118 protein-coding genes and 1 riboswitch (2 of these 119 running past the window's edge) are annotated in these 110,243 nt (G+C 58.6%); of the genes, 84 read left to right on the top strand and 34 right to left on the bottom strand.

Annotated features, from left to right (window positions below):
• The 10 genes from B9Z51_RS18535 to B9Z51_RS08825 form a co-directional block, all read right to left on the bottom strand.
• On the bottom strand, window positions 1-532 hold the 5' portion of the coding sequence (locus B9Z51_RS18535) for a hypothetical protein (protein WP_199227489.1). Its footprint begins 308 nt before the window's first position; only the first 532 of its 840 coding nucleotides appear in the window; it begins with the start codon at window positions 530-532; its stop codon lies beyond the left edge, outside the window.
• A 32-nt stretch (window positions 533-564) separates the two neighbouring features.
• Entirely contained in the window at window positions 565-798 is a 234-nt protein-coding gene (locus tag B9Z51_RS08865; protein WP_146187734.1) for a hypothetical protein, read from the bottom strand.
• On the bottom strand, window positions 795-1,025 hold the full coding sequence (locus tag B9Z51_RS08860) for a hypothetical protein (RefSeq protein WP_108373764.1): 231 nt from the start codon (window positions 1,023-1,025) through the stop codon (window positions 795-797). Before B9Z51_RS08860 ends, B9Z51_RS08865 begins: the two co-directional genes overlap by 4 nt.
• 247 nt (window positions 1,026-1,272) lie before the next feature.
• The gene (locus tag B9Z51_RS08850; RefSeq protein WP_108373760.1) at window positions 1,273-1,467 is read right to left on the bottom strand and encodes a hypothetical protein; all 195 of its coding nucleotides are present in this window, start codon (window positions 1,465-1,467) and stop codon (window positions 1,273-1,275) included.
• A gap of 121 nt (window positions 1,468-1,588) precedes the next feature.
• Entirely contained in the window at window positions 1,589-2,722 is a 1,134-nt protein-coding gene (locus B9Z51_RS08845) for a hypothetical protein (protein WP_108373758.1), read from the bottom strand.
• The gene (locus B9Z51_RS18400) at window positions 2,719-2,889 is read right to left on the bottom strand and encodes a hypothetical protein (protein WP_158272855.1); all 171 of its coding nucleotides are present in this window, start codon (window positions 2,887-2,889) and stop codon (window positions 2,719-2,721) included. The genes B9Z51_RS08845 and B9Z51_RS18400 overlap by 4 nt, the downstream gene beginning before the upstream one ends.
• Window positions 2,890-2,892: 3 nt before the next feature.
• Complete coding sequence (locus B9Z51_RS08840; RefSeq protein ID WP_108373756.1) at window positions 2,893-3,234, bottom strand: hypothetical protein; 342 nt, start codon at window positions 3,232-3,234, stop codon at window positions 2,893-2,895.
• A gap of 228 nt (window positions 3,235-3,462) precedes the next feature.
• Window positions 3,463-3,828, bottom strand: a complete 366-nt coding sequence (locus B9Z51_RS08835; RefSeq protein WP_108373754.1) for a hypothetical protein — start codon at window positions 3,826-3,828, stop codon at window positions 3,463-3,465.
• Window positions 3,829-3,924: 96 nt separating this feature from the next.
• Window positions 3,925-4,236, bottom strand: a complete 312-nt coding sequence (locus B9Z51_RS18235; protein WP_146187733.1) for a hypothetical protein — start codon at window positions 4,234-4,236, stop codon at window positions 3,925-3,927.
• A complete protein-coding gene (locus B9Z51_RS08825; protein WP_108373750.1) occupies window positions 4,187-4,639 on the bottom strand; it encodes a helix-turn-helix domain-containing protein in 453 nt (150 codons plus the stop codon). The genes B9Z51_RS18235 and B9Z51_RS08825 overlap by 50 nt, the downstream gene beginning before the upstream one ends.
• Before the next feature lie 75 nt (window positions 4,640-4,714).
• Between B9Z51_RS08825 and B9Z51_RS08820 the strand changes: the two genes are divergently transcribed.
• From B9Z51_RS08820 to B9Z51_RS08620, 41 genes are all read left to right on the top strand, one after another.
• Complete coding sequence (locus B9Z51_RS08820; RefSeq protein WP_108373748.1) at window positions 4,715-4,981, top strand: helix-turn-helix transcriptional regulator; 267 nt, start codon at window positions 4,715-4,717, stop codon at window positions 4,979-4,981.
• 168 nt (window positions 4,982-5,149) lie between these two features.
• A complete protein-coding gene (locus B9Z51_RS08815; RefSeq protein ID WP_108373746.1) occupies window positions 5,150-5,410 on the top strand; it encodes a hypothetical protein in 261 nt (86 codons plus the stop codon).
• Window positions 5,407-5,736, top strand: coding sequence for a hypothetical protein (locus tag B9Z51_RS08810; RefSeq protein ID WP_108373744.1), 330 nt, complete (start codon window positions 5,407-5,409; stop codon window positions 5,734-5,736). The genes B9Z51_RS08815 and B9Z51_RS08810 overlap by 4 nt, the downstream gene beginning before the upstream one ends.
• Window positions 5,733-6,650, top strand: a complete 918-nt coding sequence (locus B9Z51_RS08805; protein WP_108373742.1) for a YdaU family protein — start codon at window positions 5,733-5,735, stop codon at window positions 6,648-6,650. The genes B9Z51_RS08810 and B9Z51_RS08805 overlap by 4 nt, the downstream gene beginning before the upstream one ends.
• Window positions 6,616-7,248 carry a replication protein P gene (locus B9Z51_RS08800; protein WP_146187732.1) on the top strand — a complete coding sequence of 211 codons (633 nt, stop codon included), beginning with the start codon at window positions 6,616-6,618 and terminating at the stop codon, window positions 7,246-7,248. The genes B9Z51_RS08805 and B9Z51_RS08800 overlap by 35 nt, the downstream gene beginning before the upstream one ends.
• A gap of 30 nt (window positions 7,249-7,278) precedes the next feature.
• A complete protein-coding gene (locus B9Z51_RS08795; RefSeq protein ID WP_108373738.1) occupies window positions 7,279-7,560 on the top strand; it encodes a hypothetical protein in 282 nt (93 codons plus the stop codon).
• A 31-nt stretch (window positions 7,561-7,591) separates the two neighbouring features.
• The gene (locus tag B9Z51_RS08790; RefSeq protein ID WP_108373736.1) at window positions 7,592-7,813 is read left to right on the top strand and encodes a hypothetical protein; all 222 of its coding nucleotides are present in this window, start codon (window positions 7,592-7,594) and stop codon (window positions 7,811-7,813) included.
• On the top strand, window positions 7,810-8,262 hold the full coding sequence (locus tag B9Z51_RS08785) for a DUF1064 domain-containing protein (RefSeq protein WP_233254887.1): 453 nt from the start codon (window positions 7,810-7,812) through the stop codon (window positions 8,260-8,262). The genes B9Z51_RS08790 and B9Z51_RS08785 overlap by 4 nt, the downstream gene beginning before the upstream one ends.
• Window positions 8,259-8,810: a terminase small subunit gene (locus B9Z51_RS08780; protein ID WP_108373734.1), complete on the top strand. Its 552-nt coding sequence runs from the start codon at window positions 8,259-8,261 to the stop codon at window positions 8,808-8,810. The genes B9Z51_RS08785 and B9Z51_RS08780 overlap by 4 nt, the downstream gene beginning before the upstream one ends.
• Complete coding sequence (locus B9Z51_RS08775; protein ID WP_108373732.1) at window positions 8,800-10,404, top strand: terminase; 1,605 nt, start codon at window positions 8,800-8,802, stop codon at window positions 10,402-10,404. The genes B9Z51_RS08780 and B9Z51_RS08775 overlap by 11 nt, the downstream gene beginning before the upstream one ends.
• Window positions 10,405-10,449: 45 nt before the next feature.
• A complete protein-coding gene (locus tag B9Z51_RS08770; protein ID WP_199227488.1) occupies window positions 10,450-10,866 on the top strand; it encodes a hypothetical protein in 417 nt (138 codons plus the stop codon).
• 1 nt (window position 10,867) lies between these two features.
• Window positions 10,868-13,234, top strand: a complete 2,367-nt coding sequence (locus B9Z51_RS08765; protein WP_108373731.1) for a hypothetical protein — start codon at window positions 10,868-10,870, stop codon at window positions 13,232-13,234.
• Complete coding sequence (locus B9Z51_RS08760; RefSeq protein WP_108373730.1) at window positions 13,234-13,740, top strand: hypothetical protein; 507 nt, start codon at window positions 13,234-13,236, stop codon at window positions 13,738-13,740. Before B9Z51_RS08765 ends, B9Z51_RS08760 begins: the two co-directional genes overlap by 1 nt.
• Window positions 13,737-14,261: a glycoside hydrolase family 108 protein gene (locus B9Z51_RS08755; protein WP_108373729.1), complete on the top strand. Its 525-nt coding sequence runs from the start codon at window positions 13,737-13,739 to the stop codon at window positions 14,259-14,261. Before B9Z51_RS08760 ends, B9Z51_RS08755 begins: the two co-directional genes overlap by 4 nt.
• A 15-nt stretch (window positions 14,262-14,276) precedes the next feature.
• The gene (locus B9Z51_RS08750; RefSeq protein ID WP_146187730.1) at window positions 14,277-14,660 is read left to right on the top strand and encodes a hypothetical protein; all 384 of its coding nucleotides are present in this window, start codon (window positions 14,277-14,279) and stop codon (window positions 14,658-14,660) included.
• 16 nt (window positions 14,661-14,676) lie between these two features.
• Window positions 14,677-15,000, top strand: a complete 324-nt coding sequence (locus B9Z51_RS08745; protein ID WP_108373727.1) for a hypothetical protein — start codon at window positions 14,677-14,679, stop codon at window positions 14,998-15,000.
• Between the two features lie 3 nt (window positions 15,001-15,003).
• Window positions 15,004-16,581, top strand: a complete 1,578-nt coding sequence (locus B9Z51_RS08740; RefSeq protein WP_108373726.1) for a hypothetical protein — start codon at window positions 15,004-15,006, stop codon at window positions 16,579-16,581.
• Between the two features lie 3 nt (window positions 16,582-16,584).
• Window positions 16,585-18,390, top strand: a complete 1,806-nt coding sequence (locus tag B9Z51_RS08735; RefSeq protein ID WP_108373725.1) for an autotransporter-associated beta strand repeat-containing protein — start codon at window positions 16,585-16,587, stop codon at window positions 18,388-18,390.
• A 44-nt stretch (window positions 18,391-18,434) separates the two neighbouring features.
• Window positions 18,435-18,692 carry a hypothetical protein gene (locus B9Z51_RS08730; protein WP_108373724.1) on the top strand — a complete coding sequence of 86 codons (258 nt, stop codon included), beginning with the start codon at window positions 18,435-18,437 and terminating at the stop codon, window positions 18,690-18,692.
• 57 nt (window positions 18,693-18,749) lie between these two features.
• Window positions 18,750-18,950 (top strand): hypothetical protein, encoded by a 201-nt coding sequence (locus B9Z51_RS08725; protein WP_108373723.1) that lies wholly within the window; start codon window positions 18,750-18,752, stop codon window positions 18,948-18,950.
• Between the two features lie 25 nt (window positions 18,951-18,975).
• On the top strand, window positions 18,976-19,932 hold the full coding sequence (locus tag B9Z51_RS18530) for a hypothetical protein (protein WP_199227487.1): 957 nt from the start codon (window positions 18,976-18,978) through the stop codon (window positions 19,930-19,932).
• On the top strand, window positions 19,932-20,138 hold the full coding sequence (locus B9Z51_RS08715) for a carbon storage regulator (RefSeq protein ID WP_108373722.1): 207 nt from the start codon (window positions 19,932-19,934) through the stop codon (window positions 20,136-20,138). Before B9Z51_RS18530 ends, B9Z51_RS08715 begins: the two co-directional genes overlap by 1 nt.
• A gap of 64 nt (window positions 20,139-20,202) precedes the next feature.
• Complete coding sequence (locus B9Z51_RS08710; RefSeq protein WP_108373721.1) at window positions 20,203-21,321, top strand: N4-gp56 family major capsid protein; 1,119 nt, start codon at window positions 20,203-20,205, stop codon at window positions 21,319-21,321.
• Between the two features lie 35 nt (window positions 21,322-21,356).
• Window positions 21,357-21,821, top strand: a complete 465-nt coding sequence (locus tag B9Z51_RS08705) for a hypothetical protein (protein ID WP_108373720.1) — start codon at window positions 21,357-21,359, stop codon at window positions 21,819-21,821.
• Between the two features lie 83 nt (window positions 21,822-21,904).
• Complete coding sequence (locus tag B9Z51_RS08700; protein WP_146187729.1) at window positions 21,905-22,267, top strand: hypothetical protein; 363 nt, start codon at window positions 21,905-21,907, stop codon at window positions 22,265-22,267.
• A gap of 3 nt (window positions 22,268-22,270) precedes the next feature.
• A complete protein-coding gene (locus B9Z51_RS08695) occupies window positions 22,271-22,891 on the top strand; it encodes a hypothetical protein (protein ID WP_108373718.1) in 621 nt (206 codons plus the stop codon).
• A 1-nt stretch (window position 22,892) separates the two neighbouring features.
• Window positions 22,893-23,588 carry a DUF6682 family protein gene (locus tag B9Z51_RS08690; protein WP_108373717.1) on the top strand — a complete coding sequence of 232 codons (696 nt, stop codon included), beginning with the start codon at window positions 22,893-22,895 and terminating at the stop codon, window positions 23,586-23,588.
• 12 nt (window positions 23,589-23,600) lie between these two features.
• Window positions 23,601-24,011: a hypothetical protein gene (locus B9Z51_RS08685; RefSeq protein WP_108373716.1), complete on the top strand. Its 411-nt coding sequence runs from the start codon at window positions 23,601-23,603 to the stop codon at window positions 24,009-24,011.
• A gap of 19 nt (window positions 24,012-24,030) precedes the next feature.
• The gene (locus B9Z51_RS08680) at window positions 24,031-25,254 is read left to right on the top strand and encodes a hypothetical protein (protein WP_108373715.1); all 1,224 of its coding nucleotides are present in this window, start codon (window positions 24,031-24,033) and stop codon (window positions 25,252-25,254) included.
• A gap of 10 nt (window positions 25,255-25,264) precedes the next feature.
• A complete protein-coding gene (locus tag B9Z51_RS08675) occupies window positions 25,265-25,564 on the top strand; it encodes a hypothetical protein (RefSeq protein ID WP_108373714.1) in 300 nt (99 codons plus the stop codon).
• 1 nt (window position 25,565) lies between these two features.
• On the top strand, window positions 25,566-26,261 hold the full coding sequence (locus B9Z51_RS08670; RefSeq protein ID WP_108373713.1) for a hypothetical protein: 696 nt from the start codon (window positions 25,566-25,568) through the stop codon (window positions 26,259-26,261).
• On the top strand, window positions 26,258-27,229 hold the full coding sequence (locus B9Z51_RS08665; RefSeq protein ID WP_108373712.1) for a hypothetical protein: 972 nt from the start codon (window positions 26,258-26,260) through the stop codon (window positions 27,227-27,229). Before B9Z51_RS08670 ends, B9Z51_RS08665 begins: the two co-directional genes overlap by 4 nt.
• Before the next feature lie 9 nt (window positions 27,230-27,238).
• Window positions 27,239-27,775 carry a hypothetical protein gene (locus tag B9Z51_RS08660; RefSeq protein WP_108373711.1) on the top strand — a complete coding sequence of 179 codons (537 nt, stop codon included), beginning with the start codon at window positions 27,239-27,241 and terminating at the stop codon, window positions 27,773-27,775.
• Between the two features lie 3 nt (window positions 27,776-27,778).
• The gene (locus tag B9Z51_RS08655) at window positions 27,779-29,467 is read left to right on the top strand and encodes a hypothetical protein (protein WP_108373710.1); all 1,689 of its coding nucleotides are present in this window, start codon (window positions 27,779-27,781) and stop codon (window positions 29,465-29,467) included.
• Window positions 29,464-31,989: a DUF1983 domain-containing protein gene (locus B9Z51_RS08650; RefSeq protein ID WP_108373709.1), complete on the top strand. Its 2,526-nt coding sequence runs from the start codon at window positions 29,464-29,466 to the stop codon at window positions 31,987-31,989. Before B9Z51_RS08655 ends, B9Z51_RS08650 begins: the two co-directional genes overlap by 4 nt.
• Window positions 31,986-32,390, top strand: coding sequence for a tail fiber assembly protein (locus tag B9Z51_RS08645; protein ID WP_108373708.1), 405 nt, complete (start codon window positions 31,986-31,988; stop codon window positions 32,388-32,390). The genes B9Z51_RS08650 and B9Z51_RS08645 overlap by 4 nt, the downstream gene beginning before the upstream one ends.
• A gap of 45 nt (window positions 32,391-32,435) precedes the next feature.
• A complete protein-coding gene (locus tag B9Z51_RS08640) occupies window positions 32,436-32,903 on the top strand; it encodes a hypothetical protein (RefSeq protein ID WP_108373707.1) in 468 nt (155 codons plus the stop codon).
• Window positions 32,881-33,747, top strand: coding sequence for a hypothetical protein (locus B9Z51_RS08635; RefSeq protein ID WP_108373706.1), 867 nt, complete (start codon window positions 32,881-32,883; stop codon window positions 33,745-33,747). The genes B9Z51_RS08640 and B9Z51_RS08635 overlap by 23 nt, the downstream gene beginning before the upstream one ends.
• Window positions 33,747-35,093, top strand: coding sequence for a phosphoadenosine phosphosulfate reductase family protein (locus tag B9Z51_RS08630; RefSeq protein ID WP_108373705.1), 1,347 nt, complete (start codon window positions 33,747-33,749; stop codon window positions 35,091-35,093). The genes B9Z51_RS08635 and B9Z51_RS08630 overlap by 1 nt, the downstream gene beginning before the upstream one ends.
• 1 nt (window position 35,094) lies before the next feature.
• A complete protein-coding gene (locus B9Z51_RS08625) occupies window positions 35,095-36,702 on the top strand; it encodes a hypothetical protein (protein WP_108373704.1) in 1,608 nt (535 codons plus the stop codon).
• A gap of 68 nt (window positions 36,703-36,770) precedes the next feature.
• Window positions 36,771-45,299 (top strand): hypothetical protein, encoded by an 8,529-nt coding sequence (locus B9Z51_RS08620; protein WP_146187728.1) that lies wholly within the window; start codon window positions 36,771-36,773, stop codon window positions 45,297-45,299.
• A 24-nt stretch (window positions 45,300-45,323) separates the two neighbouring features.
• Here B9Z51_RS08620 and B9Z51_RS08615 read toward each other — a convergent pair whose 3' ends face one another.
• Both B9Z51_RS08615 and B9Z51_RS08610 read right to left on the bottom strand, forming a co-directional pair.
• A complete protein-coding gene (locus B9Z51_RS08615) occupies window positions 45,324-45,692 on the bottom strand; it encodes a hypothetical protein (RefSeq protein WP_108373702.1) in 369 nt (122 codons plus the stop codon).
• Window positions 45,689-45,895: a hypothetical protein gene (locus B9Z51_RS08610; RefSeq protein WP_108373701.1), complete on the bottom strand. Its 207-nt coding sequence runs from the start codon at window positions 45,893-45,895 to the stop codon at window positions 45,689-45,691. The genes B9Z51_RS08615 and B9Z51_RS08610 overlap by 4 nt, the downstream gene beginning before the upstream one ends.
• A gap of 101 nt (window positions 45,896-45,996) precedes the next feature.
• Between B9Z51_RS08610 and B9Z51_RS18230 the strand changes: the two genes are divergently transcribed.
• Both B9Z51_RS18230 and B9Z51_RS08605 read left to right on the top strand, forming a co-directional pair.
• Window positions 45,997-46,284, top strand: coding sequence for a hypothetical protein (locus tag B9Z51_RS18230; RefSeq protein WP_146187727.1), 288 nt, complete (start codon window positions 45,997-45,999; stop codon window positions 46,282-46,284).
• Window positions 46,281-46,655, top strand: coding sequence for a hypothetical protein (locus tag B9Z51_RS08605; protein ID WP_146187726.1), 375 nt, complete (start codon window positions 46,281-46,283; stop codon window positions 46,653-46,655). The genes B9Z51_RS18230 and B9Z51_RS08605 overlap by 4 nt, the downstream gene beginning before the upstream one ends.
• A 31-nt stretch (window positions 46,656-46,686) precedes the next feature.
• Here the strand turns inward: B9Z51_RS08605 and B9Z51_RS08600 are convergent, their stop codons facing one another.
• The gene (locus B9Z51_RS08600) at window positions 46,687-47,652 is read right to left on the bottom strand and encodes a Rha family transcriptional regulator (RefSeq protein WP_108373698.1); all 966 of its coding nucleotides are present in this window, start codon (window positions 47,650-47,652) and stop codon (window positions 46,687-46,689) included.
• A 308-nt stretch (window positions 47,653-47,960) separates the two neighbouring features.
• On the bottom strand, window positions 47,961-48,452 hold the full coding sequence (locus tag B9Z51_RS08595) for a Rha family transcriptional regulator (RefSeq protein WP_108374885.1): 492 nt from the start codon (window positions 48,450-48,452) through the stop codon (window positions 47,961-47,963).
• A 312-nt stretch (window positions 48,453-48,764) separates the two neighbouring features.
• Between B9Z51_RS08595 and B9Z51_RS08590 the strand changes: the two genes are divergently transcribed.
• From B9Z51_RS08590 to B9Z51_RS08570, 5 genes are all read left to right on the top strand, one after another.
• Window positions 48,765-49,043: a type II toxin-antitoxin system RelE/ParE family toxin gene (locus B9Z51_RS08590; protein ID WP_108373696.1), complete on the top strand. Its 279-nt coding sequence runs from the start codon at window positions 48,765-48,767 to the stop codon at window positions 49,041-49,043.
• Window positions 49,044-49,057: 14 nt separating this feature from the next.
• Window positions 49,058-49,348, top strand: a complete 291-nt coding sequence (locus B9Z51_RS08585) for a HigA family addiction module antitoxin (protein WP_108373694.1) — start codon at window positions 49,058-49,060, stop codon at window positions 49,346-49,348.
• 384 nt (window positions 49,349-49,732) lie between these two features.
• Window positions 49,733-50,983 (top strand): site-specific integrase, encoded by a 1,251-nt coding sequence (locus B9Z51_RS08580; protein ID WP_108373692.1) that lies wholly within the window; start codon window positions 49,733-49,735, stop codon window positions 50,981-50,983.
• Between the two features lie 295 nt (window positions 50,984-51,278).
• Window positions 51,279-51,854: a hypothetical protein gene (locus B9Z51_RS08575; protein ID WP_108373690.1), complete on the top strand. Its 576-nt coding sequence runs from the start codon at window positions 51,279-51,281 to the stop codon at window positions 51,852-51,854.
• Window positions 51,855-52,455: 601 nt separating this feature from the next.
• Window positions 52,456-52,854 carry a hypothetical protein gene (locus B9Z51_RS08570; RefSeq protein WP_146187724.1) on the top strand — a complete coding sequence of 133 codons (399 nt, stop codon included), beginning with the start codon at window positions 52,456-52,458 and terminating at the stop codon, window positions 52,852-52,854.
• A 342-nt stretch (window positions 52,855-53,196) separates the two neighbouring features.
• On the opposite strand, the gene B9Z51_RS08565 is transcribed toward B9Z51_RS08570, so the two are convergent.
• A complete protein-coding gene (locus tag B9Z51_RS08565; RefSeq protein WP_108373686.1) occupies window positions 53,197-53,448 on the bottom strand; it encodes a hypothetical protein in 252 nt (83 codons plus the stop codon).
• A gap of 262 nt (window positions 53,449-53,710) precedes the next feature.
• Between B9Z51_RS08565 and B9Z51_RS08555 the strand changes: the two genes are divergently transcribed.
• Complete coding sequence (locus B9Z51_RS08555) at window positions 53,711-54,751, top strand: MobA/MobL family protein (protein ID WP_108373682.1); 1,041 nt, start codon at window positions 53,711-53,713, stop codon at window positions 54,749-54,751.
• 287 nt (window positions 54,752-55,038) lie between these two features.
• Here B9Z51_RS08555 and B9Z51_RS08550 read toward each other — a convergent pair whose 3' ends face one another.
• Window positions 55,039-56,016 carry an NADPH:quinone oxidoreductase family protein gene (locus tag B9Z51_RS08550; RefSeq protein WP_108373680.1) on the bottom strand — a complete coding sequence of 326 codons (978 nt, stop codon included), beginning with the start codon at window positions 56,014-56,016 and terminating at the stop codon, window positions 55,039-55,041.
• Between the two features lie 156 nt (window positions 56,017-56,172).
• Between B9Z51_RS08550 and surE the strand changes: the two genes are divergently transcribed.
• From surE to rlmD, 5 genes are read left to right on the top strand one after another with little or no spacing between them, the layout of a single operon-like run.
• Window positions 56,173-56,943: a 5'/3'-nucleotidase SurE gene (gene surE / locus B9Z51_RS08545; RefSeq protein WP_108373678.1), complete on the top strand. Its 771-nt coding sequence runs from the start codon at window positions 56,173-56,175 to the stop codon at window positions 56,941-56,943.
• Window positions 56,940-57,731, top strand: coding sequence for a protein-L-isoaspartate(D-aspartate) O-methyltransferase (locus tag B9Z51_RS08540; protein WP_108373676.1), 792 nt, complete (start codon window positions 56,940-56,942; stop codon window positions 57,729-57,731). The genes surE and B9Z51_RS08540 overlap by 4 nt, the downstream gene beginning before the upstream one ends.
• Window positions 57,732-57,748: 17 nt before the next feature.
• The gene (locus tag B9Z51_RS08535; RefSeq protein ID WP_108374883.1) at window positions 57,749-58,591 is read left to right on the top strand and encodes a peptidoglycan DD-metalloendopeptidase family protein; all 843 of its coding nucleotides are present in this window, start codon (window positions 57,749-57,751) and stop codon (window positions 58,589-58,591) included.
• Between the two features lie 14 nt (window positions 58,592-58,605).
• Window positions 58,606-59,394, top strand: coding sequence for a 3'-5' exonuclease (locus B9Z51_RS08530; protein WP_108373674.1), 789 nt, complete (start codon window positions 58,606-58,608; stop codon window positions 59,392-59,394).
• A 41-nt stretch (window positions 59,395-59,435) separates the two neighbouring features.
• On the top strand, window positions 59,436-60,863 hold the full coding sequence (gene rlmD / locus B9Z51_RS08525; protein WP_108373672.1) for a 23S rRNA (uracil(1939)-C(5))-methyltransferase RlmD: 1,428 nt from the start codon (window positions 59,436-59,438) through the stop codon (window positions 60,861-60,863).
• A gap of 74 nt (window positions 60,864-60,937) precedes the next feature.
• Here the strand turns inward: rlmD and B9Z51_RS08520 are convergent, their stop codons facing one another.
• Entirely contained in the window at window positions 60,938-61,630 is a 693-nt protein-coding gene (locus tag B9Z51_RS08520) for a Bax inhibitor-1/YccA family protein (RefSeq protein WP_108373670.1), read from the bottom strand.
• Between the two features lie 182 nt (window positions 61,631-61,812).
• On the opposite strand from B9Z51_RS08520, the gene B9Z51_RS08515 reads away from it, so the two are divergent.
• Entirely contained in the window at window positions 61,813-62,220 is a 408-nt protein-coding gene (locus B9Z51_RS08515) for a heme-binding protein (RefSeq protein ID WP_108373668.1), read from the top strand.
• A 172-nt stretch (window positions 62,221-62,392) separates the two neighbouring features.
• Here the strand turns inward: B9Z51_RS08515 and B9Z51_RS08510 are convergent, their stop codons facing one another.
• A complete protein-coding gene (locus B9Z51_RS08510) occupies window positions 62,393-63,283 on the bottom strand; it encodes a tetratricopeptide repeat protein (protein WP_158272853.1) in 891 nt (296 codons plus the stop codon).
• Between the two features lie 412 nt (window positions 63,284-63,695).
• Complete coding sequence (locus B9Z51_RS08505; protein WP_108373664.1) at window positions 63,696-64,001, bottom strand: c-type cytochrome; 306 nt, start codon at window positions 63,999-64,001, stop codon at window positions 63,696-63,698.
• Window positions 64,002-64,240: 239 nt separating this feature from the next.
• Between B9Z51_RS08505 and ilvD the strand changes: the two genes are divergently transcribed.
• The 3 genes from ilvD to B9Z51_RS08490 all read left to right on the top strand — a co-directional run bounded on the left by ilvD (window position 64,241) and on the right by B9Z51_RS08490 (window position 68,459).
• Window positions 64,241-66,097, top strand: a complete 1,857-nt coding sequence (gene ilvD, locus B9Z51_RS08500) for a dihydroxy-acid dehydratase (protein ID WP_108373662.1) — start codon at window positions 64,241-64,243, stop codon at window positions 66,095-66,097.
• Window positions 66,098-66,155: 58 nt separating this feature from the next.
• The gene (lgt, locus tag B9Z51_RS08495; RefSeq protein ID WP_108373660.1) at window positions 66,156-66,953 is read left to right on the top strand and encodes a prolipoprotein diacylglyceryl transferase; all 798 of its coding nucleotides are present in this window, start codon (window positions 66,156-66,158) and stop codon (window positions 66,951-66,953) included.
• A gap of 126 nt (window positions 66,954-67,079) precedes the next feature.
• Window positions 67,080-68,459 (top strand): twin-arginine translocation pathway signal, encoded by a 1,380-nt coding sequence (locus tag B9Z51_RS08490; RefSeq protein WP_108373658.1) that lies wholly within the window; start codon window positions 67,080-67,082, stop codon window positions 68,457-68,459.
• 99 nt (window positions 68,460-68,558) lie between these two features.
• Here the strand turns inward: B9Z51_RS08490 and B9Z51_RS08485 are convergent, their stop codons facing one another.
• Window positions 68,559-69,026 (bottom strand): winged helix-turn-helix transcriptional regulator, encoded by a 468-nt coding sequence (locus tag B9Z51_RS08485; protein ID WP_108373656.1) that lies wholly within the window; start codon window positions 69,024-69,026, stop codon window positions 68,559-68,561.
• 95 nt (window positions 69,027-69,121) lie between these two features.
• On the opposite strand from B9Z51_RS08485, the gene B9Z51_RS08480 reads away from it, so the two are divergent.
• A complete protein-coding gene (locus B9Z51_RS08480) occupies window positions 69,122-70,465 on the top strand; it encodes a D-amino acid dehydrogenase (protein ID WP_369959052.1) in 1,344 nt (447 codons plus the stop codon).
• A 6-nt stretch (window positions 70,466-70,471) separates the two neighbouring features.
• On the opposite strand, the gene B9Z51_RS08475 is transcribed toward B9Z51_RS08480, so the two are convergent.
• From B9Z51_RS08475 to B9Z51_RS08450, 6 genes are all read right to left on the bottom strand, one after another.
• Window positions 70,472-71,920, bottom strand: a complete 1,449-nt coding sequence (locus B9Z51_RS08475; protein ID WP_108373652.1) for an amidase — start codon at window positions 71,918-71,920, stop codon at window positions 70,472-70,474.
• Window positions 71,921-71,934: 14 nt separating this feature from the next.
• The gene (locus B9Z51_RS08470) at window positions 71,935-73,398 is read right to left on the bottom strand and encodes an amidase (protein ID WP_108373650.1); all 1,464 of its coding nucleotides are present in this window, start codon (window positions 73,396-73,398) and stop codon (window positions 71,935-71,937) included.
• A gap of 104 nt (window positions 73,399-73,502) precedes the next feature.
• Window positions 73,503-74,480: a tripartite tricarboxylate transporter substrate binding protein gene (locus B9Z51_RS08465; RefSeq protein ID WP_158272852.1), complete on the bottom strand. Its 978-nt coding sequence runs from the start codon at window positions 74,478-74,480 to the stop codon at window positions 73,503-73,505.
• 147 nt (window positions 74,481-74,627) lie between these two features.
• On the bottom strand, window positions 74,628-75,698 hold the full coding sequence (locus tag B9Z51_RS08460; protein ID WP_108373646.1) for a M14 family metallopeptidase: 1,071 nt from the start codon (window positions 75,696-75,698) through the stop codon (window positions 74,628-74,630).
• Window positions 75,695-76,570, bottom strand: coding sequence for a DMT family transporter (locus B9Z51_RS08455; RefSeq protein ID WP_108373644.1), 876 nt, complete (start codon window positions 76,568-76,570; stop codon window positions 75,695-75,697). The genes B9Z51_RS08460 and B9Z51_RS08455 overlap by 4 nt, the downstream gene beginning before the upstream one ends.
• Complete coding sequence (locus tag B9Z51_RS08450) at window positions 76,567-77,526, bottom strand: helix-turn-helix domain-containing protein (RefSeq protein ID WP_108373642.1); 960 nt, start codon at window positions 77,524-77,526, stop codon at window positions 76,567-76,569. The genes B9Z51_RS08455 and B9Z51_RS08450 overlap by 4 nt, the downstream gene beginning before the upstream one ends.
• 155 nt (window positions 77,527-77,681) lie before the next feature.
• Here B9Z51_RS08450 and B9Z51_RS08445 point away from each other — a divergent pair, with 155 nt between their 5' ends.
• Genes B9Z51_RS08445 through B9Z51_RS08430 form a run of 4 tightly spaced genes read left to right on the top strand, consistent with a single transcriptional unit; the run spans window position 77,682 to window position 81,330 of the window.
• Window positions 77,682-78,419, top strand: coding sequence for a type 1 glutamine amidotransferase (locus B9Z51_RS08445; protein WP_108373640.1), 738 nt, complete (start codon window positions 77,682-77,684; stop codon window positions 78,417-78,419).
• Entirely contained in the window at window positions 78,416-79,681 is a 1,266-nt protein-coding gene (locus B9Z51_RS08440) for a cytochrome P450 (RefSeq protein ID WP_108373638.1), read from the top strand. Before B9Z51_RS08445 ends, B9Z51_RS08440 begins: the two co-directional genes overlap by 4 nt.
• A gap of 23 nt (window positions 79,682-79,704) precedes the next feature.
• Window positions 79,705-80,997, top strand: a complete 1,293-nt coding sequence (locus B9Z51_RS08435) for a glutamine synthetase family protein (RefSeq protein ID WP_108373636.1) — start codon at window positions 79,705-79,707, stop codon at window positions 80,995-80,997.
• 18 nt (window positions 80,998-81,015) lie between these two features.
• A complete protein-coding gene (locus B9Z51_RS08430; protein WP_108373634.1) occupies window positions 81,016-81,330 on the top strand; it encodes a 2Fe-2S iron-sulfur cluster-binding protein in 315 nt (104 codons plus the stop codon).
• A 21-nt stretch (window positions 81,331-81,351) separates the two neighbouring features.
• On the opposite strand, the gene B9Z51_RS08425 is transcribed toward B9Z51_RS08430, so the two are convergent.
• Both B9Z51_RS08425 and B9Z51_RS08420 read right to left on the bottom strand, forming a co-directional pair.
• Window positions 81,352-81,939, bottom strand: a complete 588-nt coding sequence (locus B9Z51_RS08425) for an HNH endonuclease (RefSeq protein WP_199227486.1) — start codon at window positions 81,937-81,939, stop codon at window positions 81,352-81,354.
• Between the two features lie 2 nt (window positions 81,940-81,941).
• Window positions 81,942-82,901, bottom strand: a complete 960-nt coding sequence (locus tag B9Z51_RS08420) for a DNA cytosine methyltransferase (protein WP_108373632.1) — start codon at window positions 82,899-82,901, stop codon at window positions 81,942-81,944.
• A 179-nt stretch (window positions 82,902-83,080) separates the two neighbouring features.
• Between B9Z51_RS08420 and B9Z51_RS08415 the strand changes: the two genes are divergently transcribed.
• The 8 genes from B9Z51_RS08415 (at window position 83,081) to B9Z51_RS08375 (ending at window position 92,893) form a co-directional block, all read left to right on the top strand.
• The gene (locus B9Z51_RS08415) at window positions 83,081-84,565 is read left to right on the top strand and encodes an aldehyde dehydrogenase (RefSeq protein WP_108373630.1); all 1,485 of its coding nucleotides are present in this window, start codon (window positions 83,081-83,083) and stop codon (window positions 84,563-84,565) included.
• Window positions 84,566-84,584: 19 nt separating this feature from the next.
• On the top strand, window positions 84,585-85,949 hold the full coding sequence (locus B9Z51_RS08410; protein ID WP_108373628.1) for an aminotransferase class III-fold pyridoxal phosphate-dependent enzyme: 1,365 nt from the start codon (window positions 84,585-84,587) through the stop codon (window positions 85,947-85,949).
• On the top strand, window positions 85,946-87,199 hold the full coding sequence (locus B9Z51_RS08405; RefSeq protein WP_108373626.1) for a Tm-1-like ATP-binding domain-containing protein: 1,254 nt from the start codon (window positions 85,946-85,948) through the stop codon (window positions 87,197-87,199). Before B9Z51_RS08410 ends, B9Z51_RS08405 begins: the two co-directional genes overlap by 4 nt.
• A complete protein-coding gene (locus tag B9Z51_RS08400; protein ID WP_108373624.1) occupies window positions 87,196-87,852 on the top strand; it encodes an HAD-IA family hydrolase in 657 nt (218 codons plus the stop codon). The genes B9Z51_RS08405 and B9Z51_RS08400 overlap by 4 nt, the downstream gene beginning before the upstream one ends.
• Window positions 87,853-88,055: 203 nt before the next feature.
• Window positions 88,056-88,757: a GntR family transcriptional regulator gene (locus B9Z51_RS08390; protein WP_108373622.1), complete on the top strand. Its 702-nt coding sequence runs from the start codon at window positions 88,056-88,058 to the stop codon at window positions 88,755-88,757.
• Window positions 88,754-90,223, top strand: coding sequence for a malonyl-CoA decarboxylase (locus tag B9Z51_RS08385; RefSeq protein ID WP_108373620.1), 1,470 nt, complete (start codon window positions 88,754-88,756; stop codon window positions 90,221-90,223). Before B9Z51_RS08390 ends, B9Z51_RS08385 begins: the two co-directional genes overlap by 4 nt.
• A gap of 47 nt (window positions 90,224-90,270) precedes the next feature.
• On the top strand, window positions 90,271-91,266 hold the full coding sequence (locus tag B9Z51_RS08380) for a tripartite tricarboxylate transporter substrate binding protein (RefSeq protein WP_108373618.1): 996 nt from the start codon (window positions 90,271-90,273) through the stop codon (window positions 91,264-91,266).
• 64 nt (window positions 91,267-91,330) lie between these two features.
• Window positions 91,331-92,893, top strand: a complete 1,563-nt coding sequence (locus B9Z51_RS08375) for a malonyl-CoA synthase (RefSeq protein ID WP_108373616.1) — start codon at window positions 91,331-91,333, stop codon at window positions 92,891-92,893.
• 98 nt (window positions 92,894-92,991) lie between these two features.
• Here the strand turns inward: B9Z51_RS08375 and B9Z51_RS08370 are convergent, their stop codons facing one another.
• On the bottom strand, window positions 92,992-94,302 hold the full coding sequence (locus tag B9Z51_RS08370) for an ABC transporter substrate-binding protein (protein ID WP_158272851.1): 1,311 nt from the start codon (window positions 94,300-94,302) through the stop codon (window positions 92,992-92,994).
• A 97-nt stretch (window positions 94,303-94,399) separates the two neighbouring features.
• Window positions 94,400-94,843 (bottom strand): universal stress protein, encoded by a 444-nt coding sequence (locus B9Z51_RS08365; RefSeq protein WP_108373612.1) that lies wholly within the window; start codon window positions 94,841-94,843, stop codon window positions 94,400-94,402.
• Between the two features lie 106 nt (window positions 94,844-94,949).
• Here B9Z51_RS08365 and B9Z51_RS08360 point away from each other — a divergent pair, with 106 nt between their 5' ends.
• From B9Z51_RS08360 to B9Z51_RS08320, 9 genes are all read left to right on the top strand, one after another.
• Window positions 94,950-97,304: a heavy metal translocating P-type ATPase gene (locus tag B9Z51_RS08360; RefSeq protein WP_369958817.1), complete on the top strand. Its 2,355-nt coding sequence runs from the start codon at window positions 94,950-94,952 to the stop codon at window positions 97,302-97,304.
• A gap of 10 nt (window positions 97,305-97,314) precedes the next feature.
• Complete coding sequence (gene ccoS / locus B9Z51_RS08355) at window positions 97,315-97,452, top strand: cbb3-type cytochrome oxidase assembly protein CcoS (protein ID WP_089960903.1); 138 nt, start codon at window positions 97,315-97,317, stop codon at window positions 97,450-97,452.
• Between the two features lie 71 nt (window positions 97,453-97,523).
• The gene (ccoN, locus tag B9Z51_RS08350) at window positions 97,524-98,960 is read left to right on the top strand and encodes a cytochrome-c oxidase, cbb3-type subunit I (protein WP_108373611.1); all 1,437 of its coding nucleotides are present in this window, start codon (window positions 97,524-97,526) and stop codon (window positions 98,958-98,960) included.
• Window positions 98,961-98,973: 13 nt separating this feature from the next.
• Complete coding sequence (gene ccoO / locus B9Z51_RS08345) at window positions 98,974-99,600, top strand: cytochrome-c oxidase, cbb3-type subunit II (RefSeq protein ID WP_108373609.1); 627 nt, start codon at window positions 98,974-98,976, stop codon at window positions 99,598-99,600.
• Between the two features lie 12 nt (window positions 99,601-99,612).
• Window positions 99,613-99,753 carry a cbb3-type cytochrome c oxidase subunit 3 gene (locus B9Z51_RS08340; protein ID WP_108373608.1) on the top strand — a complete coding sequence of 47 codons (141 nt, stop codon included), beginning with the start codon at window positions 99,613-99,615 and terminating at the stop codon, window positions 99,751-99,753.
• Window positions 99,754-99,789: 36 nt separating this feature from the next.
• Window positions 99,790-100,704 (top strand): cytochrome-c oxidase, cbb3-type subunit III, encoded by a 915-nt coding sequence (gene ccoP / locus B9Z51_RS08335; RefSeq protein WP_108373606.1) that lies wholly within the window; start codon window positions 99,790-99,792, stop codon window positions 100,702-100,704.
• Window positions 100,705-100,761: 57 nt separating this feature from the next.
• Window positions 100,762-102,228 carry a cytochrome c oxidase accessory protein CcoG gene (gene ccoG / locus B9Z51_RS08330; RefSeq protein WP_108373604.1) on the top strand — a complete coding sequence of 489 codons (1,467 nt, stop codon included), beginning with the start codon at window positions 100,762-100,764 and terminating at the stop codon, window positions 102,226-102,228.
• Window positions 102,229-102,247: 19 nt separating this feature from the next.
• Complete coding sequence (locus tag B9Z51_RS08325; protein ID WP_108373602.1) at window positions 102,248-102,508, top strand: nitrogen fixation protein FixH; 261 nt, start codon at window positions 102,248-102,250, stop codon at window positions 102,506-102,508.
• Window positions 102,509-102,536: 28 nt separating this feature from the next.
• Window positions 102,537-102,773: a hypothetical protein gene (locus tag B9Z51_RS08320; protein WP_108373600.1), complete on the top strand. Its 237-nt coding sequence runs from the start codon at window positions 102,537-102,539 to the stop codon at window positions 102,771-102,773.
• Between the two features lie 119 nt (window positions 102,774-102,892).
• Here the strand turns inward: B9Z51_RS08320 and fnr are convergent, their stop codons facing one another.
• Window positions 102,893-103,615, bottom strand: coding sequence for a fumarate/nitrate reduction transcriptional regulator Fnr (gene fnr, locus B9Z51_RS08315; RefSeq protein WP_108373599.1), 723 nt, complete (start codon window positions 103,613-103,615; stop codon window positions 102,893-102,895).
• Window positions 103,616-103,823: 208 nt separating this feature from the next.
• Between fnr and hemN the strand changes: the two genes are divergently transcribed.
• The 3 genes from hemN to B9Z51_RS08300 all read left to right on the top strand — a co-directional run bounded on the left by hemN (window position 103,824) and on the right by B9Z51_RS08300 (window position 106,767).
• Window positions 103,824-105,206, top strand: a complete 1,383-nt coding sequence (gene hemN, locus B9Z51_RS08310) for an oxygen-independent coproporphyrinogen III oxidase (protein WP_108373597.1) — start codon at window positions 103,824-103,826, stop codon at window positions 105,204-105,206.
• Window positions 105,207-105,276: 70 nt separating this feature from the next.
• The gene (locus B9Z51_RS08305; RefSeq protein WP_108373595.1) at window positions 105,277-105,954 is read left to right on the top strand and encodes a sulfite exporter TauE/SafE family protein; all 678 of its coding nucleotides are present in this window, start codon (window positions 105,277-105,279) and stop codon (window positions 105,952-105,954) included.
• 78 nt (window positions 105,955-106,032) lie between these two features.
• On the top strand, window positions 106,033-106,767 hold the full coding sequence (locus tag B9Z51_RS08300; protein ID WP_108373593.1) for an SIMPL domain-containing protein: 735 nt from the start codon (window positions 106,033-106,035) through the stop codon (window positions 106,765-106,767).
• A gap of 18 nt (window positions 106,768-106,785) precedes the next feature.
• Here B9Z51_RS08300 and B9Z51_RS08295 read toward each other — a convergent pair whose 3' ends face one another.
• The 3 genes from B9Z51_RS08295 to B9Z51_RS08285 all read right to left on the bottom strand — a co-directional run bounded on the left by B9Z51_RS08295 (window position 106,786) and on the right by B9Z51_RS08285 (window position 108,404).
• The gene (locus B9Z51_RS08295) at window positions 106,786-107,601 is read right to left on the bottom strand and encodes a sulfite exporter TauE/SafE family protein (protein WP_108373591.1); all 816 of its coding nucleotides are present in this window, start codon (window positions 107,599-107,601) and stop codon (window positions 106,786-106,788) included.
• A gap of 249 nt (window positions 107,602-107,850) precedes the next feature.
• Window positions 107,851-108,177, bottom strand: a complete 327-nt coding sequence (locus B9Z51_RS08290) for a cell division protein ZapA (RefSeq protein ID WP_108373589.1) — start codon at window positions 108,175-108,177, stop codon at window positions 107,851-107,853.
• Window positions 108,174-108,404, bottom strand: coding sequence for a DUF904 domain-containing protein (locus tag B9Z51_RS08285; RefSeq protein ID WP_108373587.1), 231 nt, complete (start codon window positions 108,402-108,404; stop codon window positions 108,174-108,176). The genes B9Z51_RS08290 and B9Z51_RS08285 overlap by 4 nt, the downstream gene beginning before the upstream one ends.
• A gap of 73 nt (window positions 108,405-108,477) precedes the next feature.
• A riboswitch (cobalamin riboswitch) is annotated at window positions 108,478-108,726 on the top strand.
• 68 nt (window positions 108,727-108,794) lie between these two features.
• Here B9Z51_RS08285 and B9Z51_RS08280 point away from each other — a divergent pair.
• Window positions 108,795-110,243: the 5' portion of a TonB-dependent receptor domain-containing protein gene (locus tag B9Z51_RS08280; RefSeq protein ID WP_108373585.1), read on the top strand. 423 nt of this gene lie beyond the right edge of the window; 1,449 of the gene's 1,872 nt are visible here — the first part of the coding sequence; the start codon lies at window positions 108,795-108,797; its stop codon lies off the right edge, out of view.

Raw genomic sequence — 110,243 nt, 5'->3', positions numbered from 1 at the left:
GGGTGTCGAACACCTCTTCGGCCACCGGCATGCCGCGCAGAATGTCTGGGAAAACGTCGCGCAGGGCAAAGGCACGGGCGCGCATTTGGCGCATGCGCTTGGGGTACTGCGTCCATGGGCCAGGCTTGCCCTTGAGGCCAGCGGTTTGGGCATCGTCCATGCTGAAAGTCGAGACATGTTGCGCTTCGCCCCGGCGCTTGACCTTGCAGGTTGCCGTGTGGCCATCGTCGGATTCCTGCACGAATTCGCACAGGGGATTGCTGCGCACCAAGGCGATGACGGCATCGCCCCACAAGGCAGCGCGCCCGTTGATGACCGCGATGTTGGACAAGGCCTGCAAGGGTTTGAGGCCAAGTTCTGCGCCCCACTGCATGGCGATCAGGCAGTTGCCGGGCTTGCCTTTGAAGTCTTTGGGCACCAGGTCCGAGTCGGCCAGGTAGTTTGAGAAGGTCAGTGCCTGCTCAAAGGTTTGAGGGCTCAGGTCGACCTGGCTTGCGGGTCGCACGGAGAGGGAAGAGGGTTCGTTGTTCACGTTTGGCTCCTGTTGAAAAAATTCGTATACGGTTATTTGTGGGCGAACAAAGGCCCTGAGTTGATGTTGAGCACGGCCATGTCCACGCACTGCACGAAGCTGGCGCGGGCCTCGTCGGCCGCGTAGCCCGCGAAGGTCATGCGTTTGGCGTTGAATTCCGCCAGCAGGCGCACAGCCCTGGACCGTTGCCCAGGGTTTTGCCAGCGGCGGCGGTACACGTTCTCCAGTGCGCGCACGATCCGGGTTTGACGTTGAATGAGGGTCATGTTTGCTCTCCCGTTACTTTGGCGATGACCGCTTTGGCGGCTTGTACCTGGAATGTTCCCAGAGGGAAGGTCAGCAGGTTTTGCAGTGCCTTCAACAGCTCAGGCGCTTCGGCAACAAGTGCAAGATTCTTGAACATGAAGACGTGCGCTATTTCATGTCCATCACTGTCGGTAACTTCACCGCTCTGTTTGGCCACCCATGGCCCCGGTGTGTGTTGTGTGCTCATACCTCCACCCCCTCGCCAATGTAAAAGCATGGCTCAAGCATTTTGAATGTCTGGATGGGGCTGCATGGGATGCCCGCCTCGACCAGTATTTGACGAGCCGACATGAGCGGTTCAATCTCATTGGCGTACACCTCGCCGCTTGCGCCGTAGCCAGAGCACTTGACCGTTGCTGATTCAACCCGGCCCTTGAGGGCCTTGTTGGCTTTGCGGGTGAGGGCTGCGCCCTTGTTGCTGCGTGCGCCCCACATCACAGAACCCCCGCCAGTTGAATAGCCGGGACTTCCTGAATTTGGAAGCCCAGTTGTTGGGCCGTTGCCAGGTTGGCGCGGCTGAGTGTCTTTGTTCCCGCGATGTTGGCGATCAGCTGGGCGGCTTGGTTGATGGGGTAAATGAGCGTGTTGCCGTACACGCTTTTAACTTGCACATGAATGACTGTTTCCATGGTTCCTGACTCCTTTGATGTTTCCTGACTACGCCTCAATGATAACCGTATATGAATAATGCGTAAACCATATACGAATAATTGAAGGAAATTTTTTTTCAGTTGTTGTGCAACTGATACATCAGTTTTGGTGGTTTGGGTGGTCCTTGATGCCGTTGGCGGCTTCGTCGTAGAGCCGCACATCGCCCAGCCTGCGGGCGTTGAGAAAGCCGTCTGAGTCACGCACTCGGACGAAAACCCGATGCAGTTGGTCTGAGTCAAATGCGCCCCACACGTAGTAGCCGACAACAGTGTGAGTGACCCATTTATCAAGACTGGCGAGGTGAATCAGCACCTTTGCCCCGACAGGCGGGAGTAAGTCGCCATCCACGGGTGTCAGCGGCGTGGGCTGCTCTGGCAGACCCGCAAGGATGGCATCAATCATTTCAATCGCCGTTTGTGCATGGGCGCACGGGTCGCGGCCAAGCAGCGTCTTGATTGCGACGAGCCCACCCCCAACGCCAAATGGCAGGCTTGGCAATGGTTCTGCAATGCTGTACTGCTTGCAGTGCGGGCAGTAACCCGGCGCGGGTGCTGGCTGCGGGGAGTGCAACATCAAAGTCAAATCAACGATGCACGAGCGAAGCGCGTCAAACTCGACTGTCTTTCGATCTGCCACATCGACCACGCCTTCCATTGCAGCCAATACTCGGCCAAGAAACGCACGGTCTGCCACCGGCTCTTGCTGTGTTGGCTGCGGGGATGTGAGTTTCAAGTGGCAATCATCTTCGGCTGCAACAAGGGCGACCCACCGGCCATCCAGCTCTTTTGCAAAAGCCTCAAAGCAGGTCACATAAGTACCCACATCGGTTTCCCCGTGTTCGTCGCCTTCTGGTGCCGCACAATCAAAGAACGACATCTTGAAGCGTGTTCCATTTGCAAGAAATGACACGGACTCCTGCTGCACGGGTGCTTTGGTACCCTCACTTGTGAGGGCACCATCCTGTGCTGGCTGCGGGAATGTGTGTTCGCTGAGTAGTTCGGCAATATCACCATAAATCCAGTCAGCCCAACCCTGTCCGCCTTTTCCAAAGTTGCGCTCAAAATTTGCGCGGCTTTGTTTTAACAACTCCGCCACAGGCTCCTGCTCTGGCTGTGCCAAGGCTTCTTTGATGGCTGTGATGGCTTCATCGCCAAGCCCCCATGATTTAAGTTGTCCACGCGCAATCGTCAACGCCTCCAGCGCAAGCTTCAGGGCTTCAATTTGTGTGCTCATGGCTTCGATCCATTCAAGATTGCGATGACAAGCGAGCACACCATCAGCACGGTGACGGCATATGCAAGCACGTAGCAGGTCATGCGTAAACGACGCTTCATGGTGGGCGTGACGTGCACGCCACGCGCTGGGCGTTCGATGGCGCAGCCGTAGTCAATCTTGGTCATAGGTCAGTCCTCCAGGCGTTTGGTTACAAAAAAGTCGCCGACTTTTTCCATGGCTGTGATGGCCTCAGCTTGCCCCTTGGCAACGCAGTGCAGCAGGCCTTGCAGCATGGCGCGCAAGACGCTTTCGTCTTCGCAACCGGCTTCAGCCACGACGTCGATCAGCTTGGGCATGTATTTCATGCCCGTCTCAGCGTCCACGTTGCGGGTCATCACCAGTTCTGCAAATGCTTGGCGGTAGCTGTCTGCGCGCTCTGACTGGCGCTCTTCATCAGCTTCCGCTCTTGCATCGGCCATGTCATAGGCCCGCTGGTGGGCGTTCATCATGTGGGTGTTCATGCAGCTCATGCGGCCTCCATGTCGCGCTTGACGGCACCGGCGATGTCGTGGCGGTCGGTCAACCAGGCGATCAGGTAGAGCGCCCACAGGGTTTTGAGCAGATGAGTTTTTTGGTCGGTGTACATCAGGGCCTCCAGATCAAGACATCCATGGCCACGATGAGCAGGCCGATGGTGTAGGTTGTAATTTCAATTAACCGTATACGGTTATTGACGAACGTGAAAAATTTCAGGGTGTTCATGCGGCGGCTTCCTGGATGCGTTGTTGTGCGAGCATGCCCATGTTCAGGGCCTCGGCCTCGGTGTCGTAGCCCCCAAAAAACCCCAACTTGGTGAGGTAGCCATAGCCAAGGCCGGGGCTGTAATCTGTGGCGATGACGGTGATGCCAGCCTGCCCCAGAAGGCCCATGAATGCGATGTTTTTGCCGAAGACGGCCTTTTGAAAGACTTCGCAAACGGCAAGCCCGCACCGGTTGCCTTTGCAGGCGGTGATCAGTGCTTGGTTGTGCTCTTGCTCGAGGGCCAAGGCCCATTGCATGAAGGCTACTTCGGCTTGTATGCCGGTGACTTCTTGGCCAGCAATGATGATGATCGGACGTCCCATGTTCAGTTCCTTTTGTTGATTTGACGATCAATTATATTCGTATACGAATAATTTGGGAGGAAAAAAATAGGACGCCAGAAACGTCACTTGCCCAGGTCATTTAGACGACACAAGGCGCAGGGCTTGGGAGGGGGGGCGGCCGCCACTGCTGATGAATGTTCGCAGGCGCAGGGTCAGGCTTTCAAGTTCTTGGAGGATGGCGGGGGCGTGGCTGCGGTCTATGGCCAGCGCGGTGGTCCTGATGTGCCCGTCTGCTGTGACGGAGACGTTGACCATGGCGATGTCGGCTACTTCGTGGGCACGGCAATGGTGCCAGTCTGCGATCTGCTTATTGTTTTTATCCGTTTCGGCGCTTTTATCAAGCTTTACGGCGGCTGTTTTTTTTTGATTCGGCAGGTCGCGTTTCATCAGTGCTGAAGGTCCCCTCAGCCAACCCCTGTTTTGCTGTTCCCAGGCTGGCAATTGAGACCATGTTGAATTGATCTGCTTCTTTTGTATCACCTTTTATGCTTTTTTGCACATTTATGAATCCCAAGATGTTCAATTTGTCAGTTTCTGAGAGCGTGTTCCAGACCGACAGCAGCTTCATTTCGTCGTCTTCCAGCAGCATGTAGGCGGCGTTCTTGATGCCGAAGGCGTGTGCTATTTTTTCGACAACATCGACGGTCGACGATTGTTCACGCGACAGCAAGCGCTGCACCGTGGCCTGACTGGTGTGGCTTTTTTGGGACACCTTGATCTGCGTGTCGATCATTGACGTGTGCATGAGTTCGCGCACCCGACGGGCAAGCTTTTCTCTTAAATTTTCCATGACCGGATCGTTTCATAAACGGTTAACCGTATGTGAGTTGCTAAAATAACCGGATACGAATAATATTGCTGTGCTATGACGAACAAACCCGAATCCCTCACCACTACTTTGCGCCGCCGCCTTTCTGAGGTGGACGGCCTACACAACACCATTGCGCGTGAAACTGGCGTGAGCCAGGCCACGATCAGCCGCATTCATACGGGCGGTTGCTCGCCCACGCTGGCCACTGCCGAGCGCATCTTTGGCTGGTTTGAGCGCTACGACAAATCAGCACGACGACTCAAGGCAGGCGGGGTGATCCGCCGTGTCGGACGACCTGCAACCGCGACCTTCCGTGATTAGCGCGAACACGGCCACGACGATGAACGCTGCTTGCGCGATTTCAAACCAGCGTTTGGCGTTCATGTCGATGGCTTTGCTGCGCGCCCCATGTCGGAATAGGCACAGGGCACCCCAGAACACGGCGGCGGCCTGCCACCAAAACATTTCATTCATTTTTAGGTCACTCCCATGACAGATTTCAACGATGACACGGCCTTGAGTCGGTCGGGCAAGACGAGCCCTGACGGTAAGTTGACGGCGCGGCTTGATGTGCCGGTGTCGGACGTACTCAACGAGGCCTTGATTGGCTTGGCTGTCATCCAGGGCGTCAGCAAGGCAGAGTTTGCCCGGGGCATTTTGGAGCGGGTGATTTTCGGTGAACTCAACATGATGCGAAGGATCGCACGGACGGGGCCTTCAAGTCCATCCGAGGAAAGTGGGACGCGATGAGCGGTGCAACTTGGACCGCCACCCAATTGGTGCACATTGGCCAGCGCCAGGGCCTGAATTTGTCCGTGCCGCGCTACAACCCCAGGCCTGCTGGCGTGTACCGGCCAGGCTGCACGGCTGACACGGTGCTGCAGTTTCTCGATGGGTTCCCGAAGAACTGGTTCACCCACGGCGAAATCGTCAAGCGCACCGGCTGCTCGTCCAAGGCCGTGACCTGGGCCTGCATCTATCTGCGTTCGCTGCACTTGGTTGAGTCCACATCTGACGATGCACGCAACCCGCGCTATTTGCGGTACCGGATAGCGCCGCAAAGGGCCCCTGCATGAACTACTACGAGCACCATCTGGGCGATTACGTGCGCGACACGGCACACTTGTCCATGGTCGAGGACGGGGCATACCGACGCTTGATCGACGCCTATTACACCCGCGAGAAGCCTTTGCCAGCCGACCTCAAGGATGTTTGCCGCTTGGCGCGGGCGATCACCAAGCCCGAGCGCGATGCGGTCAAGGTTGTGCTGGAGGAGTTTTTTTCCCAGTGCCCGGATGGTTGGCGCCATAAGCGCTGTGATGCCGAGATAAGCCGGTACCAGGATAAGCAGCCCGGCGCCCAGGCCAAGCGTGAGAACGACAAGGAGCGCCAGCGCCGTTCCCGCGAGCGCCGAAAACTTCTGTTTGAGACGTTGCGCCAGAACGGATTTACGGCCTCATGGGACGCCCCGACTGAGCAGCTCCAGGCGATGGTGTCACGCATTTCGTCTACACCTGTCACGCAACCTGTCACGCGTGACAACACGGCTAACCAGACACCAGACACCAGTAACCAGACACCAGACATTAAAGACACACACAGTTCAACCATTGTTGGTGCGAGTCAGGCCGATCCGCCCGACCCGCCCAGGCCCGTGTCGAAGACCACGGCGGTTTGCTATGCCATGCGCTCGGCTGGCATGCCTTCGGTCAATCCGTCACACCCTGATCTGGCCAGCCTGCTGGAGCGCGGGGCCGAGATTTCGATGTTCGAGCATGCCGCACGCCAGGCGGTGGAGAAGGGCAAGACCTTTGCCTATGCCATCGGCATCGTGAAGGGGCAGTTGCAGGACGCCCAGGCCCACGCCAAGACCCCAAACAACCCAGCAGGCACCTACCGACCGAACCGGTTTGACCCGGTGGCTTTCGTGAACCAATCGCACAAGGAGCAAGGCCATGTCATTGACGTGCCAGCGCAACACCTGGCTTGATGCCAGACACATCCGGGGGCGCTTGATGTCCCCGATGGATCACCTTTTCAACCGGCTGGACGGGATGTACCCGAACCGCTGGCGGGCGTCGTTTCCGAGCGAGGCGTCCATCGTGAACTGGCGCGAGGCTTGGGCTGATGCGTTTGTTGACGCCCAGCTGACGCCCCAGCACATTGCCGTTGGCATCCGCGCTTGTGCACGCCTGTTCGACTGGCCCCCGTCCATCACTGAGTTCATCCGCGCTTGCAGTCCCCAGCTCGATGCCGAGGCGGCTTTCACCGAGGCTTGCACGCAGATGCGCCTGCGTGACGATGGCCGCGACAAGTGGAGCCACAAGGCCGTTTATTGGGCTGCTGTGGACTTCGGGACATGGGACTTGCGCAATTCGTCCTGGAGCGCCGCAAAGACCCGATGGTCCCGCATCTTGGCCGAGAAGATGTCCACGCCCAATCTGCCCGAACCACCGCCGCGCCGCGATGCTTTGCCTGCGCCTGGTCAAGGTTCTGCCGACCCGCAGAAGGTGCGCCAGTTGATTGCCGACCTGAAAGCGAAGCTGGCGGGTAAGGCAGAAATCGTGCCAGAAAGCGTCAAGCCGTGACGAAATTTCATGGAAAACCCAAATCCTGCCATGACCTTGCTGTCTGCCAAGCCCGAGGCTGCGCCGATTGCGGCGTGCCCAGCCTGCGAATCCTCGCAACAACGTCCCGTGTCTGGGACTTACCGGATGGCGTGCCAAGAATGCTGCGCAAGGCTGCTTTCCACAACCCGGCCGCAATCCCCGCAGGCCGAGGCGATGCTGTCCCTGATCGCCAGGAACATCAAGCGCCTTGCCCCTGCATTTGGCCTGGACGACGTGAAGGCGTCCGCCCGCCTGCTCGTGCAGAAACGCCGCTCAGCGATGACGAAGTAGATTTTGGCCTGGCCGCTGGGGTGTTGCCTTGATGCACAACCGATGCGCTTTGTGCGGGCGCCTGACGCTGCGCCCCGCCGTGATGATCGGGGTTCACCCGGTGGGGCCGACGTGTGCCCGCCGTGCTGGCCTGCTGACGCTGGCGTTTCGCAAGTCTGGCCAGGTGTTTCCCGTGCCCGGTGGCCGCGCCCCGGTGAAGTCGTTGGCCGTGCGTGATTCGGCCACGCTGGACCTGTTTGAGGGGGCGGCATGAGCAAGGCCTTGAGACTGACGACAGCCGATTTGCTGGACTTGCGCGCCAGGTCAGCGGCCCGGCCATCACTGGCCGCGATGCGGGACGCGCCCGCCGAGAAGGTGCGCCGAACCCAGAAATACGGAAACCAGAAGGTGGTGGACAAGGGCATCACGTTTGACTCCAAGGCCGAGCACAAGCGTTGGGCCTATCTGGTGATGCTGGAGAAGGCCAAGGAAATCCGCAACCTGCGCCTTCAGGTGCCGTTTGAGTTGATCCCTGCCCAGGTGAGCCCAAGCGGCAAGAAGGAGCGGCCCACGGTCTACCTGGCCGACTTCACCTACATCGACGCCCGCACGGGCAAGACGATCGTGGAGGATGTGAAGGGGGCGGTGACGCCTGAATTTCGCCTCAAGAGAAAACTCATGTTGCATGTGCACGGCATCGAAGTGCAAGAGGTTCGTTCATGAAGAGCAACGGCAGGAAAAAGGGCAAGCTGACGCCCCAGCAAGACGCATTTGCTCAGGCGGTGGTGTCGGGCATGAGCTATTCGGACGCTTACCGCGCTGCCTACAAGGTGGCCACGGGGACCAAGCAATCAAGCGTGAACGAGCGGGGAAGTCACACCGCTTCCATGCCCGCCGTGAAGGAGCGCATCGCTGAGCTGCAGGCCGGGGCCGCTGACAAGGCCGAGCTGATCGCCAGCGATGTGCTCAAGGAAATCAAGCGCGTGGCCCTGTCCGACATTGCCGGGATCATGACCGATGACGGCAAGGTGAAGCTGCCCCATGAGCTGGACCCTGCCACACGGGCGGCGGTGGCCAGCTTCAAGATCGACGAGTTCGGGCGCATCGAGTACAAGTTTTGGGACAAAAACTCTGCGCTGGAGAAGGCCGCGAAGGTGCTGGGCCTGTATGAGCTGGACAACAAGCAAAAGACCGACCCGTTCAAGGCGCTGGCCGATGCGGTGACGGGCAATGTGCAGGGTGTGGCCAAGGGCGGTGACGATGACGAGTGAGCAAAGCCCCGCTGAGCTGATCCCGGCTGAGCTGCTGGAGAAGATCAAAGACCCGGTTTGGCGCATGTCGAACCTGTACAAGATCATCACCAAGGACGAGGACAGCGACGACGACGAGGGCATGGTGGTGACGTTCAGGCCCAACAGGGCGCAGCGCCGCCTGATTGCCCGGCTGCACCATCGCAACATCATCCTGAAGGCCAGGCAGATGGGTTTCACGACCTTGATTGCCTTGCTGTGGCTGGACACTGCGCTGTTCAGCAAGTCGCCTATTCGGTGCGGCATCATTGCCCAGGACCGCGAGACAGCCGAGTCGATTTTCAAGGGCAAGATTCGCTACGCCTACGACAACCTGCCCGAGGTGTTGCGCCAGATGTTCCCGCTCAAGACGGAGAACGCGAGCGAGCTGGAGTTTTCACACAACAACGCCACGATCCGGGTGGCCACATCCATGCGCGGGGGCACAACGCACCGCCTGCATGTGTCTGAGTTCGGCAAGATTTGTGCCAAGACACCGGACAAGGCCAAGGAGGTGATCACCGGGTCTATCCCGTCCGTGCCCAAGTCGGGCATTTTGGTGATTGAGTCGACGGCCGAGGGGCAGGAGGGGCCGTTCTACGAAATGACGGAGCGCGCCGCTGCCCAGCAAGAGCAGGGCACAGCGCTCACGCCCAAGGATTACCGGTTCCACTTCTTCGCCTGGTGGGAAATGCCAGAGTACGAGTTGGACGCAGACGCTGTGATCGTGACGGACACGATGCACCGGTATTTCAACGATGTGGAGGCGCGCATCGGCCGGGAAATTGCGCCCGAAAAGCGGGCCTGGTACTGCGCCACGATGGAGGCTGACTTTTCAGGTGATCAGTCGCTGATGTGGCAGGAGTACCCCAGCTACCGCGAAGAGGCTTTCCAGCTGTCCACCCAGGGCTGCTATTACACGAACCAGCTTTCTCTGGCGCGCAAGAGCGGGCGCGTGCTCACGACAATCCCCAGGGTCATGGCGCCCGTCAACACGTTCTGGGACATCGGCAAGGGCGATATGACATCCATCTGGTTGCACCAGCGGGTCGGGATGGAAAACCGGTTCATTGGGTACTACGAAGAGAGCGGCGAAGACCTGGACCACTTTTCAAACTACCTGCAGGGCTTGGGCTTTGTGTTTGGTACCCACTACCTGCCGCACGAAGCTGCACACAAGCGCATTGCCGAGAACAAGGCGGCGAGCCGGTCGATTCAGGACATGATGGAAGGCTTGATGCCGGGCCAGCGCTTTCATGTGGTGCCTGTCACGCCGTCCATCACGGCGGGCATTCAGTCGGTGCGCAACGTGTTCGGGTCGTGCTACTTTGACGAGACGGCCTGCAGGCAGGGCCTCAAGCGCTTGGCCACCTACAAAAAGGAGTGGGACAAGCGCAACGGCTGCTTCAAGACCACGCCTGTGCACGACGATGCCAGCCACGGCTCTGACGCTTTCAGGCAGTTTGGCCAGGAGGCGGACGGCGGCAACCAGTTCCACAACGGGTTCACGACGCCATCCATGGGCGGGCCATCGGGCCAGCGGTTCAGGCGGCGCGGCAGCGGCATGGCTGTTTGACGTGCCAAGCATGGCACCCTCAGTTGAGTAATTCTGAGGGTTCCAATGGCCGTTTCAATTGACCTGCGCCGAGCGCACGAATCGCATGTTTTCGGGGAAATCACCCAAATCTACACTTGGGTGAATGACGAGCGGGCGATGGTGCTTTTGCCCACGCACCGCAAGGGCGCGGCCTGGTACATCGTGTGTGAATCAGCGCTCTACAAATACGACGATCCGCACTACTTGGCCGCTCAAGCGCGCAAGGCCTGCGATGTGCTGGGCATGACCGAGAGCACGGACACCTGGTTCAAGATCGCCACGATCATTCATGACGGCCTGGAAACGCTGATGCGCATGCCATCGAGTCAGCCGCCTGAGTTGCACAAGGGCAGCTTTGGGAGCATGCAGCTGCGCGGCGATGGCCAGCTGATCGCGGCCCAGGACATTCGCCTGGAAGACGAGGGCGCGTCTTATGGCTGACATGAACAACCCCATCGAGTTCACGTCCAACCACAAGGCCCCGGGCGACGACTATTTCCAGCGCCAGACGGAGCAGATTCGCACGCTGGTGGACCCCAAGGCCGCAGCCGCTGGCAACTGGCTCGATGGCGAGGGGCCGCGCCAGGTGCACCGCCAGTTGCTGGAGTGGTACTACCTGGAGAAGCAGCGCCAGGCCGCGAACCGGCTGGAAATGGCCATCGACAACGACTTTTACGACTCGCTGCAATGGGACCCCGAGGATGCCGCCATCCTGCGCGAGCGCGGCCAAATGCCTCTGGTTTACAACGAGGTGGCCCCAATGTGTGATTGGCTGATCGGCACTGAGCGCCGCGCCCGTGTGGACTGGAAGGTGCTGCCGCGCCGGGAGGACGAGGTAAAAATCGCGGACGTGAAGACCAAGGTGCTGAAGTACACCAGCGACATCACGCACAGCGAGTTTTCACGCTCACGCGCTTTTGCCGACGCCGTGAAGGTGGGCGTTGGTTGGGTGGACGATGGGGTGTGTGACGACCCGACCAAGGACCCGATTTACTCGAAGTACGAGGACTGGCGCAACGTGCTCTGGGATTCCATGAGCTACGACCTGGACACCGAGGATGGCCGCTACATTTTCCGCTGGCGCTGGGTGGATGAAGACATTGCCCGCATGATGTTTCCGACCCGGCTGGATGCCGTGGCCGAGGGTGTCGAAGAGTCGACACGCCACATGACGGACACCCAGGACGAGTACAGCTGGTACATGTCCACCGACATGATGAACGGACGCCAGGGCACGATTTATGCCAACGGCACGGGGGCCACGGCCCAGGCGCGCCGCCGCCGCATCAAGCTGATCGAGTGCCAGTTCAAGATGCCCGCCAAGGCCAAGGTGGTTGCAGACGGCCCGCTCAAGGGCGCTTTCTACAACGAGGGCGACAAGGCCATGGCCGAGGTGCTGGCCCAGCACGGCTCCCAGCTCATTGACCGGGTGATGATGCGCACGCATGTGGCGGTGTTCACCGAGTCCAAGATGCTGTCTTTGGGCGTGAGCATTTACCGCCACAACAAATTCAGCCTGACGCCCACATGGGGTTATCGCCGGGGCCGCGACCGGCTGCCGTATGGCGCGATTCGCCGGGTGCGCGACATTCAGCAGGACTTGAACAAGCGGGCCAGCAAGGCCCTGTTCTTGCTGAACACCAATCAGATCATCGCCGACGAAGGGGCGGTTGACGATCTGGACGAGCTGCGCGACGAGGCCAGCCGACCAGACGGCATGATCGTCAAGAAGCCGGGCAAGTCGGTGGAGATTCGGCGCGACACGGACGCCGCCACCGGCCAGCTGCAGATGATGACGATGGACGGCCAGGCGATTCAGAAGTCTGCTGGGGTCAGTCAGGAGAACATGGGGCGCCAGACCAATGCCGTGTCTGGAGAAGCGATCAAGGCCCGCCAGATGCAGGGCAGCGTGGTCACCACGGAGTTCTTCGACAACAAACGGTATGCCACGCAGATTCAGGGCGAGAAGCGCCTGAGCCTCGTGGAGCAGTGGTACACGACTGAAAAGGTGATCCGCCTGACCGGCGCCAAGGGCGCGCTGGAGTGGGTGAAGATCAACCAGCCCGAGATGCAGCCCGATGGGTCGGTGCGGTTCTTGAACGACATCACCGCCAGTTGCAGCGACTTTTCTGTGTCTGAGCAGGACTATGCGGGCACGCTGCGCCAGGTGATGTTTGACAGCCTGAACCAGCTGGCCTCCCGCCTGCCGCCCGAGGTTTCATTGCGCCTGATGACCATTGCCATGGAATTCAGCGACATGCCCAATAAGGACGAAATCGCGAACGCCATCCGCAAGATGACGGGCGAGCGGGACGAGAACAAGCCCATGACGCCCGAAGAGGAGGCCCAGGCCGAAGAGCAGGCCGCGATGCAGTCCGAGGCGATGCAGTTGCAGCGCGCCACGGCCAAGGCCACGCTGGACGAGCAGCTGGCCAAGATCGAAGAAATCCAGGCCAGGGCCGCGAAACTGCAAGCCGAGGCGGACAGCGCCCGCATGCAGGGCGGGCAGGGTGCTGAGATGGATTCGGCGCTGGCCAATGTGCGCCAGCAAGCCGCTGACGAGATTGACCGCCTGAGTGCCCAGCTTCAGCAGCTGCAGGCCAAGTTGGCCAACGAGACGATCAAGATCAACCGCGAGGCCGACACTGCCGTGGAGGTGGCCCGCATCAATGCCGACAGCGCTGCCCGGGTGGCCGAGATTCAAACGGCCAGCGACAAGCGCCTGGAAGAGCTGATGACGCGCATCGACGAGTTGGACGCCCGTGGCAAGCATGGCGAAATGCGGGCATCTAAACCACGGGGATCGTGATGGATTGGTTGAAACAACTTGCACCCACCATTGCTTGCGCGCTGGGTGGCCCATTGGCAGGCATGGCCATTGACAGTTTGTGCAAAGCCACGGGCATGGACGCCAAAGATATCAAGCAGGCCATTGCCGGGAACACCCTGAGCGCTGAACAGCTGGCCGCCGTCAAGCAGGCCGAGGCTGAGTTGCAGGCCCAGGCTGACCAGCTGGGCCTTGACTTTGCCAAGCTGGAAGTGGCCGACCGCCAGGGTGCGCGTGATGCCTCTGTGGCAGGGGGAACGGCAGGGCGTGTTTTTGCGCTGTCTTGCGCGCTGTTGGTGATTGCCATTGGCGCCGAGCTGTGGGTGCTGTTTCATGGTTACCCCAAAACGGTGCCTGAGATCGTGGCGGGCCGCATTTTGGGCCTGCTGGACGCCATTGCCACCATGGTGCTGGCTTATCACTACGGGTCGAGTTCTGGGTCCAAAGAAAAAACGGATGCGCTGCACAGTGCATTGGGGGCGAAATGAAAAACACCTTTGACGAAGCGTTTGCCAAGGTCCTCAAACACGAAGGCGGCTATGTGAATGACCATGACGACCATGGCGGTGAGACAAATCTGGGGGTGACCAAAGCGGCTTGGGCTACGTATTTGGGGCGTCCTGTTCAAGATGGCGAAATGTTGGCGCTCACGCCCGAGTTGGTCAAGCCCTTCTACAAAGCCATGTATTGGGACCGGGTGCGAGGCGATGATTTGCCCGCAGGCTTTGACTATGTGGTGTTCGATTTTGCTGTGAATGCAGGGGTCAAGCAGGCGTCAAAGTTCGTTCAACGCGCAATTGGCGCAGTGGCAGATGGGGCAATTGGCCCTGTCACTTTGGGGATGATCAAAGGCCTTACACCCCGCGTACTGATTGACAGCTTTTCGGCACAGAAACAAGCCTTTTACAACGGCATCGTCGCGCGAGACGAAACGCAATCCAAATTTATCAACGGCTGGCTGTCTCGCGTGGCCGCTGTGCATAGCACGGCCACTTCGATGATGGCCTAAAAAAGGACACAAGACATGGCTGAACCTATTTCTACCACCGGCGGCGCTGCCGCATCTGTGGGCCTTATGGCCTTACTCATTGGTGCTTTTGGACCCATCGCGGCCGACGTGATGATGGTGGTCATTTCTGCGCTGGCCGGGTGCTTCATTGCTTTGAGCGCGATCAAAGGCAAGACCATTCCTCAAAGCATCGGCTTCATTGTGCTGGGCGTGATTGTGTCGCTGGTGCTGTCGTGGGCGCTGAGCAGCATTTTGGTGTCGTGGATGCCCGGCATGGACGGACCGTACACCCCCAGTGTCATTGCCATGTTGATTGGCTTCAGCTCGAACCGCTTGCCCAAAATATTCAATGCCCTGGTCGATAAGGCTGTGAGCAAAGCTGGTATTTCTGATAAGTGAATCAAGGACTTCAAAAATGATCCAGACCATCCACATGTTTTGCATGCTGATCCTTGCGGGGATTGGCTTTTTTTGCTCCGCCAAGTTGTCGGATGAACACCCGCTTTGGGTGCGCTTGATCGTGCTGAGCCCCGCATTGATGGCGCTGGCCACGCTGGCCGCTATTGCCCAGGATGCCTATGTTGCATATGAAACTGATATCGGGGTGGCGCTCAGTGTGATGTTGATTTATGCATTGGTGGCCAGTCGGTTTACGGGTCGACCATGGCTAGATATTCGAAGAACTTCACCCGCGCCGATCCCACGCAACGCTCTGCAAGCCCAACTGACCAAGGATTGATTTATGACAGACGTGAAACGAGTTGAAGACGGCTTGATGCAACGCTACATCGACATGGGCGACAAGACCTATGCCAAGGCCGTGGCTGTGGTGTACGGCGGCGGAAGCGGGGGCGGCACGACCGCAGCGACAACGACAAGTGTGGTGACGCTCTACAGCGTGACGACTGCATTTCCCGGTGCAGATGTCAACGATACGCTGTCTGAAACCACGATCCTGAACATTTCTTCGGGTGAAATCCAATCCACCATTTGGACCAACGTCACCAAGGACACCCCGCTTGCATCCGTGCCGCTTGGCGCGAACATCTCCCAGCAGGCCAGCAACCCACTGACCAATGCGCAGCTTCGCGCCAGCCCTGTGCCGGTGTTGATCAGCAACGCCACGCCAGATGTCGAGTTTTTGGTTACGACTTATAAGGCAACGGCGGCGGCAACCGGCTATGCCGTGAACGACTTGCTCCAGCAGATTGACGCATTCAGCACGTCCAGCTCTGCAGCCCCTGCCTGGATTGCCACTACCTGGCGCAACGTGACGCAAAAGACCACGCTGTCCAGCGCCCCGGCAACCGGCAACCTAACACCGCTGAGCCAGACCGCATCTGCCATCACTATGGCGGCAGCGACGGACGGCACCCAGCGCACCAAGATCACGGACGGCTCCAACAATGCCAGTTTGCTGGATGGCGGCGCGGGCGCCATTGGCCTGGTGGTGTCGAGCGGCCCGGCCGTCTTTTTGAGCAGTGCAAACAACAGCACGGCGACACAACTGGCGGCAGCGGCCACGTTCACGGGTGTGATTGAAACTTGTTTCAGCCAGCCCGCCATCCAGGTCAATCTGGTGGCGGATCAGCTTATGACCCTGACTGTCAATCAGTACATTGATGCCGCTGGCCTCAAGAAGTCGGGAACGTCCTCATGGATCATTGCGGCGGGTGCGGGATTTGACATGTGCTTGCCGGTGGCGGGCAACTATTTCAACGTGACGTTGAAGAACAACGGCTCGGCCACAACTACCACGCTGCAACTGGACACTACATTCGGCACCATGGCTCCGGTAGATACGTTCGGCAATCAGCCGGTGTCGATTGGCAACCAGGTCCATGGCGCAAGTAACGCTGTGCATGTGGGCGGAACAAGTCAGGTTCAGGTCGTGCCCACGGTCACATCTGCTAGCGCATATGCAGCGGGCAACATTGTGGGCGGTCTGCTGACCTTTGCAAATGCTGTTCAGGGAACCGTCCTGAGCGGCGTTCTGGAGAGCGTCACGCTGGCGATCAAGTCCACGCAGACCGCATCGTTCAAGCTGTACCTTTTAAGCGCTGCGCCAGCCACCACATTCACCGACAAAACAGCCCCAGCCATTGGCACTCTCGATGCAGCTAAGCTGCTGGATGTGGTTACGCTGTCGGGCGCTGACAGTGGTTTGGGCGCAAACACCACCCTGTATGTGGCCGATAACATCGGCAAGTCGCTTGTGCTTGCGGGCACCAGCTTGTTTGGCGTCCTGGTTACGACCGGCACGCCCACATTCACGACAACCTCTGATGTGATCGTGACAGTTTCCGTTCTGAAGGACTGAGCCATGGGCCGCTTGCTGGGTGCTCGCCGCTGCCTGTTTCCATCGTTGACGGGGTTATTCTTGAATGGCTGGTTGCTGAGCAGGGCTGCCACATTCACGCCTGCCGTGGTTCTTTCTGCTGGGGCGAACACGCTGAGCGTCAAGCCTTTGGGGTCTACAACTGTGTACACCCTGTCCGGTGTGGTTTCAGGCGCTGGCCAGCTGGCGGTAAACGCTAACGTCATGCTTACAGCCTCTGCAACCTACACGGGGGCCACGACCATCAACGCCGGGTTCAACCTGACGCTCAACTACAACGCCTCATCGTCTGGTTTTACCGTCCCCGCAGGTGCACGACTTACGATCGCGCCATTGGGTGCAACAATGGGCAGCGGGGCCGCAAGCGGAGTTTTTGGCGCAGGGACTGTTGTAAAAACAGGATCAAACATTTGGAGCCCTGCAAACGGTTTTGGTTTTACCTACGGAATGTCGGGCGGCTTGCTAGACATTCAGGCGGGCACTTGGGTAGCGTCAACCTCGTACCTTGCAAACTTCACCAACAATAAATCCAGCCTCAACATTTTGTCTGGTGCTGTGGCGGCAGGGTATGAGGCCAATGTCACCGTCGATGCCTTGACAGGCGCAGGCGCTTTTCAGCTTGGCTACACAAATACAGGCGGCGCAACCATTGGGGTCAATAACACCGCAGCAGGCGCATACAACAGTGCAGGTACGGCAACTTTTACAGGGTCAATCAGTCCCTTGCCCGGCGTGACCACGGGGTCATCACTGACCAAAGTCGGCACTGGGACCCAGATACTCTTGGGCGCGAACAGCTACAAAGGCACTACGGCCATCAATGCGGGGATGCTGCAATTTGGCAACGCTACAACACCAGCCACTTTGGGCTCAGGCGCAATCACGATAGCCGCTGGCGCAACGCTGGCTCTGTGGCAATACAACACGGCTCAGACAGGACTGACTGTCACCAGCACCATCACAGGCGCAGGCACACTCACTTTAAACGGTCCGGGTAGCGACAACGGGTCATTTGCGGCCTTGTCTGGCGCTGGCGGCTTCAGCGGCCCGCTTGTGCTCAATGGCGCTCGGCTGTCCCTGAATGCGTCGTTTGGCAACGGCGCGAACTCGGTAACGGTCAATTCAGGCTCAAACATCTATTTGTATGGCGGCACATTTGCAAACCCGTTGACCCTCAGTGGTTCAGGTGGTGATCCTTGGGGGGCGATACGTCTGGACACCGGCAATCTGTCCGGCGCAATCGCGCTTGCTGGCGATACGACCCTCGGACAGCAGGCGGCATCGAGCGTGACCATTTCCGGGGCCATCACAGGCGCGTTCACGCTCACGCTGACACCGGCAACCGGCGGCACATTCAACCTGACTGGCAATTCTTCGGCCGTCACCACAATCAATGCAACGGCTGGCGATATCGCCATCACCGGCACCAGTACGGCGCTCACCGTCGCCGCTGGCGCGGCAGTTGGCGGCGGCGCGGCGATCACCGGCAGCGTCAAGGCGCTGACGTTCAGTGCGGCGGGCAGCATCTTGCGGGTTCGCCCACTGAGCACCACATCTGTGTCGCTGATCACGGCCACGTCACTCGTCAACGCCAGCGGATTCACCGTGGCTTATGCAAGCGGATTCACGGTCGCTGCAGGCGTTTACAACTTGCTCAAGATCACCAGCACTGCAGCGCCCACGCTGGGCGCCATCACCAGCAGTGGCCTTTCCAACATCGGCCGCACGGGTGCCACATACGCCGTGACCGGATCGGCTGGCGCGTGGAATCTGGCGGTCACTTTGACGTGATATCCCCATTGTCTTCATCTCAACTCACTCAAAAGGATTACGCCATGAATATCAAAGCAACCCAGCCGCTGGCCGTGTTTTCCAATGGTGGTTTGACGCACATCACCAAGATCAGCTTGCGCAGCGTGAGCGACAACCTGGTGGACAGCGTGACATTCAAATATGTGCTGTTCACTGAATCCGATGAAACGGTGGGTGAAGGCGAGGTCAGTCTGGACGCCAGCAACTATGGCACATGGGATGCATCAGCCAATGGGGCCTACAAAATCGTCTGCAGTCGCTTGGGCCTTGAGCTGGTTTGACGTGCCAAGCATGGCACGCTAAGGGTTCTTTTTTGAGAGCCTTCCGGAGCCCACATCATGAGTAAATCCAGCCGCGCCAATGTTCTTTCATCGCCCAAGGCGGAAGAGGACCGTTGGCGCGTGGAGAGTGATTTGCGCACGATGCTGGACGCCGAGGAAATCGAGAAAGACCCCAAGCGTCTTGCCGCCGTGCAGAAGCTGGCCAAGGAAAAGATGATGACCATGGCCGGTATTGCCACTGAGGGCGCGGACGATTAATCACTCCATCACCTGAGGACTGCGCATGAGTGCAACACTGACCGCCGAGGAATTGGCAACCCTGACCCCCGAAGAGCAAGCCGCGATCACCGAAGCGGACGACATGACCCCCGCCCAACTGGCCGAGCTGCAACGCTTGGCCGATGCGGCAAATGGCGTGGTCGTCACAGATGATGACGATGACGCTGATCCAGCACCGGCACCCGCCCAGGCTCCTGCAGCACCGGCAGCACCGGCGGCCGTGCCAGCCGCAGAGCCCGCAGCCGCAGCACCCGCCCCGGCCACACCCCCAGCAGCAGAGCCAGCCCCTGCCCAGGCACCGGCCCAGGACACTACGGTGTACAAGGCCGACTTGCCTGCCGACTTCACTGCGCAAGTCACGGCCCTGTCTGAGCGCGAGGTTGAGCTTAAACGCCAGTTTTCCGCTGGCGAGATTGAGCTGGAGCAGTTCACCAATGACATTGCCGCCCTGAGCCATGATCGGGAGGCCTTGAATTCGCTCAAGATCAAGGCCGAAATCAGCCAGGAAATGACCGCCCAGCAGGCCCAGGCCGCATGGGTGAGCACGGTGAACCGCAACATCGACGCCTTTGCCAAAACTGACGGCATTGACTACCGCACCGATGATGCCAAAAGTGGCGACCTGGACAACTTCGTGAAGTTGCTGGCCCAAAACCCAACGAACAACGACAAGTCCATGGACTGGTTCATTCAGGAGGCCCATAAGCGCGTGATGGCGCTGCACGGCATTGCCCGGCCAGCGCCAGCCAGTGCAACCCAGACCACGGTGGCGGATGCCACGGCCAAGCGCACACAGAACACGGCCACGGCACCGGCCACGCTGGCCCATGTGCCCGGCGGTGACGGGCCGGGCGACATAGGCGGCGAGTTTGCCAGCATCGAGAACCTGTCAGGCGAAGCGTATGAGGCCGCGATTGCGGCCATGACGCCTGCCCAGCGTGAACGCTTTTTGAAGTCGTAATGTTAAAAAATTCCAGCTTGATCATTGAAGTGCGCCCGGGCGATAGCCTGGAGATTCACGGCGGTATCGTGACCGTAGAGCTGGTGCACAAGTCGGGGCAGCTGGCGCGTTTGCGCGTGACAGCGCCCCGCGAGGTGCAGATTAAAAAAGTGAGCGCAAAGCATGAGGATGCCGTGCCTAGCATGGCAGATTTGCAACCTAGCTGATTCCCAGCTATGACGAGTGCGCAGGAAGTGCCCTCTTTGATTTTTAACTCAAGGAGTTCCTTAAATGGCGCGTACTATTGTGGGGGTTAACGACCCTAAGGCAGTCAAGAAGTGGGCAGGCCTGCTCGCCTATGACACATCCCAAAAATCCTACTGGAACCAGCGCTTCATGGCGCGTGGTGCCGAGGCCGAAGTGCCGATTCAGATTCTCACGGACCTGGAATCGGACGCCGGTGAACAGATCAGCTACGACTTGCTCGCTGAGTTGAAGATGGCCCCTGTCGAGGGCGAGGACATCCTGGAAGGCAAGGAAGAAGGCCAGAAGTTCTACACCGACCAGATCTACATTGATCAGGCTCGCGCTGGTGTGAACACGGGTGGCCGCATGACGCGCAAGCGCACGCTGCACGACTTGCGCGAAAAGGCCAAGCGCCAGCAATCGGGCTGGTGGGCTCGCTTGATGGACGAGCTGACGTTCATCTACCTGTCGGGCAAGCGCGGCATCAATGCCAACTTCTTGCTGCCGCTGGGCTACCAAGGCCGTGCGGGCAACGCACTGGTGGCCCCTGACAGCAACCACACGCTGTACGGCAACACCGCGACTGCTTTCAACAACCTGACCACGGCTGACAAGTTCGACTTGCGCATGATTGACCGTGCCAAGACTAAGGCTGACTCTCAGGGTGGTGGCGCGACCGGCATCCCCGTTTTGCAGCCTTGCAAGATCGACGGCAACGAGACTTTCGTGTGTGTGATGCACACGTTCCAGGAAGACGACTTGCGCTCGAACACGACCGCTGGCCAGTGGGTGGACATCCAGAAAGCAGCAGCCGCTGCCGAAGGCCGCAACTCGCCGCTGTTCAAGGGTTCGCTGGGCATGTATCGCGGCGTGATCATGCACAGCCACCGCAACGTGATCCGCGACAACACCGCTGGTGCTGGCGGCAACGTGGAAAGCGCTCGCGCATTGTTCTTGGGCTCGCAAGCTGGCGTGATGGCGTTCGGCTCACCCGGCACGAACTTGCGCTACGACTGGCACGAAGAAACCCGTGACAACGGCGACAAGGTGGTGATCAGCACTTCTGCCATTTTTGGCATCAAGAAGGTCACGTTCAGCACCGACACCCAGGGCGCTCAGGACTTCGGCCTGTTCTCCATGGACACCGCAGCAGCTTCGCGCTGATCTGCCCCAGCAACAACTACTTAGGAGCATGAAGCATGACTTTCATTGCGACAAATGATTACGTGGTGGGCCGCAAAAACGCGGTCACCACCAACGAGCCGGGTGTTCAGGTGATGCGTTTCACCTTGGACATGAAGGCTGCTGACTTGGCCGCTGGCTCGATTGGTGCGATTGGCGTGCTGCCTGCCACGGCTGTGCCCATTGGCCTGATTCTGGACACGGACGCTGCCAATGGCGCGGGCTTGGTGGCGCAGTTTGGCGTGTTGACCAAAGCAACTGACAGCGCATTTTCTGCACTGCCCGCTGACGGCGGCGCACCGTGGGCGGCGTCTGTCGCAGCCACTACCAGCTTGACCGCCCAGCATCTGCTGAGCCGCGCCATGTTGAACGACGTGGCGCCCTCGAGTAATGACCGATTCATCGGCATGAAAGTGACGACACCCCCCAGCTCTGCCGTGTCTCAGACCGTGGGTTTGACCTTGCTTTATCGCCAGGTCTAAGGGGACTCCCCTGCATTGGGCCGGGTGTGATCTGGCCTTTTTTGGGGGGATTGACCATCCCCCCTTATTTTTTGGAGCTTTTGATGAAACTCGCAACTTTGATTCAGCCCCGCGTTGACGGTACCGTGATCGTCCACGGCGACGATGGCAAGGATTACGTGTTTGAGCGTGACGCCGATGGCGAGCTGGTTTGTGATGTGGACCATGAAGGCACTGCCAGTGCCTTGCTGACTGGCGGCAACTTCTACCCGGCTGATGCTGGTGACTATGACGCAGCACTGAGCCTGACGCGCCAGGATAGCCAAGGCGGCGATCAGCAGTCCGAAGGTGACGGCGATGGCGATGATGACGAAATCGTCAACGGCGGTATGCCCGTTGAAGCCGATTCCCCATTGAAGCCCCTGCCATCCGCAGCGGCCAACGGCAAGCCCAAAAAGGCCAAGTAAGCCATGACCGCCTGGAGCGCATTTTTCACGGATGTCCTGGTGAGCGTTCCGGGTGCCCCTGAGCCCATGGTGACGGCGCACCTGGTGCGCGCTGCACGCACGCTGTGCAGGCGTGCCCAGGTCTGGCTGGTGTGGCTGGACCCCGTGACCACGACCGGGGTGGATTACGCTGAGTACGACATCGAGCTGCCCACGGGCAGTGAGTTGTTTCAGCTCTACAAGACGACGCTGGACGGGCGCGATTACCCGACCGTCTCGCACCGGGTCAAGAAGAACGACCCGAGCCTGAACGACGATGGCCGCAAGGGCCTGGTGTCGTCCGACATGCTGAGCTTCATCATGCCCCCGGGCACGGCTGGCGGCAGTAAGGTGCAGATTCAGGCCGTGCTCATGCCCAGCGTGACGGCCACCAGCATTCCAGACCTGATTTACCAGCGCTACCTGGAGTGCATTGCAGCCGGGGCCAAGGCCTCTTTGATGAGGCTGCCCGACACGACTTTCCACAAGCCCAACGATGCGGCGATTGAAAAAGCCGATTTCGAGCAGGGGATCAATAAGGCATCGCTGGACACGTTTCGTGGCATGACCAAGAACGTGCCCCGCAACAAAGTGAATTGGTGCTGACATGGCCATCAAAGCAAAAACGGTCATTTCATCGGTGGCCCGTGACCTCAAGGATGCTGACTTGGTGCGCTGGACCTTGGTTGATCTGGTGGACTACCTCAATGCCGGGCAGCGCGAGATTGTGGCCGTGCGCCCGGACATGTCGGCAAAGGTCAAGACCGTGGCTCTGGTGCAAGGCCCACTGCAGCCGATACCTGCTGACACGGTGCGCTTGATGCGCCTGATTCACAACGCCGATGGCGCCAAGCGGGCCATCCGCACCATCAACATGGAGTTGATGGACTCTTTTGAGCCGACCTGGCGCAATCGCACACCCGTGGGCGAAGTCATCCATTACAGCTACGACACCACGAACAACGATGTGTTTGAGGTCTTTCCGCCCGTAAAACTGGGCGTGAATGTGGTGGGGGAGTTTGAAGCCAAGCCCATGGACATTGCCGTGCCCGGCAGCAACTTGCTGGCTGATGTAGCGGGTGATTTGTGGGTGCCAGACATGGCCACAAACGCTTTGCAGCACTACATGATGGCGCGGGCCTTTTCCAAGGATGCCGAGTACGCCAACAACCCCACGCTGGCCGCTGGCCACAAAGCCGAGATGGCCAACGCTTTGGGCATTGAGCTGTCGTCTGGCTTGCAGAACTCGCCCACTGACCGTGGCGCCCAAAACTCAACTGTTACCACCTCTGGAAAACGCTGATAGGAGAACCCCATGGCACTGAATACCCAAATTGCTGACGCTACCGTGAATGCCCAGGCCAATGCCCTGGCCGCGCTGTGCAACAGCGGCTTCATCAAGCTGTACGACGGCACCATGCCCGCCAGCGCTGACACGGCTTTGTCTGGCAACACGCTGGGCGCGACCCTGACATTTGGTGCAACGGCATTCCAAAATGCCGTTTCGGGCACCCTGGTGGCCAATGCCGTCACGCCGGGCACGGCTGTGGCCAGCATCACGCCCACGTTTGCCCGAGTTTTCCGCAGTGACGGCATCACCGTGGTGATGGATTTGTCGTGCGGATCGTCTGGCGCCAACATCACGATTGGCGCCTTCACGGCGGGCACCAGCATCAGCGTGGCAAGCTTCACGCACGACGTGCGCAACGCGACCACTGGCTTCTGATCCCCGGGCGGCACGCTGAATGCTGATCAACGGGTCAGCGCTTAACCGCGCCGCCATCAACGGCTCCGCCAAGCGGGGCTGTGTCATCACGTCGTCCCAGGTCAATGGGTCGGCTGTGATTCTGCTGCAGCGTGCTGATCTGCCCTTGTCTGGCGCCAGCAGCCAGGTGCAGGGCGCAGTTGCAAACCTGAGCCAAAGCATCCCGGGTGAACCTGTATTTTTGACGAATGCGTCTTCACAGGCGCAATCTTCGGCGGCAGAACTGAGCACCGTGCCGTTTTACGCAGCGGTGAGCAGCACGGTGCAAAGCTCAGAGGCGGTGATATCGGTTGAGCAGGGTATAGATTTATCCAGCGCGCAAGTCCAAACAGCAGAAGTCCATCTTGAAATTGTTTGGCCCCTGGATGCCGTGAGTGAACAGGTGCAGTCGTCTGCCATGATGACCACCGATGATCTCTTTTTTTCGATCAAGTCGGCACAAGAGCAAGAAACCGATGTGGTCATGACGCCGTGGATTGCGTTGGATGCCACCGGACAGCAGGCTCAGTCGGCAAGTCTTGATAGCGAATTTACATGGTCTCTGCATTGCAGCGGTGCCCAATCTCAAAGCACCACCATACTGACTGAACAGCTGATGGCCCTGGCCGCCACCTCAGAGCAGGCGCAGCACTGCAAAGCTGAGCTGGCGACCAAAATGCTGGCTGCTGCAATTGGTCAGCAGGCGCAATCTGCAAGCATTGATGTGGTGATTGGCCTCAGTTTGTGGATGGCATCGGGCCAGGCCCAGGGCAACACCACCCATTTGCAGGGATCAATCAGCCTGGACGCCAGCGGCAGCACATCACAGTCAGGCCTTGCGGTGATTCCGCTGGTCAAGGTGGCCTCTGAGCAGTGCCAGTCTGCCGCAGTGCAAGTGCACCTGTCTTATGCGGTGTGGACGGCCCAGGCGCAGACAGCGCTTGTGCAAACCGTGTTGGCCATATCGGCGGCGATGCGGTCATCGCAAGCGCAGACCGGGCTGAGCACGGCGGTGCCCTACATGCCCACACCCGAGGTCACGACGTGCTATGTGCCTGCTGAGGTTTACACGGCATGGGTGGGCACCTATGCCAATGGCGTGATTGTGCCGCCCGAGCTGCCCGACCCGGTGGAGCCAGAAGAAACCATAGACGCCATCGTGCCCGAGAACCTGGCCGATGCCGTCATCACAGAAATCGACAACAGCGCGGCCGTGCCCGCATGAGGTAAGCAATATGACCATCTTGGCCAAGTTTGAAAAGCAACCCGCCGACGTGCAGGACTACAACATTGACTACAACGAATGGCTGGCAGGCCTGGAGGACACGGCGCCCGGCCCCGCCACGCCGACAAACATGCGTGTGGTGGCTGAGGCAGGCATCACGGTGGACCGCTACACCCTGGTGCAGGGCGTGGCCACGGTGTGGCTGAGTGGCGGCACCGATGGGCAGTCTTACAAGGTGACGGTGACGGTGACCACCGTGGGTGGGCGCACCAAGCAGGCCGAAATCAAGGTCAAGGTCAAGGAGTATTGAGATGCCGCGCATTTTTTCAAACAATGCCGTCGCGACCACCAGTTCGGCCATCACATCAGCCAGCACCACCATTGCATTGGCCACCGGGCAGGGAGCCAAGTTTCCGACGCCATCGGGCAGTGATTACTTCATAGCGACTTTGGCCACGGTATCAGGCGTCACTGAAACGAGCTGGGAGATTGTGAAGGTCACGGCGCGGTCTGGTGACTCGCTGACGGTGGTTCGCGCACAAGAGGGCACCACGGCCGCAGCTTGGCCCGCTGGATCGACCCTTGAGCACCGGCTGACGGCTGAAACCTTGGCAGGGTTTTTGCAGAACACGGGCGGGAGCCTCAATGATGGGGTGCTGACCATGGCCATGTTCAAGGATTGCGGCCTGAGCTTTTTCAATAGTGGCACAACCAATGCATTGGATTACATCAACGGTTCGTGTCAACGCTGGTTTCCGTCTGGATCAGTGAGTTTGTCGGTGTCGAATTGGCCCGCATCTGGCAACTTGGGACAGCTGCTGATTGAGGGGGTGAATTTGGGGGCGGCAACCATTACTTGGCCAACGATCAATTGGGTGAAGTCAGACGGGATCACCACCACCACATTTGCATCAAGCGGCGTGACGCTGCAAACGGCCGGCACGGATTGGGTACTGCTTTGGTCACGCGATGGCGGGACGACCATTTATGGAAAGGTCGTGCGATGAATTTGCTGAATTTTTTGATGTTTGCGAGTGGGCCATCTGGTTCAGGCTCGACTTGGACTGAGCGAACTTCGGCAGGCTCTAGTAGTTGGATGGCTATCACAAGCTCAAGCGATGGCACCAAGTTGGCTGCTTGTGTTTCCAGCGGCTACATCTACACCTCGACTGATGGTGGTGCAACGTGGACTGAGCGAACTTCGGCAGGCTCTCGTACTTGGAAGGCTATCACAAGCTCAAGCGACGGTAGCAAGCTGGCCGCTTGTGTCAACAACGGAGGCCTTTACACAGGTTTGACCGGCTACATCTACACCTCGACTAATGGTGGAGCAACGTGGACTGAGCGAACTTCGGTAGGCTCTCGTACTTGGATTGCTATCACCAGCTCAAGCGACGGTAGCAAGCTGGCCGCTTGTGCCGACAACGGCTACTCTCTTTCAGGTTATACCGGCTACATCTATACGTCGCTGGACGGCGGCGTGACTTGGAATGAGAGGACTGCAGCGGGAAGTCGTAGTTGGCGATCAATTGCCAGCTCAAGCGATGGCACCAAGTTGGCTGCTTGTGTTTACGGCGGCTACATCTACACCTCGACTGATGGTGGTGCAACGTGGACTGAGCGAACTTCGGCAGGCTCTCGTAGTTGGATGGCTATCACAAGCTCAAGCGACGGTAGCAAGCTGGCCGCTTGTGCCCACAACGGCTACACCTACACCTCGACTGATGGTGGTGCAACGTGGACTGAGCGAACTTCGGCAGGCTCTCGTTTTTGGACTGCTATCACCAGCTCAAGCGACGGTAGCAAGCTGGCCGCTTGTGCCCACAACGGCTACACCTACACCTCGACTGATGGTGGTGCAACGTGGACTCAGCAGACTTCAGCGGGAAGCCGAGAGTGGCTATCAATCGCTGGTTCCAGTGATGGCATGAAACTCGCTGCTGGGTCTGGCACCTTCATCTACACATCCCCCTAAAAGGCCCCCATGGAATACCGAATTCGAGAAACTGGCGCAGTGGTGCAGTCGCATGAGCTGCACGCGATGCATCCCAATGTGTCGGGCATTCGGCCTGAGACCTGTGTGGATTTTGGCGCTGATCCTGTTTACCCGTCAGAGCCGCCTGTGCCCGGCTTGCACCAGAAGCTGGTGCGCGATGGCGCTGAGCTGGTGGACGGTATTTGGCGGGCTAGGTATGCGCTGGTGCAAATGAGTGAGTCAGAAGCCAGCCAGGTGAATGAGTCGATGAAAAACCGGATCATGGGCCAGGTGCAAAGCAGGCTTGATCAGGTGGCGCAAGAGCGGGGCTATGACTCGATGCTGAGCCTGTGCAGCTACGCCACCAGCACGGTACCGCGCTTTGCGGCCGAGGGTCAGTACGGTGTGGATTTGCGGGACCAGACTTGGGCTGCGCTGGTGCAGATTTATGCCGCGGTGGCGTCAGGGGCACGGGCTGTGCCGTCTTGGGATGACATCGAGGCCGAGTTGCCTGCGGTGGTGTGGCCGACCGTTTCTGAGGGCTGAGTCATGACCGTGATCACGATTGAGGGTTTCACCGGAGAGAACCGGGCCGCGCACCCCAAAACGCTGGGGCCGATGGTGGGCGTGACCAGCTTGAACCAAAAGCCGGGGCGCGGCGATTTGCGGCCATGGCGCGTGCCCCTGACGGTGGCCACGGTGCCCGTGGGGCGCAAGACCATCTACCGCATGGGGCGGGATGTGGACAGCGATGCCAATTACTGGCTGTCTTGGGCCAATCGGGTGCATGCGGTGCGCGGGTTCAATGCGGACGACACGACCGAGCAGACCTATTACACCGGTGACGGGGCGCCGAAGGTGACGAACAACATCATTGCGCTGTCGAGCGCGCCGTACCCGATGGCATCGAGGCCGCTGGGCATTCCTGCCCCGACCACTGCGCTGATCGCCGCAACGAATTCGGGGACGTGGACGGGACTGAGCAAGTCCTATTACTACGTCTACACGTACGTGAACGATTGGGGGTGGGAGAGCGCGCCCAGCCCGGTCAGTGCGGAGTCGGTCAGGCCTACGGATGCCACGGTGGCGCTGTCCGGATTTGGCTCGCTGCCCAGCGGCAACTACCAGATCAACCGCATTCGGATTTACCGGACGCAGACGGGCACGTCTGGCGCGACAGAGTTCTTTTTCTTGCGCGAGGTGGCTGTTGGGGTGAGCACCACCACTGACGATGGGCGAGATCTGGGCGAGGTGTTGCCGACGACGACATGGGTGATGACGCCTGATGACTTGTCGATGCTGACCCCGATGTGGAACGGCATGCTGGCCGGGATCAGCGGCAACGGGGTGCGCATTTGTGAGCCCTACACGCCATATGCGTGGCCGATTGCCTATGAGGTTTTGCCCCCTGACAGCAAGCCTGTGGCGCTGGGGGTGTTTGGCCAGACGCTGCTGGTGTTGACCACGGCACGGCCCTTGGTAGTGTCGGGCTCAAGCCCGGACAGCATGGACCAGATGCCGCTGGAGATGTATCAGGGCTGCATTGCGCCTGAGTCGGTGGTGGGCATGGGCATTGGGGTGGCTTGGGCCAGTGAGGACGGCTTGTGCTGGTATGGCGCTGGCGGGCCCCGGATTTTGACGGCCGGGCTGATGCTGCGCGAGGACTGGCAAAAGCTCAAGCCGTCGACCATCGTGGGCAAGATGTATGAGGGCCTGTACTTTGGCACCTTTGACGCTGGGGCCGGGCTCAAGGCCTTTTTGATTGACCCGATGAACCCGACCGGGATTTACTTTATGGACACCGGGTATGCGGCCATGCACTTTGACGAGCTGAAGGATCAGCTCTACGTGCTGGACAGCAGTGGCAATGTGCAGCGTTGGGATGCCGGTACCGCCTTCATGACCACGAAGTTCAGATCGAAGGTTTTTCAGCAGCCACGGGTGACGAGCTTTGCGGCAGCCGAGCTGGTGTGCGATGTTTACCCGGCCACGTTCAGGGCCGATGCGGTGGGGCTGAATGAGGACGAGGCTGCAAAAATACTGGCCAGCTTGTCGGCCGTGCCCGGCGTGAGTTGCCCGACCCCCACGTCGGTGCGTTACACCAAGGTGGTGACCAGCCGTGATGCCTTTCGCTTGCCTACCATTTCTGCACTGGATTGGCAGTTTGAATTGGAGACGGCCAACAACGTGCAGCTGGCCAATATCGCAACAAGTATGGTCGAGTTGGCCTCTGTATGACCGATAGACCCGAACTCCCCAGCCCCAACGCGCCGAATTATGCGCAGCGGGTGCGCGAAACCCTGATGACCTATTTGGGTGTGCAGGGTGATCCGCTCAACCGTGGGATTACGCTGCGCGACCTGATCGAAAACGGCTTTGCCACGTTGAGCGCAGGCTGGCGCCCAGGTGGCAGCGGTGTGCCATCGCTCAAGCCGGGCAGCGCCGTGGTGAGTTCAGAGGTCGATTTGACGCCGCCGCCGACACCGGAAGGCTTCACGTTGAGCGCGGCCATCAGCCATGTGTTCATTGAGTGCAGCTCCCCCGTTTACACGCAAGGGCACGGGCACCTGAGGACACGGGTGTACGGGGTGACGCACACGGCGGGCACTGCCTTGCCGACATTCTCAAATGCGATTGAGCTGGGCCAGTTTGGTGGCCAGGTGTGGGCCATGCCCAGCAACCCGGCCACAACGTGGCGCCTGTGGATCAAATGGGAGAGCGTTGACGGCGTGCTGAGCGCAGCGCCTGCCGGTGGCACCAATGGCCTGGCCGCGACGACGGGGCAGGATGTGCAGCTGCTGCTGGATGCCCTGGAAGGCAAGATCAAGGAAGGTCAGCTTTGGTCTGCGCTGTCTGAGCGCATTGACCTGATCGATGGCCCTGCATCGCTGATCGGGAGTGTGGCGGCGCGACTGTTGGCAGAAGCCACGGCGCGGGGGACCGCAATCACGAATGAACGCACAGCCAGGACCACTGCAGACACGGCATTGGCATTGGACATCACCACCCTGACGGCCACGGTCAATAACAACCAGACAAGCACTGCGGCAGCGATCCAGCAAGAGGCGCAAGCGCGGGCAACGGCTGACGTGGCTGAAGCGACGGCAAGAGACACGCTTGCAGCGCGGGTCACCACCACTGAGCAAGGTGTTGCCAGCAATGCTGCTGCCATCACCACGGCGAGTGCAGCTATTACCGATGAGCAGACTGTGCGCGCACAAAAGGACGCAGCTTTGGCGCAGTCGATTTCTAATTTGCAGGCCATCGTAGAGACCAACAAAGGCGACACCAACACCAATATTGCAGCGCAGATTCAGGAGGAAGCCTATGCGCGGGCAACGGCTGACTTGGCTGAAGCGACGGCCAGAAACATGCTTGCAGCGCGGGTCACCACCAATGAGCGTGATATCGGGAGCAACACATCATCCATCACGCAATTGACGGGGGCACTTCAAGAAGAAAGGAGCGCCCGAGCCAGCAAAGATGAGGCGATTGTCCAATCGGTGACCAGGCTCCAGGCGACTGTGAATGAAAAGTCTGTTGCATTGCAGCAGGAGTCAGAGGTACGAGCTACAGCAGATGGCAAGCTGTTTGCACAGTACACCGTCAAAATTGACAACAACGGGTATGTCACTGGGTATGGCTTGGCCAGCACGCTGGCAAATGGCATCCCTAAAAGCGAGTTTGCAATTCGTGCTGATCGCTTTTACATCGCCAGCCCGACAGGGCCAGGCATAACGCCCGTTACCCCTTTTATCGTTCAAACAACGCCGGTCAAGATCAATGGTGTGGATGTTCCGGTTGGCGTTTACATGTCCGATGCGTTCATTCGTAACGGCACCATCACCAATGCCAAGATTGCTAATTTGGCAGTGGATGACGCAAAGATTGCAAGCCTGAGTGTCAGTAAATTGACTGCTGGTTCTATAAGTGTAGGGACTAATATTAGATCATCAAATAATGTGCCTGGTACTAGTGGATGGGTGATACGCGGCAATGGTGATGCTGAGTTTAGTAATGTGACTATGCGTGGGTCAATATACTCTAGTTATGGTGAAATTGGTGGGAACGTAATAGGTAATGATTACATTTCAAGTCCACAATATTACGAAGGAGGTTTAATTGGTTGGGCTCTTAAAAAAAATGGTGATGTGATTTTTAATAATGCATCGGTACGTGGTTCAATTTCCAGTGGCGATTTTAAATCATATTCGTGGCCTCTAAATTCGTATGTACAAGGTTTTTATTTGGGGCCTGAAGGTTTTCTTATTGGTGATAAAGTTAGAAATAGGTATTTCCAAATAACATCCAGCGGTGATGTATATGCTCCATCATTTAGAATTGTTGGAGGGTCAGCTTATTTTTCAGGAAATTTGTCTGCAAACATTATAAGTGCTGATAACATCATTTCAAAATCTGCAACATCTTTCGAGCAAGTATCTGCATATCCAATGGATGGTCACATTGATTATATGCGTTTCTACATGGATCATGCTGGGGTTGTGACGTTAGTTGGGTTGTGTCATTATTATTATAATTCAAGTGGCGGTGATTATTATTTCAAATTTTCTTTAGACCTAGATCCATTAATTACTTTTGAATCTGGTAGTTATTGGGATTCAGGTGGTCCAACAAACTCATTTGGTTTGTATAGCACTTATTTATCTCAAGGGCTTCATACTATATATGTATCGGCGCATCACTCGGGTGCAGGATCGTATCATGAGACAAAATTTTTGATTTTAAGGAGTTATAGATGAATCAATATATCTATTTCTTTGATGATTCTGGAAGATGTATTTGCAAAATGGCCTTGCAAAACAGGTCAGAAAATTTCATAAATGAGCTTGTTTTGCATCAGGGCGCTGCGGATTGGGCGCAGTCCAATATGGATATTGACGCAAAACTTGCAAGAAAAGTAGGCGGTGTACTTGTCCAGACAGAGCCTCAACCCCTGCCTATTGAAGAGCAGAAAGATAAGATTAGGTTTGAGCGTTTGATGCGACTCAAGGCGTCAGAATGGACAGACACGGCATCAGCACCAGAAAGGCTAGGCCCTGAACTGTATGCGGCATGGCAGACATACCGCCAAGCCTTGAGAGACGTCACTGACCAGCCAGGCTTCCCGACCGATGTGGTGTGGCCGGTCGCGCCTTCCTGACGATCAATATCGAAGCACCCGTGGCAAGCATGGCAGTCTTGGCGAATGCAAATTTCCACCAAACCGCCATTGTCTGAGCTGGACTGGTTCGCGGGCAACAAGGATGCCTTGGACGTGTACCGCCGCCTGAGCTTCATTGCGCATGCTTGGGATGACCTGATCGACAAGGACAAGGCAGTGGACGTGAATTCGCTCATGGCGAACCTGCTGATTTACCTGCCGGGCAATCCGTTCTACCGAAGGTACGAGCCCGACTTGCGCGGCATTTTCTTGGGGGCTATGGCCTCTTACATGGCCGCGAACATCATGGAGAAGTCGGGGGACGCGCACAAGGTGGAGCTGGCGCATTTCCTGCGCTACGCCATCGTGAATGCCGGGGCCTACATGATCACCGTGACCAACGGCCTGGAGCGCGGGGCCGAAATCCTGGTGGAGGCTTTGCCCGCCATGGTGCCCGAGCGCCTGGCCGACTACATGAAGGAGCATTTGAATGCTGATCAAGTCCAAGTTTGACGGGTACACCCGTGATGGTGTGCGGGTGCTGCACTTTGGGGGCGGCGGGTCTTCGCCACCACCCGATTACACACCCATGGCCGAGGCCACGCGAGAGGCGACAGCAGCGGGCGAGCGGCTTGGCCAGCAGCAGATTGACGAGTCGCGCCGCCAGTACGACCGCACGATGGAGCTGTCTGCGCCCATTTTGGATGCGCAAAAGAAGACGATGGACTTGGCCTATCAGCAGGGCAAGACCAATTTTGACAACTTCCAGAACGAAGGCCGTCCGCTGCAGCAGCAGATGCGCGACATTGCCATGGGGAACATCAACCCCGATGTGCAGCGCCAAATGGACAAGGCCGCGACCGAGAACGTGGCGGACGTGTCGGCCCAGCTGGACAACCAGCGTCAGCAGACAAACCGCAACATGATGCGGATGGGCATCAATCCGGGCAGCGGCAAGTTTGCGGCGCTGTCGGGCGAAATGGATACCAACTCCGCCACGGCCAAGGCCAGCGCGGCCAACGTGGGCCGCACCAACGCGCTGGACAAGGTGTATGCCCGCAGCGGCGATGTGCTGAACACCTATTCGGGCATGGCCTCTCAGGCCCCAGCCTTTTACAGCGCAGGCACCAACGCTGGCAACAGTGCGGTGGGCAACAGCAACGCCATTGGCTCGACTCTGACCAGCGGCATGGCCAGTGGCGCGGGCACCATGATGCAGGGACGCCAGCAAGCCATTCAGGGCTTGGGCGGGATTTTGAATTCTCAGACCAGCATGTACAACGCCAATACTGCTGCTGATGGTCAGGCGACAGGCGCATTGATTGGCGGTGGCGCAATGATTGCAGTTGCTATCTGATGTACAAGTCATTGACATCTCGCGGCATGGCCTTGCTTTGCTCGCACCTGGTGGGCGGGTCGAACGATGCGCATTGCACCTGGTTGCTTGATCAGCTCAACCCTGCCGATGGGGCCGTGATCGCTTACATGGGGTGCGGCATTGGGACACTGGCAGGCCATGTGCTGGAACGCCGCCCAGACCTCAAGTTCATCCTGGTGAACAACAACGCAGCCCAGGCTGCTGACTGTGCACGCGATGTGCTGGTGGAGTCGTTTCACGACACGACCATCGAGGCCGGGAGCTGCGACATTGTGTTGTTTCACTGGTCGTTTGTGCATGCCGACCGCCATGCAGCCATGGCCGAGGCCAAGCGCGTGCTTCGGCCCGGCGGCAAGCTGGCTCTGTACGAGCCATTTGGCGATGTGCCCGGTTGGTCTGAGTTGTTGCCCGGCTCGGTGCTGCACAACCATGATGACGTGCTAAATGCTGCCGACATGTTCGGCTTTCGTTTGGCCAAGTGGGTTTTGCCCAAGTTCAACACCGACTTGTGCAAGGCCACGCTTGGCGCTCTGGGTGAGGCGCATATTTTCGATGCGACTTTTGCCAAAGTGGCCCCGGCCTTGCTGGTGTTTGAGGCGGGCGAGAGCGCCGTGGACGAGGTTTTTAAGCGCTGCAAGAACGTGGCGCTGTCATTCAGCGGCGGTAAGGATTCGCTGGCCTTGCTGTGCCTGATGCAACCCTATTGGGACCGCCTGACGGTGTACTGGCTGAACCCGGGCAACCCTTTCCCGGAGACGGTAGAGCTTATGGAGCGGGTGCGCGCCATGGTGCCCCGCTTCAAGGAAATTGCAGGCCGTCAGCGCGAGGTGATTGCTGCCGATGGCTGGCCGTCCGATGTGGTGCCCCAGGGCCACACCAGCGATGGCAACACCGTGTTTGGCGCTACGCCATTCAAGGTGCAGTCGCGGCTGAGTTGCTGCTTTCGCGCCTTGATGTGGCCCGCCTACGAGGCGATGCGCGCCGATGGCGTGGATTGCATCTTGCGCGGCAAGCGTGAGGACGAGGCCGACAAGACCGGAATTGAGTCGGGGTATGTGGCCGATGGCATCGAGCTGGTGTTTCCGCTCATGCGCTGGACGGCGCAGGACGTGGTGAATTACCTGCATGCCGTGGGCGTGCCCCTGCCGAAGTTCTATGAGCATGCCGGGCACAGCCTGGACTGCATGGATTGCACGGCTTGGTGGGGTGAGGGGCTGTCTCGGTACCTGAAGCATGAGCACCCGGTGCAGTTTGTGGAGTACCAGCGGCGCGTGGGTTTGATCAAGTCGGCGGTGGCCGAGCAATTGTCGAAATGTGAGGTTTGATATGGGTTTGGGACGTGGTTTTGCTTCTGGGTTTTTGATGGGCATTCAGGGTGCCAATGCAGGCCTTTCCGCCTATTACAAGGGCAAGGAAATGGACGAGCAGGAGAAGATGAAGGCCGAGATGGGCGACATCGCCAATGCCAAGCCCGAGGACACCATGGTGGTGACCCCCACGATGGAGGGCTTCAAGGGTGCAGGGCCAGACGAGAGCGGCGCCATCAGCCAGTATGACCAGTCCGATGCCCCGGTTGTTCGCAAGGCGGGCGTGAAGTTTTTGGGGCAGACCTACGACCAGGCCCCGACCGATTCGCAGCAGAACACGGCGCGCACGCTGGCCATGGCCGGTACCATGAAAAAGTATGACCCCCTGAAGGGCATGCAGCTGGAGCAGCAGGCACTGAGCAGCCAGCGCGAAGAGCAGCGCTTTGGCCAGGAGCAAAAGCAGTGGCAGCGGCAGGACGATGAGCGAAAGCGAGAAGATGAGCACCGCACCAAGCGAGATGACTTGCTGAAGAACTCGCCCATGGGCCAGTACCAAGTGGCCATGGCCAAGTCTGCGCAAGAACAGGCTGCATACGACGCGGGGATCAAGGCGGGCAAGTCGCCTGAAGAGCTTGGCCCGCCACCACAAAAGCCGAACATTCAACGCCCGGGACCGATGCAGATCATGGCCTCGCATGCGGCATTGATTGCGCATGACTACCAATATGGCAAGCTGAACACCGAGGGCCTGATCAATTTTCAGAACAACATGCAGAAGGCGGAAGACGAGAACTACGTCAAGGCGCTGAAAGTCGCGCATGGCGGTGGCACGCCAGAACAGATCGCCAAGTCGTTCAATTCGGCTGGCATACAGGTTGACCCCAAGAACATCACGATCAGCCGGACCCAGCAGGCCAACGGGCCAGATCAGGTGACGCTCAACTACAAGGACGATAAGGGGCAAGAAACGTCGGTCAACGTGATGGCCGAGCTGGATGCGCATGGCAAGGCCAAGGAAATCTTTGACCACTTTTACCAGGGCAAAAAGGACCAGCGTGAAGACAAGCATCTGAAATTGGATGAGAAGAAGACGGATTCGCAGGTGGCGTCGGCGGCGGTGTCCAATGCGCTGCATGGCGCTCAGCTGGACAAGCTCAAGGAAGACAGCAAGGACCGTGCAACCTTGCAAGGGATTCGCACAAACTTGCAAGAAGCGATTGCGAACAAGGACAAAACGGCGGAAGACAGCTTGCGCAAGCAGCTCATGGTCTACGGTACTGGGATCAAGGGCACCACGAACACTTCGCCAGAAGAGCGATTGGGGTTGTATTTCATGGCAACGGGCGCGGCCAAGGACGAAGCCGAAGCCGCCCGCATGGCACATGAGAAAAAGCAGTCGTCGCCCAAGGACGATTACATGGCGCTGATGAAGCCCAACAGCAACGGCATGGCTCTAAAGCATGAGGATGTGGCGAAGATCATGATATCCATGCATGGAGAAAACTGGCTTGACCAGCTGGGCAATAAGGGCAAGGCCGCTGGGTTGAGCAAGGGCAAAGTGGTTGACGGCTTTGAATATTTGGGCGGCGACCCGAAAGACCAAAAGAGCTGGCGAGAGAAGAAATAAGCCGTTTTAGAGGCCAGGCGTGGCAAGCATGGCAAGTTCTAGCCCTACCGAAATGATGGGGCTAGAGCATGTCAAAACCTTGGGAACGGGATTGGTCCTCAACAAACACAAAATCTGCCAGTTCTGGCAAAAAGCCATGGGAGAGAACCTGGGACGCCGAGTCGGGCGTCACTGAAGAGCCTGATCCGAAGAAGAAAAAGGAGTCGGGAGGCTCGTTTTCCGACTATGCCAGTTCCTTCAATTCAGCGCTTGGCCAAGGCGTGGCCAATAGTATTGGGGCCGCTGGCACGTTCATTCAGGCCCCAGCGGCCAACACCCTTTCCGGGATTTTGGGCGCAAAGGCTGCAGCGGATCGCGGCCTGACCTGGCTGATCAATCAGGCCGAACCCGGATCAGCTGCCCCCCATACTGAAACGCAAGACGATGCGCAGCGGGCATCCCAATTTGCGGCAGAGTCCCGAGCAGAAAACGCCAACACGCCATGGAACCTGCCAGCCCGTGCAGGCCGATACCTGGAGCAGGACAGCCGCCGTGTGGTGCAAGAGAACCAGGCCAACGACCGGGCAACAAACCCGGAGTTGATGCGCCAGCAGCAGGCCATGGGTGAGGCCGAGGGCTTTACAGGCAACATCAAGGCCGCATTCCAGAACCCCCTTGCCCTGACACACACGCTGGTCAGGTCTGCGCCAGACATGGCCATGGGCGTGGGCGTGGGGTCAGTTGTGGCCCGTGCCCGCATGGCGGGGGCCGCAGCGGCAGGCGAGGCTGCAGCCGCAAATGCGGCCAAGGCCGGGGCCAATGAGGCGACGCAGGCCGCAGCCGCCAAAGCCGCCATTGAGGCCGTGGAGTCGAAGGCCGTGGCTTCGGCCAGCACGGCGGGCACGCTGTCTGAGGCGGGGTCTTCGGCCATGCAGGCGCGGGAGGGCACTTATCAAGAGGTGGCGGGCATGCCGCTGGAAACGCTGGCCAAGTCGCCACGGTTCCAGCAGATCATGGCGGCAAACGGCGGCGATGCCGTCAAGGCGCGTGAAGCCCTGGCCAACGAACTGGCCGACCAGGCCACTATGCTCTCGGGCGCGGGCACCATGGCCGGGTCTGCTTTGACCAACAAGCTGTTTGGCGGCGATGCCACGGCCAAGTCCATTGTGGGTGGGCGCATGTCGGCCAAGGAGTTGGGCAAGCGCATTGGTCAAGACACGGTGGAAGAGGGCTTGCAAGGCGTGCCCGAGGATGCCGCGCAGCACGGCGCAACTGTGCAGGCCGACCCCAGCAAGAAATATGACCCAGCTGGATCGCTGGCCCAGAACATGGTGGCGGGTTTTGCCATGGGCGCTGGTGGCCACGGCCTGGCCTACACGAAAGAGCGTTTGGCCTCGATGGGCAAGGGCCCGGATGCCGGGCCCGAGTCCAGCACCAACACACCGGGTCAGCCACCCGCCCCAGGCCAGCCGACAGCACCACCCACGGCCCCCGCGGCACCAGTGACGCCCACGCAGCCCGTGGAGACTGAGGCGGAAAAAGCCCTGCGCACGCCCACGTCCATGACGGCGCTGGACCGTGCCCATGAAATCACGCCCGAGCTGACCGCAGCCCGTGAGCGCCTGGCCGACCTGACGCCTGAGAACGGCTATGGCCCGCCTTTTGACCAGGAGCGCCAGGAGCTGGCCGACCGCGCACAGGCCCTGCAGTCTGAGCTGGACGGCATCACCAAAACATGGCCAAAGACCGAGTACGGCGCAAAAACCAGTTTCTCGACGGAGGCTGGGGCACGCATCGAGGGCGCTTATGCCTTGATGGATGCCGATGAGCTGGTGACTTCGCACGACGAGAACCTGCGCGCCAATCCGCTGTACCCGCAGGAAATGCAGCCCCGTGACCGCAGCCGTTCGGCCAGTGGTATGCAGGTTTCGGGGATCGTGCAGAAGCTGGACCCGGCCCGCTTGGGGCTGTCAGCCGATGCCGCCACGGGCGCGCCGATTGTGGGTGAAGACGGCCTTGTGGAGTCGGGCAATGCCCGGACCATCGCGATGAAGCGCATGTATTTGGTCCATGATGGGCGTTGGCCGCATTCGCAACAGGATGTGCCTGAGCATGACAATGGGAAAAGCAGCCCAGTACGGCGGTACCGCAAGTTCTTGGAGGACAACGCCAGTCAGTTTGGCTTGACGCCTGAGGCGGTCGATGCCATGGCCAAGCCCGTGCTGGTGCGGGTTCGCACCACACCGGTCAATCGTGCCGAGTTTGCCCGCCAGGCCAATGCGTCAACGGTGGCTGCGATGTCGCCCAGCGAGCAGGCCAAATCGGATGCGGCCCGCATTGACGCCATGGATGACCTGACGCCTGACGATGCCGGGGACTTCACGGGGCCAGCTTCGCGCCCGTTCATTCGCCGTTTCATGGCCCGTTTGCCTGGCACCGAGCAGGCCGGGATGATCGACGCCGATGGCAATCTGAGCACCACCGGTTACACCCGGGTGCGCAATGCCATTTTGGCCAAGGCTTACGGCGATTCGCCCGTGCTCATGCGCATGGTGGAGTCGCTGGACGACAACCTGCGCAACATCACCAAGGCGCTGATCAGCGCAGCGCCCAAGGTGGCCCAGATGCGGGATGCCATTGCCAAGGGTGCCCGGTTCGATTCGGACATCACGCCCGGCCTGATGGCGGCGGTGGAGGAAATGTCGCGGCTCAAGGATGCGGGTACCTCGATTTCTGACGCGCTGGCCCAGGCCGGGATGTTCGGCGACAAGTATTCGCCCGAAACACGGGACTTGCTGCAGTTCCTGGCTGACAACATTCGCCGTCCGCGCCGCATGGCGGATTTCATCCTGGCTTACATGGACGCGCTGGACAGTGCGGGCGATCCCGCTCAGGGCTCGATGTTTGGCGACACCCAGGCGCCAGAGCGCAAGGATTTGATCAAGGCTGCAAAAACCACTGTTGAAGGGACACCCGATGCCACTGCCAAAGACACCCAGCGGGGAAACGCTGGAGAAGACACTAAACCTGGTGAAAAAGCTGGAGGCGAGCCCGCAAATGCGGCGGGCGGTGGCCGCAGCGATCAAGGCAATGGGCCTACCGGACCCACTGCCAACGAAGAAAAAGTAAGCGGCGACGAGTTTGTCAAGGCACCCGGTGGTAAAAAACTCTGGGGCAGGTTACCCGTTCCTGCTGCTGATGTCGGCGCATCAGCCTTGTCTGCCAATCTTGGAAATGAAGCCGATTCCAAGACCGCGATGGTGTCAAGCCAGAGCCCAACCAAAAGTGTACAGCCGCATTCAGACGATGGCAAGCGAGAGTCGGCTGATACGTTAGTTGCCGGAGGCAACCCCACGTCTCCCAGTGGCCAAATCGGACATGAACAGAAAAATGAAGGGTGGAAGCCGCTTTGGGAACGCACCGGGACCAGTGCGCCAGTTGCTGAGAGCAACCCCCCTTCTCCCAGGGGCAAAAGCGGCGTCAATAGTTTACCTCAAGCCTCAAATATTGAGCAAGCTGCCGACAGCGGAAAGCCAGCCAAGATCGAAGACAGCGGCGAGGAGCTGGAAGGTGCCCGCAAGACTGAAAATGACATTGGCGCTGCGATGCTCAGCCGAAGTCAGGCAACCCAGCAAGCCTACGAAGCACGCATTGATGCGCTGTTTGCAGGGGGTGGCGCTAATCGTGTGGGGGTCAAGGTGTTGGACAGCTCGGATGTCTTGTCGCTGCTGGGTTTTGAGGCTCTGCCTCTTGTGCTGCGTGAAAGCAAGGTTATCAAGGGTCTATCTAAACACCCAGCGATGACGGCTGATCTTTGGAAAAAGGTGCCTGGCTGGATTGAAAAACCAGCTGCTGTGTTTGACAGCCATACGGTTGAAGGGGCACTTGTGTTCGTGGCCCCCGAGTTGGTCAATGGAGCTGTGGTGCTGGTGACGGTAGAACCTGACTCGACTGTGAGCGCTTCTTTGGTGGCGCATGAGGTGACAAACGCCTATGACAAAGATGCAGGGCCACCGCCATTTGGCCTCTGGTTACGCGATGGTTTGGCGCGCTATGTGAATCAAAAAGAATTCCCGACCGTTGCCGCGCGTGCTGGGCTCCAATTGCCCAGGGAAGCGACGGCAAACAAGCCGGGAACAAGAAAAATTTTAACCGAGAAAAACCTCGCTGGCTATCAAAAGGAGCAGGGCGCGGCGATGAGTCGCGCAGAGTTCAGTGGCCAGGGTATGTCGAAGGAGGCCCTGGATACGTTGGTCGAACGCATCAAAGCCAAAATGCCGAACATGCCCACGGTGCATGTGCTGGCCGACCCCGGCAAGGCCCCGCCAGCGCTGCGCGAGTACATCATTCGACAGGACGCATGGGATGACGTTGAGGGCGCGATGCACAAGGGCGAGCTGTACATGTTCGCGTCTGGTCTGTCCGACGAGTTGCGCGCCGAGCATGTGCTGGCCGAGCACGAAGCGGCCCACTACGGCTTGCGCGCTGTGCTGGGGTCTTCGCTCAAGACGGCGATGCACCTGGTTTATGCCCAGAACGCCAGCGTGCGCCGGGCAGTGACTGAGCTGCAAAAGCGCGGCAAGCTGTCCACTGCCGAAGCCACCGAAGAGGTGATCGTGGACATTCCGACCGCTGAGCTGGCCAAGATCAAGGGCTGGCGCAAGGTGGTGGTGATGGTGCGCGACTGGATGCAGGCCCACGGCTACGACAAGATTGCCCAGAAGATCACCGACATGCTGGACGGATCACTGAGCCAGCAGCAGCGCGCCGACCTTTTTGTGGCCGAGCTGGTGCACGGTGCCCGCGATTACGTGGCGGGCAAACTGCCATCGCGCCGGGTGGGCTACATCGGAGACACCCGACTGTCTACCACGCTGCAAGAGGACATCAAGCGGCAAGAGGCCTGGCTGCAGCGCGAGGCCCGCGCGCGGGGCTTTGCTGACATCGAAGACATGCTGGCCAAGGACTACCCGGTGTTTGAGAGGCTGGCCGAGCTGTGGCGCAAGAAGAACCCGGCCAGTGAGGGGGTGATGCTGTCGCGCCGCTCTGACACAAAGGCCAATTACGAGGCCCGCATTGATGCGTTGTTTGGCGGTTCGGTGCCACAAAGTCCGTCACGAGGCCAAGTTGCCGCAGTTGTTTTGGACCGCTCTGACATTCTTGATCTGTTGGATGAAGGAAATGGACCCGTCATTCTGGATGAGGCGGCGGTAGGCAAACCCATGAGGGGCGCGCCACGGGGCGGGGACGCCCGCCACCCGAACATGACGTCAGCAGAGTGGAAGATGGTGCCGCAGTGGTTGGACAATCCAGCGGCTGTGTTTGATTCGGCCACGGTTAACGGGGCACTGGTGATCATTGCGCCAGATTTGGTGGGAGGCGCGGTTGTGATGATCACGCTTGACCCAAGAGCACAAGGTCAGCGCCGAGCCAGCGAAATACGCCTATTGACAAATGCTTATGACAAGGACGGTAGCCCACCGCCGTTTTCTCAGTGGTTTGCCCAAGGCAATGCAAGGTACATCGACAAAAAAGTATTCCCAGCTGTTTTGAGGCGGGTCGGGCTCCAATTGCCCGATACGGCATACCAAAACAAGCCGGGAACAAAAAAGATTTTAACGGAAAAGAATCTGGCGGGTTTCATCAAGGCGCGCCAGCAAGGTGAAGCCAATGTGACGGGCCAGAAAGTACCCTCCACGAAGAATGCCACCGAAGCAATTCAGACCGTCCTTCTCAACGTGCAAAACGATGGGGGGGATGCGCGCATTGTCTCCGCAAACGACCCAGACAGTCAATCCGAGCCGACGCGCCTGTCCCGTGCCCCGGCCAAGACAGAAGGCCTATCGGCACAGGATCGGGCTGACGAGATCATTCATGAAAAGGCCAAGGCAGGCGGATCGGTGCTTGATGCAGCCGCGCATGCCTTGACGCGCATGACCCGGCTGGAAAAGCTAACGTCGTGGGCCTATGACTTTGCGGCGCAGCAGCTGGACCGCTTCACGTCCGATGCGGTCAAGGCGGGGGTGGTGTCTGACTATGGCGTGCCCGAGTCGGTGATTGACCAGCGGGCCATCATGCAGGGGCGCAAGATGCAGCATTTGCGCAAGGTGGGCCGCTTGCTGGACAAGCTCAACACCTTGACCCGCTCAGAGAGCCGGGTGGCCTACGCCTGGATGAACGAGGCGGATGCATCTGCAGCGGATCGCTTGATGCAGGATTTGCCCGCCGAGTCGGTCAAGGTGCTGCAAGAGGTGCAAAAGATGATCGACCACCTGAGCCGCGAGGCGGTGACGCTGGGCCAGCTGAGCGAAAAGGCGTACAAGGCGCACCGGTTTGCCTACCTGCGCCGCAGCTACGCCAAGCATGTGGTGGAGCTGTCGGACAAAGAAAACGCCAAGCGCAGCCGCACGATTTCTGTGTTGGGTGACCAGTACAAGGGCCGGGGTTTTGAAGAGGGTGCCAGCATGCGCCAGATTCAGGCGGCGGCACCGGGCTGGTGGAAGCGCAAGACGCAAGAGGGCCAGGCTGACACCGCGCTCAAGGGAGAAAAGTTCATTCGCCTGGAGCGCCGGGCAGCATCTGGCGAAGGTGTGACGCCGCTTGAAGGCATGGACGGCAAACAGCCGGGCAAGGTGCTGGAGGTGAATTACTGGCCAGCGGCCGAGCCCATGCCGGCCAAGTATCAGGACTGGACGCAGGCGGGCACGTTTGAGGCGCGTGACACCCAGGGCGACAAGGTGGTCATGTGGCGTGACTACACCGCAGACGAGCGCACCAAGATGGGCGAGGTGGATGAGGCGCGCTTTGCCATTGCCAAAACGCTGCACGGCATGATCCATGACGTGGAGGTGGGGCGGTATCTGGCCTGGTTGGCCAAGACCCAGGCCAAGCTGGTGGCGGCCGATGTGCCCGGCAAGTTGGTGACAGCCGAAGAAGGCTGGGGGCATGTGTTCAAGCCCGGCGAGTGGGTGCAGGTGCCCGACACCAAGATTGCAGGCACGGCGGTGGCCAAGTACGGCAAGCTGGCGGGCCGCTTCATTCCGGGGCCGGTGTGGAACGATGTGCGCCAGGTGAGCAACCCGTCGTTTGGCAAGGTGCCTATTGAGGCCTTCAACACTCTGCAAGGCTGGTGGAAGACCAGCAAGACGGCGCTGAGCCCGGGTGTGCACATGAACAACATCATGTCCAACTTCGTCATGGCCGACTGGCACGACGTGAGTCAGGCGCATGTGCGCAAGGCCTTGCGGATTTTGATGGCCGCCAGCAACCGGGACAACAAGGGCATTTTGGGCAAGGCCATGAACCAGGCCGCCAAGATGGGCATTGCCGACCGCGAGGCGGCGCAGTTGATTGTGAACCGCTACAAGGACTCGGGCGGAGAGCTGGGCAGCTGGGCCACGGTGGAGATGCAAAACGACCAGCTTGAACCCATTTTGAAGGATCTGCAAAAAGAGCTGGGCATTGAGGACGAGCTGGGCAGCCAGGTGGGGGCGTTCAATGCGGTGCAGCAGTTCATGCATGCCAAGTTCCCGGCTGTGTACAACGCCGCGGGTGGGCTCATGGGGTCAACGCCTGGGCGCATAGGGAGCAAGGCGGCGGGCAAAGTGGTTGGCGCGGTGGTGCAAGAGGGCAAAACGCTGATCGACCTGTACCAGTCTGAAGATGAAGTGTTTCGCCTGGCGGCGTGGCTCAAGGCCAAAGAATCGGGTGTGGACGACATGGCGGCGGGCAAAGTCTCTCGCAAGTCGTTCCTGGATTACTCGGTCAATGCGCCTTGGATCGTGGCCATGAAGAATTCGGCATGGCCGTTCATGGCGTTCAGCTACCGGGCGATCCCCATGTTTTTGGAGACGGCGGGCAAGAAGCCGCACAAGCTGCTCAAGCTCATGGCGGTGGCTGGGGCCCTGAATGCCATGGGGGCCATGTTGGCGGGTGGCGATGATGACGAGGACGAGCTGCGCAAGCTGCTGCCCGAAGAAAAAGCCGGGAAAATTTGGGGCGGGGTGCCCAAGCTGATCCGCATGCCCTGGAACGATGCGCATGGATCGCCAGTGTTTTTGGATGTGCGCCGTTTTGTGCCCGTGGGCGATGTGTTCGACGTGGGCCAGGGGCATTCAGCAATTCCGTTGCCGCCCGCTTTGCAGATCGGGGGCATCATCGGCATGTTGAGCGAGCTGATGCTGAACAAATCGGCCTTCACCGGCAAAGCCATTGCGCTGGAGACTGACACCATGGCCGAACAGTCGGGCAAGGTGCTGGACTATATGTACAAGTGGATGATGCCCAACGTGCTGATCCTTCCGGGGTCTTATGCGTACACGGGTGTGCAAAACGCCTACCGTGGCAAGGAGGATGGTTTTGGGCGTGCGCAGTCCATGGCCCAGGCCATTTCATCGGCATTTGGCCTGAAGCTGGGCAGCTACCCCACGGATGGCTTGCGTCGGAATTTGGTGAAAAAGACCGAGGCCGAGTCAAGTGAAATTGACCACAACATCGCCAAGCTGCGCCGCCAGTACCAAGTAAACGGCATCAGCCGCGAAGAGTTTGACGAAGGCGTGGAGTACCAACGGGCCAAGAAGACCAAGTTGTGGGAGGAGTTGGGGGAGAAGATGCGGTGAGGGCGGCGCTGGGTTGCAAGCAGATCAGAATAATTTTTTCTGTTGCGCAGACGTGATTTCAGCATGACGCAGGATGGCATCAGCCATGATGCGGGCTACCTCAGACCTTGCATCGATTTCTTTGCGGATTTTGGCTTGCTCAAAAATGATTTTGTCTTTATGCCAGTTTGTAAGAAAAGTAAAAATCTGCTTTCGGTTGATGATGCAGGCGGCGACGGCGATAGCAAACCAGATGGCCATTAAAAGTGCGATGTGAACCGCTGCGTAGCCGTCATGGCTGGCGATAAATTTGAATCCGTCATGCGTGGCTCGATGCTGACCGACATGGGCAAACGGCGGAAATATGACAGAGAGAAAAAATGCTGCAATAACGGCTTTGTTGGCGTTGCTCATGGCTTGGTGCCCTGTTTTCCGTTGTAGGGGTTCACATTACCCTGGTGGCTGTAATTGTTGGCGCGTGTGTGATCTGGGTTGGTGGCCCGGCTGGGGGCGACGTAGGTGCCGTTCTTGCGGATGTGGCTTTTGCGGCTGTGGCTTCCTGCTGCAAAAGAGCTTGCGCAAATGCAGGCCAAAAGCAATACCAATGTTGATTTCATGACTTCCTCCGAGTTCTTATGGTATCCGAAAACGGAAAGTTTGCGCATCATAGATGGGGCACCGCACAGACCAGAAATTAGCCAAGTGCTAGACTTACGCTATGCCAATTTTTGTTGTTATTTCTCTTGCCAAAGACACTGGCCCACTGAACGCGGCGGTGGTGTCCGCTATTCCTGAAGCCGACAGGCATCAATTGGTGAACGACCGTGGTTGGTTGGTGCGGTTTGACGGCACGAGTACTGGACTGTCTGGACATCTTGAAATCACGGGTCAATCAGAGGGTGAGAAATCGCGTGTCGGCGCTGCACTGGTGACGCCAATCAGTGCGTACTATGGTCGCGGCCCAAACGATATGTGGGAGTGGCTGTCTGTGAAGTTTTCGCAATGACTGAAGCCAACAGATCAAGTGCTGAAAGCACACCCCGCGTCAACGCGGAGACAGAGCCAAGCCGGATCGCACCGGGCCTTGGACATCCTGAATACCACTTTGTGCAGGCGGTGATGGAGTTGCGCACGGCCATGCACCAAATGGACACCGACAGCAAGGTGTCCATGGCAAGGCTGGAAGGTAAGGTGGACTCGCTTAAAGAGTCCAGCGACTCAACTCGTAAAAAGGTAGATGACCTGGTACGCTGGAAAACCTTGATTTTGGGCGGCGCTGTGGTGCTTGGGGTTTTGCTGTCTGGAATTTTTGCCCTCTACACCAAGTTTGGGGACCGGATTACGATTGCACCGGCCCCCACAACCACTGCCAAGTGAGTGAAGCCACCCCTAAGGGTGGTGCCCTCAATCACATCGCGCCAGCTGCTCCCAATCTGCCCATGTCCGTCTTGTAGCGGTCCATGGTTTGTTGGGCGGTGGCCTGCATGTAGCTGAGGATGCTGGCCATATTGCCCAGTTGGGTGCCATAGAAGTGCGTGAGCGCGTTGCCCAGGGTGGTGCTCTCAACCAGCATGAGCACTGTTTCGTCTGTGCGGTTGTCTGGAATGGTTTTGTAGGCGATGCGCCGCTGGATGTGGGCATGAATGAGTTCGCGGGCATGGCCTGCCAGCTCCCAGGCGCGGTGGTCGACCATGGCTTGTTGCGCTGCGGTGAGCGCCACGGGATCAGACTGTCCCGATAAAAGCAGTTCTGCGGGGTCGATGGCGCTTGGCTGGGGCATGCTGACGGCTGTGCCTGATTTGGCGGAAAGGTAGGCCAAGGCTGCTTGGTATTGGCTGGCCGGAAGCTCTAAATAGCTGTTGACCCGAAACTTGCGGTGCAGGCGTGCCCAGGTCTCGCCGTAGCCTTGGCGGCCAGTGGCCACGATGCGGGCCACTTCTTCTTTGAGGGTTTGGGCCATGTTGGCATCGATGCGCCGGTAGTCGATGGTCGGGCCTACCGGGCGGGTGGTGCGTGCGATCAGTTCGCGCTCCATGCGGTTGAAGGCAGTGATGTAGGCTTCTTTCCACTGTGCAGCTTCTTTTCCGGTGAAGCCCATGGCGAGAAAAACGAAACCATCACGGGTGATGCTGAAAGCGGGTGATGGAATGCGCGCACCGCCACTGGGGTTTTCGCGGGTCTCGACCGTCTCCGCAAAATTGCGGAGACGGAATTCGGCACTGCATTCCAGGTTGCGAATGGCCCGCAAGACAAGATCGTGTCGTTTCCCAAAATGCTCTGAGACTTGCAGGCTGGTGGTCGTGATGTTGCCGTCGATGACGGTCAGGGTAGGGGTGATGTTGGCGACAGATGCGCCTTGGATTGCGTCAGCCATGATTGGCTCCTATCAACAGATTGAAAACCTGTCACCCGCGCTTCCAAACGAGGGTGGCAGACCGTGCAGGGTTGGAAGACCGGGATAGGACCGGCAGGGCTTTCGCCCTCCCCACACGGCCCGCCAAAAACGGAGCGTGCTGCGCAAAACAAAAAAGCCGCATCACTGGTGGTGGCGCGGCTTGCTGTGCGCCTATCGTCGGGCTTCCAAACCCGTGCACCGTTATTTACGGTGCGAATGGATCATAGCGCAACCCGTGATGGGTTGTGAAGTGTATCAGTAAACTATTCGTATACGGTTAATTTGGGTCAATTTAAAAGACTGGGTTGGATGCGGTCTTGCAGCAAACTGCGCTCGTTTTCAAGCAGCGGCTTGTCACGTTTTCGCTCCAGCATGCACTTGCTGCCAAAGCTGGCCCATGACTGGCTGTTTGCATCTCGGCGTTCCAGGTCAAGCATCTGACGCCAAAGGGTGTTCTGAATGCGAGTGAGCTGGTCGGCCATGGTGTTGAAGGCGGTGATGTAGGCTTCTTTGATCTTGGCAGCCTCGGAGCCTGTGAAACCCATAACCAGGAAGATGAAGCCGTCTTTGGTCATCCATATTTCGCGTTGTTGTTTGCCGCGTGAGTCTGTGAAATCTCGCGGCTCAAAATTGAGCCGGTTGAATTCAGTGGTGCATTCCATGGCATCAAAGGCACGCAGCACGTTTTTGTGTGCTCGCTTGAAGTGCTTTGCCACACGGCGGCTGTCAGTGACGAGGGTTTCGTTGTTGAGAGTGACGAATTCGGAAAGGTCAAGCATGGTGGTCCCCAGTGAGTTGGAGTCGCCCACAGTTGCCAAACAAAAAGCCCTTGAGTCTTGACCCTCCACGTTGCGGCGTGCTCCCCCTTTCGGGGGTAGAGGATCAAGAATCAAGGGCTTTGAGGCGTCTTCCGCAACGAGCGACGGGGTTATGGTGTCATGCTTGTATTGAGACTCGACTGGGATCGGCGCCCCGCCGCTGGCGGATTTAACGGGTTTCTGCCGTTTCCTGAAAGTTCAGGTGAAGGCCTGAAAATTGTGGTGGTTGAATGCTGTTTGGTGCTTCGTATACAACCCGTATACAATTTGGGCATGATTCTGAGTTTCCAGCACAAGGGCCTTGAAGCCTTTTTCAAGACGGGCAGCAAGGCGGGCATACGGCCCGACCATGCCAACAAACTGCAAATTCAGCTCGGTGCACTGGACCGGGCCAGCAGCGCCCAAGACATGGCTGTTCCTGGCTGGAAGTTGCACCCACTCAAGGGCGTTTTGGCCGGGCATTGGGCGGTGACTGTGAATGGCAATTGGCGCCTGACTTTCCGGTTTGACAGCGCGGGCGCCGAAATTGTTGACTACCAGGATTACCACTGAAAAAGGACCACATCATGAGCCGTATGTACAACCCCCCCCATCCCGGTGCAGTGCTGCAAGAGTGGTTGGCCGATGTCAGTGTGACGCAGGCCGCAGCGCAGCTGAATGTGACGCGGGCCTATCTGTCGCGCATCTTGCACGGCCATGCCAGCGTGTCGGCTGATATGGCGTTGCGGCTGTCCGCTTTGTTGGGCACCAGTGCCGAGCTGTGGTTGGGCCTGCAAAGCGCCTACGATTTGTGGCAGGCCAACCAGCAGCCGCGCCCGGTGGTGACGCCGTTGGTACTGACGGCAATGCACGCTTGATGCAGGTTTTTGAAATTGCAAGCTGATTCATCAAAGGAATCAAAATTTGTTGGTATTTTTGTTGGTATCCGGTGCATTGATGCCTTGAAAGGCGCTTAAATACTGGCGATATGAGCCCCATCAGCCACCCCAAGTTTTCTAACTTGTTGATTTTGAGAGTGTTTTTGGCCTAAATGGTCTCGACGGGTTCCCGACTAAGGTTCCCGAGTGATCAAGGTTCCAAGACTCAAAATTAACCGTCATGGTGTTTATTGCCTTCGCGTCTACTACCGTAGCGCAGAAGGCAGACTGTGCGAGACCCTCCACAGCCTAGGCACAAAATCCCCCAGTCTCGCCCGTATCCTTGCGTTAAAGTTCAACGAAGCCTTTGAACGACAACGCGCCATGAACCAGCCCACAAAAATCCCCAACCTCGACGGCATCGCCAACAAATTCGAGTTGGACTTGTCCAGGGGCATCATGAAAGCGGACGGCGCAGAGGATCACGCCCGCATGATCGAGGCCATCGAAGCTTATAAAGCGATAAATGGCCGACTTCCGCCGCTACAAGAAGCCATGAACATGGGCAGGCCAGCCCAACCCCTGCCCGAACTCCTCAAACGCCCCGTGGCCCGCTCCATGGTGTTCAGCGAAGCCATTAAGGGCTATTTGGCCGAGAAACAGCACGACAACGCCAAGCGCACACTCTACGAAAAGGGGCTTTTGTTCGACGAGTTCAAGGGCCTATTAGGGGACTTGGAAGTAAACCTGTTCGACAAGCCCACCCTTGTCCAGTGGAAAAACCACGAAATGAACAAAGGGGCAGGGGCTAGCCGTATCAATAAACGCCTAGGCTTCCTGAACGATTTTTTCAATTGGTGCATTGGCAACGGCCACAGCCAGCACCAAGCCAGCCCCGTGGAAGGCTTGCTGATCAGCACCAAGGGCAAATTAAAGAAAAAACAAGAGCATTGGAAATCGTTCAGCGATGACGACCTGAAAGCCATTTTTGGCGCAGGCTACCCCAAAGCCATGCCAAAGCCTGATCACTATTGGATTCCACTGGTGGCCCTGTATTCAGGGGCACGATTGAACGAAATCGCAGGCCTGCCCATTGAACAAGTCCGCATGATTGACGGGGATCAGGTCATGGAGTTCAAAGAAACAAAGACCAGCACAGAGGGCCGCATTGTTCCCATCCATCAAACCTTGATTGATCTGGGATTTTTGGCCTATGCGGAGCAGGTGAGGGGGGCAGGTGCTGAACGACTGTTTCCCCACCTTGTAGACGGTAATAACGGCTACGGAAAGAACGCCGCCCGACAGTTCGCCCTATGGCTGGATGATTTGGGGATTACAGACCGCCTAAAAGTCTTCCACAGCACCCGTTCCACAATTATCACGCGACTCCACAACGCAGACGCAAACCCCGCCCACGCCATGCAGATCACTGGACACGAAGGCGTTCAGGTCCAGAACATGCATTTCCAGACCTACACCCACGGCATGGGATTGGCTCAATTGCGCGACACCCTGAACCGTGTGCGTTATTCATTTGATCTTGAAGCCCTGAGACTGGAAGACCCCAAATATCAGGCATTTTTGAGGCGCTGGAATATCCAGAATGAGCGCAAAAAACGACTCAACAAGTCATGATGCCTCATTTATTTTTTTCCAAAAAATTAACGAGGTTATTTTTCTGAAAATAACACAACTCAAAAAGAAAAGAGCCAAAAGAAATACAAGAGACATAAGACAAAGGTCCCGTTTTATCATGAAAATCGTCCCGTAACCCGCATGGTTATTGGGTTTTCTTGTTTTTTCGAAGATTAAGAAAAATTGGTGCGCACGCCAATTTCAGTTGGTGCCCGCACCAATTTTTCAAAAATTTGACAAATTGGTACCCATGCCCTATTTTAGGTTATCTATAACCATTTAAAGGGGGATATACATGGTAAAAAAATCAAGTTGCGTTAAGGTTTCGACCGATAAAGATAGAGTTCAAAGTGTCGTTGATGCTATTAAAGGCGATGCCACTATTTTCATCGGTGAAACGAGGGTAAAAAGTCAAGTCGAATTCGTTATGTTATTCGGCGCAAACTTTGACGCTGTTTTGAAAAAGCATAAATTCTTCATGAATGATATGCGCGTTTTGTTTGCCGTTTTACATAAAATGACCTATGGCAATCAATTAAGTATCAAACAAAAATCCATCGGCGCAGAGTTGGGCATGGACTCTTCAAATGTCTCAAAGTCATGGAATAAATTATTAAAAGCTGGCATTTTTGTGAAGGACGAACACGGAAATGAGTTCGTGAACTTTGATCTTTTTTTGAAGGGCAAAGGCAAAACCGTTGGTGAAAAATTTGAAGAACAAGCGGCGCTCAGCCATGATGTTCTAGCCAAACAGGACATAAAAACAAAGCGCCCATTCAGAGCAAAAGCCCCAGAAAAAGCACCCGTAGCAAAACGCATTGCGCGCAAGGTGGCTAAAAAAACAGATATTCAAACAGACAGAAAATTTTGAGGGTGTCAATATGAAAAAAGTAAAATTTAGCGATATTAAAACACCATCCGAATTAAATAACAGAATTCAAATAAAAGGGAATGAGAAAATTTTAAGTTTTGGAAATCAGGGAAATCGTGGAAGTTTTTCGCAATGGCTTAATGAGTCTGGAAATCAAGAGGATAAAGTTATTGTTAACTATTCTTCAATGTACGGCACGCATTCAATCATAAGATATTTCAATTTGGCAAAAATAGAAAAGGAATTATTGATGAAAAAGGCTGGCATCAAACTTAAAAAGCGATCACATAAAGCACTATAAAGGGCTCGCGCCCTCGTCGCTATGCTCCTCACCCCGACAGGCTACGCCTGTCTTTTTTGTGGAGAAGAAGAAATTCAAAACCAAAGAAGGCGAAGCCTTCGGGGTGAATTGGGCTCGAAGAGACCAAGAGGGCGCGAGCCCTTTTCCCCCGACCCATTAGCCGACTTCTACGCCCGCCAAGGGGTAAGCCACTGCAAGACTGCCAAGCCCTGTAAAACACGTTAAAAAGTGATTTATCTAACGGGGCGAAGAATCCATTGATGCTAAAGTTAAGTTCACCTACCTACAGGAGTCACCACCGTGAGCGAACTCAACCAACGATTGATCAATGCGGCCTTATATGAAACCTTGACCGCCAAACAAGAAGGCTTAAACATTGCGAATTCAACGCCAGCGCGAAGGAGTGGAGGTGGAGGAGTGGACCCCGCCATCGCCAGAATCCGCATGAATCAAATGGCCGAACGTCTTGAACAAGCCGAAGCCGCCCTCGCCGAAGCCAATGCCGTCGTCGCAGACTGGCAATCTGCCATGGAAGCCTGGAAAGACCTCGCCATCACCCTCCGCGAAGAAATCAAAGCCTGCCCCAACCACGAAGCCCATCAATTCGGGAAAGATGACGAGGCTAGAACAAAATTATTGCATAAAAAAGAAGATGAAGCGCGAGCCAAACGAAACCTCAAACCGAAACATTCCAAATAAAAAATCCCGCCAAATGGCGGGATTAGTTTTTTAGCCTTTGGCTGTTTCATCTCCACTGGTATTCCCAGCACCGCCCTGCGGCTTTGGTCCAACAAAGGACGGATCGTTGGGGTTACCAGCGCGAGAAGCTGGGTTTCCTGAATTACCGCCTTTAGAAGCTCCATAGTTAACAATATCACTGACATATAGTTTGGCGCCATAGTGATTTGCCCCATGTTTTACACGGCTACGTTCCCAGCGGTTGTAATCTGCGCCAGAAGCCACCCCAAGCCCAGCCTCTGCGCGTGCATTGTCAAACTCGCCCCGTGTGAAAAAGGGGCGGGCATGGGGTAAAAGAAAAATTTAAATTCTCGAATTCAAATACTCAAAATCTTTTGGTTCCAAATTGCGTTTGAGCAATTCAATGAGATAATTTTTTGTTTTTTCATCCGTTGTTTTACTCATGAAGTTCAATAACGCCGCACCTGCCAAAACCTTTTTTCGTGTCTCTTCGGTGCGTGTCTTTTTATCATTTAACGCTTTTAATCTTTTAAAAGTCGTTTCGGCTTTTTTCAATTTTTCCTCGGCTGCTTTTAACTTTTCATCGTAGTTCATGAATATCCCCCGCTTGACTTATTTATCAATATCTATTTAACTTAGTTAAAGCCTCTCAATAAGTCAAGCCCCATAAAAATCATGCTAATCAAAAATATCCTCACTATCTCTGACAAAAGGAAGAGCGCACCTAGAAGTTTCTCCCTTCGGGCCGTTTCGCTTCGCTCCACTAGAAACTTCAAAACCACTTCGTGGTTTTTCGTCGCGGTCAGGGCAAGGCCCCGACACCCCATGGAAATAATCAGACGCGCGGCGGGATAATATGGCGATTTACCATCTTCAATGTAATATCGGAAGCAAGCCAGAAGGGCACAGCGCAGGCGCTAAATGTGCCTATATCACCCGCACAGAAGCCTATGCAAAAAAGGCCGACGAGTGCGCCTACACGGCCAGCGGCAACATGCCGAAATGGCCCAAGACCAACCCACAGGAAGACCCCGCGCATTACTGGAAAGCGGCGGACATTTACGAGCGAGACAATGGGCGGCTTTATCGTGAGATTGAGATCGCTTTGCCCCGAGAGTTGAACCTTGATCAACAAAAGGCGCTTTGCCATGCCTTCGCCGAAAAAATCACAAACCTGAAAGGCGAGGGGGGGAAATTGCCGTTCACCTTTTCGATTCACACGGACAAGGACAACCACAACCCACACTGCCACCTGATGATTTCCGAGCGCATCAATGACGGACTGAACCGCAACGCTTCGACATGGTTCAAGCGCGCCAACAGCAAAGAACCCAAAAAAGGCGGCGCGGTCAAATCTCAGGAATTGAACGGCAAACAATGGCTGAACCCGACCCGCGAGACATGGGCAACCATGGCCAATGAAGCCTTGAAAAACGCTGATCAAAAAGCAACCATTGACCACAGGAGCAATGAGGCCCGAGGGATCGAAAACATCCCCCAAAAACACATGGGGGCGAAGTGCGTAGGCATGATGAAGCGCGGGGCACACTGCCAGCGCGGCCCTAACATTGAAATGTTCAACAAGGGGGCCAAGTTTCAAAAAGACTATTTGCCAGCCCCACACAGCCGCGCAAAACTGCCCATGAAAGCCATGCGGCAGGTTCACACCCGTGTTTCCTCACCATTGCGCAAGGATGGCAGCTTGAAGACATGGAAAGAGATCGCGGACGAGTTGTCCCAACAATTCGCCCAACTCATGAAAATTTGGCATCAAACAGAAATGGACAAACTTCGCCGCGAGCGTGAGCGGATCGAGCAAACCATGGGCGGAATCAATTTCAATTTTGGCCCTGCGGCGAGGCCAACAACTGCGACCCGAAAGATGGGCGGACCCTGACAGCGTAGCAATATAAAAAAACGCCTAGGCAATCAAGGCCCCCAGCGTGTCAGGTATCATTCAGCCACTCGGGACCCGTTCCCGAGTAAGTGTCCCTACAATTTGCCCGTTTTTGGCCCTTTTCGTCGAAAATTCCTTTTGATTTCAATGGGTTGCTGACCGTGTGGAATATTTCCCCATCAGCCACCCCAAAATTTAAAAAGCCCTTGCAGTTGTGCAAGGGCTTTTTTTTATTCCTGGCTTGTTTCAATTCATCAGCAGCACCGCACAAAGGCGGTGCCTGTGCTTTAGGTGTTCACCATCACCAGTTTGCCTTTGACGCCGCGTGAGCCCATGTGGGCGTAGGCGGCTTTGAGTTCGCTCATGGGCATGGTTCGGTCGATCACGGGTTTGATCTTGCCTTGGCCGTACCACTGGGCCAATTCGCCCATCATGGCGGCGTTGGCTTGGGGTTCCCGTTTGGCAAAGTCTCCCCAGAACACGCCGACCAAAGACGCGCCTTTGAGCAGCGGCAGATTCAGGGGCAGGGATGGGATGGGGCCACCTGCAAAGCCCACGATCAAATAGCGGCCGCGCCAGGCGATGGAGCGGAAGGCGGGCTCGGCAAACTCGCCCCCCACGGGGTCATAGATCACATCGGGGCCTTTGCCTTCGGTCAGGGTTTTGAGGGCTTCGCGCAGGTTTTCGGTGCTGTAGTTGATGGTGGCATCCGCGCCGAGTGATTTGCACAGCGCACACTTATCGTCGGTCGATGCGGCAGCAATCACTTTGGCGCCCATGGCTTTGGCGATCTGGATGGCGGCAGTGCCCACGCCGCCTGCGGCGCCCAGAACCAAAACCGTTTCGCCAGCTTTGAGTGCAGCGCGGTCCACCAGGGCGTGGTGCGATGTGGCGTAGGTCATGATGAAGGCGGCGGCATCGACTGCGGGAAAGCCTGCTGGCAGCGGCATGCACAACTTGGCGGGGGCCAGGGTATGGGTGCCAAAGCCGCCCGTGCCCGACAAACAGGCCACGCTTTGACCGACTTGGAGGTGGGTCACGCCTTCGCCCACGGCTTTGACAACACCTGCGTATTCCGAGCCGGGCACAAAGGGCAGCTCGGGCTTCATCTGGTATTTGTTCTGAACGATCAGCAAATCGGGAAAGTTCAGGCTGGCTGCCTGAATTTCGAGCAGAACTTGTCCGGCGCCGGGGGTGGGTGTGGGCAGTTCTTTCCAGGTGAGCGAGTCGACCCCAATGGGGTTTTCGCAAAGCCAAGCGTGCATGCATTACTCCTTGTTGAATGTGTTCAGTGGTGGGCATCTTAGGCAAAGCGGTGGCGCGGGCCATGTCCCCCGAGCGACCAGCCCGTAGCCCTTGCATTCTTGGCCCGCCCGGGGACATTCGGCCCTCTACAATCAGTACCCTCACTGGGACACTGCATGAAAATTCTCATCTCCAACGACGATGGATTCCGAGCCGAAGGCATTGTGGCGCTGTTCAACGCGCTCAAAACCGTCGCCGATGTTGAAGTGGTGGCCCCAGAGCACAACAACAGTGCCAAGTCCAATGCTTTGACCTTGCACACCCCCTTGTATGTGCACCATGCTGACAATGGCTTTCGCTATGTGAATGGCACCCCTGCCGACTGTGTTCACATTGCGCTGACAGGCTTGTTGGGCTACCGGCCTGACTTGGTGATCTCAGGTATCAACAACGGCGCCAACATGGGGGATGACACCCTGTATTCGGGCACCGTGGGCGCTGCCATGGAAGGCTTTTTGTTTGGCATTCCTTCCATCGCGGTGTCTCAGATGGAAAAAGGCTGGGGCCATCTGGATGCGGCGGCACAAACGGTCAAGACCATGGTCCTGCAGATGCAGGCGGTTTCCATGCTGGAGACCAAGCCCTGGCTGCTCAATGTGAACATTCCCAATTTGCCGCTGGCTCAAATCAAACCTGCCAAGTTGTGCCGCTTGGGGCGGCGCCATTCGGCCGAACCGGTCATCACGCAGCTTGATCCCCGAGGACAAACCATGTACTGGATCGGTAACGCGGGTGCTGCCATGGATGACAGCGAAGGGACCGATTTTCATGCTGCCAGCCACGGCCATGTGGTGGTCACCCCGCTCAAGGTGGACTTGTCTGATCACGATCAGTTGGGCCACTGGTCTGACGTTTTTGTGCGATTGAACGCACCGGCCATCGCATGAGTCAGCGCCCGGGCTTTCCAGTCAAACTCTCGCAAACGGGCGCAGGGCCTTTGCAGCGCAAGCCGGGGCCCGTGGCTGTCAATCCTGCAGGCACACTGGCTGCTTCTGCCATGCCGCGCGTGGCATTGGCGCCTTCCGGCTTGGGGCTGGATTCGGGGGCTGTGCGTGCTCGCATGGTGCGTCAATTGGCTGCGCAGGGCGTTAAGGATTTGCGCGTGCTCGACGCCATGGGCCGTGTGGAGCGTCATCGTTTTGTGGAAAGTGCGTTGGCTAACCAAGCCTATGAAGACACCAGTTTGCCCATTGGCTTGGGTCAGACCATCTCCAAACCCAACGTGGTGGCCAGAATGATCGAGCTGTTGTGCCAAGGCGCAACGGGCAAATTGGGCCGAGTGCTGGAGATTGGCACCGGTTGCGGCTACCAGGCAGCCGTGCTCAGCCAGGTGGCGACCGAGGTCTACAGCATCGAGCGCCTGCGCGGATTGCATGAAAAAGCCCGTGACAACCTGCGCCCTTTGCGTTTGCACAATGTGCATCTGATTTTTGGGGATGGCATGCTGGCCTATCCCAAGGGGGCGCCTTATTCAGGCATCATTTCCGCTGCAGGGGGGGATGCCATTCCCCAAGCCTGGCTGGATCAGTTGGGCATGGGGGGGCGCCTGGTGGCCCCCACCGTCACGCAGGCGGGCCACCAGGCGCTGGTGGTGATCCAGAAAACACCCCGAGGTTTTGAGCGGCAAGTGCTCGAAGCCGTGCATTTTGTCCCTCTAAAATCGGGCGTTGCCTGAACGATTGACCCTCCATGATGACCTTCCATCGCGCCCGATCCGTGGTTTTGACAGCCTGTGCTGTCGCCGTGCTTGCGGCTTGCTCGTCTTCCTCCCGGATTCCGGCGCCAGTAGAAGACCGCCTGGGCACGGGGCGACCCGCAGCGGGCGCCACGCCCAATGCCGTCAAGCCGCTGCCAGGGGCAGAAAACGCAGGCAAGCCCGGCTATTACACCGTCCAACGCGGCGACACCCTCATGCGCATTGGCCTGGACAGCGGTCAATCCTGGCGTGATCTGGCCCGCTGGAATGGCCTGAGTAATCCCGATGTGATCGAAGTCGGCCAGGTGCTGCGCGTGGCGCCGCCTGGGGCAGCTGTTGAAGCATCCGGCGTGGTGGTGCGTCCAGTTGCGCCATCGGGGGAATCCACGGCGGCCACCACGGCGGCCAAGCCTGCCGCTGCGGCCCCTGCATCCCCTGCGCCAGCCACCCCGGCCAGCGCGATCAACGACGAAGGCCTGGGCTTCATTTGGCCTGCCAACGGCACGCTGCTTGCGGGCTTTGATGAAGCCAAGAACAAAGGCCTGGACATTGCAGGCAAGGCGGGTGAGCCGGTGCTGGCCTCAGCCGATGGTCAGGTGGTTTATGCCGGAGCGGGTTTGCGCGGTTATGGCAACCTCATCATCCTCAAGCACAACAACACCTTTTTGACGGCCTACGCCCATAACCAGGAACTGCTGGTCAAGGAAGACCAGAAGGTGCGCAAAGGCCAGAAAATTGCTGAAATGGGCAAGTCCGATGCTGACCGTGTGAAGCTGCACTTTGAGGTGCGCCGCCAAGGCAAACCCGTCGATCCCGCCAAACTCTTGCCCGCCCGCTGAGGCGCAAGGCGCGCATGCCCTGGCCCGTCCTGGTTTTTGACATCGAGACCGTGCCCGACATGGCCGGTTGGCGGCGTTTGAACGGTGCCGAGCCAGAACTGACCGACGCCCAACTTCATGCCCAATGGCAGGCGGAACGTGCCGCCAAGGGGCAAAGCGACTTCATGCCGCTTTATCTGCAACGCATCCTCGTGATCAGCTGTGTGTTTCGCAACGCCGACGGCTTGCGTGTGCACTCGTTTGTGGACCGTGACGGCCACAGCGAAGGCCGCATCATCCAGACGTTTTTCAATGCCATCGACAAGCATTCACCCCAGCTGGTGAGCTGGAATGGCAGTGGTTTTGACCTGCCCGTGCTGCACTACCGGGGCTTGCAGCATGGCGTGGTGGCCGATAAATACTGGGATATGGGCGATGATGACCGCGAGTACAAGTGGAACAACTACATCTCGCGCTACCACATGCGCCACCTGGACCTGATGGACTTGCTGGCCAAATACACGCCCAAAAACAACGCACCCATGGATGCACTGGCCAAGCTGTGCGGCTTTCCGGGCAAGCTGGGCATGGACGGCTCGCAGGTGTATGCGCAGTACCTGGCCGGGCAGACCGAAGACATCCGCCGCTATTGCGAAACTGATGTCATGAACACCTACCTGTTGTATTGCCGCTTTCAGCAAATGCGCGGCGGTTTCACCGAGGCCGAATACGCGCAGGAGATCGGCTTGGTCAAAGACAGCGTGGCCGCTTTGGGCAGCCCACAAGAGCCCCACTGGCAGGAATATCTGCAAGCCTGGGTCTGAAGCCCCGAAAGATCGGCCTTGTGTCCTGAGACAATCGGGGCATGAGCGAACAACAAGATCTTTCTATTCCCCCCAGCGAAAGCCCCAGCAGCGACGATTTGCCCGAAGGCTGGTTGCGCGTGGGCGCCCTGGACATGGATGCCCAGGGCATCGCCCGCCGCCCAGACGGCAAAGTGGTGTTCATCGAAGGCGCCTTGCCCTTTGAAATCGTCTCGGTCAATGTGCACCGCAAGAAAAACAACTGGGAACAGGGCGTCGTCACCGACATCCACCACGAATCGTCCCAGCGCGTGCGCCCTGGCTGCCCCAACTTCGGCCTGCACAAAGGCGCCTGCGGCGGCTGCAAGATGCAGCATCTGGAGGCTTCGGCCCAAGTGGCCATCAAGCAGCGCGTGCTCGAAGACAACCTCTGGCACCTGGGCAAAGTCAAACCCGAAACCATGCTCCGTCCCATTGAGGGGCCGACCTGGGGTTATCGCTTTCGCGCCCGCATGTCGGTGCGCTATGTGCTCAAAAAAGGCGAAGTACTCATTGGCTTTCACGAGCGAAAGAGCCGCTACATCGCCGACATGAAAATCTGCCCGATCCTGCCGCCGCATGTCAGCCGCATGCTCATGCCCTTGCGCGCCTTGATTGCCCAAATGGAGGCCCGCGAAACACTGCCCCAGATCGAACTGGCCTGCGGCGACTCTGTCACCGCCCTGGTGCTGCGCCACCTGGAGCCGCTGTCAGACGGCGACAAACAGCTGCTGCGCGCCTTTGCCGCCGAGCATGGCGTGCAGTGGTGGCTGCAGCCCAAAGGGCCAGACACGGTGCATTTGCTCGACGAGGGCGGTGCGCAGCTGGCCTACAGCCTGCCCGATTTTGGCGTGCACATGCCCTTCAAGCCGACCGACTTCACCCAGGTCAATCCTTACATCAACCGCGTGCTGGTCTCGCGTGCCCTGCGCCTGCTGGGCGCTCAAAAGACCGACCGCGTGATCGACTGGTTCTGTGGCCTGGGCAACTTCACGCTGCCGATTGCCACGCAGGCGGGCGAGGTGCTAGGCATCGAAGGCGCTGAAGCCCTGGTGGCCCGCTCGCGCCAGAATCTGTCGCACAACCAGGCCCTGCGCGCAGGGCAAGGCCCGCTGGCCCCCACCACTTTTGTGGCCCGCAACCTGTTCGAGATGACGCCCGCCATGTTGGTGGCCGATGGGGTGGCTGACAAATGGCTGGTCGATCCACCGCGAGAAGGCGCTTTTGCCCTGGCCAAAGCCCTGGCCGAGCTGCACGAAAACCACGAACTGCGCCAGGGTTGGACGCCGCCCCAACGCATTGTTTACGTGAGCTGCAACCCCGCAACCCTGGCCCGAGATGCAGGCCTGCTGGTGCACCGCGCCGGTTACCGATGCGTGGCCGCAGGCGTGATCAACATGTTCGCCCACACGGCGCATGTGGAAAGCATGGCGGTGTTTGAGCTGGCCTGAGTGCGACCTGCACCATGAAAAAAAGGCTCCCTCAGGAGCCTTTTTTGTGGGTGGCATGAGCCACTTGGCACAGGTCAGTCCCGTTCGCCACCCATGATGCCCAGCAAGGCCAGCAGGCTCTGGAACACGTTGAAGATGTCCAGATACAGGGCCAGTGTGGCGCTGATGTAGTTGGTTTCGCCGCCGTCGATGATCTGTTTCAGGTCATACAACATGTAGGCGCTGAAGATGGCGATGGCCAGGGTGGACAGGACCATCATGCCCACCGATGAGCCGACAAATACATTGACGATGCCGCCGACCATCAGCACCAGGGCGCCCACAAACAGCCACTTGCCCATGCCGGTCAGGTCGCGCTTGATGGTGCTGGCCAGACTGGCCATGACGAAGAAGACACCCGCTGTGCCTGCAAAGGCCGTCATGATGAGTTCCGAGCCGTTCTTGAAGCCCAGCACCATGCCGATCATGCGCGAGAGCATCAGACCCATGAAGAAGGTAAAGCCCAGCAAAACGGGCACGCCCGCAGCAGAGTTCTTGGTTTTTTCAATGGCAAACATGAAGCCGAAAGCGCCAGCCATGAAGACGATCAGGCCCAGACCGCCTGTCAGTGATCGGGTGATCCCGGTGGTCACGCCCAGCCAGGCACCCAAGATGGTGGGCAGCAGGCTCAGCGCCAGCAGCCAGTAGGTGTTGCGCATCACGCGGTTGCGGCTGACGGCGTTGTCATGGCCCCAGTCGGTGGTGTTCAGAGTGCGAAGGTCGCTCATGTGTTTCTCCTGTTCATACCCTGTATTCAGGGCTGATGCATTGTAGGGTCGCCTCGATGGAGCAGGGCAATGACCGCATAGGCATGGGGTTATCCGGGTGAATCAGTTTTGCGTTGAAGTGTGAAATCCGCGCTCGTGTGCGCGTGTATGCTTGCGGTTTTATTTTTTCGACCTGTAAAACCATGAAAACCCAATCCGTCCTCGAACTGTCCGACGCGCAAGCCATTGCCGCAGCTGCTCAAGCCGAAGCCCAGAAAAACAACTGGAACGTCAGCATCGCCATCGTGGACGCGGGCGGTCATTTGCTGCACTTCCAGCGCCTCAATGGTGCGCCCCCCATTTCTTCCCACATTGCACCCGCCAAGGCCCACACGGCCGCTTTGGGGCAGCGCGAGAGCAAGGTCTATGAAGACGTCATCAACGGCGGCCGCTATTCCTTCCTCTCAGCGCCCGCCGTGGAAGGCATGCTTGAAGGTGGCGTGCCGATCATGAAGGACGGTGCCTGTCTGGGCGCTGTGGGCGTCAGCGGTGTCAAGTCCAACGAAGACGCCCAGATTGCCAAAGCCGGTATCGCCGCTATCGGTTTGTGAGGATGCTTGGTGGGTCGGTACTACAAGATTCCGATCTGGGTGGGCTTGGCGCAGGCCCATGTCGGGGCGGAAGCTACAGCGTTGGTCCACCTAAAAGCCGATGCCTATTCATCAAAAAAGCCCGCAACTTGTGCGGGCTTTTTTGATGGTGGGTCGTGACCTTGAGAACAGCTTACCAGCTGTCATCGTCCGAATTGGCGCCGCTGTCGCCGTCCCAATCGTCACCCGTTCCGGCGTCAAATGCCCCCAAAGGCGCGGCATTGGGTGAATCGGCAGACACAAGGCCCTGGTTGTCGGCCCAGCTGTTGCCGCTGGGCACAGGAGCCGATGGGTTGTGGTGCTCGCCTTCGAGGGCTTTGGACAAGGCGTAACCCGCCGCCACACCCGCCAGACCGCCGACCACCGCACCTGCAACGGTGGAACCACCAGAGGGCGCTGCGGCCGGGTAGCCGCTGGGGTAGCCCGTGGGATAGCCAGCAGGTGCTGGCGCGTAGCCTGGCTGACGCCCGAATGCGGTGGACAGCGGACCACCTGCAGGTGGTGCTGGCGGGGCATAGGCCGGTGTCGGGGTCTGTACCGCAGGGCGGTTCATGCGGATCAGCAGGGCGATCACGCCCAGGACAGCGATACCGATCCAGACATAGGTCAAGGAAAAGCCGCTGCCGGACGATGCTGGCGCTTGAGGGGCGGCGTGTGTGCCTACCGCCTTGGCGGGTTGGGCATTCAGCTGAACTTGAGAACGCTCCAGCAGGTCTTTGAACTGCTTGTCGCTGCTGGCGAACTTGAGGCTGGGGTCAATGGATTGGGCCTGAACTAACTCAGCGTGGGCTTCTGATGCGCGGTTTTCACGCAGCAGCACCTGGCCGAGTTCGTAGTGCGCCTTGGCGCTTTGGGGTTTGGCGGCGATCACCTCGCGCAGCATGGACTCGGCCTGCGTCAGGTGGCCTTGCGAGACTGCGGTTTCAATGTCCTTGGGGGCGGGCAATGCGAGCGCCAGCGCAGATGCCGCCAGCGCAGTGCAGACCAGCAATGACTTCAGAAGTGTGGACAGGGGTTTGATCATGGTTCCTCTTTGAAACAACAGGGTTTGCCAATCTATCCGCAAAACAGCACGGGGTTGCGACGGATTCGTAAAGATTTGCAACGGTCTGGTAGATGGCTGCTGCGTGGTGGTTTTCAAGGGGCCTGGGGGGGGGGCCGGTTCGAGGCCCAAAAAATCCCTGTCGGACTCTTCGAGTGTCGACCTACACGGCAAAGCATGTGGTTTCCCGTAGGTCGGTGGCTTCAGCCCCGACAGGGCCTGCGCCGGAGCCCTCAATGTCGGAGCTGAAGCTACCGACCTGCGTGGGGCCATGTGTTCGTCGGTGATCACAGACCCCGACGTCAACCTATGCCTGACCACACAAGCATGAATGGTCACCACCCACAAAAAAGCCCGCAACTCAGGCGGGCTCGAGGGGGCAGGGCGGGAAGGCTTATTTGGCGCTCAATACCCAGGCGGCCAATTTCTTGGCTTCTGCTTCATTCACCTGTGGGTTGGCGGGCATGGGGATGGCACCCCACACGCCGGAGCCACCTTTGATGATCTTGGCGGCCAGCTTGTCGGCGGCAGTTTTGTCGCCTTTGTATTTGGCGGCCACATCTTTGTAGGCCGGGCCTACGATTTTTTTGTCCACAGCATGGCAAGCCATGCAATTTTTGGAGGTGGCTAAAGCCTGATCAGCAAAGGCTGGAGCTGCGGCTGCAGCGGTCAGGGCCAGAGCAAAAACGAATTTTTTCATGTCGGTTCCTCGTTGATAAAAAAGGTGTGAAGGATTGGAACTTGATGACCTGACGCGTGGATGAATACACCCGTCATGACATTCACATCTGAAAGCTCCATCAATTCAGCGGGCAGAGTTTAGCGCGCAGCAGTGACTTGTTTGCGACTGTGGGTATCGCTTGTCGGGGTTCTGGGGCTGCGGGGCTGGGTGATAATTCAGCCAGTTTTTTTGACATCCCCCTCGACTGGAGCCCCTCGATGCCCGCTTACCGTTCCAAGACCTCCACCGCCGGCCGCAACATGGCAGGTGCCCGCTCTTTGTGGCGTGCCACGGGCATGAAGGACGACGACTTCAGCAAACCGATCATCGCCATTGCCAATTCTTTTACCCAGTTCGTGCCCGGCCACGTCCACCTGAAAGACCTGGGCCAGCTGGTCGCCCGCGAGATCGAAGCCGCTGGCGGCGTGGCCAAGGAGTTCAACACGATTGCTGTGGACGACGGCATTGCCATGGGCCACGACGGCATGCTGTATTCGCTGCCCAGCCGCGACATCATTGCTGACTCGGTCGAGTACATGGTTAACGCGCATTGCGCCGACGCGATCGTGTGCATTTCCAACTGCGACAAGATCACCCCCGGCATGTTGATGGCCGCCATGCGCCTGAACATCCCGGTCATTTTTGTGTCCGGTGGCCCCATGGAAGCGGGTAAGGTGCGCTTGGCCAACCCCGAGACGCAAGTCATGGAATTCAAAAAGCTCGACCTGATCGACGCCATGGTGATGGCCGCCGACGACAAGGTGAGCGATGCCGATCTGGCCGAAATCGAGCGTTCGGCTTGCCCGACCTGCGGTTCGTGCTCGGGCATGTTCACCGCCAACTCGATGAACTGCCTGGCCGAAGCTTTGGGCCTGGCCTTGCCCGGCAACGGCACCGTGGTGGCCACGCACGCTGACCGCGAGCAGCTGTTCAAGCAAGCCGGTCGCACCATCGTGGACATGGCCAAACGCTACTACGAGCAGGACGACGCCACCTTGCTGCCCCGCTCGATGGGTTTTAAGGCGTTCGAGAACGCCATCGCGCTGGACATCGCCATGGGCGGCTCGACCAACACCATCTTGCATCTGCTGGCGATTGCGCAGGAGGCCGAAATTGACTTCACCATGGCCGACATCGACCGCATGTCGAAAATCGTGCCGCAGTTGTGCAAGGTCGCGCCCAACACCAACAAGTACCACATCGAAGACGTGCACCGCGCAGGCGGCATCATGGGCATTTTGGGCGAGTTGGACCGCGCAGGCCGCCTGCACACCGACGTGCCCACGGTGCACGCCAAGACCATGAAAGACGCGCTGGACCAGTGGGACATCGCCCGCAACCCGTCGGATGCGGTCAAGCACTTTTACATGGCCGGTCCTGCAGGCATTCCGACACAAGTCGCGTTCAGCCAAAACACCCGTTGGCCCAGCCTGGACACCGACCGCGCCGAAGGCTGCATCCGCTCCATCGAGCACGCCTTCAACAAGGAAGGCGGCCTGGCGGTGCTGCGCGGCAACATCGCCTTGGACGGCTGTGTGGTCAAGACTGCGGGCGTGGACGACAGCCTGCTGGTGTTTGAAGGCCCGGCCCATGTGGTCGAGTCGCAGGACGAAGCCGTTGAAAACATCCTGGGCGACAAGGTCAAGGCGGGCGACATCGTGGTCGTGCGCTACGAAGGCCCCAAAGGCGGCCCCGGCATGCAGGAAATGCTCTACCCGACCAGCTACATCAAGTCCAAGGGCCTGGGCAAGGCCTGCGCCTTGCTGACCGATGGCCGCTTTTCGGGCGGCACCTCGGGCCTGTCGATTGGCCACTGCTCGCCTGAAGCAGCGGCTGGCGGCAACATCGGTCTGGTGCAGAGTGGCGACCGCATCCGCATCGATATACCCAACCGTTCGATCAACGTGCTGGTGAGTGATGAGGAGCTGGCCAAGCGCCGTGCCGAGCAGGACAAGCTGGGCTGGAAGCCCGCGCTGCCCCGCCCACGCAAGGTGTCGGCCGCGCTCAAGGCTTATGCCTTGCTGGCCACCTCGGCCGATAAGGGCGCGGTGCGCGACCTGTCACTGCTCAAGTGATATATCTCTTGGTAGGCATGGTGATGCGCGCCCCATATTGCGGGCACAATCGCTCACCATGCTGATCCACCCTCAAATCGATCCCGTCGCCCTGCAACTGGGGCCCTTGGCCATTCATTGGTATGGCCTGACTTATCTGGCAGCCTTTGGCCTGTTTTACTGGCTGGGCATTCGGCGCTTGTCGCACGCCCCGTTCCGGGATTTGCCGCAGTGGAAACGCCAGGATGTGGAAGACATCCTGTTCTTGGGCGTGCTGGGCGTGGTGTTGGGCGGGCGCATCGGTTATTGCCTGTTCTACAAACCTGAATACTTTTTAAGCCACCCCCTGGAGATTTTGGCGGTCTGGCAAGGCGGCATGAGTTTTCATGGTGGTTTGCTGGGGGTCATGTTGGCCATGGTTTGGTTTGCCCGGACGCGCCAACGCCCCTTCTTGCAGGTCATGGACTTCGTGGCCCCTTGCGTGCCCACGGGTCTGGCTGCTGGCCGTGTCGGCAACTTCATCAACGGAGAACTGTGGGGCCGCGTGTGCGACCCGACTTTGCCCTGGGGCATGATGTTTCGTGGCGGTGGCATGTTGCCGCGCCATCCTTCGCAGATTTACCAGTTTCTGATGGAAGGTTTGCTGCTGTTTGTGTTGCTGTGGCTGTTTGCCCGCAAAAACCGCCCCATGGGGCAGGTATCCGGCGCTTTCTTGCTGGGCTACGGCTTTTTCCGCTTCGTGGCGGAATTTTTCCGCGAACCCGATGCCTATCTGGGCCTGCTGTCCCTGGGCATGAGCATGGGCCAATGGCTGTGCGTGCCCATGATGCTGGGCGGGGTGGCCATGCTGCTGCTCACGCGCAAAAAGCCGCTGTGAGCGACAAGCGTACCCACTGATACTTGGGACTGATACCTGGGACTGACACCCTGGACTGACACCTGGGAGTCAGTCCAGGCGCTGGGCATGCGGCAGGATGTGATTTTTCCATCCGAGAGGCACGCCATGCACCTGTTGCGCAGACATTTCGGCCTGATCGCCGTTTCATCGCTCTTGCTCAGTGCGTGCAGCACGCTTCAGACCTTTGGCAGCGAGCGGCCCCCCGTGGTCTTTGTGCATGGCAATGGCGACACCGCTGCGCTCTGGCAGTCCACCATTTGGCGTTTCGAGTCCAATGGCTGGCCTACTGACCGCTTGCAAGCGATTGATGTGCCTTACCCTCTGGCGCGGGACGCCGATAACAAAGCGCAAGCCGGGCGATCGTCTAGCCAGGAACACATGGCCTTTTTGCGGGACGAGGTGCAGGCTGTGTTGCGCCGCACGGGGGCAAGCCAAGTGGTTTTGGTGGGCAACTCGCGCGGGGGCAATGCCATTCGCAATTTCATTTGCAACGGTGGTGGTGCTGCCGTCGTCAGCCATGCCGTGCTGGGCGGCACGCCCAACCACGGCGTGCAGGCCATTCCTGGCGTGAACGAGGCCAACGAGTTTTCCGGCACAGGCCCGTTCCTTAAGCAACTCAATGCCCCCAAAAACGCGCAAGGCGACGAGGTTTGCGGCCCCACACGCTGGATGACCATCCGCTCGGACAACAACGACAAATTCGCGCAGCCCGATGGTCTGTGGCTGGGCATGAAAGGCAAGCCCACGATGGTGGGTTTTGATGGCCCCGAGCTCAAAGGGGCCACCAACGTGGTCATTCCCAAAATTGACCACCGGGAAACGTCTTACTCCCAAGTTGCTTTTGAGGCCACATACCGGTTCATCACTGGGCAGGCGCCGCGCGCTGGTCTGGTGCACCAGACCGAGGTGGTGCTCAACGGCAAATTGGTCGGCCTGGGCCTCGACCCGATGGACGCGGGCAGCGGTAATTTCGTCAACAACCTGCCTTTGCGTGGCGCCCGCATGGCCATTTTCGCCACCGATGCAGCCACAGGACAGCGCCAGGGGCCAGCGGTCCATGTCCAAACCACGGGTGCCGATGGGCAATGGGGGCCTTTTCGAGGGCGTGGCGACACGGCCTATGAGTTCGAGATTCAGGCCACCGGTTACGCCACCACGCACATCTACCGCAGCCCATTGCCCAGATCGAGCCCCTGGCTGAACATGCGGCCAGAGCGTGCGAATGACGCCGACCGTGCGGCCCAGGCGGTGCTCAGCTTCAATCGGCCCCGGGGGTATTTCGATCCGGGGCGTGACACCATGAGCCTCGATGGGCAAAGCAGCTTGCCCGGCGTGCCGCCCGGCGCAGGGGTGGCATCAAGCCGCTTGCGCTTGAACGACAGCACGCAGCGAAGCGTGGTCGGCAGCTTCAACGGCGAAAAAATCGTGGGTTTGACATGGCCCATGGCCCAGGGACACACGACGGTGCTCGAATTGACCGATTGACCGATTGACCGATTGACCGATTGACCGATTGAGCGCAGGGCGCTGCTGTGGGGGTGAAGGTCTTGCCGTGCGGTCTGAAGTTGGGTTCTGCGTTTGAGCTCAGCGGTCCAGTGGCAGGACCGTGCTTTCCTTGATCTCCTCCATCACCACATAGCTGTTGGACTGTGCGGGCACCGGGATCTTGTTGAGGATGGTGCCCAGCAGCTCGCGGTAATCGCTCATGGCCCGCAGCCGCGCCTTGACCAGGTAATCGAAGCTGCCCGAGACCAAGTGGCATTCGAGCACGTCGGGCATCAGGCCCACCTCACGCCGCACAGTCTCGAAAACCTGCGGCGATTTTTGCGACAGCGTGATCTCAATGAACACCAGCAGTGGCTTGCCCAGCTGCACTGCGTCCACACGGGCGTGGTAACCGGTGATCAAGCCCTGACGTTCGAGCCGCTTGATGCGCTCCGAACAGGGCGAGGTGGACAGGCCCACCTGTTCACCCACTTCGGTGACCGACATGCGGCCGTTGCGTTGCAGCAGGTCGAGGATTTTGAGGTCGATGCGGTCAGGTTCGGACATTGTGCTGTGAAGGTCTGCAAAGAGGCCTGTGTTTCAGTTGAAATCGCTGTAATAAAGCATTAAATCAAAAAATTATTCTGTCATCAATCCATAACATCACCAGATCTCAAGTCAAATGCGAGGCTGACATGAAAGTTGTGGTGTTGGGTGGTGGCGTGATCGGGGTGAGTACGGCGTGGGCTTTGTTGCGCCAGGGGGCCGAAGTCACGCTGGTGGACCGCCAAAACGGTGTGGCGATGGAGACCAGCTTTGCCAATGCGGGCCAGGTGTCGCCGGGTTATTCCACGCCCTGGGCTGCACCGGGCATCCCGCTGAAAGCGCTGAAATGGCTGTTTCAGACCCATGCGCCGCTGGCCATCCGACCCGATGGCACCCTGTTTCAGTGGCGCTGGATGGCGGCCATGCTGGCCAACTGCTCAGCCGACCGCTATGCCGTCAACAAGGAGCGCATGATGCGCCTGTCCGAGTACAGCCGCGACTGCTTGCGGGCCTGGCGCAGCGAAACCGGCATTGCGTACGACGCCCGCAGTCAGGGCACCTTGCAGCTGTTTCGCAGCCAGGCTCAACTGGATGCTGCGGCCCGCGATGTGGCCGTGTTGCAAGAGTGCGGTGTGCCATTTGAGTTGCTGGATGCCGCCGGGGTGGTGGGCGCGGAACCGGCGCTGGCAAGCGCCAGCGCGCCGATCGCCGGTGGCCTGCGCCTGCCCAACGATGAAACAGGCGATTGCCATGTGTTCACCCGCCGGTTGGCGGAACTCGCCTGCGCCCAGGGCATGACACTGCGCGGCGGCTGCACGGTGCAGGCGCTCCAAGGGGACGGCCAACGCATCACGGGGGTGAGGGTGGTCAGTTCGGCGGGCGGTGAGGGCGAGTTGCTGCAAGCAGACGCGGTGGTGCTGGCCGCCGGCAGCTATTCGCGTGACTTGCTGCTGCCGCTGGGCCTGGACATTCCGGTCTACCCGGTCAAGGGTTATTCGCTCACCATGCCGCTGCGTGATGCCTCGCTGGCGCCGCAGTCCACCGTGCTGGACGAGACCTACAAGATTGCCCTCACCCGACTGGGTGACCGCTTGCGGGTCGGGGGCATGGCCGAGCTGGCCGGCTTTGATCTGAGCCTGAACCCACGCCGCCGCGCCACGCTCGAAAAAGTAACCCGCGAACTGTTCCCGGGCGGTGATCTGGCGCAGGCCCAGTTCTGGACCGGGCTGCGTCCCATGACGCCCGACGGCACGCCGCTGGTGGGCGCAACGCCTTTGCGGGGTCTCTACCTGAATACGGGTCACGGCACACTGGGCTGGACCATGGCCTGCGGCAGTGCTCAGCTGCTGGCCGATGTGATCTCAGGTCGCCAGCCGGCCATCCGCACCGAAGGGCTCGACATGAGCCGCTACGGTGCACGGGGGGTCACAAGCCACCCGAGTCGGCTGGCGGCAGCCTGAGATGCCTCAGACTGTTGCTGGCCGCTTTTGCAGCCAGTCGCCCCGCACCGCCTCGTAGGCCGCCGCCACCTGCAACAAGGCCAGATCGCCTTGCGGTTTGCCGATCAGCTGCACGCCCATGGGCCAGCCGTGTGTCGGGTGAAAGCCTGCGGGCAGGCTGATGGCGGGCAGGCCCGCCAGCGTGGCGTAAATGGTGCATTCCATCCAGCGGTGGTAGGTGTCCATGCGGCGCGCGCCGATGGCTTGCGGCCAGCGCTCTTGCAGCGCAAACGGCCAGGTCTGCGCCACGGGCAGGGCCAGCACGTCGTATTGGCCAAACAGACCGAGCAGGTGCTGGTAGAACGCGCTGCGTGTCTGGCTGGCTTGCATGAAGTCCATGAACGAGAGCTTGAGCGAGTTCTCGTGCTCCCACAGGGCCTCGGGTTTGAGTTGGTCTTTGGCGCCCGGAATTTGCAGCAAGGCCGCCACCTTGGGGCCGACCAGCGCACGGCGCCAGACCAACCAGCAGTCCCACAGCGCTTGCGTGTCAAAGCCTAGACCGATGGCGTTCACATGGGCACCTTGGCCCGCCATGTGCTGCAGAGCGTCCTGGCACACGTCCAGAATGCCGTCCTCCATGGCCAGATGGCCATTCAAATCGCCCAGCCAACCGACACGTAAACCGCGCAGCGCATCGGGTGTGTACTGCAAGCCTGATGCGTCAACGCTGCCGTTGATGGACAAAGGTTGGCGGGCGTCATGGCCTGACTGTGTGGCCAGCAGGCGGGCGAGGTCGCGCACGCTGCGGGCCATGGGGCCTTCGGTGCCCAGCTGGTCCACCCACACATCGGCCCCGGGGCCAAAGGGCACGCGGCCTTGTGAGGGGCGCATGCCAAAAATGTGGTTCCAGCCTGCCGGGTTGCGCAAGCTGCCCATGAAGTCTGAGCCATCGGCCACGGGCAGCAGGTGCTGGGCCAGCGCCACCGCAGCGCCGCCGCTGCTGCCGCCTGCGCTCACCGCCGTGTCCCAGGCGTTGGGCGTGGCACCAAACAGGGTGTTGAAGGTGTGTGAGCCCAAGCCCAGCTCGGGCATGTTGGTCTTGCCGATCACGATGGCGCCCGCCGCCTTCATGCGCTCGGTCATGATGCTGTCTTTGGCGGGCAGGGCCGCTTGCAGCACCTTGCTGCCAAAGGTGGTCGGAAAGCCCACCGCGTGCCCGGTGTCCTTGATGGCCTGCGGGATGCCGTGCAGCCAGCCGCGAGACTGGCCGAGCGCCAGCTCGGCGTCGCAGGCCCGGGCTTGGGCCAGCAGGGTATCGGCCGGGGCAAGGTTGACGATGGCGTTGTAGCGCGGGTTGAGTTGCTCGATGCGGGCCAGATAGGCTTGCATCACCTCGGTGCAAGAAACCTGGCGCTGGTGGATGCGCTCGGACAGTTCGCTGGCGTTGAAGTCGGTGATGTCGGTAGGGACGGTCATTCGGGGGTGTACTTTCAGGTCCAGGACAGTGGGGGCGGCACAAAGCCGCACCATTCGGTTTCGAGCCAACGGGCCATGTTCAGGCACAGGGGGTCGGCAAAGCTGTTGCCAATGATTTGCGCCCCGACGGGCAGACCGTCCGGGCTTTGCCCGATGGGGATGGCGGTGGCGGGCAGGCCCACCACACCGGGGTAGCCCGCCCAGAACAGGCTGTCGGTGTGGGGCTGGTCCTGGCCGTTGACCTGGAGCATGCGCTCCCAGCGTTCGCCTTGTTGGTTGTGCAAAAAGGCGGGCGAGGTGGCCACTGGGGTGATCAGCAGGTCCACCGTTTCAAAGTAGCTGCGCCACTGCGCCCGCAGCACGGCGCGTTGCTGGTCAAACTCGACCCAGTCGCGGTGCGTGAGCGTGCTGCCGCGCCACACGCGCTCGCGCATGGTGTCCAGCGCCGGGTCGGCTTGCTGGCCCAACGCCTGAAAGCGGGCAAAAGTCGCGTCGTCCAGCCAGGCGCCAGTGGCCGAGCGCAGCAGGTATGAGTACACACGGTGCGACTGCGCGCTGTCCACCGGGCGGTGGTCGTCCAGCACGGTCACGCCTTGCGACCGCAAAAAGTCGGCCAGCGCATGCAGCCGGTCTTGAATGCTCTGGTCCACCCGCGCTTCGGGGTCGTCGTAGACGATGGCCACGCGGCATTGCCAGGGGGCTTTGTCGGTTTGACGCCATTGGGCGGGCGTCCAACCCATGGGACCAAACTGTTGCAAGGGGGTGGTCAGCACCTGCATGGCCAGTTGCAGGTCCTGGGCGCTGCGCGCCAGGGGTCCGGCCACGGCAATGTCCAGGCTGTCAATGCAGCGCACACCGGGCAGCTGGTGGCCTTGCATGGGCACCACGCCCCAGGTGGGCTTGTGGCCATACACGCCGCAGTAATGCGCCGGGTTTCGGATTGACGCGCCAATGTCGCTTCCCAACTCCAGAGGGGTCATGCCTGAGGCCAGCGCGGCGCTGGCCCCGCCCGATGATCCGCCCGGCGTGCGCGTCAGGTCCCAGGGGTTGTGGGTCGTGCCGTAGACCGGGTTGAACGACTGCCAGTCACCTAAAGCGACGGGCACATTGGTCTTGCCAAAGACCACGGCGCCTGCGTCCAGCAGGCGCTGCACGGCCACGGCGGGCTGCTCGGCGATGTTGTCTTTGTAGTCCGGAAAGCCCCAGCAAGTTGGGGTGCCCGGCAGGTCGAACGATTCCTTGACGGTCATGGGCAGGCCGTGCAGCGGCCCCCAGTCTTCGCCTCGCGCGCGGGCTGCGTCGGCGGCAGCGGCGCGTTCGCGGGCGGCTTCAAAGGTGCGCACCACCACGGCGTTGATGCGGCCGTCGAGTTGTGCCACCCGGGCGATGTGCTGGGCCAGCAATTGGCTGCTGGTGACTTCGCCTGCGCGCAAGCGCGCGAGCAGTTCGGTGGCGGTGCTGTAGGTGTAGTCGGTCATGCCGGGCCTGAGTGTGTGCCAATGAAAAACCCGGGGATGCACGGTGGTGTGTGCATGTCCCGGGCCGTCGAGTGGTGCAGCGCTTTCGCGCCGCAGGGTTCACGTCATTGAGGTTCGACGTTGGCGGCCTTGAACAAGGCGCGGTAGCGGGACACCTCCTGGGTGTAGAAGCGGTCGACTTCAGCCACGCTCATGCTTGCAGGCACCTGGCTGCCGGTGGTGGTCATGCCCTTGACAAAGGCTTCGGACTTGATGGCCTCGTTCATGGCCTGGTTGAGTTTTTGGACCACGGCGTCGGGCGTGTTTTTAGACACCTGCAGACCGATCCAGATGTCGAACACGAAGTCGGACATGCCGCGCTGCGCGCTGATGGGCGCGGCATCGGGCAGTTGGGGGTGAGGGGCGGTGGACGAGATGCCGATGATCTTGAAGCGGTTGTCCTTGACCATGCCAATGATGGGGCCTGCCACAGGGACAAAGGCCATGTCCACGCTGTTGCCGCCCAAGTCGGTGTAGATCTGCACGGCCGCTTTGTAGGGCACATGCAACATGTCCAGTCCGGTCAGGGTTTTGAAGCGCTCACCCATGATGTGGTACAGCGAGCCCTGGCCTACGCTGGCGTAGCTGACCTGCTTGCCCTTGGCCCAGGCCAGGAATTCCGGCAGGTTGTTGACCGGCAGGTCCTTGCGCACCGCCAGGCCGATCGAGGTGCGGCCCATCAGGCTGGCCATGCGGACTTCTTCGGGCTTGAACTTGACGGCCGACAGGGCCAGGGGGGCCATCACCAGCTCCATGGGGGTGCTCAGCAGTTGGTAGTAGCCGTCAGCAGGGGCCGCCAGCACTTTTTGAACGCCCAAAGCGCCGCTCACGCCGCCCAGGTTCTCGACCATCATTTTCTGGCCGAGGTGTTTTTCGTATTCGACCTGCACCAGGCGGGCCACCGCATCCGAAGGGCCGCCCGCAGGGTAGGGCACCATCACGGTGACCATCTTGTTGGGGAAACCCTGTGCAGTGGCGCTGAGCACCATCAGGCTGCCCAGCAGGCCAGCGAGCAGTCGCGAAATCGTACGGCGTGAAATCATGGTTTGTCGTCCTCGGGTGTTGTGGTGGCGGCCGCACATGCTGCGGTCACGGGGAATCCACAGTCTGAACAACTTGCCCGTTTCCCTGTATCGAAAAATGGCAAACGCCGGGCGGGGTTTTCCCCAAAAGTGCCAGGCGGCCCGGTTTCAGGGCTGCTTTGCCAAACCCTGCACCGCCTGCTGCGCCGCTTGCAGGCCTTGGCGCCAGACCTGTTGCTGCCAGTCGCTGGAGGGTGGGTTGAACGCTTCGCGCATGGCCGCCCGGATGGCCGCCTGCTGCGCGGGCGGGGTCTCGGGGTGCAAAGCCAGCCAATGGTCAGCGCGCATGGCCAAAATCATCTGCGCCAGCGGCAGGGTGCCAAACTCCAGGCAAATGCCCGTGTACTGGGCCTGCGGGCACTCCTCGTAGATGGCCATCTGGATTGGGCCGGACAAGGGCACACTTTTGGATGTGCCCGTGTCCACCGAGGTGATGTCTGCTCCCCACCACTGGCGGGCGCGATGCAATGTTGGGCCCGTGTCTGTGCAGGCAAAAATGCGCTCGCCGTGCCCGTGTGGGCCCAGACCCGTGTGCAGGTCGATCCAAGCGATCTGCCGGGCCTGCCCCAGATGGTCTTGCAGCACTTGCCGGAAGGTGCGGTGGCTCCAGGTGGGGGCGAGCCCGCCAAACCACACACCGTCTGGATATTGGTACTGCCCGCTGGTGATGGCCCGCTGCATGCGCCGATCACCCCAGATCTGGGCTTGCGCCTGCAGCGCGGCGGCCTGCTCGGGCGTGGGCGGCCAGTGCTCGGGAAGCAGCAGGGCGTGGATCTCGGCGTAATCGGCGTTGACCGGCAGGGGCTGGTTAAAGTCGATGAAGTTGCGGTTGAGGTCGACGTTGTCTTCGTTGACCCGCCGTGCGTGCGAAAAGCCATGAGGGTTGACCGCATGCACATGCACCACCGCCACATCGGGGGGCAGTGTCAGTTGTTGCAACAGCCCGGTCTGGATGGCCGAGCCACAAAAGCCCTCGATGCCGTGCACCGCGCTGGTGGTCATCAACACTTTGGAGGCATTGGCCGGACCGTGCACCGCCACGTCCATGCCCAGCGCTTCGCCTTGCGCGCCGAGCAAGGGCAAGTTGACACTGTGCAACTTCGCCCCGCAGGCATCGGCAGCCTGTAAAAAGAGCGCACGGGCCTCGCGGTAGTTGGGGCAAAAGCGCGGGGTGGTCATGGTGGGGCCTTGCGCTGGTTCAGCCAGCCTGCCGCCAAGCCAAACAACACGATCATCAGGATGCCGCAGATGGCCAGGGCGTCGGGCAGGTGGTCAAACATCAGCCAGCCGCCCAGGGCGGAGAAGCCGATGGCGGTGTACAGGTAAGGCGAGAGGGTGGATGCCGGGGCTTTGGAGAACGCCAGCACGGTGAAATACTGCCCGTAAGACCCCGCCAGCGCGACGAAGAGCAGCAGAGCCAAGTCCGGCCAAGGCAGCCCGTTGGGCCAGAAAAATGGCAGGACCAGGGACAGGCACACCAAGCCAAACGCGCTGGTGCACAGCTGGATGGTCAGCGGCGAGTCCTGGCGTGCCAGGTAGCCCGTCAGGGTCTGAAAGCCGGTGTAGCAGACCACGCCCATCAGGGCCAGCGCTGCGCCCGTCGGGTCCACATGGCCACCCGGGCGCACCACCAGTAAAGCGCCACACAGGCCGCCTGCCACGCACAGCCAGCCGACAGGCGAGACGTGTTCCTTCATGACGAAGCGGGCCACAAAGGTGACAGCCAGCGGCACCAGGCAATAGATGGCGGTGAACTCGGCCACGGGCATGCGCTGCAGTGCGCCGTAGCCGCAGACGCTGCCGCCCACCACCAGAGTGCCGCGCAGCAGTTGCAGCCGCCACTGGCGCGTGCGCAGCAATTGCGGCGAGCCTTTGTGCCAGATGCTCACGCCCACCAGTGCAGTCTGCAGGGCGTAGCGTGTCCAGATGATGATGACCGGGGCCACGCTGAGCATCAGCTTTTTGCTGAAGGTGTCTTGCGTGGACAGGCAGGCCATGGCCGCCACCATGGTCAGGATGGCCGTCAGTCGTGTGGCCTGGGCGGTGCTCATCGTTGGCGCAAGGTGTCCGATGGGAGTTCGCCAAACAGGTGTTTGTAGTCCTGTGCAAACTGGCTCAGGTGCCAAAAGCCCCAGTGTGAGGCGATGTCTTGGATGGTCTCGCCCGGTGCCGCCTGGCGCAGGGCGCGGCGCACGCTGTTCAGGCGGAGCGAACGCAGGTACTTGATGGGCGTGGTGCCCAGCACATCCTGAAAGCAATAGTTGAGCTTTCGCCTGCTCGTGCCCACGCGGCTGCACACCTCTAGGATGGACAGGGGCTCGTCGGCATGGCCCATCATCAGCTCGCAGGCCCGGTCCACCAGTTTTTTGCGCCGCTCCAGGTTGGGCAACTCGGACGTGTCGACTTGGGCGGGCAGGGCTTCGAGCCATTCCATCAGGATCTCGTCGCGCAGCTGGCGCAGGGCCTGCGGGTCATGCTGGCGGTGCGCCAGAGCGCTGGCCTGGTCCAGCACGGTCAGCTGCAGGTCGCGCAGGTTCTGCGCTTTGATGTCGGTGGTTTGCAGCACCAGCTGCTTTTCAAGCCAGTGCGCCAGGGGTTTTTGGTACATGCGCTCCCACAGTGGGTTGAGCAGGCTGCGCTCCACCACCACCGCGATCAGGGTGAAGTGGGGCGGCGTGGTCAGGTCCACCTCGTCGCCCTTGCCGCACATGATGGCGTGGGCTGGCACCCGTTGGCCGTTGAAAAACAGGTCGGGGGAATCTTGCAAAGCCATGGCAAAGCCGTACACGCTTTCGTCGAGCCGACCCCGCTGGCGCAAGGCGATGCTGGTGTCTTCGCGCAGCAGGGTCACCTCGGGCAGTTGCACCTGGTGGATGCGCCCCTTGAACTGGCCGGGCGAGAGCTGTTCGTATTGCAGCGCCCAGCCCTGCTGGGCCAGGGCGTGCTGGTCCATGTCCTGGGTGTCGAGCACCTGGACCCAGGGGGAATCAGTGGCAGGGGTGCTCATCTAGGGGAGAAAACGCGGCGCAAATGCATGCCCCTGAGTGTGCCCGGTTCCGAAGTGCGGGCTTTTTCGTGAAAACCCGGGGTGCACGGTGCCCAAACTTGATAGTGCCTTGTCCGCCTTGTGCATAGCATGGGCACCAGATTGAAAGACACCCGATGAACCTGCCGAAGCTGCATATCGCCGTTTTGCTGACCAACGACGACACCTCGGCGTTTGCCGCGCATTTCCCGAACGACGGGCAAAAGGTGGTCCAGCTGCTGCAGCCTCTGCGTCCGGACTGGTCTTACGAGGTTTTGCCGGTCAAGGACGGGGTGCTGCCAACGAGCCCCGCAGACTTTGACGGCTATGTGATCACCGGTAGCCCGGCCTCGGTCAACGACGACAGCCTGCCTTGGGTCGGGCCGTTGCTGGATTTCATCCGCGCCGTCGATGCGGCCCGCCAGCCGTTGATTGGCCTGTGCTTTGGGCACCAAGCGGTGGCCCGGGCGCTGGGCGGGCAGGTGGCGCGCAATGCGGCGGGTTGGGGCTTGGGCACCGCCCCAACGCACTGGCAGGCCAAACGTCCCTGGATGCAGCCCTTTCACAGCACCACCACCTTGATGGCGGCCCACAACGAACAGGTCGCCCGCATGCCCGAGGGTGCCGGGTGCTTGGGTGGCAGCGATTTTTGCCCCATCGGCTCGATGCAGATCGGCCAGCACATCTGGACCACCCAATACCACCCCGAAATGCCGAAGGTGTTCATGCAGGCGCTGCTGGGCTACCTGGCCGACAAGCTCGACAACGACACCCTGGCCCGCGCTCACGGCAGCCTGCAGCAGGCCGCCGATGTGCCGCTGTTTGGCCAGTGGATGGCGCAATTCATTGAACATGCAAGGAACACCCGCCCATGACCGTCTGGCACCCCACCGACGATGGCCACGCCGACCTGGCGGACCACGACAGCTATGTTAACGGCACGCCGCACAACACCTTCCAGCGCCTTCGCGACGAGGACCCGATGGCCTGGTGCGATTGGTCCGAAGGCAAGGGCTTTTGGTCGGTCACGCGGCATGCCGACATCCTGGAGCTCAACCGCAACCACCAGCGCCTGTCTTCGGCCCAAGGCATCCGCATGGAGGACCAGTCGCACGAGGAGTACATGGCGCGGCGCACCTTCCAAGAGACCGACCCGCCCGAGCACACCCGCACCCGCATGCTGGTGGCCAAGGCCTTTTCCAAGCCCATGATGGCGCTGTACGAAGACCAGATCCGCGAACTTTGTGTGGGCATCCTCGACCAAGCGCTGGGGCTGGGCGAGTTTGACGCCACGCACCAGATCGCCCGCCAGCTGCCCATGCGCATGCTGGGGCGCATCGCGGGCCTGCCCGAGGAGGATCTGGACTGGCTGGTGGACAAGGGCGACGCGCTCATGGCCAACACCGACAGCGACTTCACCAGCCATGTGGTCGACAAAATGGACACCGAGGCCTACCGCTTCATGCCATTTCGCTCGCCTGCCGGGGCTGACTTGTTCGACTACGCGGCCCAGATGATGGAGCGCAAACGCGCAGCGGGTGACACCAGCGGCGTGCTGCACCTGATCACCCAGCCCGATGCGCAAGGCAATGTCATCAGCGACACCGAGTTCCGCAATTTCTTTTGCCTGCTGGTGGCGGCGGGCAACGACACCACTCGCTATTCGATTGCGGCGGCCTTGCACGCGCTGGCCAACCAGCCGGGTCTGATGCAGCAACTCAAGGCGGTGCAGGGCGAGGCCGCCTGGGAGGGCGTGGCCGACGAATTCATCCGTTGGGCATCGCCTGCCACGCACTTTCGCCGCACCGCGACCGAGGACTTCGAGTACCACAGCAAAAAAGTCAAGGCGGGCGACAAGGTGCTCTTGTGGTTCATCTCGGGCAACCGCGACGAGCGGGCTTTTGACCGGCCTTTCACCGTCAACCTCAGCCGGGGTGTGAACCGCCACCTGTCGTTTGGGCAGGGCGGGGCGCACGCCTGTCTGGGCATGTGGCTGGCACGGCTGGAGCTTCGCGTCTTGCTGCAAGAGTTGATCCAACGTGTTGACCGCATCGAGCAAACGGGCGAACACGCCTTTTTGCGCTCGAATTTTGTTTGTGGCATCAAACGCCTGCCGGTGCGCATGCATCTCATCTGAACCTAGGGTTGAAAGGAATCACCATGTCCAATGTTCAAGAACGCCTGCGGGTGCTGTTTTGTGACCACCTGGCCATTGCGCGGGGCAAATACGTCACGCTCCAACCCGGTCAAGGCGGCGGCGCCCGCTTTTGTCGCGGCACCTTTGGCGTGACGTATGAGAAAGAGCTGATCCCGGTGCCCGGCGCCATGGTCATGGAAGGCCTGCCGGACATGGAGGCAGCCTACACCGCCGATGACATCCGCCCCGGCTGGCAGCCGTTCACGAAGGTGGCCATTGGCGATCTCAAAGCCAACGACGGCACGCCCCTGCCCATGTGCGGGCGCAGTGCGCTCAAGCGCGCCGTGGCCGACTGGCAAGCCATGGGTTACGACCCGATGGTGGGCATTGAGCTCGAAGCCTTTGCATTCCAGATCGAGCCGGATGGCTCGCTCAAACCCTACGACACGCCCGCGGCCCATGTGTATGCCACGGGTCCCTTTGCCGACCCGAGGGGCTTCACCGACGCCCTTTGGGAAAAGGCCACGGCCGCGGGCTTTCGCATCGACAGCATGAACACCGAATACGATGCGCCGCAGTTCGAGTTCACGCTGAAGTACGACCGCGCCGTCAAGGCGGTGGACGACATCTTTTTGTTCCGCCTCTTGGCGCGCGAAGTGGCTTTCCAGCACGGCATTGTGTTGACCTTCATGCCCAAACCCATCCTTACCGTGGGGGGCAGCGGGGTGCACATCAACTTCAGCCTGCGCGATGCTCAGGGCCACAACGCCATCTCGGGTGGGCACGACGCGAGCCAGTTCAACGCATTGACGCTCGGCTGCACCGCCGGGCTGATGCACCACCACCAGGCGCTGGCGGGCTTGTTGGCCCCCAGCGCCAACTCCTACCAGCGCCTGCAACCGGCCAGCCTCTCGGGCTTCTGGCAAAACTGGGCGGTAGACCACCGGGGCGTCACAGTGCGCCTGTCGGCTGAAAGCGGTCCGGGCGCACGCATCGAGCACCGCATGGGCGACGCTGCGGCCAACCCCTACACCCACACCGCCGCCGTGCTGCAGGCCGCACGCTTGGGCGTGGCCAATGCTTACAAGTTGCAGCCCGCCGAAACCGGCGATTGTCTGGAAAACAAGGACGCCACCCACAGTGTGCCGGGCACCTTGGCGGGCGCACTGGATGCGCTCGAAGCCGACACGGCGCTGACCCAGGCGCTGGGCGAAGGCCTGGTGGCCAACCATGTGGGCATCAAGCGCCACGAGATCGAACGCACCGCAGGCCTCGAAGGCGACGCGCTGCGCGACCACTACATCCGATTCATCTGACCTGAAAGAACCCACCCCATGCCCCAAGTGCACTGGATCATGAGCAACGGCGACCGCGTGAGCGACGACGTGAACGACGGCACCAACCTGATGGACGCCGCGCAGATGAATGGCATTCCCGGCGTCGCGGGCGAATGTGGTGGCTGCCTGTCGTGCGCCACTTGCCACGTCTATGTTGACGAAGCTTGGCTGGCCGCCTGCCCACCCATGGACGAGGTGGAAAACGCCATGCTCGACATCGTCATCGCGCCCCGCCAAAGCGGCAGCCGCTTGAGCTGCCAGCTGATCGCGTCTGCTGTGCTCGATGGCATCGTGTTGCATGTGCCAGACTGAACGTCAGCAGGCTCTCAGACTTTACGCTTGCGATTGTTTCGGGAATTTTTTCATCAACCAACGCAAGACTTCCAGTTGGTCTTGCGAAGTGGCACGGCGGACCTGAATCAGCAGTTTCTGTAGATCAGGCCGGGTCAGCGTGGCGTTGGATGCGCCTTCGTTGCAGACCGAGCAGATGGCTCGCAGGTTGGACGGGTCATCGGTGCCGCCCATGCTTTTGTCGATGACGTGTCCCAAGTGCAGGCGCGTTTTTCGGGTGGTGTCATAAGGGTGTGCCTCTCCCGCCACGGCGCCGCACATCTGGCAAGTGAAACCATTGCGATCCAGCACAAAGGCGCGGGTTTCTTTGGAGATGGCTCTGGCAAAAGCAGGTTGGGGCTTTGGCGTTTCCAGAAGGTATTGACCGGGCTTGAGTTCACTTCGGTCGTTGTGCGTCAAGATTTGGTAACCCTCTTCGGTGCGCAGTTCACGAACTCTTCTCGCCCATTCGGATTGGTTGTCGGCCACAAACCTCAATTCTTCGGAGTCCATGATTCGACCGATGTTGGACAGGAAATGCGCTCGCAGCTTGGCCTTGGCACCACCTTTGATTTTGGGATCATTGCTCACGTTCAAGCTCGCTTGAGTTTGGCTTTGGCTGCTGCATGAAGCGCCAGTTGAATTTGTTGTCCTACTGCACATGCGACCGGAGGTGGAAATGCATTGCCGATTTGGCGATAAGCGGCAGTTTTTTTGCCGCTGAATTGCCAATGATCTGGAAAGCCTTGAATGCGAGCAGCCATGCGCACGGTCAAGCGAGGCATGCCAACGAAGTTGGAAGTGGGCAGCTCGTCTGCAATGCCTTTGCCGTCTACACCCAGCGTGGCCCATGCTTTTTTGGCACGTGTAGGCCCCAAATCAGGACCGCCGTGTTTTTTGCTACCGCCAACCAGCGTGGGGGCGATGTCGCAGGCCAGTTCGCGCCAGGCTTTTGCACCTCGCCAGCCATTGGCAGCCATGAGGTCGTACAGTGCTTCGCCTACGGTGGGCGCAGGCTGCAAGCCGGGCGTCGGCCAGTTGAAGAATCGTGAGGCATCTGCCTTCAAGGCGACAAATACCACACGGGGCCTCAGCTGGGGCACGCCAAAATCGCTGGCATTGAGCAAGCGCCACTCAGCGATGTAGCCTAGTTTTTTGAGATCGCTGATGATTTTGGCGCGGTATTCGTCAAACACGGAATCGAGCAGGCCCCGGACGTTTTCCAGCATGACCGCCTGGGGTTTGCATTCGGATACCAGGCGCAAGGCTTCGGGAAACAAATCGCGCTCGTCATCGTTGCCCAGTTGTTTGCCTGCTTTAGAAAAAGGTGGGCAAGGTACACCGCCCGCCAGAAGTTCGACACCCTGCCATTTGCTGGCTGAGAAATGGTGCAAATCACCTTCCACCACATGCCATTGGGGGCGATTGAAGCGCAAGGTTTGGCAGGCTGGCGTTTCAATTTCAACAAGACATGCGTGGTCAAAACCGGCTTGTTCCAAACCCAGCGCTTGGCCGCCAGCGCCTGCGCAAATTTCAATGGAACTGAATGTCATTTGGGATGCCTCGTGAGGTTTTGGGTGCTGTTTAAGTATACAGTGCTTGTGAAAATGCCAGAAGTTGATGTGCCGGATTTTTCGGGTGTTTGGGTAAACCTCATGCTGAGCTTGCGCAGTTTTGATAATCCGTTTGGTGGCGGCTGCGTACGATCCTTGCAACTCAAGGAGTGTGCTGCATGAAACAAGAACAAATCGACGCGCTGCGTCACCAAACCATCCCTGAACAGAGCTTGTTGATCGACGGGCAGTGGGCAGCTGCGGCATCGGGGCAGACGATGCCGGTGGTCTCGCCCATCGACGGGCAGACGCTGTGCAGCATGGCCGCCGCCGGTCAGTCCGACGTCGACCGTGCCGTGCAAGCGGCGCGCCGCACGTTTGAGCAAGGTGTGTGGTCGCGCATGGCACCAGCCGAGCGCAAGAAAATTTTGCACCGCATTGCCGACCGCATCGAAGCGCACCACGCCGAGCTGGCGGTGCTGGGTGTGCGCGACAACGGCACCGAAATCGCCATGGCCTGGAAGGCCGAGCCGGGCAGCGCGGCGGGCACTTTTCGCTATTACGCCGAGTGCGTGGACAAGATCAACGGCGAGATCGCCCCGACGCCTGAGGGCACGCTGGGGCTGATCCACAAGGAAGCGGTCGGCGTGGTCGCGGCCATCGTGCCGTGGAACTTTCCACTCATGATTGGCGCCTGGAAGATCGCCCCGGCTTTGGCGGCAGGCAACTCGGTGGTGCTCAAACCGTCCGAAGACGCGTCGCTGTCCTTACTGCGCCTGGCGCAGCTGTGCCTGGACGCGGGCTTGCCCCCGGGCGTGCTCAACGTGGTCACCGGCACGGGCGCTGTGGCGGGCGAGGCGCTGGCGCGGCACATGGACGTGGACATCCTCACTTTCACCGGCTCTGGCCCGGTGGGGCGCTTGCTGCTCAAGGCTGCGGCCGAGTCCAACCTCAAACGGGTGTACTTGGAGCTGGGCGGCAAGTCGCCCAACATCGTGTTTGACGATGCGGTCGATCTGGCGCAGGCCGCCAAGATGTCGGCCATGGGCATCTTCCGCAACAGCGGGCAGGTGTGCGTGGCGGGCTCGCGCCTTTTGGTGCAGCGCTCGGTGCACGACGAATTTGTCGAGCGCCTGCAAAACATCGCGGCCAGTTTGCGTGTGGGTGACCCGTTGGATGTGACAACGGACATCGGCGCGGTCAGCAGCGCCCGCCAGTTGGCCCGCAACCAGAGCATGCTGGCGCGTGCTTTAGAGCAAGGTGCTCGATTGCGCGCGGGCGGGCAGGTGATCGCGCCCGTGCCTGGAGGCCACTACATGAGCCCCGCGGTGCTGGATGGCGTTCAGCCCGAGATGGACATTGCCCGGCAGGAAGTCTTTGGCCCGGTGCTGGCCGTCATGCCTTTTGACGATGAGGTCCATGCCGTGCGCCTGGCCAACGGCACCGAATACGGCTTGGCTGCAGGGGTTTGGACCGGCAGCCTCTCGCGTGCCCACCGCATGGTGCACGCTATCAAGGCCGGGCTGGTGCATGTGAACACCTATGGCGGTCCGGACATCACCGTGCCGCTGGGCGGCGTGCGGCAGTCGGGCAACGGGCAAGACAAATCGATGCACGCCATGGACAAATACTTGGACCTGAAGACCGCCTGGATTCAGCTCTGAAAAAAACCAAGAGAACACCATGAACAACGACCAACTCAAGGCCGACAACGCGCAATACCTGTGGCACCCGATGGCGCACCCGGGCGCGATGAAAAAATCCACACCTGACATCATTGCCAAAGGCGAGGGCTGCTGGATTTGGGACGTGGACGGCCACAAGATGCTCGACGGCGTGGGGGGTCTGTGGGCCTGCAACCTGGGTCACAGCAACAAGCCGGTGCGCGACGCCATCGTGGCGCAGATGGACGAACTGCCGTTTTACAACGTGTTCCGCGGCACCACCCATGTGCGGGCGATCGAGTTGTCCAAGCGCCTGGTGCAGATGATGCAGCCCGAAGATGTGGCCACGGTCATGTTCTCCAACGGCGGCTCGGACGCGGTGGAGGGTGCCCTGAAAGTGGCGCGCCAGTACTGGAAGCTCAAGGGCCAGGCGGACCGCTTCAAGTTCATCAGCCTGCGCCAGGGCTACCACGGCGTGCACTTTGGCGGCATGAGCGTGAACGGCAACACCAACTTCCGCCGGGCCTACGAGCCGCTGCTGCCCGGGTGTTTTCACATCGACACACCCTGGGCATACCACAACCCCTACACCGATGACCCGATTCGTCTGGGCGAAATCTGCGCCGAATTGCTGGAGCGTGAAATCGTGTTCCAAGGGCCGGACACGGTGGCGGCTTTCATCGCCGAGCCGGTGCAGGGCGCGGGCGGCGTGATCGTGCCGCCCCCCAACTACTGGCCGCTGGTTCGCCAGATTTGTGACAAGTACGGCGTGCTGCTGATCGCCGACGAGGTGGTGACCGGCTTTGGCCGCAGCGGCGAGCTGTTTGGCACGCGCCTGTGGGGCGTGAACGCCGACATGTGGTGCCTGGCCAAGGGCATTTCGTCGGGCTACATCCCGCTGGGGGCCACGGCCATCAACCGCCGCATTGCCGAGGTGTTTGACGCCGACACCACCGGCACGGCCTCGGTCTCGCACGGCTATACCTACAGCGCGCACCCGATCGCAGCCGCGGCGGCGCTCGCCACACTCGACCAGATCGAGGCGCTGGACATTCCGGGCAACGCTGCCCGTGTGGGCGCGCACCTGCAAACCCGCTTGCGCAAGCTGGTGGACACCTGCAGCTTTGTGGGCGATGTGCGTGGCGTGGGCCTGATGCTGGGCATTGAGATGGTGAGTGACAAAGCCAAGCGCACCCCCATGCCCCGCAGCAGCGACATCCCGGCGCGGGTGGCCAAGGCGGCTTACAAGGCGGGTCTGATGGTGCGCATCTCCGGCCCTAACTTGATCCTGTCGCCGCCGTTGGTCATCACCCGCGAGGAGGTCGACTTCATGTGCGATGTGCTCGAAGGCGCGTTTGCCGCTGTGCAGGAGGGCCGCGCATGAAGAGCCCGGTCATCCTCCCTGTCATCTTGATCGTGGGCACGGTGGACACCAAGAGCGACGAGATCGGCTTCATGCGCGAGCAGGTGCAAGCCGCTGGCGGGCAGGCACTGATCATGGACGTGGGGGTGCTGGCCAAGGGGCAGGTGGTCCCGGACATCGCCAACACCGAGGTCGCACAGGCGGCAGGCGTGACGCTCCAGCAGGTGATGGACAGCGGTGACGAAAACAGCGCCATGGCCCTGATGGCCCAAGGTGCGTCGGCGCTGGCTGCCCAACTGCAGCGCGAAGGCCGCATGGACGGCCTCCTGGTGCTGGGCGGCACCATGGGCACCGACCTGGCGCTGGATGTGGCGAGCAGCTTGCCGCTGGGCGTGCCCAAGGTGGTCTTGTCCACGGTGGCGTTTTCTCCCCTCTTGCCGCCCGAGCGCATGCCGCCCGATTTGATGATGGTGCTGTGGGCTGGCGGTTTGTATGGCCTGAATAGCCTGTGCCAATCGGCGCTGGCGCAAGCCGCAGGCGCGGTGGTGGGGGCGTGCCGCGTGGCGCGCGTGCCGCGATTCGATAGGCCGGTGGTTGGCATGACATCGCTGGGATCGAGTTGCCTGAAATACATGGTCCAACTGCAAGCCGAGCTCGATCAGCGCGGGTTTGAGCTGGCGGTGTTCCACACCACGGGCATGGGGGGCAGGGCGTTTGAATCGCTGGCCGCGCAAGGCCAGTTTTCCTGTGTGATGGACTTCAGCCTGCAGGAGATGGTCAACCAGATGGGCGGCTCGGTGGTCAGCGCCGGGCCTGACCGCTTGATGGGTGCAGGCCGCCAAGGCGTGCCGATGATCGTCGCCCCCGGAGCCACCGACCTGGTGGATTACCCGGCCTGGGGTCAGATGCCCGAGCGCTTTGCAGGGCGCCCCTCGCACGACCACAACCGATTGATCGCCTCGGTGGGCATAGACGCCGAGATGCGCCGTGAATTCGCCCGCGAATTGGCCAGCCGCCTGCGACAGGCGCAAGGCCCGGTGCATCTGGTGCTGCCCCTGCAAGGCATTGAAGAGTGGGACCGACCCGGTGCGCCGCTGCACGATGCCGAAGGCCTGGCGGCTTTGATGGACGAATGCAGCCAATGCGACTGGGGCAGGGCCAAGGTCTCGCGCATCGACGCGCACATCAACGATGCCGCCTTTGTGCAGCAGGTGCTGGCCGTGTTTGACGATTGGCTGGCCCGTGGGCTGGTGAAGAAAGACGCGCCATGAACGCACCATCTTCCAAGGCGCTGGTACTCGATTTTGGCGGGGTCATCAGCCGTACCCTGTTTGAAACGCACCCCCAAACCGAGCAGGCCCTGGGCTTGGCGCCGGGCACTTTGACCTGGCAAGGTCCGTTTGATCTGGAAAGGGATGCTTTGTGGCAGGCCATGCAGGCAGGTGACATTTCCGAGCGGGATTATTGGCACCAGCGCACCCGTGAAGTCGGCGCCTTATTGGGGGAGTCCTGGACCGACATGCAAACCTTGGTCAAGCGGGCGCGGGGGGCTGACCCCCAAGCCGTGATCCGGCCCGAAGCGGTGCAGGCCATTCACCAGGCCAAGGCCATGGGCTGCAAGCTGGCCATTTTGTCGAATGAGCTGGATCTGTTTTATGGCCCGGAGTTCAGGCACAAACTGGACTTCATGCCCCTGTTTGATGTGGTGATTGACGCCACCTACACCGGCATCCTCAAGCCGGACGCCAGAGCTTATGCCCTGTGCACCGAGGCCTTGGGGGTGGCGCCCGGCGATTGTGTGTTTGTGGACGATCAACTTCGCAACATCGAAGGGGCTGTTCGCGCGGGCTGGCAAACGGTGCAGCTGGATGTGCGCCAAGCTGCAGCCTCTTACGCACAAGCGCTGGCGCTGCTGCGGCCTTGAGGCCTGGGGCCTGGGGCCTGGGGCCTGGGGCCTGGGGCCTGGGGCCTGGGGCCTGGGGCCTGGGGCCTGGGGCCGATTTTTTGCCCCATTTGCTCGTTCATTTCGGGTTATTACTGAGCTTTTGAAGGCCCGCAGGCCTGTTTTTTCTGCGGTCTTTTGATCATAATTATGCGTAATTACACAAAATTACCGCCCCGAGTTTCATGGCCCAACCGCTCAATTCATTGCATGACCAAGTCGCAAACAAGCTGCGCGACCTGATTTTCAGTGGTGAATTGGCGCCCGGGTCTTTGGTGGACGAAGTCGGTCTGTGCGATGCGTGGTCCATCTCTCGCACGCCTTTGCGCGAAGCCCTCAAGGTGCTCAGTGCAGAAGGGTTGGTGCGGCATGAGCCACGGCGCGGCTGCTTCGTGAATGCGGTGACCGAGCAGGATCTGGATGAAATTTTCCCGGTGATGGCTTTGCTCGAAGGGCGCTGCGCGCATGAAGCGGCCATGCATGCCAGTGACGATGATCTGCTGGCCATGGAGTCCTTGCATGCGCAATTGCAAGCTCATGCCGATGCAGGGCGCATTCCCGATTACTACGCCACCAACCATGTGATTCACGAGGCCATCATTGCCATGGCGGGTAATAAATGGCTGGCGCAGACCATCGCTGATTTGCGAAAAATCCTGAAACTGGCCCGTTTGCAGCAGCTCAATGCGCCAGGCAGACTTGACCAGTCCCTGGCCGAGCATTTGGCCATCTTTGCCGCTTTGAAATTGCGTCAGCCAGAGGCGGCGGAGCAAGCCATGCGTGACCATTTGTTGCACCAACGCGAAGCCCTGCGCACCTGGGCCAAACAGCAAAAGCCCCGGGTTCTGAATGACCAGGGCCTTATCCAAGCGCAAAGTCCAATATGAACACCTCTGAATGGATTGGCCGCAAAGTGGCCGCATGGTTGCCTGCGGGCAAATTGTCAGCGGAAGGCGTGGCGCTGGCCGTGAAACCGGTCAGGGCAGGCAGCCAGGACAAACCCGAACCCACGGCGCGGTCTTCTCGGGAACGCTTGAACGCGACCTTGCGCCAAAAAGAAGAGGCTTTGTCGCCCCGTGTCTTGCGCCGCACGCTGGCCGAGCTGCAAGCGATTGTGGACCCCAGTGTGAGCGAGGTGGAAGGCGGTCGCCGCGCCAAGGCCTTGGCCCAGTGGTACAGCCGGGCCACCCCGCAAGAGCGGCAAGACTGCTGGTTGCTGATGAGCGAACAATTTGCACCCGACGCCAGCAAGGTCAAAGCTGCCCGTGAACACTATGAAGCCGCAGTAGGAACACCCGACGAAGGGGTGGCCGAAATTCGTTTGCGCAAAGCCTTGATTTCGCCGCGCACCCGCTTGCTTCAGCGCTTTGCAGTGTTTCCCGAAGGCATGCGCTTTCTGGTGGATTTGCGGGCGCAATTGCTGCCGGTGCTCAAGGGCAACAAACGGGTTTGGGCGCTGGAGGCGGAGCTGGAGAACCTGTTCACCACCTGGTTTGATGTGGCCTTTCTTGAGCTGCGCCGCATCAGCTGGGATTCCCCTGCCAGCCTGGTTGAAAAGCTCATCAAATACGAAGCGGTGCATGACATCAAGAGCTGGGGCGATGTGAAAAACCGCCTTGATTCGGACCGCCGTTGTTACGGATTTTTTCACCCCAGTCTGCCCGATGAACCTTTGATTTTTGTCGAAGTGGCGTTCATGAACGACATCGCATCCAGCATCACGCCCTTGCTGGACGAATCGGCGGCGGCCGTCGATCTGGCCAAGGCCACGACCGCGATTTTTTATTCCATCAGCAACACGCAAACGGGCTTGAAGGGCGTGAGCTTTGGCGACTCCCTGATCAAGCGTGTGGTCGAAACCTTGCGTGCGGATTTCCCAAAGCTCAAGACTTTTGCCACCTTGTCGCCCATCCCGGGTTTTCGTGCCTGGCTCACCAAAAATGCCGACCGCATGCTCGCGCAAACGCCCGAAAAAATGCAGTCGTCGCTGGGGCGTGCTGTGGGCTTTGAGCCACCTACGGCAGAACATGTGCTGTCGGCCTTGGACAATGTGATCACACTGAACCAGCGTTCGGTTCTGCGTCAATGGTTGCTGGCCTGCGCTGCCCAATACCTGGGCAAGGAGCAGATGGATGGCCGCCCAACCGATCCCGTGGCACGGTTTCATTTGGGCAATGGCGCTCGGGTGGAACAGGTCCATTGGAGCGCTGACCTGTCTGCCAAAGGACTCAAGCAATCGTGGGGCCTGATGGTCAATTACCTCTATGATTTGCGCAAAATTGACAAGCACCGTCAAATGCTGGCGGCCGGCAAGGTGCCCGTGTCCAGCGATGTGGACAGCCTGTATCTGTGACACCCACCGAAGATCGTTAACAAAAACTACCCAGGAGACACACCATCATGAAAAACATCCACACATCCGTTGATCGACGCGATTGGCTCAAATGGGCCATGGCGGCTGGTGCCGCCTCCGCTGCGCCTTCATGGGCCCAATCCACATGGCCAGGCAAGCCTGTGACCTTGATCGTGCCCTTTCCTGCGGGCGGTGGCACCGATGCTTTTGCGCGCCCTTTGTCGGCACAGTTTTCAAAATTGACGGGCAAGCAGCTCATCATCGACAACAAAGGTGGGGCGGGTGGCACTTTAGGCGCCAACGTGGCAGCCAAATCTGCGCCCGATGGCTACAACTTTTTCATGGGCGCGGTGCATCACACGATTGCGCCTTTCATGTACAGCAAACTCGATTACGACCTGGAGCGCGATCTGGTGCCTTTGATCCTGGTGGCCAATGTGCCTCAGGTTCTCGTGGTCAACCCCAAGAAATTCCAGAATGCCGATTTCAAGGCCTTTTTGGACATGCTCAAAAAGAATCCGGGCCAGTTCAACTATGGCTCGGCGGGTGGCGGCACCTCGCACCATTTGGCCGGGGAATTGTTCAAGCTTCAAACCAAAACCTTCATCACCCACATTCCCTACCGGGGGGCTGGTCCTGCCTTGCAGGACCTCATGGCCGGTAATGTGGACATGATGTTTGATGGACTGGGCTCATCGGCGACCCACATCAAGAGCGGTCGCATCAAGGCCATGATGGTCTCGGGCAACAAGCGCAACGCGGCTTTTCCGGATGTGCCTTGCTCCACCGAGTTGGGTTTGCCCGATTACACCGTGTCTACCTGGTACGGCATTTGGGCACCCAAAGGCACGCCGACTGATGCGCAGGCCCGCATGGTGGAAGAGGTGCGCCGTGCTTGTCAGGCCGATGACGCCAAGGCCGTTTGGGCCGGGCAGGGGGCCGACTTCCCCAATCTGACGGGTGCGCAATTTGATGCGTTCATTAAGAAAGAGTTGACCAAGTGGTCCCAGGTGGTCAAGGCCTCGGGCGCCAAGCTTGACTGATGCTTTTGGGGTTTTCAAGCGGGCCTGAGATCGGGCCTTTACTTTTGTCACTGCGATACTTCACATGAGTTCTCACAACCTGTTTTCTGCCCTGCGGGCAGCTTTCCCCTCCGACATGCAGGCCACGGCGGTCGAGACCGATGAAGGTCTGCGCTACTCCTGGCATGACCTGGACAGGGCCACGGCCATGATGGCCAATTTGCTGCATTCGCTGAACTTGCCCGAGGGCAGCCGCGTGGCCGTGCAGGTCGAAAAATCGGTCGAGGCCATGGTGCTGTACCTGGCCACACTGAGGGCGGGTTATGTGTTTTTGCCGCTGAACACGGCTTACCAAAGTGCCGAGATCGCGTACTTCATTGGCAATGCCGAACCGGCTGTGGTGGTGTGCAGTGGTGCCAACTTTGGTTGGGTCAGCAAGATCGCTTTCAAGTCGGGCACACAACATGTGTTCACCCTGAACGATGACCGGACTGGCAGTTTGCTCGACCGAGCCGCGCAGCACAGCGACCAGCACCAGGCGGTGGCGCGTCAGGCCGATGACCTGGCCGCCATTTTGTACACCAGTGGCACCACCGGCCGCAGCAAGGGCGCGATGCTCACACATGGCAACATGCTGAGCAACGCACTCACTCTCAAGGATTACTGGGGTTGGACGGCTATCGGAGGGCCTGAAGGTCGTGGTGATGTGCTGATCCACGCCTTACCCATCTTCCATGTGCATGGGCTGTTTGTGGCCATCCATGGCGCCTTGATCAACGGCAGCAAGATGATCTGGATGGCCAAATTCGACCCCAAGCGCGCCATTGCCCACATGAGCCGTGCCACCGTCTTCATGGGCGTGCCTACGCTGTATGTGCGCATGCTGGCCGAGCCCACCTTGAACAAGGAGACGGTCAAGCACATGCGCCTGTTCATTGCAGGTTCTGCCCCCTTGCTGATTGAGACTTTCACCGAATGGCAAGCGCGCACGGGGCACACCATATTGGAACGCTATGGCATGAGTGAGACGGCCATGCTGACCTCCAATCCCTACTCGGCCGATGCACGGTACGGCAATCAGACAGAGCGTCGCGGTGGTACGGTGGGCTTTCCTTTGCCCGGTGTGTCTTTGCGCGTGCACGGTGACGAGGGGCAGGACTTGCCTGTGGGCGAGATTGGGGGCATCCAGGTCAAGGGGCCGAATGTGTTCAAAGGCTATTGGCGCATGCCTGAAAAAACTGCCGAAGAGTTCACCGCCGACGGCTTTTTCAAAACCGGGGATGTGGGCAAGGTCGATGAGCGGGGCTACGTGACCATCGTGGGCCGAAGCAAGGACCTGATCATCAGCGGCGGCTACAACGTTTACCCCGCAGAAATCGAGGGTTACATCAATGAGATGCCCGGCGTGGCCGAAAGCGCTGTCATCGGTGTGCCGCACCCTGATTTTGGCGAGGTGGGCGTGGCGGTTGTCATTGCCAAACCGGGCGCATCTTTGAAGCCGGAAGCCATCGTGGCTGATTTGAAAGCCAAGCTGGCGAATTTCAAGATTCCCAAGCGCTGTTTTGTGGTGGCCGAGCTGCCGCGCAACACCATGGGCAAGGTGCAAAAAAACCTGTTGCGTGATGAGCACAAGGGCTTGTTTTCCTGACGCCACGATTGGCACTGAGCCATGAAAAAAAGACCGCATAAGCGGTCTTTTTTGCGTCACTTGCAGCGCCAAACATGGGCGCCGAGGCTGCTACGGGATCATTTCAGGTAAGCGTTTTTTTCTTGAATGCGCTGGATGTACTGCCCGGCTTGCTCGGGCGTCATTTCCTGGTTGATCACTTTGACGTTGGCATACCAGAGCTCTTCCTCCATGGAGGGCCAGACGCGGTTGAGTCTTTCCGCATTGATGCGGATGGTGTCATCACATTCTTTGCGCCAGTTCATCATCTCTTGGCCCAAAGGGTCATTGACCGCGACATGGTGCTTGGACAGCGAGAAGAATCCGCTCAAGGTATCTGTCATGAGCTGGGCAAATTCAGGCGAGGCCAACCAGTCCAGGAACTGTTTTGCAGCTTCTGGGTGCCGGGTGTTTTTGTTGATGCCAATACCGAAATCGGGGTGCACTGACAAGTGGCATCGCTGGTTCTTGTTTTCGACAGGGGGTTTGAACACGCCCATGTCGATTTGCTTTTTATAGGCAAAACTGGTGCTGCGCAAAAAGTCGATGTCCCAGGAGCCCGTGGGATAAATGGCCGCATTGCCGGTCGCAAACAAAACCTGCATGTCACTGTTGGACATCTCGTTTTGCTTGGGATGCATATAAGGTTTGAATTGGCTCATCATGCGCCAGACTTTGATGAATTCAGGATCGGTGAATTTCTTGTTGCCATTCAGTAGTCCCTGCCGCGCTTTTTCGCCACCCCAGAAATTAGGACCCATGCCGGTAAATATCACCTGTGTGGACTCCCACATATCGGCCGTACCCAAAGCCAGTGGGGTTGCTTGACCGGCGGCCGCTACTTTTTTCAACCTGTCCATGAATTCGTTCACGGTCTGAGGCGGTTCGATTTGAAGCTGACGGAAGATTTGTTTGTTGTAGAAAATTCCGTGGATGACATAGGCTACGGGTAAGCAATACGTTGTTTTACCATCGTCTGTTGTCCAAGCACGACGGGAATCGGGGCTGAAATTTTCCAGCTGTTTCTCGGTCAATGCCTGCAGGAAGCCCTTGTCGTTCAATCGCAAGCCACCGTCAAAGGGGCGACAAAAAACCACATCACCGGCAACGCGGGTGGAGAGGCGGGAGTACAGTCGACCGTCATAAAGCAGGGCTTCTTCGGGTGCAAATTTCAGACGGATTCCGGGGTGTTTGCGCTGAAATGCAGGAATGATGACCCGATCCCAGAATATTTGGTCGTCTTTTCGCCAGCTTTCAATGACCAGTTCTTGTGCAGACAACGAAGGACTGATGGCGAATGCAATGGAGCCAATCAGCAAGATGGGATGAATCAGACGCCATAAAGCAGACAGCAGGGCGCCAAATGTTTGTCGAAATTGGACAGCAAGCACGCAAGTACTCCTATTTTTCAGGTAATACTATTTTAGTATTGAAGCGACGCTAACTCTTCAATATATCTGGCGTGCCCCATGCGCATGTTGGCGCCGCTCAGCGCAATACCAACACCGGAATATGCGAATGTGTCAGCACTTGTTGGGTCTCGCTGCCCAGCAGCAGCCGCTTGATGCCTTTGCGCCCGTGTGAGGCCATCACAATCAAGTCTGCTTTTTGTTTTTTGGCTGTTGCAATGATGGCGTCCGAGACCACATCTGATTTCACAGTCACCGTTTTAATGGTGACACCTTTGGCGGTGGCAGACTTTTGGACAAGGTTCAGATTGGCTTGGGCGGCATCTGTCCATTGCTTTTCAATGCGAGAGACTTCGGCCGCAGACAAGGGAATGCTGCCTTCGAAGTAGGCCTGAGGATAGCGGGGTACGATTTTCACGGCCACCAGTTCGGCGCCGCATGTGGCGGCAAGTTGAATCGCACTGGCGACGGCTTTTTTAGACAGGGTGGAGCCATCGGTGGCCACAAGGATGCGTTCGTACATAAAGATGCTCCTGATCAGGTTGAAAACTTCAGCTTAAAACCCACAGGCAGGTTTGTGCTTGATACATGTCAAGCTTTGTGTCAGGGCTTTGGCGTATCGTCAGGGCATGACTCATGTCAATGTTTTGACGCCCTCCGCTTTGTCGCTCGTTGCCAAGCCGATGGCCGCGCCTGAAGTGGCGGATACGCAGCGTCTGAAGTTGCTGGATGACCCGCAAGAGTGGGCGGCTTTCAGCTTGCCCGAAAAGGCGCAACCCGGGTGTTGGAGTTCCAGCGTGGTGTTCGAGGGAATGCATTGCGCTGCTTGTGCCATCACGCTGGAAGATGCCTTGCGCACCGTGCCAGGGGTGGAGTCTGTACAAATCAGTGCGGCAAGCCATCGGGGGCGGATTGTTTGGTCCCCTGACCAGACGCGCCCATCCGAATGGATGCAATCGGTCGAGCGTTTGGGTTACAAGGCGATACCGGCCAATGATGCGCATGCACACGAGCGTCGCAGGCAGGAAGCGCGGCGAATGGTGTGGCGTTTGGCGGTGGCTGCACTGTGCATGATGCAAGTGATGATGTATGCCACGCCGGCCTACGTGTCAGAGCCCGGCGACATCACGCCCGACATGCTGCATTTGCTGCGTTGGGCTTCCTGGGTGTTGTCTTTGCCTGTGGTGTTTTTTTCTTGCACGCCTTTCTTGCGCAGTGCCTGGCGAGATTTGCGTCAGCGTCAAGTCAGCATGGATTTGCCCGTGGCCCTGGGCATGGCGGTGACCTTTGTGGTCAGCAGCCTGGGCACCTTTGAGCCGCAGGGGCCTTTCGGTGCGGAGGTGTATTTCGACTCCTTGACCATGTTTGTGTTTTTCTTGCTCTTGGGACGTTGGCTGGAGCTTCGTTTGCGTGACCGCACAGCGGGCGCTTTGGAGGCCGTGCTCAATCGCCTGCCTGACAGTGTTCGCAAGCGCATGCCCGATGGCCAGTGGGAGGTGTTGTCGATACGCCGTTTGGCCGTTGGCGATGTGATCGAAGTGTTTCCTGGTGAGGCTTTGGCTGGTGATGGGCTGGTTGTGGCCGGGCAGACACAGGTGGATGAGGCCTTGTTGACGGGCGAGTCTCGCCCTTTGAGCCGAGCGCCAGGGGACCGTGTGATAGCAGGCAGCCACAATCTGAGCGGCACGATTGAGGTGCGCATTGAGCAAGTGGGCGCGGCCACCCGCTATGCCCAAATAGTGGCCTTGATGGAAAGTGCGTCAGTGTCCAAGCCTTCCATGGCCCTGCTTGTGGATCGTTGGGCCAAGCCTTTTTTGCTGACCGTGTTGCTGGCCTCTTTGGGTTCTGCCATTTATGGGTGGTCGTCAGGCCCGGCGCATGCCTTGATGGTGGCAGTTGCTGTGCTGATCGTGACTTGCCCTTGCGCATTGTCATTGGCTACTCCCGCAGCCATGCTGGCTGCTGCGGGCGCGTTGGCTCGCAGTGGCGTGCTGGTGCGCCGTCTGGAAGCTTTGCAGAATCTGGCGGCAATCGACACGGTGATTTTTGACAAAACCGGCACCTTGACTCTGGATACTTTTGAAGTGTCCGAGATCCATACCCGCGAGGGGGTGACCGGCGCGCAGGCCCTGCAATGGGCTTCGACCCTGGCTCGCCATTCCTTGCACCCGGTGTCACGCGCTTTGTGGTCTGAGGCGCGCCGCCAAGCGGAAGTCATCGGGCAATTGCCTGCACTTGAAGCCATGACGGCGCAAGACGTTTCCGAGTTGCCGGGAGCAGGGGTAAGCGGCGTCTTGCCCCTATCAAGTCATGTGAACCTGACTTTGCGTTTAGGCTCTGCAGTGTTTTGTGTTGCGCCAGCCTTTGGTGGGCATCATTTGAAGGTCAGCCTGGCAGATGCCGACGGTTGGCTGGCCACCTTTGAACTGGTTGAAGAGGTGCGCCCTGAAGCTGCGCAGGTGGTTAAGCAATTGCAGCAGTTGGGCTTGCATGTTCGGGTGTTGTCTGGCGATGCCCAAAGCGCGGTGGATCCGGTGGCGAGTATGGTCGGTATAGGTCAAGGGCAGGGCGCTTGCAGCCCTCAAGACAAATTGCATGCAGTGCAAACATTGCAGGCTCAAGGCCACCTCGTTGCCATGGTGGGTGATGGCTTGAATGATGGCCCGGTCCTGGCTGGGGCTGATGTATCTTTTGCTTTGGGGCAAGCGGTGCCTCTCGCGCAATCGAAGGCCGATTTCGTGTTGATGGGAGGGCAATTGACCGTTTTGGTGCCCACTCTCTTGCGCAGTCGTCAGACGCTGCGCATTGTCAAGCAAAACCTCATTTGGGCAGCACTCTACAACGCTGCCTGCATTCCTTTGGCCTTATTGGGTTACTTGCCAGCCTGGGCCGCTGGCTTGGGCATGGCTTTGAGTTCCTTGCTGGTGGTGCTCAATGCTTTGCGCCTGGCACAGGATCTGGGCGCGGTTACTTTAAAAGATTGAGTCATTTCCAATGGACATCCTGTATTTGTTGATTCCCTTGTCGGTTGGGTTGGTCTTTTTCATCCTTGCTGGCTTGTGGTGGGCGATTCACAGAGGTCAATTTGAGGATATTGAGGCTGAAGGCGAGCGTATTTTGCGAAACGATTGATTTTGATCAAGAGGTCCAGGTGTATACCGGGGCAAACTTGCCATGAAGTTTTTAAAAAAGAAGAGGTGAAAATGAAATTTGCCAATATGCAGGCGACTTCTTACAACGACACCGTTGTAAGGCAGTTCGCCATCATGACGGTGGTTTGGGGTGTGGTGGGCATGCTGGTTGGCGTGATCATCGCGGCCCAGCTGACCTGGCCCGAGTTGAATCTGGGCATTCCATGGCTCAGTTATGGCCGCTTGCGACCGCTGCACACCAATGCGGTAATTTTTGCGTTTGGCGGTTGCGGCTTGTTCGCAGCGGCTTATTACGTGGTGCAGCGCACTTGCAATGTCCGTTTGTTCAACGACAAACTGGCCGCTTTCACCTTTTGGGGTTGGCAATTGGTCATCTTGTTGGCCGCCATTTCCTTGCCACTGGGCTACACCCAAGGCAAAGAATATGCCGAACTCGAATGGCCCATTGACATCCTGATCACGCTGGTCTGGGTGGCGTTTGCTGTGGTGTTCTTTGGCACTGTGGGCACGCGCAAGGTCCGTCACATCTATGTGGCCAACTGGTTCTTTGGCGCGTTCATCATCGCCGTGGCTTTGCTGCACCTGGTCAACAGCGCTGCGTTGCCCGTGGGTACGTTCAAGTCCTACTCGGCCTACGCCGGTGTGCAGGACGCCATGGTGCAGTGGTGGTATGGCCACAACGCGGTGGGCTTCTTCTTGACCGCAGGCTTCCTGGGCATGATGTATTACTTCATCCCCAAGCAAGCCGAGCGCCCTGTGTACTCGTATCGCCTGTCGATCGTTCACTTCTGGGCCCTGATCTTCACTTACATGTGGGCCGGTCCTCACCACCTGCACTACACCGCTTTGCCTGACTGGACCCAGTCGATCGGCATGGTCTTCTCATTGATCCTTTTGGCACCCAGCTGGGGCGGCATGATCAACGGCATCATGACCTTGTCAGGCGCTTGGCACAAACTGCGTGACGATCCGATCTTGCGTTTCCTGATCGTGTCCCTGTCTTTCTACGGCATGTCGACCTTCGAAGGCCCGATGATGTCCATCAAGACCGTGAACGCTTTGAGCCACTACACAGACTGGACCGTGGGCCACGTGCATTCGGGTGCCTTGGGTTGGGTGGGTCTGGTGACCATGGGTTCGATGTACTACCTGATTCCCCGCCTGTTCGGCCAGAAAAAGATGTACAGCGTCAAAGCGATTGAAATTCACTTCTGGACGGCCACCATCGGCATCGTGATTTACATCGCTGCGATGTGGATTGCCGGTGTGATGCAGGGTCTGATGTGGCGCGCCATCAACGCCGACGGCACCTTGACCTACACCTTCGTTGAGTCGGTCAAAGCCACCTTCCCGTTCTATGTGTTGCGTTTGCTGGGTGGTTTGTTGTACCTGGGCGGCATGGTGATCATGCTGTGGAACACGATCAAGACGGCCACACAAGGTCGCTCGGTTGAAGTTCAGATTCCTAGCTTGACAGCTCACGCCTGAGGAGAAATAAAACATGGCTGAAAACCAAAAATCGGGCGGTATGTCCCACGAGAAAATCGAAACCAGCAACTTCTTGATGATCGTGTTGATCCTCATCGTGTTGCTGTTCGGTGGCATGGTTGAAATCGTGCCGCTGTTCTTCCAGAAGTCGACCACCCAGCCTGTGGAAGGCCTCAAGCCCTACACCGCGCTGCAAGTGGCCGGTCGTGATGTGTATGTGCGTGAAGGTTGCTACAACTGCCACTCACAGATGATCCGTCCATTCCGTGCTGAAACGCTGCGCTACGGCCCTTACTCCGTGGCTGGCGAGTTCGTGTACGACCACCCCTTCCAGTGGGGCTCCAAGCGCACAGGTCCTGACTTGGCGCGTGTGGGCGGTCGTTACAGCGACGAATGGCACCGCATTCACTTGAACAACCCACGCGATGTGGTGCCCGAGTCGAACATGCCTGCGTATGCCTGGCTTGAAAAGAACGCTGTGGATGGTGCCAGCTTGCCTGCCCACATGAAAGGTCTGCGCACTTTGGGCGCGCCTTACAGCGACGAGGAAATTGCCAAGGCAACGGAAGACGTCAAGGGTAAAACCGAACTGGATGCTGTGATCGCCTACCTGCAAGGTATGGGCATCCACCGCAAGTGAACGGAGAAAGCCATGGACATCAATATCCTGCGCTCCATTGTGACCGTGCTCACCTTTGCCATCTTCATGGGCATCATCTGGTGGGCCATGTCACGCCGTAACCAGGCCAACTTTGACGAAGCGGCGCAACTGCCGTTTCGTCAGGATGACTGAATCGTCCTCAGCACATAAAAAATTAAAGGAATCGAAATGAGTGACTTCATCAGCAATTTCTGGCACTTGTATGTGGCCGGCATTTCGCTTGTCAGCATCATTGCCTGCCTGATCCTGCTTTGGTTCAGCGGTAAGGCCAAAGCCATGACGGCCAACGACAACACCACCGGGCACGTTTGGGACGGTGATCTGCGTGAAATGAACAACCCCTTGCCTCGCTGGTGGGTGGGCTTGTTCATCATCACCATCATTTTTGCTTTTGTGTATTTGGCCATGTACCCCGGCGCTGGTCACAACGCTGGCAAGTTCGGCTGGACCTCTGCCGGTCAGTACGACGCTGAAGTGGCCAAAGCCAATGCCGAAGTGGCGCCTTTGTACGCCAAGTTCGCAGGCATGTCTGCCGAAGAAGTGTCCAAAGACCCTCAGGCCATGGCCATTGGTGACCGCTTGTTCATGAACAATTGCGCCCAGTGCCACGGCTCGGACGCACGCGGCAGCAAAGGCTTTCCCAACCTGACCGATTCAGATTGGTTGCATGGCGGATCGCCCGAGAAAATCAAGGAAACCTTGGTGCAGGGTCGCATGGGCAACATGCCTCCCATGGCTGCTGCTGTGGGCACGCCTGAAGATGTGCGCAATGTGGCCCACTATGTGCTCAGCCTGTCGGGCAGCCCTCATGATTCACTGCGTGCATCGTTGGGTAAATCTAAGTTCGGTGCTTGTGCCGCCTGTCACGGCATGGATGGCAAAGGCAACCAGGCTTTGGGCGCGCCCAACCTGACCGATGACATCTGGTTGCATGGGTGGGGTGAAAACGCCATCGTCAACATGATCAACAACGGTAAGGTCAATCAAATGCCTGCACAGGCCTCCAAGTTGACGGAAGGCCAGATCCATGTGTTGGCCTCTTATGTGTGGGGCTTGTCCAACAAGCCTGCACAAGCCAAGTAAGTTGTGAATTGAATCAAGACACCCCATTGGGTGTCTTGTTTTTTGAAGGTACATGTTTTGGACTCGCAAGAAAATCTTCCTCGAAAAATTGTTCCCATCGTTCCTGTGAACGATGCATCCAATTCTGAGGATGAGGTGCAGATGGTTTCGCTGTATGCAGCGACACAAAAGATTTACCCACGCAGCGTGCAAGGCATTTTTGCCAAATGGCGCTGGATGATGGTGTTCATCACACAACTGGTTTTTTATGGCTTGCCCTGGATTGAATGGGGTCAGCGTCAGGCGGTGCTTTTTGATTTGGGGGCGCGCCGTTTTTACATTTTTGGTTTTGTTCTGTATCCGCAGGACTTCATTTACTTGACTGCGATCCTGGTGATCTCGGCTTTTTCACTGTTCTTGTTCACTGCCGTTGCCGGTCGTTTGTGGTGCGGTTATGCCTGTCCGCAAACTGTGTACAGTGAAATTTTCATGTGGGTGGAACGCAAGGTCGAAGGTGAGCGCAGTGCCCGCATCCGGCTTGATGGCGAAAAAATGTCGCTCGAAAAGCTGGTTAAGAAAACTTACAAGCACATCATTTGGCTGGGTTTGTCAATCTGGACAGGATTCACCTTTGTGGGTTATTTCACCCCCATCAAAGAGCTGGGCATGGAGTTTTTCCTGGGCAACATGGGCTCATGGGAAATTTTCTGGGTCTTCTTCTATGGCTTTGCCACCTATGGCAATGCTGGTTTCATGCGCGAGCAAGTCTGCAAGTACATGTGCCCCTATGCGCGCTTCCAGAGCGCCATGTTTGACAAAGACACCTTGATCGTGACCTACGATGCCGAACGTGGGGAACCGCGTGGTGCACGTTCCAAAAAGGCCGATCCCGCCACACTGGGTTTGGGCGCTTGTGTCGATTGCACTTTGTGTGTGCAGGTCTGCCCGACGGGCATCGATATCCGCAAAGGCTTGCAATACGAATGCATTGGTTGTGGCGCCTGTGCTGATGTGTGTGACACCGTCATGGACAAGGTGGGTTATCCGCGCGGCTTGGTCAAATACTCAACCGAAAACGCCATGAAGAACCACTGGACGAAGGAGCAAACTTGGCGCCATGTCTTCCGGCCTCGCGTGCTGCTCTACATGGGTATTCTGGCGGTGGTGGTGATGGCTTTGATGACCAGTCTGGGATTGCGCAAACCTTTCAAGGTGGACGTGGTGCGTGATCGTGCTTCATTGGCCCGCATCGTATCGGGCGGCAAGATTGAAAACGTGTATCGCTTGCAAATCATGAATGCGGCAGAGAAAGCTCTGAGTTTCCATCTTGAAGTGGAAGGTTTGCACGGACTGGAGTTGGCAACCGAATCGAATGTTACGGTAGCCTCCACCGAGTCGCGCTGGATATCTGTGCGTTTGCAGCTGCCCTACGATGTGGCGCAGCCTGGCTCACACCCAATTGAATTTCATATCAAGTCGGCTGACGACAGCGGACAATCGGTCAGCGAATTGAAGGAAAAATCTGTTTTCCTGGTTCCTCGCTGATATGTTCATAAGGCGCCTCATGTCTGAAAAATCTGTGAAAACCATGACCACTCGCCGCTGGTGGTCTTATGGGTATGTGTGGTTGGTCATTGCCGGGCCGTTGCTGGTGGTCATTGCCAGCTTCGTGACTTTTTATCTGGCAGCGCATGGTCAAGATCCCGTGTTGTCCACACACGTCGAAGCATCAGACGTGGCAGGCGGCAATACGCTGGCGCCCGCCGTGCAAGCCAGAAACCATGCGGCAACGGGTGAGTTGCCTGTCAAAGAGTCCAAAAAATAGGCCTACAGGCCATCCAAGGAGACAAGAAATGTTTGCTCAACGAATGATGTGGATTGCCTGGCCTGCTTTTTTAGTGGCAGGGCTCCTCGAGATTTTGGTGTTTGGTCTGGTGGATCCAGCGGATCTTCATTGGTTTGGTCAACCGCTGGCTTTATCTCGGCAGGGCGTGTACACCTTGGCATTTTTTGCTTTTTGGGTTTTGACCATGGCGTCCAGTGGCTTGACGGCTTTGTTGTCCATGTCATCCTTTGAGGTCAACCGTTGACCCGTTCCTTCGGATGAGCGGCCCAAGGATTGTCATCGTGCTGAAGGTCGCTGTTGAGGGGGTTGGAAACAAGAAGAGGGGTGCCATGCCCCTCTTCTTGTTGGTGAAATGAACAGTTTTCAGTGGCAGTGTGCAGGGTTGTTGACCAAGCGTTGTAGACCTTCGGTGCTCAAGATACGCACATGGCGCTGTTTGACTTCCACAATGTCTTCCTCCACGAATTTGGAAAAAGTTCGGCTCACAGTTTCCAGCTTCAGGCCCAAATAGCTGCCAATTTCTTCACGGGTCATGCGCAAGACCAATTCGGATTGGGAAAATCCCCGTGCGTGCAAACGTTGCACCAGATTCAGTAAAAAGGCGGCTAGTCGTTCCTCTGCCCGCATGCTGCCCAGCAGCAACATCACACCGTGTTCACGCACAATTTCACGGCTCATGATTTTGTGGACATGGGTTTGCAAAGCGGTGACTTCACGCGAAAGCTCCTCAATGCGGTCGAAAGGCATGACGCAGACTTCGGCATCTTCCAGGGCCACGGCATCACAGGTGTGCTGGTCGTTCACGATGCCATCGAGGCCAATAATTTCGCCAGCCATCTGAAAGCCCGTGACCTGGTCACGTCCATCTTCAGTCGCCAGACAAGTCTTGAAAAAGCCTGTGCGAATGGCATACAAGGACGTGAATTTTTCCCCATTGGTGAACAAAGTGCTCCCGCGTTTGATCTTTCGTCGAACGGCCACCAGATCGTCCAGTCGATTGAGGTCATGTTCATTCAGGCCCAAGGGCATACACAGCTCACGCAAATTGCAGTTGGAGCAGGCGACTTTGATGGCTTGCGGATTCATGGTTTACCTCGTTCTAGACGATTTTATTTGCCTTGGATCAAGTCTTGAGCTTAATACGAAAAGTGCCTTGGTCTTGAGGGTATACCCTGAAACAGTCAAAGCCACATCAAACAATTAGCTGGATTGACTTGTGTCAAAACTTGTCAATGAACTTGCGGGCACATTAAATAGTTCATTTTGAAGATCATTTTGTTAAAGAGCTGGCCCTATGTCCCTTATCACGCCTGATTTGTTGACTCGTTTCGATGTGCCGGGACCGCGCTACACCTCCTATCCGACGGCCGATCGATTTGTGGAAGCTTTTGGTGAGGTCGACTATTTGCAAGCACTGGATCAACGCAGAGCGGGTGTGGTGGGCAACAATTTGCCGTTGTCGCTGTATGTGCACATCCCGTTTTGTGAGTCGCTTTGCTATTACTGTGCTTGCAACAAAATCATCACCAAGCACAAAGATCGGGCCGAAACCTATCTGCGTTACCTGACCCGTGAAGTTGAGTTGCACACAGCTCATTTGGGGGTGGGGCAGTCGGTCAGTCAATTGCATTTGGGTGGCGGTACACCGACTTTTTTGAGTGACGATGAACTGCGCGAATTGATGGCGATGCTCCATCGTCATTTTGAATTTGTGCCGGGAGGCGAATATTCGGTCGAAGTCGATCCACGTACTGTGGACGAAAACCGTTTGGCTGCTCTGGCTGAACTGGGTTTTAACCGCTTGAGTTTCGGTGTCCAGGATTTTGATTCAGCTGTCCAAAAAGCCATCCATCGCATTCAACCTGCTGAGCAGGTTTTTACATTGGTGGCGGCGGCTCGGCGACTGGGCTTTGAGTCCGTCAATGTGGATCTGATTTATGGCTTGCCTTTGCAGACCCCGGAATCATTTGACAGAACCTTGCTGCAGGTCAATGAGCTGCGTCCAGACCGCATTGCGCTTTACGCCTATGCCCATTTACCCGAGCGCTTCAAGCCTCAGCGGCGCATCCATGCCGCTGAATTGCCCTCTGGAGGTGCCAAGGTGGCCATGCTGGCCCGCTCCATGGATGCATTCATCGACGCTGGTTACGTGTATGTCGGCATGGACCACTTTGCTTTGCCCACAGATGCTTTGGCGGTGGCCAAGCGGCAGGGCCGTTTGCATCGCAATTTCCAGGGGTACAGCACGCAAGCTGATTGCGATCTGATCGCTCTGGGGGTTTCATCGATTGGCCGTATTGGCGCGACCTACAGTCAAAACGCCAAGACCCTGGAAGAGTATTGCGACTTGCTCGATCAAGGCCATTTGCCTGTTGTGCGGGGGCTGGCCTTGACGCGTGATGACCTGATTCGCCGTGCGGTGATCATGGCGTTGATGTGTCAGGGGCAGTTGCAGTTTGAATCGATTAATCTGGCTTGGCTGGTTGATTTCAAGGCCTACTTTGCTCACGAGCTGAAGCAACTGCAGGACATGGAGTCGCAAGGCTTGGTGCAATTGAACGATGCGGGTATTCAAGTGACTGCGATGGGCTGGTTCTTTGTGCGTGGTGTGGCCATGGTGTTTGACCGTTATGTACAAGCCGACCGCAATCGCTCACGTTTTTCAAAAATCATCTGAGCACACGATTGTGCGCCAGTAGAGGGTGCATGGTCGGGTTCGGCTATGCTGGATTGAATACGGAAAAGCAATGCAAAGTTCTTTGGCACTGACCGCTTTGATGATGGGGCTGCTGGGTGGTCCCCATTGCGTGGCCATGTGTGGCGCGGCTTGCGCAGGTTTTGGGCAGGCGGCTGGCGAGCAGCGTGGGCAGGCCTTGTTGATGTTTCAGATGGGGCGCATTGTCGGCTACTCCTTGCTCGGCGCTTTGGCAGCCGCCAGCGTGCAGGGCTTGGGCTGGCTCACCACCCAATCTGCCGCCATTCGTCCCGTTTGGACATTGTTGCATCTTGCGGCTTTGACCTTGGGGATGCTGCTCATGGTGCAAGCACGTCAACCCGTTTGGCTGGATGGCGCCGCCAGAAAATTGTGGGCCAAGGTCAAGGCTTTCAATGCGCGCTGGGGACGTTTTGCACCCTGGATTGTGGGGGGGCTGTGGGCATTGATGCCCTGTGGGTTGCTCTATTCAGCCCTGATGGTGGCTGCATTGACCAGTCACCCTCTGGATGGGGCCTTGACCATGGGCTTGTTTGCATTGGGCAGCAGCCTCAGTCTGTGGGCTGGGCCATGGCTGTTTTTGCGCATGCAGTCTTTGGGGGATGGCGCGTGGGGCATGCGCCTTGCGGGATTGGCTTTGGCTGGCGTGTCTGTTTGGGCTTTGTGGATGGGCTTGTTTAATGACCAGGCACCTTGGTGCGTTACACCCTGATACCAAGCACTCGCCCGGAAAGGCTCGGCGCCCATCGTGTACTCAGACAATGAACAATCTGGTTATGACGAGGTCCATATGAGAAATTTCAACAGTTTGTCGGGGGCACTCATTTTTGCCTTGACCAGTGTGGTGGCTCAAGCGCAAAGCCCGTACATCAAGGTCCCTCCAACTTTGCAGGCTGCGCCATCCCAAATTGTTCATTTGAGTGCCTCAGCCTTTGCTCAGGTGACCCAGGATTGGTTGGTCATGATCATGGCCGTGCAAAAAGAAGGCACTGATGCCACCATGGTGCAAAATCAAGTCAAGACTCAGCTGGCATCCGCATTGGCCTTGGCACAAGCTTCGGCTCAGCCGGGGTTGCTGGATGTCAGCACGGGTCAATTGTCAATTTCCCCCCGTTATGGGCGCGATGGCAAAACCAATGGCTGGATGGGGAGGGCTGAATTGGTTTTGCAGGGGCGGGACATTGATCGCATCACAGGCGTGTCGGGACGCCTCCAAGGAATGGTCGTGAGCCAAGTGCAATGGGAAGTCAGCCCTGAACTCAGACGTCAGACTGAAAGCCGCATTCAGGGTGAAGCTGTGATGCAGTTCCAGTCACGCGCCAGTGCACTGGCCCGCAATTTTGGTTTTACCGGCTACAGCCTTCGAGAAGTGCGCGTGACCGATCAGGAAAATTTGGGGGAACCCAAGCTGCGCATGGCATCCATGCAGATGGAAGCTGCAGACACATCTCCCATGCCTATTCCTGCACAAGCTGGCCAGTCACGCGTGGTGGTCAATGTCTCAGGCAGCATCCAGCTTCAATGAGCGAATGCGCAAAAGAGCTCAGCCGCTCAGACCTTTAAAGAGCATGTAAGCAGCCAGCACATACAAAATACTTGCAAACACGCGTTTGAGCTGTTTGACAGGAAGTTTGTGGGCTGTGCTGGCGCCGACTGGAGCCATGGTCACGCTGCAAAGCGCAATGACCACCAGGGCTGGTAACCACAGATAGCCAAAAGAGTATTCGGGCAAATTCTGGACGGTTTGTCCGCTGGCGATATAGCCTGCCACATTGGCCAACGCAATCGGAAAGCCTAATGCAGCGCTTGTGGCCACCGCATTGTGAATGGCCACGTTGCACCAGGTCATGAAGGGCACGCTGATGAAACCACCACCGGCACCGACCAGTCCTGATAGCAAGCCGATGAATCCCCCTGCACCCAATTGACCTGCAAAACCAGGCATCTGACGTGTGGGCGCAGGTTTCTTGTCCAGAAACATTTGTGTTGCAGAAAAGCTCACAAATGCCGCAAAGAACAAAGCCAATGAAGTGCCTTTGACGACAGCAAAAATACCCAAACTGCCGATCAGGCTGCCCATCACGATGCCCGGCGCCAGACCCTTCACCAAGTCCCAACGAACAGCATTTTTCTTGTGGTGTGCTCGCACGCTGGATACCGATGTGAAAATGATGGTGGCCATGGAGGTGGCAATAGCCATCTTGACGGCCAAGTCCGGGCTCACGCCACGCTGGCCCAGCATCCAGGTCAGGAACGGCACCATGATCATGCCCCCGCCAATGCCGAGCAAGCCAGCCAGAAAGCCGGTGCACAAGCCAAGAACAGCCAATTGGCCCAAGAGCACGGGTTCGATGATCATGATGAAGGGGTGAAAGTAAATAAGGTGTCTGCGAGTGCCACCGGACCGGCATCCTGAACCGGGGTTCAGGTGGGCGAGGGCAGACTGGCGTTGGGTTCATCTGACGCGAGATGATCACGCTCACCAGCCAATGTACCAAGCCCGGGCTCTAAGAGCATTGGTTCAAGGAAATATAAAGCCCGGCATGCACCGCAGACCGAGCCATTGTAGGCGCTTTGTCCATGTATTCTTGGCCCGCTGTTGCAAGCGTCAAATCAACTGGCCATCACGCTCAATGATTTGATCCAGACGCGCCAGCAACTTTGTCAAACGTTCTTGCGATGGCTGGGGCAGATCGGCAACAGGTGCGCTGGTGGGTTGAATGCTGGCGGCCAGTTCCGCTTGATCAAAAGCCAGGTTCAGAGCAGCCAGCACAGCAATCCTGTCGCGGGCCTTGATCTTGCCCGCATCGCGGATTTTGCACATGGCGGCATCCACTTTGTGAACGGCAGCCAACAGACGTTCTTCGCCGTCCGGTGGGCAACCCAGGATGTAACTTTGGCCCATGATCTGGACCTCTAATTGCTGGGTAGTCATGAGGATGTCTCTGAAGAGGCCGATGCGCTGGATGTCGGCAAGCGTTCAATCAGCGCATCGACGCGTGCTCTGGCTGCCGCCAAACGGGATTTGAGCTGGTCGCGCTCTTGCGTGAGCGCTTGAACTTGCTGCGACAACAAAGCGTTGGTTCGTTGCAGCTCTTCGTGGCGCAGCAGCAGGTGATCCACACGCTCGGCGATCTGATCGATGGTGTCGGAATGGGCCATGGCAAACGGTGAAAGTGAGAACCTGATTGTAGGTCGTGTACGGGTCTGTGTAGGCTTGCAGACAGTTTGCCCCATAGAATACAAGCCAGTTGGTGCTCGCGAAGCCGGTTCACGGCCCGCAGTTCAACGGGAAGCAGGAGGGAAAAGCCACCACGGCCCACCTAACCTGCGCTGCCCCCGCAACGGTAAGCAGACGGGTCTTTGCAACAAACAAAGACTCCGCTTTCATCTCAAACCACTGGTCGCCCTGAAACAGGTGTCTGGGAAGGTGATGAAGGTCGCTCTGTCAGCCCGGATACCGGCCAACAAGGTGACCTGTCGCAAGACAGGTTGTGAAGCCCATGCACTGTCGGGGAAGGCGGTGAGGGCGCTTTGACTTGTTAGTTTTTCATGAAAAATCGTTCTATTTGTGCACGCTCTGTGGTGCCTGCTCTTTACGTTTTGTCTTTGGGCGCGTCCCTACAGGCACAAACCATTGAAATCAATCCGGTGGTCATCACGGGTGCGCGCATCGAGCAACCGCTTTCGCAGGCACTGACTTCCGTTTCTGTGATCACGCGTCAGGAAATCGAAAAATCCCAATCTCCGACACTCGCTGATTTGTTGCAAGGCGAAGCTGGTTTTGAATTTGGTCGCAATGGTGGCCCCGGGACCACAACGTCTTTCTTCTTGAGGGGTCAAAACAGCATCAATGCTGTTGTGCTGATCGATGGCGTTCGCTCACAAGTGGATTCGCTGGGGTCACTGCAGGTGCTGGATGTGCCTTTGTCCCAAATTGAACGCATTGAGTTGTTGCGTGGCAATGCCAGCGCTTTGTATGGCGATGCGGCCATCGGCGGCGTGATCAGCATCACCACCCGCAATGGCAAAGGGACCCCTGCGGCGTATGGCTCCATGTCTTATGGTTCACGCAACAGCCTCGATGCTTCAGTCGGGTACGGTGGCAAGTTGGAAGATTACCGCTTCAATGTGCAGGCGGGCATCAAGAATACCGATGGTTTTTCGGCGATCAACACCCAACAACAGCCTGCGGCGAACCCAGACCGAGATGGCCACAGTGGTGAGTTCATGTCTGCGCGTGTTGTAAAGATGCTGAGCCCCGATGCCACGTTGGGTATCCGCTTGCAAGGTGGCCGATCAACGGCAGACACAGACAATACATGGGCCACTTCGCCGCTGGATACCCAACAGTTCAAAAAACGCAACAACACCCTCGGGATGTTCTGGCGTCAAGCTTTCTCTTCCGACTGGATCAGTCAAGTGGATATTTCTACTTCATCTCTGACCTATGAAGACATCGAAAACGGCCAGCGTTTGAGTTCTTATGGACTGTTTGAAGGTCGACAAAATCTTGTGCGTTGGTTCAATACATGGCAAGCAGGCACCGATACTGCTGTGAGTTTTGGTGCCGATGTCTCGAGCGATAACTTTAAAGTCGATCGTGGAAATGCTTACGAAATGCAGCGCAATGCCACCGGGATTTTTGCTGGGGTGACTCAAAAGTTGGGCGCATTCACGGCTCAGGTTAATGTGCGCCATGATGATGTGAAGGTTGATAACCATGAGCCGGGTTCGCCAACAGGCAGCAATCGATCTGGTGCAGATACTGGCCTACTGGGCTTGGGTTATGCCATCACGCCCGCATGGTCTGTGACGGGAACGGTGTCCAACGGTTTCAGGGCTCCGACCGCATCGGAGGTCTCCAAGAACCCACAACTCAAACCTGAAACACACCAAAGTTCAGAAATCGGCACAAGCTATGCGGTCGACAGCTTGCTGGCCCGTGTCGTTTACTTTGACACCCGCACCTCTGATGCCATTGTTTACAAACCGCTGCAG

Origin of the sequence: Limnohabitans sp. T6-5 (assembly GCF_003063315.1) — a bacterium.
GTDB lineage: Bacteria > Pseudomonadota > Gammaproteobacteria > Burkholderiales > Burkholderiaceae_C > Limnohabitans_A.
Note: the sequence above shows the minus strand (reverse complement) of the source record. Positions and strands in the feature narration are given on the sequence as shown.

What these genes read in the sequence shown, in the direction of transcription:
- B9Z51_RS08865 (WP_146187734.1), bottom strand. Translation starts at nt 798, where the DNA reads ATGACCCTCATTCAACGTCAAACCCGGATCGTGCGCGCACTGGAGAAC.
- B9Z51_RS08860 (WP_108373764.1), bottom strand. Translation starts at nt 1,025, where the DNA reads ATGAGCACACAACACACACCGGGGCCATGGGTGGCCAAACAGAGCGGT.
- B9Z51_RS08850 (WP_108373760.1), bottom strand. Translation starts at nt 1,467, where the DNA reads ATGGAAACAGTCATTCATGTGCAAGTTAAAAGCGTGTACGGCAACACG.
- B9Z51_RS08845 (WP_108373758.1), bottom strand. Translation starts at nt 2,722, where the DNA reads ATGAGCACACAAATTGAAGCCCTGAAGCTTGCGCTGGAGGCGTTGACG.
- B9Z51_RS18400 (WP_158272855.1), bottom strand. Translation starts at nt 2,889, where the DNA reads ATGACCAAGATTGACTACGGCTGCGCCATCGAACGCCCAGCGCGTGGC.
- B9Z51_RS08840 (WP_108373756.1), bottom strand. Translation starts at nt 3,234, where the DNA reads ATGAGCTGCATGAACACCCACATGATGAACGCCCACCAGCGGGCCTAT.
- B9Z51_RS08835 (WP_108373754.1), bottom strand. Translation starts at nt 3,828, where the DNA reads ATGGGACGTCCGATCATCATCATTGCTGGCCAAGAAGTCACCGGCATA.
- B9Z51_RS18235 (WP_146187733.1), bottom strand. Translation starts at nt 4,236, where the DNA reads ATGAAACGCGACCTGCCGAATCAAAAAAAAACAGCCGCCGTAAAGCTT.
- B9Z51_RS08825 (WP_108373750.1), bottom strand. Translation starts at nt 4,639, where the DNA reads ATGGAAAATTTAAGAGAAAAGCTTGCCCGTCGGGTGCGCGAACTCATG.
- B9Z51_RS08820 (WP_108373748.1), top strand. Translation starts at nt 4,715, where the DNA reads ATGACGAACAAACCCGAATCCCTCACCACTACTTTGCGCCGCCGCCTT.
- B9Z51_RS08815 (WP_108373746.1), top strand. Translation starts at nt 5,150, where the DNA reads ATGACAGATTTCAACGATGACACGGCCTTGAGTCGGTCGGGCAAGACG.
- B9Z51_RS08810 (WP_108373744.1), top strand. Translation starts at nt 5,407, where the DNA reads ATGAGCGGTGCAACTTGGACCGCCACCCAATTGGTGCACATTGGCCAG.
- B9Z51_RS08805 (WP_108373742.1), top strand. Translation starts at nt 5,733, where the DNA reads ATGAACTACTACGAGCACCATCTGGGCGATTACGTGCGCGACACGGCA.
- B9Z51_RS08800 (WP_146187732.1), top strand. Translation starts at nt 6,616, where the DNA reads ATGTCATTGACGTGCCAGCGCAACACCTGGCTTGATGCCAGACACATC.
- B9Z51_RS08795 (WP_108373738.1), top strand. Translation starts at nt 7,279, where the DNA reads ATGACCTTGCTGTCTGCCAAGCCCGAGGCTGCGCCGATTGCGGCGTGC.
- B9Z51_RS08790 (WP_108373736.1), top strand. Translation starts at nt 7,592, where the DNA reads ATGCACAACCGATGCGCTTTGTGCGGGCGCCTGACGCTGCGCCCCGCC.
- B9Z51_RS08785 (WP_233254887.1), top strand. Translation starts at nt 7,810, where the DNA reads ATGAGCAAGGCCTTGAGACTGACGACAGCCGATTTGCTGGACTTGCGC.
- B9Z51_RS08780 (WP_108373734.1), top strand. Translation starts at nt 8,259, where the DNA reads ATGAAGAGCAACGGCAGGAAAAAGGGCAAGCTGACGCCCCAGCAAGAC.
- B9Z51_RS08775 (WP_108373732.1), top strand. Translation starts at nt 8,800, where the DNA reads ATGACGAGTGAGCAAAGCCCCGCTGAGCTGATCCCGGCTGAGCTGCTG.
- B9Z51_RS08770 (WP_199227488.1), top strand. Translation starts at nt 10,450, where the DNA reads ATGGCCGTTTCAATTGACCTGCGCCGAGCGCACGAATCGCATGTTTTC.
- B9Z51_RS08765 (WP_108373731.1), top strand. Translation starts at nt 10,868, where the DNA reads ATGAACAACCCCATCGAGTTCACGTCCAACCACAAGGCCCCGGGCGAC.
- B9Z51_RS08760 (WP_108373730.1), top strand. Translation starts at nt 13,234, where the DNA reads ATGGATTGGTTGAAACAACTTGCACCCACCATTGCTTGCGCGCTGGGT.
- B9Z51_RS08755 (WP_108373729.1), top strand. Translation starts at nt 13,737, where the DNA reads ATGAAAAACACCTTTGACGAAGCGTTTGCCAAGGTCCTCAAACACGAA.
- B9Z51_RS08750 (WP_146187730.1), top strand. Translation starts at nt 14,277, where the DNA reads ATGGCTGAACCTATTTCTACCACCGGCGGCGCTGCCGCATCTGTGGGC.
- B9Z51_RS08745 (WP_108373727.1), top strand. Translation starts at nt 14,677, where the DNA reads ATGATCCAGACCATCCACATGTTTTGCATGCTGATCCTTGCGGGGATT.
- B9Z51_RS08740 (WP_108373726.1), top strand. Translation starts at nt 15,004, where the DNA reads ATGACAGACGTGAAACGAGTTGAAGACGGCTTGATGCAACGCTACATC.
- B9Z51_RS08735 (WP_108373725.1), top strand. Translation starts at nt 16,585, where the DNA reads ATGGGCCGCTTGCTGGGTGCTCGCCGCTGCCTGTTTCCATCGTTGACG.
- B9Z51_RS08730 (WP_108373724.1), top strand. Translation starts at nt 18,435, where the DNA reads ATGAATATCAAAGCAACCCAGCCGCTGGCCGTGTTTTCCAATGGTGGT.
- B9Z51_RS08725 (WP_108373723.1), top strand. Translation starts at nt 18,750, where the DNA reads ATGAGTAAATCCAGCCGCGCCAATGTTCTTTCATCGCCCAAGGCGGAA.
- B9Z51_RS18530 (WP_199227487.1), top strand. Translation starts at nt 18,976, where the DNA reads ATGAGTGCAACACTGACCGCCGAGGAATTGGCAACCCTGACCCCCGAA.
- B9Z51_RS08715 (WP_108373722.1), top strand. Translation starts at nt 19,932, where the DNA reads ATGTTAAAAAATTCCAGCTTGATCATTGAAGTGCGCCCGGGCGATAGC.
- B9Z51_RS08710 (WP_108373721.1), top strand. Translation starts at nt 20,203, where the DNA reads ATGGCGCGTACTATTGTGGGGGTTAACGACCCTAAGGCAGTCAAGAAG.
- B9Z51_RS08705 (WP_108373720.1), top strand. Translation starts at nt 21,357, where the DNA reads ATGACTTTCATTGCGACAAATGATTACGTGGTGGGCCGCAAAAACGCG.
- B9Z51_RS08700 (WP_146187729.1), top strand. Translation starts at nt 21,905, where the DNA reads ATGAAACTCGCAACTTTGATTCAGCCCCGCGTTGACGGTACCGTGATC.
- B9Z51_RS08695 (WP_108373718.1), top strand. Translation starts at nt 22,271, where the DNA reads ATGACCGCCTGGAGCGCATTTTTCACGGATGTCCTGGTGAGCGTTCCG.
- B9Z51_RS08690 (WP_108373717.1), top strand. Translation starts at nt 22,893, where the DNA reads ATGGCCATCAAAGCAAAAACGGTCATTTCATCGGTGGCCCGTGACCTC.
- B9Z51_RS08685 (WP_108373716.1), top strand. Translation starts at nt 23,601, where the DNA reads ATGGCACTGAATACCCAAATTGCTGACGCTACCGTGAATGCCCAGGCC.
- B9Z51_RS08680 (WP_108373715.1), top strand. Translation starts at nt 24,031, where the DNA reads ATGCTGATCAACGGGTCAGCGCTTAACCGCGCCGCCATCAACGGCTCC.
- B9Z51_RS08675 (WP_108373714.1), top strand. Translation starts at nt 25,265, where the DNA reads ATGACCATCTTGGCCAAGTTTGAAAAGCAACCCGCCGACGTGCAGGAC.
- B9Z51_RS08670 (WP_108373713.1), top strand. Translation starts at nt 25,566, where the DNA reads ATGCCGCGCATTTTTTCAAACAATGCCGTCGCGACCACCAGTTCGGCC.
- B9Z51_RS08665 (WP_108373712.1), top strand. Translation starts at nt 26,258, where the DNA reads ATGAATTTGCTGAATTTTTTGATGTTTGCGAGTGGGCCATCTGGTTCA.
- B9Z51_RS08660 (WP_108373711.1), top strand. Translation starts at nt 27,239, where the DNA reads ATGGAATACCGAATTCGAGAAACTGGCGCAGTGGTGCAGTCGCATGAG.
- B9Z51_RS08655 (WP_108373710.1), top strand. Translation starts at nt 27,779, where the DNA reads ATGACCGTGATCACGATTGAGGGTTTCACCGGAGAGAACCGGGCCGCG.
- B9Z51_RS08650 (WP_108373709.1), top strand. Translation starts at nt 29,464, where the DNA reads ATGACCGATAGACCCGAACTCCCCAGCCCCAACGCGCCGAATTATGCG.
- B9Z51_RS08645 (WP_108373708.1), top strand. Translation starts at nt 31,986, where the DNA reads ATGAATCAATATATCTATTTCTTTGATGATTCTGGAAGATGTATTTGC.
- B9Z51_RS08640 (WP_108373707.1), top strand. Translation starts at nt 32,436, where the DNA reads ATGCAAATTTCCACCAAACCGCCATTGTCTGAGCTGGACTGGTTCGCG.
- B9Z51_RS08635 (WP_108373706.1), top strand. Translation starts at nt 32,881, where the DNA reads ATGCTGATCAAGTCCAAGTTTGACGGGTACACCCGTGATGGTGTGCGG.
- B9Z51_RS08630 (WP_108373705.1), top strand. Translation starts at nt 33,747, where the DNA reads ATGTACAAGTCATTGACATCTCGCGGCATGGCCTTGCTTTGCTCGCAC.
- B9Z51_RS08625 (WP_108373704.1), top strand. Translation starts at nt 35,095, where the DNA reads ATGGGTTTGGGACGTGGTTTTGCTTCTGGGTTTTTGATGGGCATTCAG.
- B9Z51_RS08620 (WP_146187728.1), top strand. Translation starts at nt 36,771, where the DNA reads ATGTCAAAACCTTGGGAACGGGATTGGTCCTCAACAAACACAAAATCT.
- B9Z51_RS08615 (WP_108373702.1), bottom strand. Translation starts at nt 45,692, where the DNA reads ATGAGCAACGCCAACAAAGCCGTTATTGCAGCATTTTTTCTCTCTGTC.
- B9Z51_RS08610 (WP_108373701.1), bottom strand. Translation starts at nt 45,895, where the DNA reads ATGAAATCAACATTGGTATTGCTTTTGGCCTGCATTTGCGCAAGCTCT.
- B9Z51_RS18230 (WP_146187727.1), top strand. Translation starts at nt 45,997, where the DNA reads ATGCCAATTTTTGTTGTTATTTCTCTTGCCAAAGACACTGGCCCACTG.
- B9Z51_RS08605 (WP_146187726.1), top strand. Translation starts at nt 46,281, where the DNA reads ATGACTGAAGCCAACAGATCAAGTGCTGAAAGCACACCCCGCGTCAAC.
- B9Z51_RS08600 (WP_108373698.1), bottom strand. Translation starts at nt 47,652, where the DNA reads ATGGCTGACGCAATCCAAGGCGCATCTGTCGCCAACATCACCCCTACC.
- B9Z51_RS08595 (WP_108374885.1), bottom strand. Translation starts at nt 48,452, where the DNA reads ATGCTTGACCTTTCCGAATTCGTCACTCTCAACAACGAAACCCTCGTC.
- B9Z51_RS08590 (WP_108373696.1), top strand. Translation starts at nt 48,765, where the DNA reads ATGATTCTGAGTTTCCAGCACAAGGGCCTTGAAGCCTTTTTCAAGACG.
- B9Z51_RS08585 (WP_108373694.1), top strand. Translation starts at nt 49,058, where the DNA reads ATGAGCCGTATGTACAACCCCCCCCATCCCGGTGCAGTGCTGCAAGAG.
- B9Z51_RS08580 (WP_108373692.1), top strand. Translation starts at nt 49,733, where the DNA reads ATGAACCAGCCCACAAAAATCCCCAACCTCGACGGCATCGCCAACAAA.
- B9Z51_RS08575 (WP_108373690.1), top strand. Translation starts at nt 51,279, where the DNA reads ATGGTAAAAAAATCAAGTTGCGTTAAGGTTTCGACCGATAAAGATAGA.
- B9Z51_RS08565 (WP_108373686.1), bottom strand. Translation starts at nt 53,448, where the DNA reads ATGAACTACGATGAAAAGTTAAAAGCAGCCGAGGAAAAATTGAAAAAA.
- B9Z51_RS08555 (WP_108373682.1), top strand. Translation starts at nt 53,711, where the DNA reads ATGGCGATTTACCATCTTCAATGTAATATCGGAAGCAAGCCAGAAGGG.
- B9Z51_RS08550 (WP_108373680.1), bottom strand. Translation starts at nt 56,016, where the DNA reads ATGCACGCTTGGCTTTGCGAAAACCCCATTGGGGTCGACTCGCTCACC.
- surE (WP_108373678.1), top strand. Translation starts at nt 56,173, where the DNA reads ATGAAAATTCTCATCTCCAACGACGATGGATTCCGAGCCGAAGGCATT.
- B9Z51_RS08540 (WP_108373676.1), top strand. Translation starts at nt 56,940, where the DNA reads ATGAGTCAGCGCCCGGGCTTTCCAGTCAAACTCTCGCAAACGGGCGCA.
- B9Z51_RS08535 (WP_108374883.1), top strand. Translation starts at nt 57,749, where the DNA reads ATGACCTTCCATCGCGCCCGATCCGTGGTTTTGACAGCCTGTGCTGTC.
- B9Z51_RS08530 (WP_108373674.1), top strand. Translation starts at nt 58,606, where the DNA reads ATGCCCTGGCCCGTCCTGGTTTTTGACATCGAGACCGTGCCCGACATG.
- rlmD (WP_108373672.1), top strand. Translation starts at nt 59,436, where the DNA reads ATGAGCGAACAACAAGATCTTTCTATTCCCCCCAGCGAAAGCCCCAGC.
- B9Z51_RS08520 (WP_108373670.1), bottom strand. Translation starts at nt 61,630, where the DNA reads ATGAGCGACCTTCGCACTCTGAACACCACCGACTGGGGCCATGACAAC.
- B9Z51_RS08515 (WP_108373668.1), top strand. Translation starts at nt 61,813, where the DNA reads ATGAAAACCCAATCCGTCCTCGAACTGTCCGACGCGCAAGCCATTGCC.
- B9Z51_RS08510 (WP_158272853.1), bottom strand. Translation starts at nt 63,283, where the DNA reads ATGATCAAACCCCTGTCCACACTTCTGAAGTCATTGCTGGTCTGCACT.
- B9Z51_RS08505 (WP_108373664.1), bottom strand. Translation starts at nt 64,001, where the DNA reads ATGAAAAAATTCGTTTTTGCTCTGGCCCTGACCGCTGCAGCCGCAGCT.
- ilvD (WP_108373662.1), top strand. Translation starts at nt 64,241, where the DNA reads ATGCCCGCTTACCGTTCCAAGACCTCCACCGCCGGCCGCAACATGGCA.
- lgt (WP_108373660.1), top strand. Translation starts at nt 66,156, where the DNA reads ATGCTGATCCACCCTCAAATCGATCCCGTCGCCCTGCAACTGGGGCCC.
- B9Z51_RS08490 (WP_108373658.1), top strand. Translation starts at nt 67,080, where the DNA reads ATGCACCTGTTGCGCAGACATTTCGGCCTGATCGCCGTTTCATCGCTC.
- B9Z51_RS08485 (WP_108373656.1), bottom strand. Translation starts at nt 69,026, where the DNA reads ATGTCCGAACCTGACCGCATCGACCTCAAAATCCTCGACCTGCTGCAA.
- B9Z51_RS08475 (WP_108373652.1), bottom strand. Translation starts at nt 71,920, where the DNA reads ATGACCGTCCCTACCGACATCACCGACTTCAACGCCAGCGAACTGTCC.
- B9Z51_RS08470 (WP_108373650.1), bottom strand. Translation starts at nt 73,398, where the DNA reads ATGACCGACTACACCTACAGCACCGCCACCGAACTGCTCGCGCGCTTG.
- B9Z51_RS08465 (WP_158272852.1), bottom strand. Translation starts at nt 74,480, where the DNA reads ATGATTTCACGCCGTACGATTTCGCGACTGCTCGCTGGCCTGCTGGGC.
- B9Z51_RS08460 (WP_108373646.1), bottom strand. Translation starts at nt 75,698, where the DNA reads ATGACCACCCCGCGCTTTTGCCCCAACTACCGCGAGGCCCGTGCGCTC.
- B9Z51_RS08455 (WP_108373644.1), bottom strand. Translation starts at nt 76,570, where the DNA reads ATGAGCACCGCCCAGGCCACACGACTGACGGCCATCCTGACCATGGTG.
- B9Z51_RS08450 (WP_108373642.1), bottom strand. Translation starts at nt 77,526, where the DNA reads ATGAGCACCCCTGCCACTGATTCCCCCTGGGTCCAGGTGCTCGACACC.
- B9Z51_RS08445 (WP_108373640.1), top strand. Translation starts at nt 77,682, where the DNA reads ATGAACCTGCCGAAGCTGCATATCGCCGTTTTGCTGACCAACGACGAC.
- B9Z51_RS08440 (WP_108373638.1), top strand. Translation starts at nt 78,416, where the DNA reads ATGACCGTCTGGCACCCCACCGACGATGGCCACGCCGACCTGGCGGAC.
- B9Z51_RS08435 (WP_108373636.1), top strand. Translation starts at nt 79,705, where the DNA reads ATGTCCAATGTTCAAGAACGCCTGCGGGTGCTGTTTTGTGACCACCTG.
- B9Z51_RS08430 (WP_108373634.1), top strand. Translation starts at nt 81,016, where the DNA reads ATGCCCCAAGTGCACTGGATCATGAGCAACGGCGACCGCGTGAGCGAC.
- B9Z51_RS08420 (WP_108373632.1), bottom strand. Translation starts at nt 82,901, where the DNA reads ATGACATTCAGTTCCATTGAAATTTGCGCAGGCGCTGGCGGCCAAGCG.
- B9Z51_RS08415 (WP_108373630.1), top strand. Translation starts at nt 83,081, where the DNA reads ATGAAACAAGAACAAATCGACGCGCTGCGTCACCAAACCATCCCTGAA.
- B9Z51_RS08410 (WP_108373628.1), top strand. Translation starts at nt 84,585, where the DNA reads ATGAACAACGACCAACTCAAGGCCGACAACGCGCAATACCTGTGGCAC.
- B9Z51_RS08405 (WP_108373626.1), top strand. Translation starts at nt 85,946, where the DNA reads ATGAAGAGCCCGGTCATCCTCCCTGTCATCTTGATCGTGGGCACGGTG.
- B9Z51_RS08400 (WP_108373624.1), top strand. Translation starts at nt 87,196, where the DNA reads ATGAACGCACCATCTTCCAAGGCGCTGGTACTCGATTTTGGCGGGGTC.
- B9Z51_RS08390 (WP_108373622.1), top strand. Translation starts at nt 88,056, where the DNA reads ATGGCCCAACCGCTCAATTCATTGCATGACCAAGTCGCAAACAAGCTG.
- B9Z51_RS08385 (WP_108373620.1), top strand. Translation starts at nt 88,754, where the DNA reads ATGAACACCTCTGAATGGATTGGCCGCAAAGTGGCCGCATGGTTGCCT.
- B9Z51_RS08380 (WP_108373618.1), top strand. Translation starts at nt 90,271, where the DNA reads ATGAAAAACATCCACACATCCGTTGATCGACGCGATTGGCTCAAATGG.
- B9Z51_RS08375 (WP_108373616.1), top strand. Translation starts at nt 91,331, where the DNA reads ATGAGTTCTCACAACCTGTTTTCTGCCCTGCGGGCAGCTTTCCCCTCC.
- B9Z51_RS08365 (WP_108373612.1), bottom strand. Translation starts at nt 94,843, where the DNA reads ATGTACGAACGCATCCTTGTGGCCACCGATGGCTCCACCCTGTCTAAA.
- B9Z51_RS08360 (WP_369958817.1), top strand. Translation starts at nt 94,950, where the DNA reads ATGACTCATGTCAATGTTTTGACGCCCTCCGCTTTGTCGCTCGTTGCC.
- ccoS (WP_089960903.1), top strand. Translation starts at nt 97,315, where the DNA reads ATGGACATCCTGTATTTGTTGATTCCCTTGTCGGTTGGGTTGGTCTTT.
- ccoN (WP_108373611.1), top strand. Translation starts at nt 97,524, where the DNA reads ATGAAATTTGCCAATATGCAGGCGACTTCTTACAACGACACCGTTGTA.
- ccoO (WP_108373609.1), top strand. Translation starts at nt 98,974, where the DNA reads ATGGCTGAAAACCAAAAATCGGGCGGTATGTCCCACGAGAAAATCGAA.
- B9Z51_RS08340 (WP_108373608.1), top strand. Translation starts at nt 99,613, where the DNA reads ATGGACATCAATATCCTGCGCTCCATTGTGACCGTGCTCACCTTTGCC.
- ccoP (WP_108373606.1), top strand. Translation starts at nt 99,790, where the DNA reads ATGAGTGACTTCATCAGCAATTTCTGGCACTTGTATGTGGCCGGCATT.
- B9Z51_RS08325 (WP_108373602.1), top strand. Translation starts at nt 102,248, where the DNA reads ATGTCTGAAAAATCTGTGAAAACCATGACCACTCGCCGCTGGTGGTCT.
- B9Z51_RS08320 (WP_108373600.1), top strand. Translation starts at nt 102,537, where the DNA reads ATGTTTGCTCAACGAATGATGTGGATTGCCTGGCCTGCTTTTTTAGTG.
- fnr (WP_108373599.1), bottom strand. Translation starts at nt 103,615, where the DNA reads ATGAATCCGCAAGCCATCAAAGTCGCCTGCTCCAACTGCAATTTGCGT.
- hemN (WP_108373597.1), top strand. Translation starts at nt 103,824, where the DNA reads ATGTCCCTTATCACGCCTGATTTGTTGACTCGTTTCGATGTGCCGGGA.
- B9Z51_RS08305 (WP_108373595.1), top strand. Translation starts at nt 105,277, where the DNA reads ATGCAAAGTTCTTTGGCACTGACCGCTTTGATGATGGGGCTGCTGGGT.
- B9Z51_RS08300 (WP_108373593.1), top strand. Translation starts at nt 106,033, where the DNA reads ATGAGAAATTTCAACAGTTTGTCGGGGGCACTCATTTTTGCCTTGACC.
- B9Z51_RS08295 (WP_108373591.1), bottom strand. Translation starts at nt 107,601, where the DNA reads ATGATCATCGAACCCGTGCTCTTGGGCCAATTGGCTGTTCTTGGCTTG.
- B9Z51_RS08290 (WP_108373589.1), bottom strand. Translation starts at nt 108,177, where the DNA reads ATGACTACCCAGCAATTAGAGGTCCAGATCATGGGCCAAAGTTACATC.
- B9Z51_RS08285 (WP_108373587.1), bottom strand. Translation starts at nt 108,404, where the DNA reads ATGGCCCATTCCGACACCATCGATCAGATCGCCGAGCGTGTGGATCAC.